The 115,343-nt window shown below is 33.8% G+C and carries 104 protein-coding genes, 1 tRNA gene and 1 pseudogene (2 of these 106 cut by a window edge); 75 read left to right on the top strand and 31 right to left on the bottom strand.

Going from position 1 to position 115,343, the window contains the following annotated elements:
* Window positions 1-1,300, bottom strand: the 5' portion of a protein-coding gene (locus FGF67_RS00740) for a voltage-gated chloride channel family protein (protein ID WP_199240631.1). 17 nt of this gene lie to the left of the window's left edge; the window shows 1,300 of its 1,317 coding nt (coding positions 1-1,300); the start codon lies at window positions 1,298-1,300; its stop codon lies off the left edge, out of view.
* Between the two features lie 164 nt (window positions 1,301-1,464).
* On the opposite strand from FGF67_RS00740, the gene FGF67_RS00735 reads away from it, so the two are divergent.
* Together FGF67_RS00735 and FGF67_RS00730 are read left to right on the top strand one after the other, a co-directional pair.
* Entirely contained in the window at window positions 1,465-2,145 is a 681-nt protein-coding gene (locus FGF67_RS00735; protein ID WP_139694542.1) for a head GIN domain-containing protein, read from the top strand.
* Between the two features lie 102 nt (window positions 2,146-2,247).
* The gene (locus FGF67_RS00730) at window positions 2,248-2,925 is read left to right on the top strand and encodes a LysE family translocator (RefSeq protein WP_139694541.1); all 678 of its coding nucleotides are present in this window, start codon (window positions 2,248-2,250) and stop codon (window positions 2,923-2,925) included.
* Window positions 2,926-2,963: 38 nt separating this feature from the next.
* Here the strand turns inward: FGF67_RS00730 and FGF67_RS00725 are convergent.
* From FGF67_RS00725 to FGF67_RS00715, 3 genes are all read right to left on the bottom strand, one after another.
* Window positions 2,964-3,035 (bottom strand) — tRNA-Cys (locus tag FGF67_RS00725).
* A gap of 48 nt (window positions 3,036-3,083) precedes the next feature.
* Window positions 3,084-3,446: a dihydroneopterin aldolase gene (gene folB / locus FGF67_RS00720; protein ID WP_139694540.1), complete on the bottom strand. Its 363-nt coding sequence runs from the start codon at window positions 3,444-3,446 to the stop codon at window positions 3,084-3,086.
* Window positions 3,446-3,655, bottom strand: a complete 210-nt coding sequence (locus FGF67_RS00715) for a zinc ribbon domain-containing protein (RefSeq protein ID WP_139694539.1) — start codon at window positions 3,653-3,655, stop codon at window positions 3,446-3,448. Before FGF67_RS00715 ends, folB begins: the two co-directional genes overlap by 1 nt.
* Window positions 3,656-3,796: 141 nt before the next feature.
* Between FGF67_RS00715 and FGF67_RS00710 the strand changes: the two genes are divergently transcribed.
* From FGF67_RS00710 to FGF67_RS00685, 6 genes are all read left to right on the top strand, one after another.
* Window positions 3,797-5,794 (top strand): glutamine--tRNA ligase/YqeY domain fusion protein, encoded by a 1,998-nt coding sequence (locus FGF67_RS00710; protein WP_139694538.1) that lies wholly within the window; start codon window positions 3,797-3,799, stop codon window positions 5,792-5,794.
* 67 nt (window positions 5,795-5,861) lie between these two features.
* Window positions 5,862-6,347, top strand: a complete 486-nt coding sequence (locus tag FGF67_RS00705; protein ID WP_139694537.1) for a DUF1761 domain-containing protein — start codon at window positions 5,862-5,864, stop codon at window positions 6,345-6,347.
* A 64-nt stretch (window positions 6,348-6,411) separates the two neighbouring features.
* The gene (locus tag FGF67_RS00700) at window positions 6,412-7,566 is read left to right on the top strand and encodes a GNAT family N-acetyltransferase (RefSeq protein WP_139694536.1); all 1,155 of its coding nucleotides are present in this window, start codon (window positions 6,412-6,414) and stop codon (window positions 7,564-7,566) included.
* 108 nt (window positions 7,567-7,674) lie between these two features.
* Complete coding sequence (locus FGF67_RS00695; protein WP_158293154.1) at window positions 7,675-9,279, top strand: sensor histidine kinase; 1,605 nt, start codon at window positions 7,675-7,677, stop codon at window positions 9,277-9,279.
* A complete protein-coding gene (locus FGF67_RS00690) occupies window positions 9,272-9,904 on the top strand; it encodes a response regulator (RefSeq protein WP_139694534.1) in 633 nt (210 codons plus the stop codon). The genes FGF67_RS00695 and FGF67_RS00690 overlap by 8 nt, the downstream gene beginning before the upstream one ends.
* Before the next feature lie 274 nt (window positions 9,905-10,178).
* Window positions 10,179-10,523 carry a hypothetical protein gene (locus FGF67_RS00685; RefSeq protein ID WP_139694533.1) on the top strand — a complete coding sequence of 115 codons (345 nt, stop codon included), beginning with the start codon at window positions 10,179-10,181 and terminating at the stop codon, window positions 10,521-10,523.
* 78 nt (window positions 10,524-10,601) lie between these two features.
* On the opposite strand, the gene FGF67_RS00680 is transcribed toward FGF67_RS00685, so the two are convergent.
* Window positions 10,602-11,525 (bottom strand): SPFH domain-containing protein, encoded by a 924-nt coding sequence (locus FGF67_RS00680; RefSeq protein WP_139694532.1) that lies wholly within the window; start codon window positions 11,523-11,525, stop codon window positions 10,602-10,604.
* A 76-nt stretch (window positions 11,526-11,601) separates the two neighbouring features.
* On the opposite strand from FGF67_RS00680, the gene FGF67_RS00675 reads away from it, so the two are divergent.
* Window positions 11,602-12,282 carry an outer membrane beta-barrel protein gene (locus tag FGF67_RS00675; protein WP_139694531.1) on the top strand — a complete coding sequence of 227 codons (681 nt, stop codon included), beginning with the start codon at window positions 11,602-11,604 and terminating at the stop codon, window positions 12,280-12,282.
* Here FGF67_RS00675 and FGF67_RS00670 read toward each other — a convergent pair.
* Both FGF67_RS00670 and gltX read right to left on the bottom strand, forming a co-directional pair.
* Window positions 12,274-13,224, bottom strand: a complete 951-nt coding sequence (locus FGF67_RS00670) for an SGNH/GDSL hydrolase family protein (RefSeq protein ID WP_139694530.1) — start codon at window positions 13,222-13,224, stop codon at window positions 12,274-12,276. The two genes, FGF67_RS00675 and FGF67_RS00670, sit on opposite strands and share 9 nt — an antisense overlap.
* Window positions 13,225-13,228: 4 nt before the next feature.
* A complete protein-coding gene (gltX, locus tag FGF67_RS00665) occupies window positions 13,229-14,746 on the bottom strand; it encodes a glutamate--tRNA ligase (protein ID WP_139694529.1) in 1,518 nt (505 codons plus the stop codon).
* Window positions 14,747-14,858: 112 nt separating this feature from the next.
* Here gltX and FGF67_RS00660 point away from each other — a divergent pair, with 112 nt between their 5' ends.
* From FGF67_RS00660 to FGF67_RS00640, 5 genes are all read left to right on the top strand, one after another.
* Window positions 14,859-18,233, top strand: coding sequence for a DUF4175 family protein (locus tag FGF67_RS00660; protein WP_139694528.1), 3,375 nt, complete (start codon window positions 14,859-14,861; stop codon window positions 18,231-18,233).
* A complete protein-coding gene (gene ybeY, locus FGF67_RS00655) occupies window positions 18,226-18,648 on the top strand; it encodes an rRNA maturation RNase YbeY (RefSeq protein ID WP_139694527.1) in 423 nt (140 codons plus the stop codon). The genes FGF67_RS00660 and ybeY overlap by 8 nt, the downstream gene beginning before the upstream one ends.
* An 87-nt stretch (window positions 18,649-18,735) precedes the next feature.
* Window positions 18,736-20,607, top strand: coding sequence for a tRNA uridine-5-carboxymethylaminomethyl(34) synthesis enzyme MnmG (gene mnmG / locus FGF67_RS00650; protein ID WP_139694526.1), 1,872 nt, complete (start codon window positions 18,736-18,738; stop codon window positions 20,605-20,607).
* Between the two features lie 113 nt (window positions 20,608-20,720).
* Window positions 20,721-21,578 (top strand): class I SAM-dependent methyltransferase, encoded by an 858-nt coding sequence (locus FGF67_RS00645; protein ID WP_139694525.1) that lies wholly within the window; start codon window positions 20,721-20,723, stop codon window positions 21,576-21,578.
* 227 nt (window positions 21,579-21,805) lie between these two features.
* Window positions 21,806-22,321: an OmpH family outer membrane protein gene (locus FGF67_RS00640; RefSeq protein WP_139694524.1), complete on the top strand. Its 516-nt coding sequence runs from the start codon at window positions 21,806-21,808 to the stop codon at window positions 22,319-22,321.
* 56 nt (window positions 22,322-22,377) lie between these two features.
* Here FGF67_RS00640 and FGF67_RS00635 read toward each other — a convergent pair whose 3' ends face one another.
* Window positions 22,378-23,532 (bottom strand): DNA polymerase III subunit, encoded by a 1,155-nt coding sequence (locus FGF67_RS00635; protein ID WP_139694523.1) that lies wholly within the window; start codon window positions 23,530-23,532, stop codon window positions 22,378-22,380.
* A 256-nt stretch (window positions 23,533-23,788) separates the two neighbouring features.
* On the opposite strand from FGF67_RS00635, the gene FGF67_RS00630 reads away from it, so the two are divergent.
* From FGF67_RS00630 to FGF67_RS00620, 3 genes are read left to right on the top strand one after another with little or no spacing between them, the layout of a single operon-like run.
* A complete protein-coding gene (locus FGF67_RS00630) occupies window positions 23,789-24,976 on the top strand; it encodes a phosphoglycerate kinase (RefSeq protein WP_139694522.1) in 1,188 nt (395 codons plus the stop codon).
* Between the two features lie 57 nt (window positions 24,977-25,033).
* Window positions 25,034-26,644, top strand: a complete 1,611-nt coding sequence (locus tag FGF67_RS00625) for a lytic transglycosylase domain-containing protein (RefSeq protein ID WP_233243976.1) — start codon at window positions 25,034-25,036, stop codon at window positions 26,642-26,644.
* A 24-nt stretch (window positions 26,645-26,668) separates the two neighbouring features.
* On the top strand, window positions 26,669-27,649 hold the full coding sequence (locus tag FGF67_RS00620; protein WP_233243975.1) for a DUF4837 family protein: 981 nt from the start codon (window positions 26,669-26,671) through the stop codon (window positions 27,647-27,649).
* Between the two features lie 70 nt (window positions 27,650-27,719).
* Here the strand turns inward: FGF67_RS00620 and tatA are convergent, their stop codons facing one another.
* The gene (gene tatA / locus FGF67_RS00615) at window positions 27,720-27,908 is read right to left on the bottom strand and encodes a twin-arginine translocase TatA/TatE family subunit (RefSeq protein WP_139694521.1); all 189 of its coding nucleotides are present in this window, start codon (window positions 27,906-27,908) and stop codon (window positions 27,720-27,722) included.
* Window positions 27,909-28,057: 149 nt separating this feature from the next.
* On the opposite strand from tatA, the gene FGF67_RS00610 reads away from it, so the two are divergent.
* The 23 genes and pseudogenes from FGF67_RS00610 to FGF67_RS00505 all read left to right on the top strand — a co-directional run bounded on the left by FGF67_RS00610 (window position 28,058) and on the right by FGF67_RS00505 (window position 52,656).
* Window positions 28,058-28,927: a M23 family metallopeptidase gene (locus FGF67_RS00610; protein WP_139694520.1), complete on the top strand. Its 870-nt coding sequence runs from the start codon at window positions 28,058-28,060 to the stop codon at window positions 28,925-28,927.
* A complete protein-coding gene (locus FGF67_RS00605; RefSeq protein WP_199240630.1) occupies window positions 28,928-30,421 on the top strand; it encodes a GH3 auxin-responsive promoter family protein in 1,494 nt (497 codons plus the stop codon).
* A 37-nt stretch (window positions 30,422-30,458) separates the two neighbouring features.
* The gene (locus FGF67_RS00600) at window positions 30,459-32,147 is read left to right on the top strand and encodes a DUF6909 family protein (RefSeq protein ID WP_139694519.1); all 1,689 of its coding nucleotides are present in this window, start codon (window positions 30,459-30,461) and stop codon (window positions 32,145-32,147) included.
* A gap of 4 nt (window positions 32,148-32,151) precedes the next feature.
* Window positions 32,152-33,219, top strand: coding sequence for a hypothetical protein (locus tag FGF67_RS00595; RefSeq protein ID WP_139694518.1), 1,068 nt, complete (start codon window positions 32,152-32,154; stop codon window positions 33,217-33,219).
* 77 nt (window positions 33,220-33,296) lie between these two features.
* Window positions 33,297-33,488, top strand: a pseudogene (locus FGF67_RS17480) (GIY-YIG nuclease family protein); the annotation flags it as partial.
* A 75-nt stretch (window positions 33,489-33,563) separates the two neighbouring features.
* The gene (rfbB, locus tag FGF67_RS00590; protein ID WP_233243979.1) at window positions 33,564-34,631 is read left to right on the top strand and encodes a dTDP-glucose 4,6-dehydratase; all 1,068 of its coding nucleotides are present in this window, start codon (window positions 33,564-33,566) and stop codon (window positions 34,629-34,631) included.
* A gap of 140 nt (window positions 34,632-34,771) precedes the next feature.
* Window positions 34,772-35,098 (top strand): GIY-YIG nuclease family protein, encoded by a 327-nt coding sequence (locus FGF67_RS00585; RefSeq protein WP_394344284.1) that lies wholly within the window; start codon window positions 34,772-34,774, stop codon window positions 35,096-35,098.
* 250 nt (window positions 35,099-35,348) lie between these two features.
* Window positions 35,349-36,212: a glucose-1-phosphate thymidylyltransferase RfbA gene (gene rfbA, locus FGF67_RS00580; protein WP_139694516.1), complete on the top strand. Its 864-nt coding sequence runs from the start codon at window positions 35,349-35,351 to the stop codon at window positions 36,210-36,212.
* 571 nt (window positions 36,213-36,783) lie between these two features.
* Window positions 36,784-37,332 carry a dTDP-4-dehydrorhamnose 3,5-epimerase gene (rfbC, locus tag FGF67_RS00575; protein WP_139694515.1) on the top strand — a complete coding sequence of 183 codons (549 nt, stop codon included), beginning with the start codon at window positions 36,784-36,786 and terminating at the stop codon, window positions 37,330-37,332.
* A 148-nt stretch (window positions 37,333-37,480) separates the two neighbouring features.
* Complete coding sequence (gene rfbD / locus FGF67_RS00570) at window positions 37,481-38,356, top strand: dTDP-4-dehydrorhamnose reductase (RefSeq protein ID WP_233243974.1); 876 nt, start codon at window positions 37,481-37,483, stop codon at window positions 38,354-38,356.
* Window positions 38,357-38,567: 211 nt separating this feature from the next.
* Window positions 38,568-39,320 carry a cytidylyltransferase domain-containing protein gene (locus tag FGF67_RS00565; protein WP_158293153.1) on the top strand — a complete coding sequence of 251 codons (753 nt, stop codon included), beginning with the start codon at window positions 38,568-38,570 and terminating at the stop codon, window positions 39,318-39,320.
* Entirely contained in the window at window positions 39,317-40,351 is a 1,035-nt protein-coding gene (locus tag FGF67_RS00560; RefSeq protein ID WP_139694513.1) for an N-acetylneuraminate synthase family protein, read from the top strand. Before FGF67_RS00565 ends, FGF67_RS00560 begins: the two co-directional genes overlap by 4 nt.
* A 6-nt stretch (window positions 40,352-40,357) precedes the next feature.
* On the top strand, window positions 40,358-40,879 hold the full coding sequence (locus tag FGF67_RS00555) for a KdsC family phosphatase (RefSeq protein WP_139694512.1): 522 nt from the start codon (window positions 40,358-40,360) through the stop codon (window positions 40,877-40,879).
* A 3-nt stretch (window positions 40,880-40,882) separates the two neighbouring features.
* Window positions 40,883-42,118 (top strand): lipopolysaccharide biosynthesis protein, encoded by a 1,236-nt coding sequence (locus FGF67_RS00550; protein WP_139694511.1) that lies wholly within the window; start codon window positions 40,883-40,885, stop codon window positions 42,116-42,118.
* The gene (locus FGF67_RS00545) at window positions 42,115-43,122 is read left to right on the top strand and encodes a hypothetical protein (protein WP_139694510.1); all 1,008 of its coding nucleotides are present in this window, start codon (window positions 42,115-42,117) and stop codon (window positions 43,120-43,122) included. The genes FGF67_RS00550 and FGF67_RS00545 overlap by 4 nt, the downstream gene beginning before the upstream one ends.
* A 20-nt stretch (window positions 43,123-43,142) precedes the next feature.
* Window positions 43,143-44,378 carry a DUF6418 domain-containing protein gene (locus tag FGF67_RS00540; RefSeq protein ID WP_139694509.1) on the top strand — a complete coding sequence of 412 codons (1,236 nt, stop codon included), beginning with the start codon at window positions 43,143-43,145 and terminating at the stop codon, window positions 44,376-44,378.
* Window positions 44,375-45,538 (top strand): O-antigen ligase family protein, encoded by a 1,164-nt coding sequence (locus FGF67_RS00535; RefSeq protein ID WP_139694508.1) that lies wholly within the window; start codon window positions 44,375-44,377, stop codon window positions 45,536-45,538. The genes FGF67_RS00540 and FGF67_RS00535 overlap by 4 nt, the downstream gene beginning before the upstream one ends.
* A complete protein-coding gene (locus tag FGF67_RS00530; protein ID WP_139694507.1) occupies window positions 45,525-46,541 on the top strand; it encodes a hypothetical protein in 1,017 nt (338 codons plus the stop codon). The genes FGF67_RS00535 and FGF67_RS00530 overlap by 14 nt, the downstream gene beginning before the upstream one ends.
* Window positions 46,542-46,591: 50 nt before the next feature.
* Window positions 46,592-47,722, top strand: a complete 1,131-nt coding sequence (locus tag FGF67_RS00525) for a glycosyltransferase (protein WP_233243973.1) — start codon at window positions 46,592-46,594, stop codon at window positions 47,720-47,722.
* A gap of 36 nt (window positions 47,723-47,758) precedes the next feature.
* Window positions 47,759-49,153: a UDP-glucose 6-dehydrogenase gene (locus FGF67_RS00520; protein WP_139694505.1), complete on the top strand. Its 1,395-nt coding sequence runs from the start codon at window positions 47,759-47,761 to the stop codon at window positions 49,151-49,153.
* Between the two features lie 373 nt (window positions 49,154-49,526).
* Window positions 49,527-50,513 carry a UDP-glucuronic acid decarboxylase family protein gene (locus FGF67_RS00515; RefSeq protein WP_139694504.1) on the top strand — a complete coding sequence of 329 codons (987 nt, stop codon included), beginning with the start codon at window positions 49,527-49,529 and terminating at the stop codon, window positions 50,511-50,513.
* On the top strand, window positions 50,514-51,866 hold the full coding sequence (locus FGF67_RS00510) for an undecaprenyl-phosphate glucose phosphotransferase (protein ID WP_139694503.1): 1,353 nt from the start codon (window positions 50,514-50,516) through the stop codon (window positions 51,864-51,866). It abuts the gene before it with no gap.
* Complete coding sequence (locus FGF67_RS00505) at window positions 51,847-52,656, top strand: glycosyltransferase family 2 protein (protein ID WP_233243972.1); 810 nt, start codon at window positions 51,847-51,849, stop codon at window positions 52,654-52,656. Before FGF67_RS00510 ends, FGF67_RS00505 begins: the two co-directional genes overlap by 20 nt.
* Here FGF67_RS00505 and FGF67_RS17210 read toward each other — a convergent pair.
* On the bottom strand, window positions 52,640-53,947 hold the full coding sequence (locus FGF67_RS17210; RefSeq protein ID WP_158293152.1) for a phenylacetate--CoA ligase family protein: 1,308 nt from the start codon (window positions 53,945-53,947) through the stop codon (window positions 52,640-52,642). The genes FGF67_RS00505 and FGF67_RS17210 overlap by 17 nt on opposite strands.
* 142 nt (window positions 53,948-54,089) lie before the next feature.
* Between FGF67_RS17210 and purD the strand changes: the two genes are divergently transcribed.
* Window positions 54,090-55,361 (top strand): phosphoribosylamine--glycine ligase, encoded by a 1,272-nt coding sequence (gene purD / locus FGF67_RS00495; protein WP_139694502.1) that lies wholly within the window; start codon window positions 54,090-54,092, stop codon window positions 55,359-55,361.
* Here the strand turns inward: purD and FGF67_RS00490 are convergent.
* Window positions 55,356-55,583 carry a DUF6341 family protein gene (locus FGF67_RS00490; RefSeq protein ID WP_139694501.1) on the bottom strand — a complete coding sequence of 76 codons (228 nt, stop codon included), beginning with the start codon at window positions 55,581-55,583 and terminating at the stop codon, window positions 55,356-55,358. The two genes, purD and FGF67_RS00490, sit on opposite strands and share 6 nt — an antisense overlap.
* A gap of 72 nt (window positions 55,584-55,655) precedes the next feature.
* Between FGF67_RS00490 and FGF67_RS00485 the strand changes: the two genes are divergently transcribed.
* Window positions 55,656-56,579 (top strand): DUF6427 family protein, encoded by a 924-nt coding sequence (locus FGF67_RS00485; protein ID WP_262709365.1) that lies wholly within the window; start codon window positions 55,656-55,658, stop codon window positions 56,577-56,579.
* On the opposite strand, the gene upp is transcribed toward FGF67_RS00485, so the two are convergent.
* Entirely contained in the window at window positions 56,568-57,227 is a 660-nt protein-coding gene (gene upp, locus FGF67_RS00480) for a uracil phosphoribosyltransferase (protein ID WP_139694499.1), read from the bottom strand. The genes FGF67_RS00485 and upp overlap by 12 nt on opposite strands.
* A 72-nt stretch (window positions 57,228-57,299) precedes the next feature.
* Between upp and FGF67_RS00475 the strand changes: the two genes are divergently transcribed.
* Both FGF67_RS00475 and FGF67_RS00470 read left to right on the top strand, forming a co-directional pair.
* Window positions 57,300-57,905, top strand: coding sequence for a DUF4254 domain-containing protein (locus FGF67_RS00475; protein ID WP_139694498.1), 606 nt, complete (start codon window positions 57,300-57,302; stop codon window positions 57,903-57,905).
* 73 nt (window positions 57,906-57,978) lie between these two features.
* A complete protein-coding gene (locus FGF67_RS00470; RefSeq protein ID WP_317128444.1) occupies window positions 57,979-58,968 on the top strand; it encodes a glycosyltransferase family 9 protein in 990 nt (329 codons plus the stop codon).
* On the opposite strand, the gene FGF67_RS00465 is transcribed toward FGF67_RS00470, so the two are convergent.
* The 6 genes from FGF67_RS00465 to FGF67_RS00440 form a co-directional block, all read right to left on the bottom strand.
* The gene (locus FGF67_RS00465; RefSeq protein WP_139694497.1) at window positions 58,965-62,321 is read right to left on the bottom strand and encodes a VCBS repeat-containing protein; all 3,357 of its coding nucleotides are present in this window, start codon (window positions 62,319-62,321) and stop codon (window positions 58,965-58,967) included. The two genes, FGF67_RS00470 and FGF67_RS00465, sit on opposite strands and share 4 nt — an antisense overlap.
* 156 nt (window positions 62,322-62,477) lie before the next feature.
* Window positions 62,478-64,007: a RagB/SusD family nutrient uptake outer membrane protein gene (locus tag FGF67_RS00460; protein ID WP_139694496.1), complete on the bottom strand. Its 1,530-nt coding sequence runs from the start codon at window positions 64,005-64,007 to the stop codon at window positions 62,478-62,480.
* Between the two features lie 35 nt (window positions 64,008-64,042).
* Complete coding sequence (locus FGF67_RS00455; protein WP_139694495.1) at window positions 64,043-67,054, bottom strand: SusC/RagA family TonB-linked outer membrane protein; 3,012 nt, start codon at window positions 67,052-67,054, stop codon at window positions 64,043-64,045.
* A 445-nt stretch (window positions 67,055-67,499) separates the two neighbouring features.
* Window positions 67,500-69,830 (bottom strand): sulfatase-like hydrolase/transferase, encoded by a 2,331-nt coding sequence (locus tag FGF67_RS00450; protein ID WP_139694494.1) that lies wholly within the window; start codon window positions 69,828-69,830, stop codon window positions 67,500-67,502.
* A gap of 147 nt (window positions 69,831-69,977) precedes the next feature.
* Window positions 69,978-70,277, bottom strand: coding sequence for a carboxypeptidase-like regulatory domain-containing protein (locus FGF67_RS00445; RefSeq protein WP_233243971.1), 300 nt, complete (start codon window positions 70,275-70,277; stop codon window positions 69,978-69,980).
* A 308-nt stretch (window positions 70,278-70,585) separates the two neighbouring features.
* On the bottom strand, window positions 70,586-71,641 hold the full coding sequence (locus FGF67_RS00440) for a ferredoxin--NADP reductase (RefSeq protein WP_139694492.1): 1,056 nt from the start codon (window positions 71,639-71,641) through the stop codon (window positions 70,586-70,588).
* Between the two features lie 112 nt (window positions 71,642-71,753).
* On the opposite strand from FGF67_RS00440, the gene FGF67_RS00435 reads away from it, so the two are divergent.
* The 21 genes from FGF67_RS00435 to FGF67_RS00335 all read left to right on the top strand — a co-directional run bounded on the left by FGF67_RS00435 (window position 71,754) and on the right by FGF67_RS00335 (window position 90,506).
* On the top strand, window positions 71,754-72,086 hold the full coding sequence (locus FGF67_RS00435) for a PadR family transcriptional regulator (protein WP_139694491.1): 333 nt from the start codon (window positions 71,754-71,756) through the stop codon (window positions 72,084-72,086).
* Window positions 72,087-72,207: 121 nt separating this feature from the next.
* Window positions 72,208-72,615, top strand: coding sequence for a DUF2059 domain-containing protein (locus tag FGF67_RS00430; RefSeq protein WP_139694490.1), 408 nt, complete (start codon window positions 72,208-72,210; stop codon window positions 72,613-72,615).
* Between the two features lie 35 nt (window positions 72,616-72,650).
* Window positions 72,651-74,123: a DUF5687 family protein gene (locus FGF67_RS00425; RefSeq protein ID WP_139694489.1), complete on the top strand. Its 1,473-nt coding sequence runs from the start codon at window positions 72,651-72,653 to the stop codon at window positions 74,121-74,123.
* Between the two features lie 4 nt (window positions 74,124-74,127).
* Entirely contained in the window at window positions 74,128-74,823 is a 696-nt protein-coding gene (locus FGF67_RS00420) for an ABC transporter ATP-binding protein (protein ID WP_139694488.1), read from the top strand.
* 116 nt (window positions 74,824-74,939) lie between these two features.
* A complete protein-coding gene (porW, locus tag FGF67_RS00415) occupies window positions 74,940-77,501 on the top strand; it encodes a type IX secretion system periplasmic lipoprotein PorW/SprE (protein WP_233243970.1) in 2,562 nt (853 codons plus the stop codon).
* Window positions 77,502-77,520: 19 nt separating this feature from the next.
* A complete protein-coding gene (locus FGF67_RS00410) occupies window positions 77,521-77,934 on the top strand; it encodes a bactofilin family protein (protein WP_139694486.1) in 414 nt (137 codons plus the stop codon).
* Entirely contained in the window at window positions 77,897-78,124 is a 228-nt protein-coding gene (locus FGF67_RS00405) for an AtpZ/AtpI family protein (RefSeq protein ID WP_139694485.1), read from the top strand. Before FGF67_RS00410 ends, FGF67_RS00405 begins: the two co-directional genes overlap by 38 nt.
* A complete protein-coding gene (locus tag FGF67_RS00400; protein WP_139694484.1) occupies window positions 78,124-78,519 on the top strand; it encodes a DUF6168 family protein in 396 nt (131 codons plus the stop codon). The genes FGF67_RS00405 and FGF67_RS00400 overlap by 1 nt, the downstream gene beginning before the upstream one ends.
* Window positions 78,520-78,621: 102 nt before the next feature.
* A complete protein-coding gene (gene atpB, locus FGF67_RS00395) occupies window positions 78,622-79,698 on the top strand; it encodes a F0F1 ATP synthase subunit A (protein ID WP_139694483.1) in 1,077 nt (358 codons plus the stop codon).
* 34 nt (window positions 79,699-79,732) lie between these two features.
* Window positions 79,733-79,924 (top strand): ATP synthase F0 subunit C, encoded by a 192-nt coding sequence (gene atpE / locus FGF67_RS00390; RefSeq protein ID WP_168796694.1) that lies wholly within the window; start codon window positions 79,733-79,735, stop codon window positions 79,922-79,924.
* An 82-nt stretch (window positions 79,925-80,006) separates the two neighbouring features.
* A complete protein-coding gene (locus FGF67_RS00385) occupies window positions 80,007-80,507 on the top strand; it encodes a F0F1 ATP synthase subunit B (protein ID WP_139694482.1) in 501 nt (166 codons plus the stop codon).
* A gap of 5 nt (window positions 80,508-80,512) precedes the next feature.
* On the top strand, window positions 80,513-81,049 hold the full coding sequence (gene atpH / locus FGF67_RS00380) for an ATP synthase F1 subunit delta (protein WP_139694481.1): 537 nt from the start codon (window positions 80,513-80,515) through the stop codon (window positions 81,047-81,049).
* Between the two features lie 29 nt (window positions 81,050-81,078).
* Window positions 81,079-82,659 (top strand): F0F1 ATP synthase subunit alpha, encoded by a 1,581-nt coding sequence (gene atpA / locus FGF67_RS00375; protein ID WP_139694480.1) that lies wholly within the window; start codon window positions 81,079-81,081, stop codon window positions 82,657-82,659.
* Between the two features lie 43 nt (window positions 82,660-82,702).
* On the top strand, window positions 82,703-83,563 hold the full coding sequence (atpG, locus tag FGF67_RS00370) for an ATP synthase F1 subunit gamma (protein WP_139694479.1): 861 nt from the start codon (window positions 82,703-82,705) through the stop codon (window positions 83,561-83,563).
* Window positions 83,564-83,749: 186 nt separating this feature from the next.
* Window positions 83,750-84,112 (top strand): hypothetical protein, encoded by a 363-nt coding sequence (locus tag FGF67_RS00365; RefSeq protein ID WP_139694478.1) that lies wholly within the window; start codon window positions 83,750-83,752, stop codon window positions 84,110-84,112.
* An 89-nt stretch (window positions 84,113-84,201) separates the two neighbouring features.
* Window positions 84,202-85,626, top strand: coding sequence for an oligosaccharide flippase family protein (locus FGF67_RS00360; RefSeq protein ID WP_139694477.1), 1,425 nt, complete (start codon window positions 84,202-84,204; stop codon window positions 85,624-85,626).
* A gap of 1 nt (window position 85,627) precedes the next feature.
* Window positions 85,628-86,062, top strand: coding sequence for a dUTP diphosphatase (gene dut, locus FGF67_RS00355; RefSeq protein ID WP_139694476.1), 435 nt, complete (start codon window positions 85,628-85,630; stop codon window positions 86,060-86,062).
* 30 nt (window positions 86,063-86,092) lie between these two features.
* A complete protein-coding gene (locus FGF67_RS00350) occupies window positions 86,093-87,112 on the top strand; it encodes a sugar phosphate nucleotidyltransferase (RefSeq protein ID WP_139694475.1) in 1,020 nt (339 codons plus the stop codon).
* 35 nt (window positions 87,113-87,147) lie between these two features.
* A complete protein-coding gene (locus tag FGF67_RS00345; protein WP_139694474.1) occupies window positions 87,148-88,512 on the top strand; it encodes a tetratricopeptide repeat protein in 1,365 nt (454 codons plus the stop codon).
* Window positions 88,512-89,276 carry a DUF4292 domain-containing protein gene (locus tag FGF67_RS00340; RefSeq protein WP_139694473.1) on the top strand — a complete coding sequence of 255 codons (765 nt, stop codon included), beginning with the start codon at window positions 88,512-88,514 and terminating at the stop codon, window positions 89,274-89,276. The genes FGF67_RS00345 and FGF67_RS00340 overlap by 1 nt, the downstream gene beginning before the upstream one ends.
* Complete coding sequence (locus FGF67_RS00335; RefSeq protein ID WP_139694472.1) at window positions 89,277-90,506, top strand: murein hydrolase activator EnvC family protein; 1,230 nt, start codon at window positions 89,277-89,279, stop codon at window positions 90,504-90,506.
* Window positions 90,507-90,519: 13 nt separating this feature from the next.
* Here FGF67_RS00335 and FGF67_RS00330 read toward each other — a convergent pair whose 3' ends face one another.
* Together FGF67_RS00330 and FGF67_RS00325 are read right to left on the bottom strand one after the other, a co-directional pair.
* On the bottom strand, window positions 90,520-91,032 hold the full coding sequence (locus FGF67_RS00330; protein ID WP_139694471.1) for an acyl-CoA thioesterase: 513 nt from the start codon (window positions 91,030-91,032) through the stop codon (window positions 90,520-90,522).
* Window positions 91,033-91,103: 71 nt separating this feature from the next.
* The gene (locus FGF67_RS00325; RefSeq protein WP_139694470.1) at window positions 91,104-92,423 is read right to left on the bottom strand and encodes an HU domain-containing protein; all 1,320 of its coding nucleotides are present in this window, start codon (window positions 92,421-92,423) and stop codon (window positions 91,104-91,106) included.
* 104 nt (window positions 92,424-92,527) lie between these two features.
* Here FGF67_RS00325 and dprA point away from each other — a divergent pair, with 104 nt between their 5' ends.
* Window positions 92,528-93,631 (top strand): DNA-processing protein DprA, encoded by a 1,104-nt coding sequence (gene dprA, locus FGF67_RS00320; protein ID WP_139694469.1) that lies wholly within the window; start codon window positions 92,528-92,530, stop codon window positions 93,629-93,631.
* Between the two features lie 98 nt (window positions 93,632-93,729).
* On the opposite strand, the gene trpS is transcribed toward dprA, so the two are convergent.
* A complete protein-coding gene (gene trpS / locus FGF67_RS00315; protein ID WP_139694468.1) occupies window positions 93,730-94,698 on the bottom strand; it encodes a tryptophan--tRNA ligase in 969 nt (322 codons plus the stop codon).
* Window positions 94,699-95,534: 836 nt separating this feature from the next.
* Here trpS and FGF67_RS17205 point away from each other — a divergent pair.
* Both FGF67_RS17205 and FGF67_RS00310 read left to right on the top strand, forming a co-directional pair.
* The gene (locus tag FGF67_RS17205; RefSeq protein WP_158293151.1) at window positions 95,535-95,693 is read left to right on the top strand and encodes a hypothetical protein; all 159 of its coding nucleotides are present in this window, start codon (window positions 95,535-95,537) and stop codon (window positions 95,691-95,693) included.
* A 449-nt stretch (window positions 95,694-96,142) separates the two neighbouring features.
* A complete protein-coding gene (locus FGF67_RS00310) occupies window positions 96,143-96,526 on the top strand; it encodes a hypothetical protein (protein WP_139694467.1) in 384 nt (127 codons plus the stop codon).
* Between the two features lie 89 nt (window positions 96,527-96,615).
* Here FGF67_RS00310 and FGF67_RS00305 read toward each other — a convergent pair whose 3' ends face one another.
* On the bottom strand, window positions 96,616-97,554 hold the full coding sequence (locus FGF67_RS00305) for a nicotinic acid mononucleotide adenyltransferase (RefSeq protein WP_139694466.1): 939 nt from the start codon (window positions 97,552-97,554) through the stop codon (window positions 96,616-96,618).
* Between the two features lie 132 nt (window positions 97,555-97,686).
* On the opposite strand from FGF67_RS00305, the gene FGF67_RS00300 reads away from it, so the two are divergent.
* Window positions 97,687-98,688, top strand: a complete 1,002-nt coding sequence (locus tag FGF67_RS00300) for an NAD(P)H-dependent glycerol-3-phosphate dehydrogenase (RefSeq protein ID WP_139694465.1) — start codon at window positions 97,687-97,689, stop codon at window positions 98,686-98,688.
* A 36-nt stretch (window positions 98,689-98,724) separates the two neighbouring features.
* Here the strand turns inward: FGF67_RS00300 and FGF67_RS00295 are convergent, their stop codons facing one another.
* From FGF67_RS00295 to FGF67_RS00280, 4 genes are all read right to left on the bottom strand, one after another.
* Window positions 98,725-99,120 carry a hypothetical protein gene (locus FGF67_RS00295; RefSeq protein ID WP_139694464.1) on the bottom strand — a complete coding sequence of 132 codons (396 nt, stop codon included), beginning with the start codon at window positions 99,118-99,120 and terminating at the stop codon, window positions 98,725-98,727.
* Window positions 99,121-99,202: 82 nt separating this feature from the next.
* Window positions 99,203-100,018 (bottom strand): DUF6090 family protein, encoded by an 816-nt coding sequence (locus FGF67_RS00290; protein WP_139694463.1) that lies wholly within the window; start codon window positions 100,016-100,018, stop codon window positions 99,203-99,205.
* Window positions 100,019-100,100: 82 nt separating this feature from the next.
* Window positions 100,101-101,120 carry a phenylalanine--tRNA ligase subunit alpha gene (gene pheS / locus FGF67_RS00285; protein WP_139694462.1) on the bottom strand — a complete coding sequence of 340 codons (1,020 nt, stop codon included), beginning with the start codon at window positions 101,118-101,120 and terminating at the stop codon, window positions 100,101-100,103.
* Window positions 101,121-101,261: 141 nt separating this feature from the next.
* Window positions 101,262-101,618, bottom strand: a complete 357-nt coding sequence (locus FGF67_RS00280) for a hypothetical protein (RefSeq protein WP_139694461.1) — start codon at window positions 101,616-101,618, stop codon at window positions 101,262-101,264.
* Between the two features lie 73 nt (window positions 101,619-101,691).
* Here FGF67_RS00280 and FGF67_RS00275 point away from each other — a divergent pair, with 73 nt between their 5' ends.
* Window positions 101,692-102,225, top strand: coding sequence for a CvpA family protein (locus tag FGF67_RS00275; protein ID WP_139694460.1), 534 nt, complete (start codon window positions 101,692-101,694; stop codon window positions 102,223-102,225).
* A gap of 13 nt (window positions 102,226-102,238) precedes the next feature.
* Here FGF67_RS00275 and FGF67_RS00270 read toward each other — a convergent pair whose 3' ends face one another.
* The gene (locus tag FGF67_RS00270; protein WP_139694459.1) at window positions 102,239-104,101 is read right to left on the bottom strand and encodes a SulP family inorganic anion transporter; all 1,863 of its coding nucleotides are present in this window, start codon (window positions 104,099-104,101) and stop codon (window positions 102,239-102,241) included.
* 129 nt (window positions 104,102-104,230) lie between these two features.
* The gene (locus tag FGF67_RS00265; protein WP_139694458.1) at window positions 104,231-104,581 is read right to left on the bottom strand and encodes an arsenate reductase family protein; all 351 of its coding nucleotides are present in this window, start codon (window positions 104,579-104,581) and stop codon (window positions 104,231-104,233) included.
* A gap of 57 nt (window positions 104,582-104,638) precedes the next feature.
* On the opposite strand from FGF67_RS00265, the gene FGF67_RS00260 reads away from it, so the two are divergent.
* Window positions 104,639-105,103, top strand: a complete 465-nt coding sequence (locus FGF67_RS00260) for a DinB family protein (protein WP_139694457.1) — start codon at window positions 104,639-104,641, stop codon at window positions 105,101-105,103.
* On the opposite strand, the gene FGF67_RS00255 is transcribed toward FGF67_RS00260, so the two are convergent.
* Both FGF67_RS00255 and FGF67_RS00250 read right to left on the bottom strand, forming a co-directional pair.
* Entirely contained in the window at window positions 105,083-105,793 is a 711-nt protein-coding gene (locus FGF67_RS00255; RefSeq protein ID WP_139694456.1) for a DUF3298 and DUF4163 domain-containing protein, read from the bottom strand. The two genes, FGF67_RS00260 and FGF67_RS00255, sit on opposite strands and share 21 nt — an antisense overlap.
* A 42-nt stretch (window positions 105,794-105,835) precedes the next feature.
* Complete coding sequence (locus FGF67_RS00250) at window positions 105,836-106,663, bottom strand: THC0290_0291 family protein (protein WP_139694722.1); 828 nt, start codon at window positions 106,661-106,663, stop codon at window positions 105,836-105,838.
* 197 nt (window positions 106,664-106,860) lie between these two features.
* Between FGF67_RS00250 and gdhA the strand changes: the two genes are divergently transcribed.
* The 4 genes from gdhA to FGF67_RS00230 all read left to right on the top strand — a co-directional run bounded on the left by gdhA (window position 106,861) and on the right by FGF67_RS00230 (window position 113,812).
* Window positions 106,861-108,204, top strand: a complete 1,344-nt coding sequence (gene gdhA, locus FGF67_RS00245) for an NADP-specific glutamate dehydrogenase (RefSeq protein ID WP_139694455.1) — start codon at window positions 106,861-106,863, stop codon at window positions 108,202-108,204.
* Between the two features lie 121 nt (window positions 108,205-108,325).
* On the top strand, window positions 108,326-110,674 hold the full coding sequence (gene porZ, locus FGF67_RS00240) for a type IX secretion system anionic LPS delivery protein PorZ (protein ID WP_139694454.1): 2,349 nt from the start codon (window positions 108,326-108,328) through the stop codon (window positions 110,672-110,674).
* A gap of 4 nt (window positions 110,675-110,678) precedes the next feature.
* Window positions 110,679-111,398 (top strand): DNA repair protein RecO, encoded by a 720-nt coding sequence (gene recO, locus FGF67_RS00235; protein ID WP_139694453.1) that lies wholly within the window; start codon window positions 110,679-110,681, stop codon window positions 111,396-111,398.
* Window positions 111,399-111,400: 2 nt separating this feature from the next.
* Entirely contained in the window at window positions 111,401-113,812 is a 2,412-nt protein-coding gene (locus tag FGF67_RS00230; RefSeq protein ID WP_139694452.1) for a TonB-dependent receptor, read from the top strand.
* A 57-nt stretch (window positions 113,813-113,869) separates the two neighbouring features.
* Here the strand turns inward: FGF67_RS00230 and FGF67_RS00225 are convergent, their stop codons facing one another.
* Window positions 113,870-115,343, bottom strand: the 3' portion of a protein-coding gene (locus FGF67_RS00225) for a T9SS type A sorting domain-containing protein (protein WP_139694451.1). Its footprint extends 938 nt past the window's final position; 1,474 of the gene's 2,412 nt are visible here — the last part of the coding sequence; its start codon lies off the right edge, out of view; the stop codon is at window positions 113,870-113,872.

Raw genomic sequence — 115,343 nt, 5'->3', positions numbered from 1 at the left:
TTTGATGTCTTTTTTTCTCAACTTCGGAAAGATTTAAGCCTTTTTCTCTTAGAAATGCATTATGTTTTGGGCTTCCAATAATTTGAGAAGCATATACACCTGAATGCCCTGAAAACAAGTAAGCAGTAGAACAAGCTAAAGCTATAAACACCCCCGATTCTATGCCAAAAAGTTCAATACCCATAACGGTACATGCAATTGGTGTGTTTGTAGCACCAGCAAAAACAGCTACAAATCCCATACCAGCTAGTAAACTCATAGGCAAAGGTATAAACCAAATTAAAACATTTCCTAAAGTAGCACCAATAAAAAACAATGGTGTTACTTCACCACCTTTAAATCCAGCACCAAGTGTAAAAGAGGTAAATAAAACTTTTAATAAGAAATCATAAGAGTTTAAGTTGGTATTAAAAGCATCTACAATCGTTGGAATACCAAGCCCTATATACTTTGTAGTGCCCATAAAATAAATGGTTATAGCTAATATAGCACCACCAATAACAGGGCGTAGTGGCGGATATTTTATATGCTTCTTAAATAAATCGCTCCAAAAATGTGTTGATTTTGAAAAAAGCATAGCTACCAAACCAAAAATAATACCCGCTAATAAACACCATAACAGATTTATTGGTGTCATGTCTGCAACAGCGCTAATAGTGTAGTGTGTGTGTGATACACCCCAAATATCACAAAAATAATCTGAGAAAACAGCGGCTATAAAACTCGGAATTATAGCATCTAATCGTATTCTTCCTAATACTAAAACTTCCAGGGCAAAAATACCACCAGCTAATGGGGTTCCAAATACAGAGGCAAAACCCGCACTAATACCCGCAATTAAAACAATTTGTCTATCGCGTTTTGTAAGTTTTAAAATTTTGGTGAACCTATCTGCAATAGCACCACCTATTTGTACAGCTGTACCTTCACGGCCTGCCGAACCACCAAATAAATGCGTGAGTATGGTACCAAATAGAACGAGAGGTGCCATTCTAAAAGGGATAATTTTTTTAGGCGAATGAAATTCTTCCAATAATAAATTATTACCTTTTACCACACTGTTTCCAAATAGATGATAAGATAAACCAATAATAAAACCACCTACAGGAAGCAGTGCAATAATCCATAAATGATTTTCTCTCCAATTAGTAGCCCAGTCTAAACTCAATAAAAAGAAGGCTGAAACACTACCCACTAATACCCCTAATATCAAACAAATAACTAACCATTTTAAGAGATAAAAAAGGGATGGAATTTGCTCAACGGAGAAAATAAGTTTTTTTATTTGTGTACGGTTCATATATTGCGATAAATATACTAATTCTGGAAGTATAGCCTGCTACCTTTTTTAATAAAGCGAGTGTTTATAATTGGTAATATAAATTATTAAAATTTTTATAATTTATAATCAAAATATACTTACGGAATAATTATTGATAATTTTTATTTTAAATTATGCCCCGTATGATACGTTATATATTCATTATTACACTAGTATGTCTATCTATAAAAAGTACCGCACAAGACGCTATTCAAAAAGCTGTTGGTGAATTTTCAGAATTAAAGGTTTATGATTTGATTCAATTGCAATTGGTACCCGCCGACGATAATAGAATTGTCATACAAGGCGAAAATAAAAACAGTGTTATTGTTACTAATAAAAATGGTAAGTTGAAGGTTAAAATGAATATTGAAAAGGCTTTTAACGGATCAGAAACAAAAGTGGTTTTATATTATTCCAAACTTGATATCATTGATGTAAATGAAGGCGCTCAAGTAACATCTGATTATACTATAAAACAATTTGATCTTATTTTAAAAGCACAAGAAGGTGGTATTATAGACGTGCCTTTTGAAACCACATATACTGAAATTAAAGCAGTAACAGGAGGAATAGTTTATGCTAAAGGCTTGGCTAAAAACCAAAGAATAACGTTGTTAACTGGTGGTAGTTATATGGGAGAACACTTGGTTACAGAAAATACCGAAGTATCAATAAGTGCTGCTGGTGAAGCTCATGTAAATGGTTCAAAATTAGTAGATGTGAAGATTAGGGCAGGAGGCGATGTATTTATTTATGGTAACCCCGAAACCATAACAGAAAATACAGCCCTCGGCGGACGTGTAAAACGTATAAATGAGTAGTTAGGTTTAAAGCCTTCAAATAGATTATTTTTTATTTACTATCTCAGCTTTTGCTAATAAAATTAAAATATTTCTTTACTTTGTGTAAAGCCTCTCTTTTTCATGTTTGATGATATTTTAACAGCAATTCCTTTCGGGATTATTTTAGCATTTACTATTGGTCCTGTGTTTTTTGTGCTACTAGAAACTAGTGCAACAAAAGGCTTTAGAAGCGCTTTAATTTTTGATTTAGGCGTTATTTTGGCCGATATCATATTTATTTTAATAGCATTCTACAGTACCAACAGCTTAAGAGGTAAAATAGGAAACGACCCAAGTTTTTTAATTTTTGGAGGTGTTTTACTTATTGTTTATGGTATTATTTCCTTTGTTAGAACATCAAAATCATTTAGGGCAATTGTGAAAGAATATCATAAGGTTGAAATTCAAAAAGATTATGGTAAGTTATTTATAAAAGGGTTTTTACTTAACTTTATTAATATAGGTGTTTTGCTGGGATGGTTAGGTTTTATTGTATTAGGAGATTCTTTAACCACTTCGAAAAACGGCGGTGTGATTTTTATAGTGTCTATGCTGTTATCTTATTTTGTGTCCGATTTATTTAAAATACTAATAGCTAAGCGGCTCAAAGCTAAATTAACGCCCCGATTAATATTTAAAACAAAGAAAATTATTGCGTTAGTTATACTAGGCTTTGGTATTTTGTTATTGATACAAGGATTGTTTCCTGACGCTTATGAAAAGAATAAAGAAAAAATAGAACAAAAAATATACTCATAAAAAAAGCTTTCAGTAAATTCTGAAAGCTTTTTTTTTTGAGGCGTCGAGCGGAATCGAACCGCTGTAGCAGGTTTTGCAGACCTGTGCCTAAGCCACTCGGCCACGACGCCATTGTTGCTGCAAATGTAAAAAAAAAAGTCATTTTACCTTACATAAATTTACTTTTTACGTTTTTGAGTCATTTTTATCGTTACATTCTCAACATCACCACCAATTGGCGGGTTTATTTTGCTTACAGAAACCGTTGCGCGCTTTATAAGTTTATTGTCTTCAAATATTTTATTTAAAATACGTTTAGCCACAGTTTCTAGAAGGTAAGAAGGTTTGCTCATTTCTTCTTTAATAACCCTATTTAAAAAGACATAATCAACCGTATCATCAAGTTTATCTGTGTTAGCTGAGGTTTGCAAATCAGCTTTAACTTCTAAATCAACGCGGTAATCACTACCAATTTTAGTTTCTTCCTTTAAGCACCCATGATAGGCAAATACCCGGATGTTTTCTAATTTTATTATTCCCATTAATTTGTAAAAAAATCAAATATATTACTTAGTGCACTTGTTTTTGCTTTATAAAATTCTGTATACGTACAACGTTCACATGTTACAGCTGTAAATTTTTGGTTTTGCACATCAAAAATTTTAGATAATGTACCGCCTGTAGCTCGCATTTGCCCAATTTTATATGTGTTATGATGGCATTTTGGACAGGTATAATTTAAATTTTCCATAGTATTATATCTTTAATATTTCTGTTATTCAAGATATAGGTATTAAGAAATAAAGTATTGTTACGCTTATCAGATTTAATTGAGCAAAAATAGCTTGAATTTCCGTAATTTTGAGGCTTGTTTAGTTAAAAACCTCAGAAGATGTCTGAAGAAAGAAAATCACTCAATTTTATTGAGCAAATTATAGAAGAAGATTTGGCAAATGGTATGGCAAAAAACGATTTACGTTTTCGTTTTCCGCCTGAGCCAAATGGCTATTTACATATTGGTCATACTAAAGCCATTGGTATTAGTTTTGGGTTAGGAGAGTATTATAATGCACCAGTAAACTTACGTTTTGATGATACAAACCCGGCAAAAGAGGAACAGGAATATGTAGATGCTATTAAAGAAGATGTGGCTTGGTTGGGCTATAAGTGGGACAAAGAATTATTTTCTTCAGATTATTTTCAGCAACTATATGATTGGGCGGTAAAGCTGATTAAAGAAGGAAAAGCTTATGTTGATTCTCAATCAAGCGAAGCTATGGCTGAACAAAAAGGAACACCTACACAACCTGGAGTTGATGGACCGTTTAGAAATCGTTCTATTGAGGAAAATTTAGATCTTTTTGAGCGCATGAAAAACGGTGAGTTTGATGAAGGCGAACATATTTTGCGTGCAAAAATAAATATGCAGCACCCTAATATGCTGATGCGCGATCCCATTATGTATCGTATTTTAAAGAAGCACCACCACAGAACGGAAAATGATTGGTGTATTTATCCTATGTATGACTGGACACATGGTGAGAGTGATTATATAGAACAAATATCGCATTCATTATGTTCTTTAGAGTTTAAACCGCATAGAGAACTCTATGACTGGTTTTTAGATCAGGTGGTAGATCCCGATAAACTAAGACCAAAACAACGTGAGTTTGCACGTTTAAATTTGAGTTACACCATTATGAGTAAGCGTAAATTACTCAAGTTGGTTGAAGACGGTGTTGTAAATGGATGGGATGATCCAAGAATGCCTACTATTTCAGGACTGCGTCGAAGAGGTTATACGCCTGCAGCCATTAGAAAATTTGTTGAAACTGTTGGAGTTGCTAAACGTGATAATGTTATTGATGTTTCGCTTTTAGAATTTTGCATTCGCGAAGATTTAAATAAAACGGCACGCCGTGTTATGGCAGTTTTAAACCCTGTAAAAGTAGTTATTACAAATTATCCGGAAGATAAAGAAGAGTGGTTAGACACTGAAAATAATCAAGAAGACGAAAGTGCTGGTTTTAGAAAAGTCCCCTTTACACGTGAGCTATATATTGAAAAATCTGATTTTAAAGAAGAAGCCAGTAATAAATTCTTTAGATTAAAACTTGGTGGCGAGGTTAGACTTAAAAGTGCATATATCATAAAAGCTGAAAGCGTTGTAAAAAATGCTCAAGGTGAGGTGACTGAAATACATTGTACGTATTCTGAAGATACTTCTAAAAAAGTTAAAGGAACCTTACATTGGGTATCTATAGCACATGCTATTAAAGCTGTAGTTAGAGAATATGATAGATTGTTTATGGATGAAGCTCCAGATAGTCATCAGGATAAAGATTTTATGGAATTTATCAATCCTAATTCTTTGAAAACAATTGAAGCGTTTGTTGAACCAAGTTTAAAAAAAGCTAAAATAGGGGAGCGTTTTCAATTTCAGCGTTTAGGTTATTTTAATGTAGATAATGATTCTACGGCTAATAATTTGGTGTTTAATAAAACGGTTGGTTTAAGAGATTCATGGGCAAAGCAAAAACCAAAACCAACTCAAAATACTAATCCGCAACAACAAAGACCTCAAAAAAAGGCTATTGATGTTATTCAGCAATTGGGTAAAAAATACACCAACTTACCTGAAGCGAAACAGTTAAAAGTAAAATCAGAAATACTAGAATTAGCTAACAATGTTACTTATGAGGAATTAGCTCCTTTGTTTAATACGGCCGTTAAAAAGGTAGGAACGCGTATTGCGGTAGCTTTAGTGTTGGGTGTTTTATTAAAGCATGGTCATGAAAAAAATGAAGAGGTTCAAGCTTTTATTACCACGGCTTTGGAAGATAAAAATGCTTTATTAGTAGCTGAGGCACAGGCTATTTCTAAGGGTTGATTTTATAAAATAATATTTATGTATTGGTTTTTTAACTATATTTAGATACAAACTAAACGTTATTATTATGGAATTATTCAATCCCGTTGCCATGTTATTGGCAGCAGTTTCGGCCATGGTTGTCGGGTTTATTTGGTACAATCCCAAAGTATTTGGAACAGCTTGGATGACGGCTGCAGAAATGACAGAAGAAAAAATGAAAGGCGCAAACATGGCTAAAATTTTCGGATTAGCATTTGTTTTTGCCTTTTTGCTATCTACCGCTTTACCAGGCATTGTTATTCATCAAATGGGTGTGTTTAGTCTAGTAGGCGGAGACCCTGCATCGGCTTTACCTTCTTATGAAATTTTTATTACCGATTATGGTGATGCTTTTAGAACCTTTAAACATGGTGCTTTTCATGGGGTGCTTACAGGTGTTTTTATTGCGCTTCCTATTTTAGGTACCAATGCGTTATTTGAACGTAAAAGTGCAAAATACATTTTTATTAATGCTGGATATTGGATTGTAACCCTTGCAGTAATGGGAGCCATTATTTGTGGAATGAAGTAATTTTTGTAAACTTTTAACATAATTAAAGACTGAGAATTGTAATTTTCAGTCTTTTTTAGTTCTATTGAAAACCTTTCAAATTTATCGTTCAACCAGAGATCTCCCAAAAACATGGGATACCCTTGTAAAGCACGATGTGTTTTTACAATCTTATTATTTAGAGGCGCTTGTACAAGGTGGTCCAAGTAATATAAAAATATATTTTGTAGGCATTTTTTCTGATGATGAATTGGTTGGAGTTGCTATTATTCAAATTGTTAATTTGTATTTAAAAGATATGTTCAGAAAAGCTGAAGTATCCTGTGCTAAAGAGTTTTTTAGAAGTATCATTTCAAAAATATTAAAAGGTAATGTGTTAGTGGTTGGTAACTTAACCCACACTGGGCAGCACAGTATGTTTTTCAATAAAAAAAAGATAACATTAACGGAATATGCCGAAACTATTTATAAAGCTGTAACCGCGCTTAAAAATGATTTTTATAGGGAACACAGAAAACCAATTCATGCTATATTGCTAAAGGATTTTTTTGTAAACGAGATGAAATTGAAAAAGACACCTGTTTTTGATAGTTTTAATTTTCACGAGGTTAGCGTACAACCCAATATGATTTTAGAAACTAGAAAGCAATGGTCTAATATGCAAGATTATGTTTCAGATTTATCTAAAAAATACCGCGATCGTTATAAACGTGCTAGAAAGAAGTTAGGGGATATTTACTGTAAAGAATTAGATTTACATGCCGTGCAATTAAACGCTGTAGTGTTGCATACATTATACCTTAACGTTTCTAGCAATGCCAAGTTTAATAGTTTTATTTTACCCCAAGATCATTTTTTTGTTTTGAAACAAAAATTAAATGATAATTTTAAGGTATTTGGCTATTACTTGAACCATAAGTTGGTTGGCTTTTTTACACTTATTTTAAATAGTAGACAACTTGAAACCTATTTTTTAGGGTATGATACAAAACATCAATACGGCAATCAGTTATATTTAAACATGTTGTATGATATGCTAGATTTTGGTATCACACAAAGATTTACTTCTGTGATTTATGCCAGAACAGCTATGGCTATTAAAAGTTCGGTAGGCGCCAAACCAAGGCCTATGGTTATGTATATGAAGCATACTAATGGTACGTTAAATAGAATTTTAAAACCTGTTTTTAAGTTGATGAACCCAAAACAAGATTGGGAAGAACGACATCCATTTAAATAAATGAGAAACTAAAACTTAACTTTATAATATAAGTTCTAAGGAATAGAAATGAGTTTAAGAACGTTGATTTTAATTATTATGAATAGCTTGATATTATTAGTTATAATAATGTTGTCTATTACCTTTTACAATCAATTTTCAAATACGATAGATGATAGAATTCTCCGTCAGTTAAACTCTATAAAAACATTAAAAAAAGTTCAAATTGAAAGCCTATTGCAAAATGAATGGGATGCCTTTGTTAGTAATCATACATCAAGTGATTCATTAGACAGCTTAAATATCCATGTACCAAATGAGGTTATAAAAAGTTCAGGAATTTATGACTTCACAAACTATCATCAAGATGGAAATACCTCTATAGTTTTAGTGATAAAAGAAGGGTATGAAATAAAGACTAAGTGTATAAATCAGGATAAAATCACTGCAATATTACTGGAGCGTACAGGAATGGGGAATAGCGGTGAATCTTATTTGGTTGGTCAAGATTTCAAAATGAGATCGCCCTCACGGTTTTTACCTAAAAAAACGCCATCAAATATAGTAGTTAATACCAAAGGTGTGATAGATGCGTTTTCAAGTAAAAAAGAAAGTGGTAAAGGTGTGTTTAAAGATTATAGGGGGGTTGAGGTATATAGCGCTTATGGGTTTATAAATGTATCTAATCTCAATTTGGTTATTCTTTCAGAGATGGATTTAAGTGAGGCCACAGCACCTTTGCAAAAATTAAAAATCAGGCTTTTAGGTTTAATTTTCATCATCATGTTAGTAGCCATTGTTTTATCATTATTTCTAACAAAGATTATTACAACTCCAGTAATTAATATGCAGCGAAGCCTTAAAATTATGGCTGCTGGTGATTATAATGAAATAAATGAATTTAAAAAGGTTTCCAATGAAATAAGGGAAATGTTTGATGCTTTAGCACAATTAAAAAAATCACTTCAAGGTGCCGTAAATTTTTCTAATGAAATAGGTGATATGAATTTAAACGCGCAATATGAACCCAAAAGTGAGCATGATTTATTAGGTATGAGTTTAATCAAAATGCGTGATAAATTAATTGAATTTAGAAGTAACGAAACCAAAAACAGCATGGAAACCAAACGCCTATTAGTAGATGGTTTAGAGAAAGAAAGGCAACGATTAGCTCGTGAGCTTCATGATGGTATTGGGCCCATATTAACCTCGTTAAAGTTTTATATTGAAAATAAGATAGAAAGTAAAACCCAAAGGTTAGAAATGAAGAAAATAGTAGATGCTACTATTTCAGAAATTCGTTTAATGTCAAACGCTTTAATGCCTTCAAATCTTGATGATTTTGGAGTAGGAGCAGCTATGACAAATTTTGTTGATAACATTAAAAAATACTCCGATGTTGATATTGTTTTTGAAGATTTAACCAAAACAGAGCACAGTAAAATTACCAAAAATCAAGCTATTAATATCTTCAGAATTGGGCAAGAATTAATAAACAACGCTTTAAAGCACGCCAATGCCACACACATCAGGTTATCGTTATCTGAGTTTGATCATTTTATTTCATTTTTTTATTTTGATGATGGGAAAGGTTTTAATATTCATGAGGTAAAGCTGGGTTCTGGTATTATAAACATTAAAGAACGTGTTGATATTTGTAACGGTAGTGTTCAAATTAATTCCAAACAAGGAAGCACTACTTTTGAAATTGAATTACCTATAGACGATGAATGAAATTAGACTTATTATTGCCGATGACCATGAACTTTTTAGAAATGGTTTAAAAGAGCTCTTAAAAAAATATGATGATGTACATGTTGTAACATGTGTTGCTGATGGTGTAGCGTTTTTTGAAGCTCTAGATAATGAAAAAAATATTGATATTGTATTGCTTGATATTGGGATGCCTCATATGGATGGTTTTGAAGTTTTAAATAAAATAAAGGCTTTAAACGCCTCTATAAAGCCTATAATCATCTCAATGCATGATGATGGTAATTACATTGCTAAATGTGCTAAAAGTGGCGCATATGGCTATTTATTAAAGAATACAGATCAAGAAGAACTTATAAAAGTAATTAGAATTGTAAGTCAAGGAAAGAAATATTTTAGCCCTAGTATTTCAGAGAAGATGATAAACTTCATGTCGGTTCAGAGTGTGAGTAAGGATATTTTGTCTAATAAAGAAACTGAGGTTTTAGGGTTAATATCTGAAGGATTAACCACTAAAGAAATTGCTGCTAAATTATTTGTAAGTTCAAGAACTATTGAAACACACAGAGCTAATATCTTAAAAAAGCTTGAAGTGAAAAACACGGCTGAACTAATTAAAAAGGCCACTCAAATGAATCTTATATAGTGGGAGTATTGATATAACTTTTATGTTATGTTTCCAATTTTTGAAAATCTAAATGATTTTGTGTGGGGCCAGCCGAGTCGAGACCTAAATTGAAAAGAACTAATTTCAAGACTTCGAGACCAATTGTGAATTGACATCATGAATATTACGTTCTCATGTCGAGTTTATTTAGCATAATATCCGTATTTATACGGATACTATTTACGTGGTTTCTCATAGTCCATAACCCTTAGTTTTGAATGTAAATTTGTAATGAATTTAAAACGGAGAAATTATGAAGAAGTTAGTAGTATTATTTGCACTAGTATTTGTTACAGTAACCGCATTTGCACAAGACAGAAATGGTTTAACAGGGCCAGCGTACAAAAATTACAAACCAAGTAAGCATAAAACAGAAGCTAAACCTGTTTATAATGCAAACCATAAAATAGGTTTAACAGGGCCAGCATATAAAAATTACAAACCAGGTAAAAGCAGTAATGAGGTAGAATATCAAGTTGTTTCTACAAATAATAGTAAAGCAGGTTTAACGGGACCAGCATATAAAAATCATAAACCTTGGAAAAACAATAAGGTTTCAAATGATAACACAGTTATTGCAACAGAGAATGAGCTATAAATTACAGTTTGTTGGAATAAAAAGAAAAAAGCATTTAACTAATTAAATGCTTTTTTTATGTGCTGTTTTTAAAACAAGTTATTTTTCATTTTTCTTTTTGGCTTCTTTCATAGCTTCACCTATTTGATTACTTGCTGTAAAACTTGCCACCATTTCGTTTAGCATATTGCTTCCAGCCTGCGGTGCATTTGGCAGTAATATCAGGTTGCTATTGGTTTCTTCACCCAGAGATTGTAAGGTATCGTAATGTTGGGTAACCACAATTAATGCTGATGCTTCTTGGCTATTAATACCAACCCGATTTAAAACTTCTACAGATTCTTCTAAACCTCTTGCTATTTCTCTACGTTGATCAGCTATACCTTGACCTTGTAAGCGTTTGCTTTCGGCCTCTGCTTTAGCTTTTTCAACAATTAAGATACGCTGTGCATCACCTTCATACTGAGCAGCTATTTTTTCACGTTCAGAGGCATTAATACGGTTCATAGCAGCTTTTACCTGTGCATCAGGATCAATATCGGTTACTAAGGTTTTAATAATATCATACCCATATTCTATCATAGCATCATTCAATTCAGATTTTACAGCTATGGCAATGTCGTCTTTTTTAACAAAAACATCGTCTAGTTTCATTTTTGGAACTTCGGCACGTACTACATCAAACACGTAACTTGTAATTTGGTCATGCGGATAATCTAATTTATAAAAAGCATCATAAACTTTTTCACGAATTACTTTATACTGTACAGAAACTTTAAGGCGTACAAATACATCATCCAAGGTTTTAGTTTCAACAATAACATCCAACTGTTGAATTTTTAAACTGAGTTTACCTGCAATGCGATCAACTAATGGAATTTTAATTTGAAGTCCAGATTGACGAATACTTTGAAACCGACCAAAACGTTCTATAATGGCAGCTGTTTGTTGTTTGACAATAAAAAAGGACGAGATTAAAATAAAGAGTCCAATAACAATAAATGGGATAGAAAAATAGCTCATAATATGATTTAAAAAAGGTTAAAAAATGTGAATTACTAATTTAAGTTATATTTGTCATCAAACCTTACAAGATTCAATGAAAAAACAATTTTACATATTAGTAGTAATAACGACATGTTTTGTTACACTTGGTTTTGCGCAAAGAGCAAGTTACCAAATTAAAAATGGCTTTGCATTAACAGGTGGCCTCACGCAATTTGATATTATTACAGATAATTTTAAAACCAAATCTGCCAATGGATTTTTAGGAGGCCTGGCTGCCGAGGTTGATATTCCGAACAAGTGGTACAACATTAGTTTTGGTATGCAACTTTCTGAAAATCATTTAGAAGTTTCGGCCAGACCAGCCTTAATCAGTAATGAAGAATCTAATATAGAATACAAATTATTTGCAGCGCAGGTGGCGATGTTGATGCATATAAAAATAGTTCCATACCATTTTACTATTGATGTGGGTCCTATGTTGCAGTACAATGGAAAATTGGAATTGAAGGATGAAAACCAAAGTGGTTACTATATTAATAATTATACCAATCTTATGGCAGAGGATATTTCTAATATTTCACAGTTTCATTTCAATGGGGCAGTAGGGGCTTCTGCTGGAATAAAGAATTTCAAACTGAAAGCGCAATATATTTACGGTTTTACTAACATGCTAAAAAAGTTAGACAAAAAAGGACTAGATACATTAGGAGGAAAAGCGAATTTTGAAGGTCACCAAAGTATGTTGGTGTTAGGTGCTATGGTATCATTTTAAAAGCTCCTGTATTTTTAAATCCAACTGATTTACTAAAGCATTTGTGGTGCTTATATCATTTGATTTTACAGTTCGTCCTCGGGTATAGCCAATGTAATTTAACCAACCTTCTGATTGAATTTGTCGGCGTTTTGAAATAGTTTTAAATAAAGTATCATTTTGAAGTAGCTTGAGTTCTGTTTGAGCCGTATTTAGTTTTATTTCAGGGTATAAATCTAACAGTATTTTTTTAGCCATATAAAAATGACCTATTTGGTTAGGATGCACACCATCTGGGATAAAAGTACCATCAGGGTTCTGTTTTTTTAGGGCTATTAATTTTTTGTTTAAATAAGCATGTAGGTTAATGGTTTTCATATTATTAATTGACATTAACCAATTAGTATAGTGCTGTAAAACGGCATTATACTTATAGTAAGGATGCTTATATGATTGTGATTCAGAATCATTAAAAGAAATGCGGGTTCTTATAGGTTTTGGGTCAAAAACCGTTGGTGTTAAAAGTATAAGTTCTGCACCCGATTGTTCTACCTCATGCTTTAGTTTTTTAATACCATTTTTATAGTGATTAAATCGGGTTGAATCTAGCTTTGAATAAATGCCATCATTCATACCATAGCACGCCATAACCAAGTCGGGTTGACTTAATTTTAATGCGTCATCTAAACGATTGTGAACCCATGGTCTAGGAAACGGATGATTGGGTTCAGAATCTCCTGAAACGGTTTCACTTGATAAGCCAACGCTAATAATATTTAGTTTTTTATCTGGGAAGTTTTTTCTCAAGTAATAGTCTAAAAAGTCAACATATAACCCATGTTGCGTAATACTATTTCCTAAAATTAATACGGTTTTATTATGTAATGGATAGTCTGCTTCATGTTTCTGTTCACATGAAAAAAACAGAATAACACAAACAATATATACATAAAATAATTTCATTAAACTATATGCTAATAGTGTTAATAGCGTTTTTAATACGTTTGATGCTTTCTTGTTTTCCAATCATAAATATGATATCAAAAACATCAGGCCCTTGTAGTGCTCCTACTAAAGCTAACCTAAGAGGCATCATAACTTTTCCGAAGCCGATATTATTTGAAGTTATCCAACCTTTAATAGTATTTTGAAGTGTCTCAACCGTAAAATCTTCAATAGGATCCATTTGTGTAATAACCTCATTTAAAATATCCGAAGTACCTTCTTTAAAGGCCTTTTTAACCGCTTTATCGTCATAGGTTTCTGGTGCGATAAAAAAGAAATGACTCAAATCCCAAAAATCAGAAACAAAAGTAGCTCGCTCTTTTATCAGCTCAATGACGATAGCTATGAAGTTAATATCAATTTCGGCAAGTTCAGAGCGCTCTTGTTGAAAGGCTATAGCCAGCGCCTCATTACTTTGCTGTTGCATGTAATGGTGGTTAAACCATTTTATTTTATCAGGATCAAAACGTGCTCCAGATTTATTAACACGGTTCAAATCGAAAGCTTGAATAAGCTCTTCCATGCTAAAAATTTCTTGTTCGGTGCCCGGATTCCATCCTAAAAACGCTAAAAAATTAACCATAGCTTCAGGGAAATAACCATCCTCTTTATAGCCTCTTGAAGTTTCTTGTGTTTTAGGGTCTGTCCATTCTAAAGGAAAAACAGGAAACCCTAGTTTATCACCATCACGTTTGCTTAATTTTCCTTTACCAGTGGGTTTCAAAATAAGAGGTAAATGGGCAAACTCTGGTGTCTCCCAATCAAGTGCTTGATAGAGTTGATAATGTAAGGCAAGCGAAGGCAACCATTCTTCACCACGAATAACATGGGTAATTTGCATTAAATGATCATCAACAATATTTGCTAAATGATAAGTAGGCATACCATCGCTTTTAAACAACACCTTGTCATCAAGAACACTGGAATCTATTTTAATGTCACCACGAATAATATCTGTAAGATGCAGGGTTTGGTCTTGGGGTGATTTAAACCGAATAACATAGTCTTGACCCGCTTCTAATTTGGCTTGTACGTCTTCTGCACTTAATGACAACGAATTATTAAGTTTTAATCTGTTATGCCAATTATAAATAAATGTTTTTCCTTTGGCTTCATGGTCCTTTCTATGGTAATCTAGTTCTTCAGCTGTATCAAAGGCATAGTACGCGTTTCCAGATGTAATCAATTGATCTGCATATTGTTTGTAAATATGTTTACGTTCACTTTGTCTGTAGGGTCCAAAGTTTCCTTCTTTACCAACACCCTCGTCAAAAGGCATACCACACCAATTCAACGCATTAATAATGTATTGTTCTGCACCTTCAACATACCTGTTTTGATCGGTATCTTCTATTCTTAAAATAAAATCACCCCCGTGCTTTTTAGCAAATAAATAATTGAAAAGAGCGGTTCTTACTCCGCCAATATGTAAAGGTCCAGTTGGGCTTGGTGCAAAGCGCACACGAACGTTTTTAGCCATGTTTTGTAAATTTGTGGCAAAGATACAATTAACAGCTAATTATGAACCTTGTAAGAAATAAAATTGTAGTTTAGTTAGTTTTATATACTATAGAAAGTGCATTACTTTAATTATGAGTCATTTTGAAATCATTCAGCAAAAATTAGAAGCATTTATTAGGAGATATTATACTAATGAATTGTTAAGAGGGGGCATTTTGTTTTTTGCGATGGGCTTATTATATCTTTTGGTCACTTTGTTTATTGAGTATGTTTTCTGGATGGGTACTTTGGCTAGAACGTTGCTGTTTTGGATTTTTATTGTAGTGGAACTCGCTTTATTAACAAAGTTTATTTTTATTCCATTAGCCAAGCTTTTACGGTTAAAACAAGGGATAGATTATATTGAAGCATCCAAACTTATTGGGAAACATTTTCCCGAGGTTAATGATAAGCTTTTAAACGTTCTGCAATTAAGTGCTGAACAGGAACATTCTGAATTGTTACTGGCAAGCATTGAACAAAAATCTTCTGCATTAACACCTATTCCTTTTAAGCTGGCTGTTAATTTTAAATCCAACTTGTCTTATTTAAAGTATGCGGCTATTCCTGTGGTAATCATTTTGGCTTCCTTAGTGTTTGGAAATTTGAGTTGGTTTAAAGATAGTTATGAGCGGGTTACGCATTACAAAACGGCTTATGAACCACCAGCACCATTCCAATTTTTTATTGATAATAATGATTTAAAAGCCATTGAAAATCAAGATTTCAGACTTTTAGTAAGAACCATTGGTGAGGTGTCACCAGAAAATGCTAAAATTAGTTATAATGATGAAACCTACTATTTGCAACAGTTAGGTGTTGGAGTTTTTGAGTATGTGTTCGCTAAACCAAAAGCAAACATCCGTTTTCAACTTGTAGGTAATACAATTGTCTCTAAGCCTTATATTTTAGAGGTGGTAGCAACCCCTTCTATTATTGATTTTGAAATGCAGATTGACTACCCAAGTTACACCTTAAAACCCGATGAGGTTGTTACCAGCACAGGGAATGCTACGGTACCAGAAGGTAGTCAGATAAAATGGATTTTAAAAACCAAAGCTACGGAAGAGGTTGTCATGCTTACACAGGATACTATCTCTTTTAAAAAAGAAAAGGAAGATCTGTTTACAACGTCAAAAAAGGTGTTAAAAGATTTTGCATATAGCTTAAGTACGAGTAATGAAAATTTAAAGGATTTTGAAAAATTAGATTTTACTATCAATAGTATTAAGGATGAACATCCTGAAATTTCTTTAAGGATGACAATTGATAGTACCAACCATCAAAGCTTATATTTTTATGGTCAGGTAAGTGATGATTATGGTTTAAGCAAATTGCAACTAGTGTATTATCCTCAAGGAACTGAAGCTGAAAAGGAAAAGGATATCATACCACTAACCAAAGCAAATATTCAAGATTTTATTAGTGTATTCCCTAATAATTTAAACATTGAACCAGGTATTCCTTATGAATTATATTTTCAAGTGTTTGATAATGATCAGGTTAATGGTCATAAAAGTGTAAAGAGTAACATTTATACATACAGAAAACTCACCAAGGAAGAAGAGGAGCGTAAGAATTTAAAGGAGCAGGAGAAGTCCATTGAGCAATTAAGTAAATCTTTAAACAAGTTTGATGAGCAGGAAGAAAAGCGAATAGAAGTAACCCAAACTCAGAAAGAAAAATCCAACTTAAATTTTAACGATAAAGGTAAACTCAAGTCATTTTTAAAGCGACAAAAAGAGCAGGATGAAATGATGAAGGAGTTCAATAAAAATTTTCAAAAGCGTCTTGAGGAGTTTGAAAAAGAACATATAAAAAATGATCAATTTACAGAGGATTTGAAAAAGCGCCTTGAAGAGAATGAAAAAAAATTAGAACAAGATGAAAAGTTGCTAAAGGAAATTGAAAAGATTCAGGAAAAAATAGGAAAGGAGGAATTAATCAATAAATTGGATGAGCTTGGTAAACAAAATAAAAATAAAAAGCGAAGCCTTGAGCAATTGTTAGAGTTGACTAAGCGGTTTTATGTAGAGCAGAAGCTAGAGAAATTAAAACGTGATTTAGATAATTTATCTGAAGCTCAAGAGAGCTTATCTTCAAAAGACCAAAAGGAAAACACAAAGGAAACCCAGGATAATTTAAATAAAAATTATAATCACATTTTAGAAGAATTAAATCAATTAGAAAAAAGTAGTAAACAGCTTAAAAAACCGATAGACATTCCAAGAGATCAGCTAGACGAAAATGAAGTTAAAAAGGATCAAGAGTCAGCTTCAGATTTTTTAGAAGAATTAGAGGAGCAAGATACGCAAGAGCTGAAAAATGAACGTTTCAAAAAGGCTCAGAAGCAACAAAGAAATGCCGCCATAAAAATGAAGGAATTAAGCAAAAAGATGCAGAAAAGTATGCAAGCGTCTGGTGGCGAGCAAATACAAGAAGATATGGAAATGTTGCGACAGGTTTTAGATAATGTGGTGTTATTCTCTTTTAATCAGGAAGCTTTGATGAATAAGTTTAAACAAGTAGATCCTGAACATAATGAACTTGGAAAATATTTAAAGAAACAAAACAGTTTGAGAGAGCATTTTGAATATATTGATGATAGTTTATTTGCCTTGTCTTTGCGCCAACCTAAATTATCAGAGGAGGTTAATAAGGAAATTACAGAGGTATATTATAATATTGATAAAGTGTTACAAGTTATGGCAGATGGCCAAATGTATCAAGGTATATCAAGTCAGCAATTCACAGTAACTGCAGCTAACAATCTAGCCGATATATTAAGTGACATTCTTGATAATATGCAAGAAAGTTTAAGTATGTCGGAAGGACAAGGTGGACAAGGAGATATGCAATTGCCTGATATCATTATGAGCCAGGAAGAGTTAAATAAAATGATGGAAGAAGGTATGAAGCAAGGTCAAAGTAAAGGTGATCAAACACCTGATAAAGGAAAACAAGGTAATAATACAGAAAATAACGAAGAGGGTGAGAGTAAAGGAGAGAAAAAAAATGGATCAAATAAAGTAGATGAAGAAGGTTATGAAGAAGGACAAGAGGCGTTGATTTATGAAATATACAAACAACAGCAAGAGTTAAAGGAAGCTTTAAGAAAAAGAATGGTTAAAGAGGGTTTTAAAGGCAATAGTGAGGCGTTGATTAGACGAATGGAACATATTGAAATGGATCTTCTTAATAATGGAATTACCAATGAAACCCTAAATAAAATGTTAGATTTAAAACACCAATTATTGAAGTTAGAACGTGCGGTGTTGGAGCAAGGGGAGGATGATTCTAGAGAGTCAAACACAAATAAGAAGGTGTTTCAAAGTCAAGACAATGATGATATTGAAAGAGCGAAACAATATTTTGAGTCCACTGAAATATTAAATAGACAAAGTTTACCTTTGCATTCAAATTACAAAGAAAAAGTTAAAGCGTATTTTAAGAACGGTAATGATTGAATTTAATTACGAAACGGATTTTAAACTTAATGATGAAGCGCGTGTTGGATTTTGGATTACGGATGTTATTTCTAAGGAAGGATTCAAGCTTGAAGAGGTGAATTATGTGTTTTGTGATGACGCATATTTACACCGGTTGAACGTTGAGTTTTTAAACCACGATACACTTACAGATATCATTAGTTTTGATTATTGTGTAGGCCACATGATTCAAGGTGATATTTTTATTTCTGTAGAACGTGTTAAAGATAATGCTAAGGATTATGAAACTGATTTTAACGAAGAGCTACGCCGTGTTGTAGTTCATGGTATTTTACATTACTGTGGATATAAAGACAAATCAAAGGAAGACGCCCAGTTAATGCGTGAAAAGGAGAACCTCTATTTAGAGTTATATAATTCTTATGTTAATTAAGTGTATATTTGCACGCTAAAATAATGAGTGTTCCACGTGGAACAGTTTGCTGGTTTTAGGAAAATAATAATCTGAATAATTTCTATTATGTTTAATGATGTTTATGATGTTGTAGTTGTAGGGGGTGGTCATGCAGGGTCTGAGGCTGCGGCTGCTGCCGCAAACATGGGTAGTAAAACACTGTTAATTACCATGAATTTGCAGAACATAGCGCAAATGTCCTGTAATCCTGCCATGGGAGGAATAGCTAAGGGTCAAATTGTTAGAGAAATTGATGCTCTGGGTGGTTACAGCGGTATTGTGTCTGATACTTCAGCTATTCAATTTAAAATGCTTAATAAATCTAAAGGACCTGCTATGTGGAGTCCTAGAGTACAAAGTGATAGAATGCGTTTTGCTGAAGACTGGAGAATGATGCTTGAACAAACTCAGAACCTCGATTTTTACCAAGAAATGGTCTCTGGATTGTTAATAGAACAAGGTGCAGTAGCAGGAGTGAAGACCTCATTAGGGGTGGAGATTAAAGCTAAATCGGTGGTCTTAACTAATGGTACTTTTTTAAATGGATTAATTCATATCGGTGATAAAAACTTTGGTGGCGGAAGAGCTGGTGAAAAATCGGCAACAGGCATTACAGAGCAGTTGGTTGATTTAGGTTTTGATGCCGGTAGAATGAAAACAGGAACACCGCCTCGGGTAGATGGAAGATCATTAGATTATAGTAAAATGATTGAACAGCCTGGTGACGAACAGCCTGAGAAATTCTCTTATTTAGATGTAACCAAACCACTAGAAAAACAACGGTCATGTTATATGACATATACCAGTCTTGAGGTGCATGATTTATTGCGCGAGGGCTTTGATAGGTCGCCTATGTTTAATGGTAGAATTAAAAGTTTAGGGCCTCGTTATTGTCCGTCTATTGAGGATAAAATTAATCGTTTTGCTGATAAAGACAGACATCAGTTATTTATTGAACCAGAGGGTTGGCACACGTGTGAGGTTTATGTGAATGGGTTTTCTACCTCGCTTCCAGAAGATGTACAATTTAAAGCATTGCGATCTGTAGAAGGTTTTGAACAAGTAAAGTTTTTTAGACCAGGTTATGCTATTGAATATGATTATTTTCCACCTACACAATTGAAACATACGTTAGAAACGAAAATAGTGAGTGGCTTGTTTTTTGCCGGCCAAATTAACGGTACTACAGGTTATGAAGAAGCTGCTTCACAAGGATTGATGGCCGGAGTAAATGCAAGTTTGAAAGTGCAAGAAAGAGATCCTTTTATTCTTAGAAGAGACGAAGCATATATAGGAGTGTTGATAGATGATTTAATCACAAAAGGCACTGAGGAGCCTTATAGAATGTTTACATCACGGGCTGAATATAGAACCTTGTTGCGTCAGGATAATGCTGACTTAAGGTTAACACCAAAAGGGTATGATCTTGGTTTGGCTTCAGAAAAACGCTTAAAACGTATGGAAGCAAAGCACGAAGCCGCATCAAAATTTGTTAAGTTTTTTGAAGAAACAAGCGTGAAACCGGAAGAAATAAATCCTGTTTTAGAAGATAAAGGATCGGCTCAAGTTAAACAATCTGGTAAGTTGTTTAAGATCTTCGCAAGGCCTAATATTGATATGAGTGATATCAGAAAAATAGATTCTGTAGAAGCTTACATTCAAGAGCATAATCTAGATAATGAAATTATAGAACAAGCAGAAATTCAGGTTAAATATTCGGGATATATTGCTAAAGAAAAAAATAATGCGGATAAATTGAGTAGGTTGGAGTATGTGAAAATACCAGATAATTTTGATTATTCTCAAATAAAATCTATGAGTTTTGAGGCTCGTGAGAAGCTAAAAAAAATACAGCCTACAACGGTGTCTCAAGCATCCAGAATTAGTGGTGTGTCTCCAAACGATATTTCTGTGCTACTAGTTTACATGGGTAGATAATGAGAAGATATTAAAATGTTCCACGTGAAACATTTTAATGTTCTCGTGTTTTTCATCATAAAAAAGGTACAATTAGCATTCATATTTTTAATGTTTTTATTTTTTATTTATCCATGACTGGTTTAAAATCAAAACAAATTTTTTTAAAAGTAAAAGATCATTCTGTTTCTGGAGAGCTTTTTAGTTTGATTGAGCATCCAGAATTTGGATTTTTAGAAACAAGCCCTCAACCGAGTTCTGATAAATTATCAGCATATTATAAAAGTGAAGATTATATTTCTCATACAGATGCTAAAAGAAATTTGTTTGAAAAAGTTTATCATGTGGTTAGAAGTATTTCTTTAAAACGTAAACTTAGCTTAATTCGCTCATTTGCTTCTGATGAAAAATATTTGTTGGATGTGGGTTGCGGAACGGGTGATTTTTTACAGGTAGCACAAAATAATGGATGGCAGGTGGCAGGTATTGAGCCAAATCAACAGGCTAGGGGTATTGCTAATTCAAAAACAAACCATGCGGTTTTTGATATTGATCAGCTTTCAAAATTTGAAGAAAATAGTTTTGATGTCATTTCTCTTTGGCATGTTCTTGAGCATTTACCAGATTTGAATCATCAGATAAAACGCTTTAAAGAACTTTTAAAACCAGATGGTCGATTGATAATTGCTGTTCCTAATTATAAAAGTTATGATGCTCAATTTTATAATGCGTTTTGGGCAGCATATGATGTGCCTCGTCATCTTTGGCATTTTAATAAAACCTCAATGTTTAAATTAATGGGGTCTTTTGGTTTAAAGGTTACAAAAGTTAAACCCATGTGGTTTGACGCATTTTATGTTTGTATGTTATCTGAAAAATATAAATCTGGTAAATTAAGTTTTATTAAAGGTTTTTTTATTGGGTTAGTGTCAAACTTGAAAGCCATAGTGTCAAAAGAAGTTTCTTCAGTCATTTATATCATTAAAAATTAAAAAATCGCATTTGAGTCGTTGTTTTGCGTTTTTATAGCCTGTAAAAGGGAAACACTAAGCGTTTTTTTAAAACTAGCTTAAAAGGCTTTATTTGGTTTTATTTTTAATAATTTTGATTTATTGATATTTTTTATTTAATAGATTTTTTTTATACGTTAAATTCCAAACAAATTCAAACAAACTTTACGTGTGCTTTGCTAAATTTGTCGCGATCAAATAACAATTAAATGAAACATATATTTTACGTAGTAGTAGTATCTCTAGTTTTCGTGTCTTGTCAGCAGAACAAAATTGGGTTTATTGATAACGGGACTGTTATAAATGGATTTCAAAAAAAGAAAGATGTAGAGGCTAAATTTCAAAGTAAAGAAGAAGCCTTTAGAAAAAAAGCTGATAGCATTAGTAAGGCTTTTGAGTTAGAGGTAAAAGAAACGCAAACAACAGCAAGGAAATCTTCTCAAGTTAAGGCTCAAGAATTAATGAGTGGGTTGCAACAAAAACAACAAATGTTACAACAGCAAATGCAGTTTGAACAGCAACAGTTAACACAAGCCTTTCAGGCGGAAATAGATTCGGTTATTGTTGATGTGAAAGCATTTGTTAAAGAATACGGAAAGAAAAACGGCTATAATTTCGTGTTTGGAACCAGTGAGAATGCGGCATCCGTATTATATGGCGAAGAGCAAGCCGATTTGACTGAAATTATATTGAATGCATTAAACGAGGACTATAATAAAGAATAATCTTACGTATTTAAAAAATATAAGCCTTTATAAGAACGCTCTTGTAAAGGCTTTTTTTATTCTGCTTTTTTATGTAATAAGCGGGTCAATTTTATTGATAAATCGGTCAAGATTATTTTTGAATTACCGTTTCGCTCTATGTGGTAAATGGCCTCTTGTAATTCGTTACTTATATCCATAATGTTATTACCATGAACAAAAGGCGCAAAGTTTTCTAGCTTAAATTTTTCCGTCTTTGGTTCAAAAAAGACCAAATCTGTTGCTCTATAGTTCAGTAAAAGTGCTTGGCGAAAAAAATCCAAACAAAAATTCAAGAATTGTTTCTGGGTTTCACGTCCTGTTTTAGCAATATCTTCACTCCATGAAATTAAATCATGTATGGCGGCTTTATTTCCTTTTGCTTTAAAAGCACTTCGTATCCAGAAAATAAACCAGGTTTCAAATTGTGTGTCTTCAGAATCATGATACACTAAATCACAGGCCTTATTATAATTACCATTGGCTTGATGCGCTATTTTAGTGGCAACATTTAGCTCTAAACTATAGTGCTTTATCAAAGCGTCTTTGATTACATCCTCAGATAACGGAGGAAAATGCAGTATTTGGCAGCGTGATTTTATGGTGTTTATTATTTGTTCCTCATCTTCTGCTATTAAAATAAAAATAGTGTTATTTGGAGGCTCTTCAATGAGCTTTAACAGCTTATTGGCACAAGCAGAATTCATTTTTTCGGCCATCCATATAAGCATGACTTTATAACCGCCTTCATATGATTTTAAAGTTAAAGACTTCACAATTTCTTGTGCTTCGTCAACACTAATTAAGCCTTGTTTATTATCAACACCTAGTAGTTTATACCAATCAAACAAATTACCATAAGGTTGCTCATGCAACAGCTGACGCCACTCTTCAAGATAAAAACTGGAGACTGGATGGCTTTTTACTTTATCACTTGTAGTTACAGGAAAAGCAAAATGCAAATCAGGGTGAGAAAAGTTTTTAAACTTTAAATTACAAGCTGTATTACCCCTGTTATTCTCCCCATTTATGTTTGAACACAATATATACTGGGCGTATGCTAACGCCATAGGTAACGTGCCGGAGCCTTCTCTACCAACAAATAATTGGGCGTGTGGTATTCTACCATTATCAGCACTTTGCGTTAAATGATTTTTTATATGTTCCTGTCCTAAAACATCTGTAAATAGCATGAGGCAAAAGTAAATGAATTTTTTAATTTAAAAATGAGCCTATATAATTAAAACAATTTTGAAAACGAGTTGTTCTTGGTGTTCTAATTAAATACGTAATAGATAGAAACATATTTAGTGTGGTGTTATAATCATTTAATTAAATTTTTAAAAATCTTTTCGCACTTCAAACGTTTTCGTGAAAAATGTCATTTTTTAGCACTCTTTAATTAGTTACCTTTGTGAGAAACAATAAATAAGACAAAATTTATATAGAATGAAAACCCTTAATGATTTTAATTTCGAGAATAAAAAAGCATTAATTCGAGTTGACTTTAATGTACCCTTAAATGAAAAATTTGAAGTTACAGATACCACGAGAATTGTATCAGCAAAACCAACTATTATTAAAATATTAGAAGATGGCGGAAGCTGTATTTTAATGTCGCATTTAGGACGACCAAAAGGGTTTCAAGACGAATTTTCATTAAAACACATTGTATCTACAGTATCTGATATTTTAGGTGTTGATGTGAAGTTTGTTCCAGATTGTATTGGCGCTGATGCTGAGGAAGCAGCAGCAAACTTAAAACCAGGAGAAGTATTGCTTTTAGAAAATTTAAGGTATTACAAAGAGGAGACGGCTGGTGATGTTGCATTTGCTGAAAAATTATCAAAACTTGGTGATATTTATGTAAATGATGCCTTTGGAACAGCACATAGAGCGCATGCTTCAACAACTATTGTAGCTCAATTTTTTGAAGATAAAAAATGCTTCGGAACATTATTAGCTCAAGAAATAGAAAGCATTAAGAAAGTCATGGAAACAGGTGAAAAACCGGTACTTGCCATTTTAGGTGGGGCTAAAGTATCTTCTAAAATAACCATTATTGAAAATATTTTAGATAAAGTAGATCACCTGATTATTGGTGGCGGAATGGCTTTTACCTTTGTAAAGGCGCAAGGCGGAAACATAGGAAATTCTATTTGTGAAGATGATAAAATGGATTTGGCTTTAGATATCTTAGAGCAAGCTAAAGCGAAGAATGTACAAGTACATATTCCAGTTGATACCGTTGCTGCAGATGATTTTAGTAACGATGCCAATACCCAAATTGTAGACATTAATGCGATTCCTGATGGATGGGAAGGTGTTGATGCTGGACCAAAGTCAAGAGCACAATTTCATGACGTAGTAATGGCATGTAAAACAATTTTATGGAACGGGCCGTTAGGTGTTTTTGAAATGGAAAAGTTTGCTACTGGAACTATTGAGTTAGGAAATTCAATTGCTGAGGCCACTGAAAAAGGGGCATTCTCACTTGTTGGTGGGGGCGATTCTGTTGCTGCTGTAAAACAGTTTGGATTTCAAGATAAAGTAAGTTATGTAAGTACTGGAGGAGGTGCTATGCTTGAAAGCCTTGAAGGAAAAACACTTCCTGGTATTGCAGCTATTTTAGAATAATACAGCTTAAGCTTTCAAATTCGCTTAAAAAATACGATTTTAGCCATAATTTCATTCATGAGAATAGATGTTATGGCTTTTCGTTTTTTTATATACATTTTGCTTTTAAATATTACTACCTGCTTGGCGCAGGTAAAAGACTCTATTGCAGATCATCAGAAGGAAACTGTTGATACCGTGCTTGTAAAAAACCTCATGATTAAAGATTCTATTGTTGATGGATCTGCGCACACCGTTAAGGTTATTGAAGCCGAAATAGATAGCTTATCGGTTAAAAACCTTCAAGACCTTGAAATAGCTGCTAAGTATGACGATAAATGGTATAAGGAATTGTACAGCAATGCCCTATTTGATTCTGTTTATAAATCAGTTACCGAATTAGATTACCAACCTGTTGCGTATCCTGAACTACCAACAGACACTTTAAAAGCACGGTTAAAAGCTTTAGATGCTAAAACACCATTCAATGTAGCGTATAATCCTTCACTAGAAAGTGTTATAAAATCGTATTTAAAAAACAGAAGAGAGCTTTTACAAAGACTTATTACCCTAAGTGCGTTCTATTTTCCAATGTTTGAAACGGAATTAGACAAACATGATATTCCTTTAGAAATAAAGTATTTAGCTATTGTAGAATCAGCATTAAAGCCAAGAGCCAAATCTAGAGTTGGTGCCACGGGCTTATGGCAATTTATGTTTAGTACAGGTAGAATGTATGGTTTAGATGTAAGTAGCTATGTTGATGAACGTTGTGACCCTATTATGTCTACCGAAGCTGCAGCCAAATACCTTTCAAAATTGTATGAGATTTTTGGCGATTGGGATTTAGCTTTAGCAGCCTATAATTCTGGACCTGGAAATGTAACCAAAGCCATTAGACGTTCTGGAGGGTATCAAAACTATTGGAATATTCGCCATAATTTACCTCGTGAAACAGCAGGTTATTTACCCGCGTTTTTGGCTAATATGTATATTTTTGAATATGCTGAAGAGCATGGCTTTGTGAAGTCAAAGCCGGAATTTGCCTATTTTGAAACAGATACGGTAAAGGTTAAGCAAATGATTACGCTTGATCAAGTGTCAGAAGTTACGGGAACCCCAATAGAACAATTGCAGTTTTTAAACCCATCTTATAAATTAGATATCATTCCTTTTATAAAAGAAGAAGATTATGTTTTAAGGTTGCCTGTACAGGTAATGGGTGATTTTGTAAACAATGAAGAAAAAATTTATGCTTTTGCAAAGGCAGAATTTGACAAGCGAGAAAAACCATTGCCACAGTTTTTTAAGGCTAATGATAGGATACGTTATAAAGTAAAATCTGGAGATTATTTAGGGAAAATTTCTAGACAATATGGTGTTAGGGTTAGTGATATAAAGCAATGGAATGGTTTAAGAAGTAATAATTTAAAGATAGGGCAGCGATTAACCATCTACCCAAGAAAGCCATACGTAGCACCTCAAACCGTACAGGCCACCAGTTCAAAACCAGTGAAAAGTAAACCTATTACAGGTGAAATAGTTACCTACACAGTGAAAAGTGGCGACACATTATGGGGTATTTCTCAGAAATTTCCTGGAGTTTCTGTTCAAAATATTAAAGAATGGAATGGTATTAGTGGTAATGATTTAAAACCTGGAATGAAGCTAAAAATAGCTAAAGGGTAATTCGATAAAAAATTAAAAACAGTTATGATGAGAAATGTTCTTTGTCTAGTAATATTGTTTTCACTATTCGTGTCTTGTGGAGACAAAAAAAAATCTACTGAAAAATTTCTTCCAGACGCATCAGGTGCTATTAATAATGTGTCTGTTGTTGCCACTAATGAGCTTTGGGAGGGTATTGTTGGAGAGGAAATAAGAGCTATTTTAGGCAAACCTATTTATGGCTTACCACAAGATGAGCCTACATTTACGGTAAGTCAAATTCCGCCAAAGGTGTTTTCTGGCTTTGTTACAAAAAACAGAACCGTTTTAAAAATAGAGATTAGTAAAGACGCTGATATTAAGTTTTTAGATGATGTTTACGCTAAGCCTCAAAAAGTAATTGTTGTTTCTGGTCAAACAAGGCAAGATATTATAGCGGTTTTAAAGGAGCACGACGTTAAAATTGTTGAAGTATTTCGTAATATGGAGTTGGCAGAAAGACAGCGGCAAATGGCAAAATCGCCACATAATTTTAATGCCATTAAAGAGAAGTTAGGTTTAACCATTCAATTCGCATCCGTTTACAGAATAGCCAAGGAAGCAGAAAATTTCTTTTGGATAAGAAAAGATATTACAACAGGTACAAATAATTTATTGATTTATGAGTTACCACTTGAAGCTATTAAGGAGCATGATAGTGTGGTAAGTGAAATTATTAAGATAAGAGATTCTATAGGAAAGGCATATATTGAAGGACCCGTTGAAGGCTCTTATTTATCAACACAAAATGCGTATGCGCCCTTTATATCAGAAATGAGTATAGACAACAAACTAACCTATGAAACTAAAGGGATTTGGCGTGTAGAAAATGCATTTATGGGAGGTCCTTTTATAAATTATGCTATTAAAGATGACATTAACAAAAGATGGGTTATGGTTGAAGGTTTTTCTTTTGCGCCTTCAGTTGAAAAAAGGAATTATATGCTTGAACTAGAGTCTATCATCAAATCGGTTAAAATAGAGTAAACTCAAATGATATATAAACAAAAAGACCAGCAATTTGCTGGTCTTTTTGTTTTATACTTAAAAAAAGGAATTACTCCTTTTTGCTAGTTTCTTTTTCTTTGTCGTCTTCTTTGCTGGCATCTTTAAATTCTTTAATACCGCTTCCTAGTCCTCGCATTAATTCAGGTATTTTTTTACCTCCAAATAATAACAAAACAACAACAACAATCAATACTATTTGCATGGGGCCAATTGCTAATGGTAACATATATAAGCTCATAATAATGTTTTAAAAACACAAAGTTAATAATTAAACTTTAATATTACCGTTTTAAAGAGAACTTTAGGGATTCAGAATTAAATTTAACAAAACACTTTAACTGATGAAGTTTCCAAGATTCACAAATTTCTATTTATTTTTGTTTTCAAATGGCAGATAAAAAGAGAAACAAAAAAAGAATAAAGCGCAAGTTGCTTGATAAATATCGTTTAGTTATTCTAAATGAAAACACTTTTGAAGAACGACTTTCGTTTAAATTAACACGGCTAAATGTATTTGTTTTTGCTTCAATAGGCGCTATTTTCTTTATTTTACTAACGTATCTTATTATTGCTTTTACACCGTTAAGAGAGTATATTCCAGGATATTCTTCAACAGCCCTGAAAAAGAAAGCCACAGAACTCACATATAAAACAGATTCATTACAACAAGTTATTAGTATGAATGACCGTTACTATACTTCTATTAAAAAAGTGTTGACGGGTGATGTAAGTGCTGTAGATTTTAATAAAGATTCTATTGTTGAGGCCGTAAAACTTGAGGCCAGTGAAGTTGATTTTACACCTATTCCCGAAGATTCTCTGCTACGGGAAAAAGTAGATAAAGAGGATAAGTATAATTTATTTGAATCGGCCACCTCAGCAGCAAGTTTTGTATTATTTCCACCTGTAAATGGCGAAATTAGTGAGCGTTACAATGCCAAAGAAAAGCATTTTGCTGTAGATATTGTGGTTCCTGAAAATACACCAGTAAAGGCTACGGCTGATGGGATTGTTATTTTTGCTGAATGGACGGCAGGTACGGGATATGTTATCATTCTTGAACACAGTTATGGCCTTATATCGGTGTATAAACACAACACCGCATTAACAAAAGCACAAGGCGATTTAGTGAAGGCGGGAGAGGTTATTGCCACCGCAGGAAACTCAGGAGAATTGTCTACCGGGCCTCACTTACATTTTGAATTATGGAATGATGGATATCCCATTAATCCAACAAATTTTATTGATTTTGAATAAATGATATCACTGAAGTCTATTTTAGCAAAGCCTTTTGCAAAACGTGTTTATAAAAAAACGATGAAATGGGCTGAAAATCCTATTGCAACACAAGAAAGAGTGTTTCAAGAGCTCATTTCTGAAGCTACAAGTACGCTGTTTGGGAAAGACCATGATTTTATAAGCATCAATAGTCATGAAGATTTTGTGAAACGTGTTCCTGTAAGAGATTATGAAGGGTTAAAGCCGTACATTGAAACAGTGGTTGCAGGTGAGGAGAATATACTCTGGAAAGGTAAACCTATTTATTTTGCAAAAACGTCTGGTACTACTTCAGGTTCAAAATATATACCAATAACAAAGGAAAGCATGCCTAGTCATGTTGAAGCCGCAAGAAATGCTATTCTTATGTATATTCATGAAACAGGCCATAGTGAGTTTGTAAATGGTAAGATGATATTTTTACAAGGTAGCCCTATTTTGAAGGAGCAAAATGGTATTCAATTGGGCAGACTTTCGGGTATTGTTGCCCATTATGTGCCAAAGTATCTTCAAAAAAACAGGTTACCATCTTGGGAAACAAATTGTATTGAAGATTGGGAAACCAAGGTAGATGCTATTGTTGAGGAAACTTTACCAGAAAACATGACCGTAATCTCTGGAATTCCATCTTGGGTTCAAATGTATTTTGAAAGAATTCAGCATAAAACAGGGAAGAAAGTTGGTGATGTTTTTAAAAACTTCAATTTGTTCATTTTTGGTGGCGTTAATTATGAACCCTATCGGGCGAAATTTGAAAATTTAATTGGACGACCAGTAGCTAGTATTGAATTATATCCAGCCAGTGAAGGCTTCTTTGCCTATCAAGATAAGCAGAATGAAAAGGGCATGTTATTGCTTTTAAATTCAGGTATTTTTTACGAGTTTATTAAGGCCGATGCGTTTTTTGATGAAAACCCAGAGCGCATCACCATAAAAGATGTTGAGGTAGGTGTAAACTATGTTATGATTATTTCAACAAACGCCGGATTGTGGGCTTATAATCTTGGTGATACGGTTGAGTTTATTTCGGTTAAACCGTACCGCGTTATTGTTTCGGGTCGTATAAAACATTTTATCTCTGCTTTTGGTGAACATGTTATAGGAAAGGAAGTGGAACAGGCTATGCAAGAAGCCATTGAAAATACCAATATTTCGGTTACCGAATTTACGGTGGCGCCTCAAATAACACCAAACAAAGGCTTACCATATCATGAGTGGTTTATAGAATTTGAGAACGCTCCTGAAGATCTTTCTGAGTTAGCCGATAAAATTGATAAATCACTTCAAAAACAAAACACCTATTATTTTGATTTGATTCAAGGTAAAGTGTTACAGCCCCTAAAGATTACAAAAGTGAAAAAGAATGGGTTTCAAGACTATATGAAATCTGTTGGAAAATTGGGAGGACAAAATAAAATCCCACGTTTGTCAAATGACCGGAAAATAGTTGAGGGTTTCCCGCATTCAGATTAAATCATTAGTGTTATCTTTGCCAGAATTTACAAACCAAATGAGTCATAAAAAACATCACGCCAGAACCAGAGCACAGGAGAGTTCCAATGCTATTGAGCGTATGTATATTACCATGCGTCATTTGTTTAACAGAGGGTTTTATAAACCTATGGGTATTTCGGGTGAAACGTTACGAGAGTCTTTATTGTTGTTACGCCCTGAAATATATGGTTCTATTGGTGAAGAAAAGGCAGAGCTTGAAGGGTTACTGTATGTGATAGATCGATTACCGCAAGGCATTGAAGAATGTACCTTTATTAATTTAACAAGTGATGAGGGGTATGCCAATTCTCATTTTAAAACAATAATTCCAGAAAAACGTCGTAGAAATTGTTATCGTATTGACGATGAACAAATGAATATTGAAATTACACGTGGGCGATCAGAAATTTATGATATTTTAACCCACTTAACCTTTTTATTCATTGAATCACACAAAATAAGCAGTCGGGTTTTAATTGATGAACAAGGAACAACCACACGTGATTGGATAAAACTTGAAAAGGCTGTTTTATCAAAAAAGAAACTGTCTCAAGAAGAACGCGAAGTCGCCATTACGCATACAGCAAATATATTAGGCAGAACGTTCAATGAACTGATTTTAGTTTATGATAAGTTTGCAACCAAAACACAACCAGAGCGTCTTTTGCATATCGTGTACTGGTTGGGCAAATTGGCTATAGAAGAATCTATAAACAATAACAAACGCACCATTACTTTTAGTCCCGTTTTAAGAGAACGCATAGGCCATCATATTCATGGTGAGGTTTGGGCAGATACTATTAAGGAGACTTTAAACAAACACGGTATAATAGACAGACCCATTCATGTTATTAGTGCCAATATGCATAGTGTAATGAATACTATTTTTGCTTCAGGTGCTATTAAAACAAAAACGGGTCATAAAACCATATTTGATGTATATGAGACTTTGAGTAAAAGTGAAAATGAGGCCTTACGAAACAAAGTTTCAAAAGAAGCGTTAAGTAATGGCATGGTTTACATTAAAGATACATCTGGTGCTAATATAGATGTTCAAATTTTTGATTCCTCAAAATTTGATATGACTAAATTAGATCTTAAGGTTTCAAAAATAGAATTAGAAGAAAAGAAACCAGTAATTCTTGTTATGGATTATGCGTTTGGAGAGCAGGCCTATGAAACCATGGATGAATTATTGAAACCCTATAAAATTAAGAACAAAAAAGTACTCCTCAATGTAGAATCGGTTTCTATCATGGGGAAAGCAGGCATTTTAGAAGGCGGAAAAGGCGATATTATGATTCCATCGGCGCATATTTTTGAAGGAACCGCAGATAATTATCCCTTTGAAAATGAGTTAAAAAAAGAAGATTTAGAAGGAAAAGGAGTGGCTGTTTATGAAGGCTCGATGATTACCGTATTAGGAACCTCTTTACAAAATAAAGATATTTTAAAATTCTTCTATAATTCTACTTGGCAGGTTATTGGGCTTGAAATGGAAGGTGCTCATTATCAAAAAGCCATACAAGCAGCCTCAAAAGTTAGAGGAAGTATTCAAAAAGATGTCAAAGTAAGGTATGCCTATTATGCCAGTGATAATCCGTTAGAAACAGGAGCTACTTTAGCTTCAGGAGGCTTAGGTACTTCGGGGGTTAAACCTACGTATTTAATAACTAGAACTATATTAGAACAAATATTGAATTAACATTATGAGTAAAGAATCACAATCAGCACAACCATCAGAGGAGGTAGATTTAGGGCAGTTGTTTAAGTTAATAGGCAATGCTTTCGATAGATTTTTTAAGTTTATAGGGCGTATTTTTTATAACATATTTTTGGCCTTTGTTTGGTTGGTGTTTTTTATAAAAAGACAAGCTATAAAATTGGTCATTGCGGCCGTTATTGGTGTAGGTTTAGGATTTGTTTTACAGAAAACATCTTCCCCTGTTTACAAGTCTTATATTACAGTAAAGCAGAATTATGAAACAGGCGAAGATTTGTACAATGCCATCAGCTATTTAAATGATTTGTTGTCACAAGAAGATTCGGTGGTTTTAGGAAGGGTTTTAGATGTTGAAGTGAGTAAGGCAGCAAAAATTTTAAAGTTTGATATAAAGCCCGTTGTTAATGAGAATCAGCGTATCAAAGAATATGATGCTTATATAAAAACGTTGGATTCCACGGTGGCAGCAACAATATTATATGAGGATTATTTACAGAATTATACGGATTATGATCATAATATTCAGCAAATTACTCTAAAATCAAGTGTGCGTAGCAACTTTCAATTGGTCTTCTCAAAAATTATCGACTATGTGAATACAAATCCTTATTTCGTAAAAGAACAGAAAAAAGATATTGAAGAATTAACAAATAACAAGTTAGCTATAGAGCAGGCTTTAGAGGTTTCAGATTCTCTTAAATCAACCTATAAACGGGTGTTAGAAAATACCTTATTAGATAAAAATAAGTCTGAAATTGGAATCACGTTTGAAGGAAGTTCAGACAAAGACAAAACCAAAGAGTTCGACTTATACAAAAGTGATATTGAATTAAGACGCGAACTTGTTGCGATTGACCGAAAAATAGCAGATAAGAGTGAGATTTTAGAGGTGCTATCCAGAAAGCAAGATAGCGGTTTTGTTGATAATAAAAGGGAAATTTTCGGTGTTTCCATGGGAGCAAAGATATTCTATGGTGTGTTGTTGTTTTGTTTGACCTTTATCGTGTTATTAGGCTTAGATTTTATTAAATTTTTAGAACGATTTAAAAGATAATTATAACGATACTCATCACAGGGGGGCAAGGTTTCAACCCATGAAATGATGGCAAATATGATGGAAGGATATATTATGTGTATATTTTATATTCTGAAAAGGATGGAAATAAATATACTGGGTATAGCCAAGATTTGCCATCAAGATTTAAGGCTCATCAATTGGGGCGCGTAGTTTCAACCAGAAATAGAAGGCTGTTAAAGTTGATATATTTTGAGGGATGTTTGAGTCAGCAAGATGCGATTAGAAGAGAAAAATATTTAAAAACACATTATGGCAAAATGTTTTTAGGTAACCGTCTTAAATCTTATTTCACAGGTCAAGAAAAAGTAACTTTAATGACAATGAATAGTTTAAATTATAAAAAAAGTATATTAATTACTGGTGGTGCTGGGTTCATTGGATCACATGTTGTACGATTATTTGTGGAGAAATATCCGAATTACAGTATTTTTAATTTGGATGCCCTTACCTATGCGGGGAATCTAGAGAATTTAAAAGATATTGAAGGTTCTCCTAACTATAATTTTATCAAGGGAGATATTAATGATGCTAGCTTTATTAGTGCTCTTTTTCAAAAACATCGATTTGATGGGGTCATTCATTTGGCAGCTGAATCGCATGTAGACCGATCTATTAAAGATCCGTTAGCTTTTGTAAGAACCAATATTCTTGGGACGGTTAATTTGTTGAATGCGGCTAAAGAAATTTGGAAAGACGATTTCAAGAATAAGCTGTTTTACCATGTGAGTACCGATGAGGTTTATGGTACTTTAGGAGAAACAGGATTGTTTACTGAAACGACGGCTTATGATCCGAACTCACCATATTCTGCTTCAAAAGCCAGTTCCGATCATTTTGTTAGAGCTTATGGTGAAACGTATGAGCTTCCATATGTGATTACCAACTGTTCTAATAATTATGGACAAAATCAATTCCCAGAAAAGCTGATCCCATTATTTATCAATAATATCATTAATAATAAGGCATTACCAGTTTATGGTGATGGGAATTATACACGTGATTGGCTGTATGTGAAAGATCATGCCAAAGCTATAGATTTAGTGTTTCACAAAGGAAAAACTAAAGAAACGTATAATATTGGTGGTTTTAATGAATGGAAGAATATTGATTTAGTAAAGGAATTGTGTGCTCAAATGGATGAACGTTTAGGAAGGTCGCCAGGAACTTCGGAAAAGCTTATTACTTATGTAAAAGATCGTCCAGGGCATGATTTACGTTATGCTATTGACGCTTCAAAAATTAATAAAGAATTGGGGTGGAAACCTTCGGTTACTTTTGAAGAAGGATTGAACATAACCATTGATTGGTATTTAGATAATGAGGCTTGGTTAGATCATGTTACGAGTGGGGCATATCGGGAATATTATGGGAAGCAGTATAAGAGGTGATAAGGTTAAGTAGTTATATAGTGAAGAGGTTATATGATTAAATGAAAGCATTAAAGTCACATAAAGATTTGAAAGTTTGGCAGGAATTTTAGATAGTAAATAATGAAGCTTATAAAAATAACGATAATGTCATCCTGAGCTTGTCGAAGGATTTTTTAGGCATGAAAACTTATTATGTATATATACTAGAGTGTTCGGATGCCTCCTATTATGTTGGAGTAACTTCTTGTTTGACTAAAAGATTGTTTGAGCATAATAAAGGGATTAATATTTTAGCATATACATATAAGAGAAGGCCTGTTGCATTAAAATGGTATTCAGAATTTACAGATGTAAATTTAGCTATTGAAAAGGAAAAGCAATTAAAAGGCTGGAGTAGGAGAAAGAAGAAAGCATTGATAGATAAAGATTGGGAGAAGTTGATTAGGTTCTCAAAAAATCATTCAGAGGTTGGTAGTGGAGAATAAATAATGCTTCGACAGGCTAAGCTCATCAAGACTGAGTAGGTTTAAATCGAAGTGTGCCTGTAAGAAGACCCTTCGATATCTCGTCAAGCTCGATACAAGCTAGGCTCAGGGTGACAGGGGAGGTTTTGATTGCGGTGGGTTGGTAATGAGATACTTCGTCTATCGGCAAGTTCGAAATAGGCTAAGCTCAGCATGACAAAGGGAGTTATAAAAATAGATTTAGTGTAACAGGTGTTAAAATAAAACAACAATGAAAGGCATCATATTAGCAGGCGGATCAGGGACACGGTTATATCCACTTACAAAAGTGGTTAGTAAGCAACTTATGCCGGTGTATGATAAGCCCATGATTTATCATCCATTAACCACCTTAATGTCGGCAGGCATTCATGAGATATTAATTATTTCAACTTCAAAAGATTTACCGCGATTTAAAGCTCTTTTGGGTGATGGTAAAGATTATGGATGTATATTTCAATATGCTGTTCAGGAAGAGCCGAATGGTTTAGCAGAAGCCTTTATAATAGGAGAGGCGTTTATAGGGAGCGACGATGTTGCTTTAATTTTAGGAGATAATATTTTTTATGGTTCCGGGTTAAACGAAACCTTACAAGCGCATTTAGAACCTCGGGGAGGCGTTATTTTTGCTTATCATGTTTTAGACCCTAAGCGTTACGGCGTTGTCGAATTTGATGCCGATAATAAGGCTGTTTCGATTGAAGAAAAGCCAGAACATCCCAAGTCGAATTATGCGGTACCCGGGATTTATTTTTATGATAACTCTGTAGTCGAAATAGCCAAAAATATAACACCCAGTCAGAGAGGTGAACTTGAAATTACCGATGTTAATAAAGTTTATTTAGAACAAGGAACGCTACATGTGAGTGTTTTAGATCGTGGAACAGCCTGGTTAGATACAGGAACGTTTCAATCGTTAATGCAAGCCTCTCAGTTTGTTCAGGTAATTGAAGAGCGCCAAGGTCAGAAAATTGGGTGTATAGAAGAAGTGGCTTATAAAATGGGATTTATTGATAGACAACAGCTGCTGAATTTAGCTAAGCCATTGTTAAAAAGTGGGTATGGCGCGTATTTAACGAGGTTAGTTGGGGAGTAACATGTGAAGTGTGATGAGGTGAAGAAGTTACAATGTTATAAAGTGATGAGGTTATAAGGTGAGACGTGAGGAGTGATTCTTCGATACTTCGACTGGGCTCAGTACAGGCTGAGCTCAGGATGACAGTGAGATGGGAAAGGGGTTATAATGTTGTAAAGTTAAAAAGTTAAAAAGTTATAAGGTTATAAGTGAGACGTGAGGTGTGAGGGGTGATCCTTCGACGGGCTCAGGATGATAGTAAAATGGTGAAGGAGAGAAGTTATAAAGTTAACTTAGCGGAATGAAGAGGTGATAGCATTATTAGGGTTTAACGAGATGCTTCGATAAGCTCAGCATGACAGTTAGGGTTTAGATTGGCATGTAGGAGGAAGGAGATGTTTCGATACTTCGATACTTCGACTGCGCTCAGTACAGGCTAAGCTCAGGATGTGCTAAGTTCAGGATGACAGTGAGATGGGAAAGGGGTTATAATGTTGTAAAGTTAAAATGTGATGAGGTTATAAGTGAGAAGTGAGGGGTGAATTGTGAGGTGAAAATAGCTTATGAAAAAGCAAATAAAGAAGCAAGTTTAATGAAAATAGAAGAGTCTAATTTAAAGGGGTGTTTTGTTATTACTCCTGATGTTTTTGAAGATGAACGTGGGTATTTTTTTGAGAGTTTCAATGCAAAGACGTTTCAAGAATTAACGGGGCAAGCCATTACTTTTGTTCAAGATAATCAATCTAAATCGTCGAAAGGCGTTTTAAGGGGGCTGCATTATCAAAGAGGTGCGCATGCTCAGACAAAATTGGTTCGTGTGATAAAAGGCAAGGTTTTAGATGTCTGTGTGGATTTAAGGGAAGGTTCCGAAACCTATGGAAAACATTTTTCTATTATTTTGGATGCTATAAAACATCAGCAATTATTTATTCCTAAGGGATTTGCACACGGATTTGTAGTTTTAGAGGACGATACTTTGTTTTCATATAAATGTGATGCCTTTTATAACAAAGCTTCAGAAGCGGGAATCTTATTTAACGATAAGACTTTAAATATTGACTGGATGCTTTCGGAAGATGAACTCATTATTTCTGAGAAGGATTTGAAGTTGCCGAGTTTAGAAAGTTATGGGGTTAAATAGTTGTTGTGTTATATGGTGAAAAGTGAAGTGAGAGAGGTGAGAGGTGAGAGGTTAAATAGTTATAAAGTTAAAAATTTGGATGTCATACTGAGCTTGTCGAAGTGTGATTTGGTGCTGTTGACAGATGAGTAGTGAATAAAAATTAAAAGTGAAAAGGAGTAAACCAATAAACGTATTAGTCACTGGAGCCGATGGGCAATTAGGGCGTTGTATAAAAGATTTGGAAAATCAGTATTCCAACCTAAATTTAATGTTTGTTAATCGTCAGGATTTAGATATCACAGATGAACAGGCTGTGGCTTCTTATTTTAAACAGAACCCTTTTGATTATTGTATAAACTGTGCCGCTTACACGGCTGTTGATAATGCTGAAACCGAAAAGGAACTAGCTTTTAAAATTAATACTGAAGGTCCAAAATATTTGGCTTTGGCCTGCAAGGAACATGCCGTTGTATTGATCCATATTTCAACCGATTTTGTGTTTGATGGTCAACAGAAAACACCTTATAAAGAAAGTGATATTCCTAATCCGTTAAATGTGTATGGGGTTACAAAGTTAAAAGGTGAAGACGTTATACAGCAACTACTCGATAACTATTTTATTATTAGAACCTCCTGGTTGTATTCGGAATATGGGCATAATTTTGTGAAAACCATGTTGCGATTGGCTGAAACTAGAGATGAAATAGATGTGGTTTCAGATCAAATAGGGACTCCTACTTATGCCAAAGATTTAGCGCATGTACTATTAAATATTATTAGTAGGCAACAAAAGCATTATGGTATTTATCATTATAGTAATGATGGGGCTATGTCTTGGTATGACTTCGCTCGGGCTATTTTAAGGGGCAAACATATCAAGGTAACTTCTATACCGTCTGAAATGTATAAAACGGGGGCTTTACGGCCGAGTTATAGTGTTTTAGATACTGCTAAAATTCAAGATAAACTAAAGGTTGATATATCAGATTGGGAAATTTCTTTAAGAAAGGCTTTGACATTGTATATGAGTCGTGAGAAGTGAGAGGTGCTTCTTAATGTCTATCCTAAACAATTAAATACTATCCTACTGCCATATTTTTAAATAAATGTGATTATTACATGAAAAATCGTTGTAAGGCGGCGTTTCTTTATATAATTATAAAATTACTAGTTAATTAGTATGAATTTAATTTCTGATAAGCGTGAATATGTTACTTTTGCGCCGTATTTATATATTGAAAAATTTTGTTCAGATGATGAGCTTTAGTCAAAGAGTGGGAATAATAGTTCAAGCCAGAACTTCTTCTACAAGATTTCCAGAAAAAATTATTAGGAAGTTTGACGGGGATAAAACTTTTTTAGATATACTTTTGAGTAGATTTCAAGCTTTGTCAATTGAGGTCCCAATTGTTTTAGCAACATCTACAAATCAAAAGGATGAAAAATTAGAAGCATATGCTAGCAAATACGATTACCCGGTTTTTTTTGGTTCTGAGCATAATGTATTAGACAGGTTTATCGAATGTTCAAAAAAATTTGAATTGGATGCAATTATAAGAGTTTGTTCAGATAACCCTTTTTTAGATATAAACTTAATTCAGGAGCTTTTAGATAATTATAAAGGAGAGGACTACTTATCATTTATGGTTGGTGGGCAACCAAGTATATTAACACATAGTGGTTTTTTTTCGGAATTAGTTTCAGTAAAAGCTCTAAAAAAAGTAAAAGAATTAGGTAATTCACAATGTGTTGAACATGTTACGAATTGTATTTATAAATCTCCAGAACAATTTAATATTAGATTTATAGAAAAGAAAGTGCCAGAAATAATTAGATGTACATTGGATACAGAGAACGATTTTGAGAATCTTAAAGATATTTATTTTAATTGGTACAAGACAGCTCATAATATTAATTTTAAGTATGAGGATTTGGTTGAGTTTTTAGAGTCTCAGGATGAATTATTAGAAAAAATGAAAATAGAAATAAAAAACAATATAAAATGACATATATAATTGGAGAAATAGGGCAAAACCATAATGGATCTGTAGATGTAGCCAAACTTTTAATAGATGTAGTAAGTAGGCCTATATATGATAAGTTATTTAATCAAGAATTAAAAATAATGGATGCTGTAAAACTTACAAAAAGAGACTTGTCTCAGGAGTTGTCAGCATCTCAAATGAGCAGACCCTATGATACACCAAATTCTTTTGGAAAAACTTATGGAGAGCATAGGGAGTTTTTAGAATTGAATGATGAGCAACATTTTGAGTTGTATAAATATGCAAAAAATAAAGGATTAGATTTTATAGAAACCCTTTGTGCTGTTGGCTGTATGTCTTTGTTAAAGCTATTCACTCCTGATAAATTAAAGGTTGCTTCGAGAGACTTAACAAATCTTCCTTTATTAGCTGCTTTAGCAGAAACAAAGATTCCAATTATAATTTCTACAGGTATGGCTGGTGAAAATGAATTGAATTTAGCATTAGATACTATTAATAGATATCATTCAAATATCTCTATTTTACATTGTGTTTCTGAGTATCCTACAAAATATGAGAATGTTAACTTAAAAACAATTTCTTATTTACAAAAACATTATTCACAGTATACAATTGGTTATTCTGATCATACTATTGGTATAGCAACACCACTAGCAGCAGTGGCAATGGGAGCAGAAATAATAGAAAAACATATTACTTTGGATCGGCAAATGAAAGGAACAGATCAAGCAGGTTCTTTAGCTATCGATGGTATTTATAGAATGATGCGAGATATTAGAAATTTAGAACTTTCGATTGGGAAGGAGGAGATTTTTATAGAAGATTCGGTAAGAGCTGCTAGAGAGAAATTAGAGCGGTCCATAGCTACAAATAGGATGTTAATAAAAGGGCATATAATAACTGAAGAAGATATTCATATGTTGAGTCCTGGTGATGGTTTTAAATGGTCACAGAAAGATGCTGTTATAGGTAAGGAATTAAATAATGATTTGCCTCAAGATGAAATTATATATTCTAACTTTTTAAAATAGACTTCCATGTTACCAAAACTTATACTAACTGATATAGATGGTGTTTGGACCGATGGAGGAATGTATTACGATGAACAAGGAAATGAGTTTAAAAAATTTAATACCTACGATAGTGCTGGTGTTCTTTTTTCAAGACAATTAAATATACCGTGTGGAATAATCACAGGGGAAAATTCTAAGGCTGTTAAACGAAGAGGAGAAAAGCTGAAAATGGATTATGTTTATTTAGGAATTAAGGATAAAGTAAGTATTGCTGAAGATTTAATTAAAGATTTAAATATAAACTGGGAAGATGTCGCTTTTATTGGAGATGATATAAATGATTATGATTTATTGCAAAAAGTAGGATTGAGTGCTTGCCCTTCCAGTGCTCCTGTATATATAAAGAAAGTTGTTAAGTGGAATCTTACTCGTAAAGGAGGTGAAGGTGTTTTTAGAGAATTTGTTGAAAAGATTTTGATAGAAAATAGAATTGAAATTATTGAATTATTTCATAAATCCGGTTTGATAAAAAAAATAAAACAGTAAAAATTGATATTCAAGAAGTATTTTTCGTTTTATAAATTATTGAATGTAGTTCTCAGAATTTCTGGTACAGGGAGCAAGTTTTTAGTTTTTGCAATTTTGTCAAAGGTTTTTTCGGATTTTGATTTTGGAAATTATAGCCTTATAATCTCATTGATAACTCTAACCATTTTTATTTTAGGACTTGATTTTTATAACTTTAGTGTTAGAGATATTTTAAAAACTGTATCGGTAGATGAAATAAGAAACAAAATAAGCTCTTCTATTTTGTTTTATTTTGCTGTCTATTTGATTTTTGTTGTTAGCGGTTTAGTCATATTTGAAAATTTAAGTTACACCAGCCCTTATGTTGAATTAATAATTTTATTATGCATTACAGAGCACTTTTCTCAAGAGATATATAGACTATTAGTTGGTTTTGGTAAGGTGTTGATGGCTAATATTTTATTGTTTATTAGAACGGCTGGATGGTCTTCATTAGTTGTATGCATGGCCTTATGGGGTTATTCCTTTTCCGTAGAATACATATTGAATATTTGGTTAATAGCTAATTTTGTTACAATAATTTATGTTTTTGCTTATTTGTTGAATAAAAACTATAAGACTTTGCATATGATAAGTCTTGATTACAATTGGATATTTGAGGGAATAAAAGTTTCTTTTGTGTTTTTTATTGCTACTTTCTTTCTGAAATTGATTGAATATTCAAACAGGTTTATTGTGAATTACTACTTAGGAGAAGAACTAACAGGAATTTTTACATTTTTTTCAAGTATAGCGATTTTGATAACTTTATATATTAATACAATTGTCATTTCTTTTGAGTTGCCTGAACTCATTAAATCAGTAAATAAACCTATAATCAACGATCTTTTCTTTAAATTTAAAAAATCTTTAAGATTACAAATAATTGTCTCAGTTGTTATCATTCTCGCAATAATAAAACCTATTTTGATGTGGCAAAACAAAGCGGGTTTTCAATATTATTTACCAATTTTGTTTTTTTTACTTTTTGGTTCAGCTTTAATGAATTATTCTTTGATATATCATTTTAAATTATATATCAGGCACAAAGATAAATCAATTGCTAAGATTTTAATAAATGCTGGAGTCGTTAGTTTATTAGTCTGTTTTCTATTAACAAAATACTTTGGATTGTATGGGGCTTCCATAGCATTTGCAATATCTGGCCTATATCTGCATTTCTTAAGGTGTTCAAAGACTAAAAAGATTTCATTATGACAAACTTGTTCATAGCTCTATCTAATAATCAGGTTTCAAATAGTTCTATTTTAGCTAAAGAAATGAAGCACGATAAAAATATCTTAATTACTAGTCGTAAACTAAATTTCAACGAAGCTATTTTTTCAAAAGTTATTTGTGTTGAACAATCTTTTAACAATCAGTCCACAGGTGTAATTAAATCTGTAAGAGCTATAATAGCTAAAATTAAATCGTACAAAAAGATAGTTGATAGAATAAGCTACTTGAAAAATGAGAAGGATATCACTATATATTTTAGTTATATTGAAGACATATTGACGAATTATTTGTTATTCTCGTTCAATAAAAATGTAAAAGGAGTTGTAGTCGAGGATGGTACTTTAAACTACTATTCTCACACCATAAATTCCATTTCTAAACTTAAAATATATTCCAAGTGGTTACTGTCTAAATGGTATGGCATACCTTTTATTTTATACAAAGGCCATTCAAGTGGTATTGAATATGATTTTGTAAAAGAACAATATGTAAGATCTCCTGAGATAAGTTTGTTTCCTGAAAAATCTAAACAATTAAAGTTCAGTAAGAGGTATTTGGATCTAAGTCAAACTATTTTAGTTGTTGGGCAGGAAGCTTATATTAACATGTATGGCAAGGAAATGTACCTTAAACGATTGAAAGAGTTAATCGAAATAATTACAGAATCTGATTCTTACAGTACGTCTAAGAAAATCTACTACAAACCACACAGGCACGGGGGGCGTGTTGAAAATTCTTTTATATCGAATTTATTTGGAGATAAAGAGGTGGTTTTTCTAGATTCCGATGCACCTTTGGAAGATTTGTATTTCAATCAACTGAAATCAAAACATATATTTGGATTTGATTCGAGCGTTTTTCTAAATATTTACCTCGAAACAGATGAGGCTGTCCGCAATGAAATAAATTTCAATGTACTTTTGGTATATAATAAAAAAATGAAGCCAATATTTAATCGCTTTAATTTCAATATTTTTGAGTGATATTAGTATTTAACATAGTAATGTCTGTAATAGCATTGGCTATTTTGTTTTATTTCATGAAAAGGGAGTTGGGGCTTTTTCTGCTTTCTTTGATGATTTTAATTCAGTATATATGGATGTTTTTATCAATTACTGTTATAGAAACGGGAATTTATATTAATGAACAAGGAAGATACGGTTATTTCGCATACGGGGGGGGAGTTTTGTTACTCTTTTATATTACAACTTTAATAGCATTACTTTATTGGAAGAAATTTTTCAGAATAATTTTAAAAAGGTTAAAAGCGGTTAAGTTTTCCTTAAAACCTTTAGCAGATTTTGATTTAAGTGTTATTATTATTTTACTGATTTTGTCTCTGGCCTATTTTAATCTTTTAAATTCACCAATACCTATACTTTCTGACACAGTAACGAAGTTTAATTTTTGGGAATATGCTAAGTATCCTAGCTTAAAGCCTCTTATTGGTAATGTTATGGCTTTTGTCGGTTTTGGTAGCGCCTTGATATATAGAAAAAATAAAAAAATAGGCTTATTCTTTTTGTTACTCTACTTATCGTACTTAATTTTATTAGGACAAAAATTTACTGGCTTTTTGATTTCTATATTTGGGATATTAATTGCCTTATATTATACTTCAGAGGTTAAAATTAAGTTCAAATTAAAATGGGTATTTAACAGGTATGTTCTTATTGTTTTCGTAGTACTCTTTAGTTTGGTTCTATATAAATATACACTAGATAATCCATTTGAATATATGGGTTTAAGTCCTATGGAATCTGTTTTTTATAGAGCTTTTGGGTTGCAGGGTCATGTATTCTGGGGAGTGACCGAGCAATATGTTTTTTTAGGTAAAAATAACACCTGGGATATTTCTGAACTTTGGAAAGGAATGCACTTGATAATGTTAGAGTTTTGGCCTTGGAGGAATGAAGATTTTATATCCGTAACTAGTAGAGGTGTCAGTTGGACCAATGCTTATCCTTCAATTCTGTTAAGAATATTTCCGTTACCTTTAGCGTTAATTGTCAATATGTTTTTATTATCCTTTGTGGCTATCATACAGGAATTGTTAAGAAAATTTATAGAGAGTAAATCAATTATATCCAGTATAGTGTTTTTCCAATTATTAGTGTGGACTAGCTATGCATACACTATGGCTTATTTCAATAAACTAGTTATACCTGTAGTTTTATTATTTATTTATTTAGCGTATAGTTATTTTAGTGCTAAATCCCATTTAAAGAATACCGAATGAAAATTACGTCATTATTAAGAAAAAAAAATATACTAAATGTATTACTTTTATTCTTGCCATTATCTGTGTTTATTGATAACCTATGTTTGATATTAATATTAGTTATTGCTTTTATAGAAGGAATAAAAGGGCGTCAAATAAAATATAAACCATTGTTATATAGCTTACCTTTCATGTTATATATAATGTTAAGAAGCTTATCTGAAGGTTATTTTTTTGATGACTTAAAGTTTTTCAAACTAATACTTCCTTTAATTTTAATCCCATTTTCTTTCCAGATTTTTTCAAAAACAAATTTTATAAATGCATGTCAATTTCTTTGTCTTGGGATTGTAATAATGCAGTTAATTTCTACTTACGGAATTATAGATTATTATCTACTTACCGAAGGAAAAAAAGTAGCACTAAGAAATTATGGAAAAATAAATGAAATATTAAGATTCGAAAGGCCATATTTGGGTTTTTTCTCTGCTGTCAACATAATATTGGGATATTACTTTTTTAAAATGCACAAAAAAGGGTATTATATAATTAGTGTTTTTCTTTCAGTATGTATAATATTTTTGATTTCCGCTCGGATGGGATTGTTGATCGTAATTGTGTCATTTGGAGTCGTTTTTTATAATGAACTAAAGGGAATTAAAACAAAAATGATGACACTTATATCTTTTTTATTTGCCATTTCCTTGTTGTTTTATTTTAGCGATTTACCAATAAAGCATAGGTTTCAAATGATTAAATATGATCCAAGATTAATTATTTGGTCTGGAGGACTAGAGCAACTTCAATCAACAAAAGATTATTTTATGGGAACAGGAAGCCAAAAGCTGATAGAAGTGGATTTATTGAATTTTTATAAAACTGAAGCTGAATTTGAATACTTGCCCGATAAAAATAGATTTATAGATAAAAATTACAACCTTCATAACCAATATTTAAATGAGTTGGTAAGGGGCGGAATAATTGGAGTCATTTTATTCATTTATCCGTTCACCTTGTTTTTGTTGCGTTCTATAAAAGAAAAGAATTTACTTCAGGTTTTATTGTTAGTTTCAATTCTTTTATTCTTATTAGTTGAAAATTTACTTGAAAGACAGGTTGGAGTTTATTCCATAGCTTTATTTTTAACCTTTGCAATTTATCGTAATGATGAAAATTAAATTTAGTTTGGTCATAGTTTTTTTGTTGAGCTTTTCATGTAATGAGAAAAAATCAGAAAGAAAAAATATTGATATAAAAGAAATAGATAGTTTGTACACGATTGATAGCACGTATGCTATTAATGATATAAGGCGTTATGGTGTTTTTCCTGGTAGGAGTATTGGTATACATCCTAAGTTAAAAAAAGATAAATTAGAAATACTTCTTGATGTTGCAGAGAGTGGGGTGAATTTGGTTTTTCCTGAAGGAAATTATTCAAGAGCTCTTAATATAATAAATAGGAGACAAATTGAACTTAATTTAAACAACGTAACTTTTAATGGTGCAATTGTAATAAAAAACTGTGAAAATGTTAAATTGTTGGGCAATGTGACTTCTTTTACCCAACTATATATAAGGGAATCGGTTGATATAACTTTAGATAAATTGGTATTAAAGTCGGATGTTAATAAAAACACTAATGGCAATAGAAATTTTGGATGTTCAATACATGCGGGGACAAAACGTTTGTCTGTAAATAAGATTGTAGTCGAAGATTTAGCTTCGTCTCCTGATTTGAAGTATGTAAAAGCGGCGGTTATAATACACGGACACAATAATGAACCGCAAAATATTAAATTAGATTCGGTTATAATTAAATCATCAGATAGGCATGGGCTGTATTTGACGGGAAATGAAATTGATTTGGGGTATGTTAGTATAAGTAATTTTGGATTGGGGACATCAGAAGGTATGGATCCCATGGAAGGAGGCATTGAAGGAGAACAATATGATTTTTCAGGGCTATGGGTTAAAAATGCATTTGATTCTGAAATAAGCAAAGTTGTGATTGATATAAACGGTAGTAAAGGAAAATACTATGTTAATTATGACGTTGGAGAGGACTTCAGGCCATGTATAATTGATACATTGGTTATAAAAGGAACCAATTCGACATTGACTAAAAGAAAGTTGAAAAGAACCGGGGTTATAAATCAAAATGAGATCTATGAAAATGAGTGATATTTATAAAATTCCTAATTCCTAAATAAATTTTTTTAAAAAATATAATTTTGAAAAAAATTAAAGTAGCTCACGTTTTAGATTCAGTTGGGGGTGTGGAGATTTATCTTCGATTAGTTTCGGAAAACATTAATCCAGAATGTATAGAAAATATAATTGTTCATAAAAGTAACCCCAACAAAAAACAATATTTAGATAAGCACGGTAATTCTATTAAGGAATTTAATATTGATATTCAAAGAGAAATTAACTTGATTAAAGATATAAAAGCTGTTTATCAAACTGTAAAAATTTTAAAAAAGGAAAAACCTGACATAATCCATGCTCATAGTGCTAAAGGAGGTATTATCGCAAGAGTAGCGTCGTTGTTTTATAAAGTAAATGTGTTACATACACCTCATGCGTATTCCTATTTAAGTACGAACAGTAAAATAAAAAGAAAACTCTTTTTGCTTTTAGAGTCTTTGTTCTCTAGAGTAAATTCCTATTTATTGGCAACTTCAAATTCTGAAATAGAACGAGGTATAAACGAAGTAGGTTACCATCCCGACAAAACCATATTATTTAACAATTCTATTTTACCAATGAATTCAAATGATGGCGAATTTAATGATTTCAAATTACCAGATGAATTTATTTGTTCCGTTGGGAGACCTTCATTTCAGAAAAATATTGAAATGATGATAGAAGTTATTAAAAGAATGAAACTAAAGAAACCTAATATCCATTTAGTTTTAATGGGAGTGGGTGAATATAGTCCAAATAAAAATGCAGTTAATCAATTGATTGAGGAGTATGAGTTACAATCTAATGTAACCTTAGTAGACTGGATCGAACGCGAGAAAATATTACAAATCATTAAACAGGCTAAATTGTATATATCCACATCTAGATATGAAGGATTACCTTATTCTATTATTGAAAGTTTATCATTATCAAAGGCATGTGTTGTAACTCAATGTGATGGTAATAAAGATCTTGTAAAGGAGGGCCATAACGGATTTTTAATAAAGGATTTTGATGAAATGGAAATGTCTGATAGGATATGTCAATTATTAGATGATGACGTATTAAGGCAAAAATTCGAGCAAAACTCATTTAATTTATTTAATAAAGAATTTAATTTAGAGAATAACATTAAGGATCTGGAGAACATTTATGATATGCTAAAGTCTAATTAATTCTATGTTTTTTTAAGATATAATATTACAAATAAAATGAAAATAAAAAATATCTGTTGCATCGGCGCAGGCTACGTAGGCGGCCCAACTATGGCCGTTATTGCACAAAAATGCCCACATATAAAGGTCACGGTTGTTGATGTAAATGCTGCAAGAATAGCCGCCTGGAATGATGACGATTTAGATAAATTACCGGTCTTTGAACCCGGATTGGATAAAGTAGTTGAAGAGGCTCGTGGAAGAAACTTATTTTTCTCTACTTATGTAGATCAGGCCATTGATGAAGCCGATATGATATTTATTTCGGTGAATACGCCTACCAAAACCTATGGTAAAGGCAAAGGCATGGCAGCCGATTTAAAATACATTGAGCTCTGTGCACGACAAATAGCTTCTGTTTCTAAAACCAATAAGATTGTTGTTGAGAAATCTACTTTGCCAGTGCGTACGGCTTCGGCCATCAAGAATATTTTAGATCATACTGGAAACGGGGTGGAGTTTCAAATCTTATCGAACCCGGAGTTTTTAGCCGAAGGAACAGCCATTGAAGATTTATTAGCTCCAGATCGTGTGTTGATTGGAGGGGATATGTCAGATAAAGGTAAGCAAGCCATTCAAGCTTTAGTCGATATTTATGCAAATTGGGTACCCCAAGAGCGTATTTTAACGACCAATGTGTGGTCCTCAGAGTTGTCTAAATTAACAGCGAATGCCTTTTTGGCACAGCGGGTGTCTTCCATCAATTCGCTATCTGTGCTTTGTGAAAAAACGGGTGCCGATGTTAACGAAGTGGCTAAGGCTATTGGTATGGATTCCAGAATTGGTTCTAAGTTTTTGAAATCTTCTGTGGGTTTTGGGGGATCCTGTTTTCAAAAGGACATCTTAAATCTTGTTTATATTGCGAAAACTTATGGGCTGAATGAAGTGGCTGATTACTGGGAACAAGTCATTATCATGAATGATTATCAAAAGAATCGGTTTTCAAATAATATTGTCAGTACTCTTTATAACACCGTTTCTGGGAAAAAGATCACTTTTTTGGGTTGGGCTTTTAAGAAAGATACTAATGACACGCGTGAGTCTGCTGCGATACAGGTAGCTGATAATTTATTGAATGAACAAGCGCATATAGCCGTTTATGATCCTAAAGTGGTTGAAGAACGCATGTATGCTGATTTAGATTATTTAAATACCCGATCGGAAGAAGAAAATAGAAACTTATTAAAGGTAAAGGCTGATCCTTATGAGGCTTGTAAAGATTCGCATGCGGTTGCTGTGTTAACGGAGTGGGATGCCTTTAAAGCGTATGATTGGCAACGTATATATGATAACATGTTGAAGCCAGCCTTTGTTTTTGATGGTCGTGGTATTTTAGATACACAAAAACTTGAGGATATTGGTTTTGTTTGTTATTCTATTGGGAAGGGGTGATGAGGTGCTGACCCCTTCGACAAGCTCAGGGTGACAGTAGTGATTATCATGTTCGTTTTTTCTTGATAAAAAACGAACCAAAAAATCAAGTCAAAAAATAGGAAATTGCTGGCTACAGTGTTGCAAGTTCATTAGTCTATTTGTCACACTGAGCTTGTCGAAGTGTGGTTCTTTAGTAGGTAGCTAAATAAGGAGTTCGACGCTTCGATAGTGCTCTGAATAGGCTAAGATTGGCCTGATAATTAGGTGTCTTTTAGTAGGAGAGTATGTTTTCTCAAAGCTATTAGCTTGATAATATTCTTAACAAAGAAAGGTTAATATTAAGTAGAAACCATTAAATTTGTTCAAATATGAGATACTAAAATAGGATAACTTGAAACGTATTTTAATAACTGGTGCAGCAGGATTTTTAGGGTCGCATTTATGTGATCGCTTTATTGGTGAAGGGTTCTATGTTATTGGTATGGATAACTTTATTACCGGTGATAAAAAGAACTTAGAACATTTACAAGAACATCCTAATTTTGAGTTTATAGAACACGATGTTACCGAGTTTATAACCATTGAAGGTGATTTAGACTATATTCTTCATTTTGCATCACCTGCTAGTCCTATCGATTATCTTAAAATACCTATTCAAACCTTAAAAGTGGGCTCTCTAGGAACCCATAATTTGCTTGGTTTAGCTAAGGCTAAAAAGGCACGTATTCTTATCGCGTCTACGTCGGAGGTCTATGGTGACCCTCTGGTACATCCACAGCGTGAAGATTATTACGGAAACGTCAATACCATTGGGCCTAGAGGGGTTTATGATGAAGCTAAACGTTTTCAAGAATCCATTACCATGGCTTACCATCGATTTCACGGTTTGGAAACTCGGATTGTTAGGATTTTTAATACCTATGGACCACGTATGCGATTAAATGATGGACGCGTCATCCCGGCATTTATGGGACAGGCTCTGAGAGGTGAAGATTTAACGGTTTTTGGCGATGGCTCTCAAACCCGATCGTTTTGTTATGTTGATGATCAGGTGGAGGGTATTTACAGGTTGTTATTTAGTGACTACATAGAGCCCGTAAATATTGGAAATCCACATGAAATTACGATTAAGGATTTTGCCGAAGAGATTATTAAGCTAACAGGAACTTCTCAAAAGATAATTTATAAAGACTTACCCGTAAATGATCCTTTACAGCGGCAACCAGATATTAGTTTGGCTAAAAAACTATTAAATTGGCAACCCAAAATTGAACGGGAAGAAGGTATGAGACTTACTTATGACTATTTTAAAAGTTTATCTCAAGACGAATTGTATAAAAGCGAACATAAAAACTTTAAAAACCATATAAAAAAATAAGTGGCATATAAAAAAAGAAGATATTCGGGGGCTATTAAACCTTTATTTGGATTTATAGATTTGGTTATTATAAATCTAACCGTATTGGGCTTTAATATCAATCTAGTTAACCCATTTCTTTTTAGTATCTACATTTCAGCGGTATGGCTAATTATTGCTTTAAAAAATCATTTTTATGAAGTACAACGCCACACAAGACTTGTACAAGTCATTCCTTTACTGCTAAAGCAAATGTTCCTTTTTTCTGTAGCACTATATGCGTTTATAGGATTTTTTAAACAACCAGAAATAAGTAGGCTGGCGCTGGCAAATTATATCGTTTGCCTAGCCATGTATATTACTTTGTTTAAGCTCTTAACATTTTTTTTACTTAAAAAATACAGGGCTCTTTTACAGGGAAATACACGAAATGTTATCATTATTGGAGACAATGAAAAAACCCGACAATTAAGGCATACGTTCAATACAAGATTAGATTTTGGATATAAGTTTAAAGCGCAGTTTAGCTTGAAGGATGGTTTTTTTAATTTGGATACCTGCTTCAAGTATATTATCGATAATGACATTGATGAAATATATTTTTCGGTAGCTGCATTATCTAATAAACAGATTAATAAGCTTATCGAGTTTGCCGATAATAATTTACGGGAATTAAAGTTTATTCCTGACAATAAAGACATTTACTCAAAAAAGTTGAAGTATGAGTATTATGATTATATTCCCATCCTGTCAATGCGATCTATTCCGCTTCAAGATCCGGTAAATAAATTTATAAAACGGCTATTTGATATTGTATTTGCCCTTTTTATCATTGTGTTTGTGCTGTCTTGGTTAACACCTATTTTGGCAATCATCATTAAGTTAGAGTCTAAAGGCCCCGTGTTTTTTAAACAATCTAGGAATGGTTTTAATTATGAGGAGTTTGATTGTTATAAGTTCAGATCAATGACTCCCAATAAGAATGCCCACTTATATCAAGCTACAAAAGGCGATTTGCGTATTACCAAAGTAGGCGCCTTTATTAGAAAAACCAGTATTGACGAATTACCACAATTTTTTAATGTGCTATTTGGTGATATGTCTGTTGTGGGACCAAGACCGCATATGGTGAGCCATACAAACATGTATGCCAGAAGGGTCGATAAATTTATGGTACGTCACTTTGTGAAGCCTGGAATTACAGGCTTAGCTCAAACCAGTGGTTTTAGAGGGGAAATTGAAAAAGACCATGATATTATAAGCCGGGTGAAATACGATATTTTTTATATTGAAAACTGGTCTATTTGGTTAGATTTGAAGATTGTGATTCAAACCTTTTTAAATGCTATAAGAGGTGAAGAAAAAGCCTATTAAAAGCCTTGAATTAGCGCCTTTAGTTTCCATAATCACGCCAGTGTATAATGCTGAGGGCTTTATTTCAGAAACGATACTTAGTGTATTAAATCAAAGCTATACAAATTGGGAACTTATTCTTATTAATGATGGCTCAACGGATGGTTCTTCAGAGGTCATTCAAACCTTTCTTAATAAAACCTATAATATTATTTTTTTTCAGAATAGTACAAATCTAGGAGCTGCCGTTTCCAGAAATAAAGGTATAGAAGCAGCTCAAGGTCATTTTATCGCTTTTTTAGATGCCGATGATGTTTGGAAACCCTATAAGTTAGAGGTTCAAATTAAGTTTATGCTATCCCACAACTGTGATGTTAGCTTTAGTAGTTATGATCTTATAAATGAAAACGGAGTTTTTTTAGGAAAAAGGGTAAAAGCTCTTAAAAATTTGGGTTATACCAAGCTTTTAAAAAGTAACTATATAGGAAACTTAACAGGTATGTATAATGCCAGTGTTTTAGGGAAAATAACCTCACCTCCTTTACGGAAGCGACAAGATTGGTTGTTATGGCTTAGCGCCTTGAAACAATCTGGAAAACCTGCTATGGGTATTGAGGAATCGCTAGCGTTTTATAGGGTGAGAAAAGATTCCATATCCTCAAACAAGATAAACCTGTTAAAGTATAATTATTGGGTGTACAAAAAAGGATTGGGCTTTTCATATATCCAATCTATATGGCTTTTATTACTGTTTTTAAAGGAACATATTTTTGTTAAGTCAAAATTGGTGGTTACTACAAAAGAGACTTAAACTGCCTAAGTTTCCCTCTGTGAGACCTGTTTAACTGTGTTTTTCTTTCAAAATGGATTGTCAGGTTTGGTTCCATATATTGCGCCACCGCTTGTTTTATTTTTTCACGATATACATCAGACAAATCTTTAGAACTTACATAGTAAATGTTAAAGGTATCTATCAAAATTTGTTCAATAGTAAATTCTTTTACATTTGCGTCGTCGTCTATAATGGCCTTTGTGATGTAATAAAAGGTGAGTCCTGCGGCTGTTTTTCCGCTAGGTAATTTTATAAGATCGTCGGTTCTTCCTATAAGGTTTTCAAGTATAGGCTTTTCAGGAGTACTTTTGGTGGATAGGCTTCCTACATCACCTAAATCATAACGAATAAATGGGTGTGCTTTATTGTAAATTGATGTTATTACAACACGCCCTGTTTGCCCGTTGGGTAAAGCATGGTCATTTTCGTCAAGAATTTCAATAAATAAATCTTCATGGTTCACTATCCATTCGTTAGAGTCATTTTGAAACGCAATGAGCCCTAATTCCGCTGCCCCATATTCATTTATAACAGGAACGCCCAGTTGCGTCTCTAAAAGGGTTCTGTCGTCCATAAAAAGCATCTCAGACGTTACAATACATGCTTTTAAGGAAGGACAAACTGATTTTAAAATAATATTTTCCTGTTTTAAGTATTTAGCCAGTTGAACAATCGCACTCGTATAACCATTTATGTAGTGGAAGGTTGTAGATTTAAACGTATCTATATTTTTTTTCATTTGTGAATCGCTCAAATCAAATACAGAAAATCTATAGCGATGGCTTAAAACATCTTTTAAACGTTCTTTGTAATACCCTTTTTTATGCAGAGGGATACCGTAAAATCGCGCTTGTTTAGAATGTTGAAAGTCAATATCAAACCAATGGTATCTATCTATAAAATTGGCCCAGGTTAAAGCATGACAAAATTTGTCTTTAGCAAAACTAAAAGGATGTCCTGAAGATCCTGAGGTTTTATGCTGGTGTACATTATGTAAACTAAAACCTTTTGACAGCCTATTTTTCAACGGTTGTTGTAAATCCTGTTTTGTCATAATCGGAATACTCTCCCAGTCCTTCAGATTTGCATTTTTGGCAAACTGAGCATAAAAAGGATTGTTTTGCAGGTGAAATTGAACAATTTCATTTTTCTTTTGGTTTAAATACAACTCATAGTCTTTTCCCTTTTTGGATTGAATATCCTTGAGTTTTTGAATAGCTCTTCTAATAGGGAATCCATTGATTTGTAAAGAAATATAGAATAAATTCAAACTATAAAAATGATGTATTTGTGAATATGAGCAAATCTAAAGATAATTACTTATTATATGCACATACCTTAAAAAAACACGTATAAATCTATAGCTAATTGTAAAAACACACTATTTTTGCAAGCATAAAAATAGGTCAATTATGAATATCTTAGTACTTGGTTCTGGTGGAAGAGAACATACGTTTGCATGGAAAATAGCTCAAAGTTCAAAGTGCGATGCACTCTTCGTTGCACCCGGTAATTCTGGAACTGCTGAAATTGCAACCAATGTCAATATTGGGGTCAATGATTTTAAGGCAATCAAAGAACTGGTATTAGATAAAAATATTGAACTTGTAGTAGTTGGGCCAGAAGATCCGTTAGTAAACGGCGTGCACGATTTCTTTTTAAATGATGATGATATAAAACATGTAGCTGTTATTGGTCCACAACAAAAGGCTGCAGAACTTGAGGGTAGTAAAGAATTTGCCAAAGAATTTTTGTACCGTCATAACATTCCAACGGCAGCTTATGATAGTTTTACAAAAGACACTGTTGAAAAAGGCTACACTTTTTTAGAAACGCTAAACCCGCCTTATGTGTTAAAAGCAGATGGCTTAGCCGCAGGTAAGGGTGTGGTTATTTTAAATGATTTGGTCGAAGCAAAAGCGGAATTAAAAAGCATGCTTGTTGATGCCAAATTTGGAGAAGCCAGTAACAAAGTGGTGATTGAAGAGTTTTTAGACGGTATCGAGTTAAGTTGTTTTGTATTAACCGATGGCGAACACTATAAAATATTACCTACGGCCAAAGACTATAAGCGTATTGGTGAAGGCGATACAGGTTTAAATACAGGGGGCATGGGAGCAGTGTCTCCAGTGCCTTTTGCTACCGATGAATTTTTACAAAAAATAGAAGACCGTATTGTAAAACCAACCATTGCTGGGTTTAAGACAGATAATTTACCTTATGTTGGTTTTGTTTTTATTGGGTTGATAAAAGTGGGTGATGATCCTAAGGTGATAGAATACAATGTACGTATGGGTGATCCTGAAACAGAAGTGGTTTTTCCGAGATTAAAAAATGATTTAGTTGAGGTATTATTAGCCATGGCGAATGGAACATTAGATACCATCGATATTGAAATAGATGAGCGTGCGGCAACAACTATTGTTTTGGTATCTGGAGGATATCCTGAAGCGTATGAAAAAGGAAAAGAAATAACAGGTATAGAAACTATAGAGGATTCCATTCCGTTTCATGCGGGAGCTGTCTTGAAAGATGGGAAAATAGTAACTTCTGGCGGACGTGTTATGGCTATAACGTCTTATGGTGACACCTATCAAGAAGCCATAAAAAAATCTTACCAAAATATAGAAAAACTACATTTTGATAAGATGAATTATCGTAAAGATATTGGATTCGATTTATAAAAACGAGTGCGAAGAAATACTTTTATCTTCTTCGTTATTATCATTAAAACCTTTTAATTGAATCATCCAATATACCATGGCAACAAAACCAATGATGATGAAAATCCAAGATAAAAAGTTTGCTAAGCCCCAGTTTTCAAGCTCCAATGCTCTTAAGGCATCATAAGGTGCAAATAGAACATTTACAAATAAATCCTGTATAGCGTAAAAGAAATCTTTCATTTGTGTTTATTTATAGTTTCCTAACCGTGTTATAGTTAGTATATTTATAGGGCAAAAATACAAAAACACTTAATGTTAACAAGTTTTTTTAATAAATCTAAACCAATAAATTTTATTGTTGTTTTTTTTATCACCCTTCTAGCTTTTATAATGTCTAGAATAGAGTTATGGAACCATGGTGATACATTTAACTTGTCATTAAAATTTTTCGCACTCATTGTTGTTGGCTATGCAACGGTTTTACTTTTAAATTTTATTGCAAGTAAAAATGGTTTAACAAATAACAGTAATTATGAAATATTGCTTTTTGGTCTGTTTTTATTGTTTATTTCAAGTACTACATTAAGCGGTCAAGTGCTGGTTTCTAATTTTTTTATTCTACTGGCTATCAGGAGAATAGTAAGCTTAAGAACAGAACAACATATGAAGAAGAAACTTTTTGATGCCGCGTTTTGGATTGGCGTTGCTTCTTTGTTTTATTTTTGGGCTATTTTGTTTTTCATTTTGGTAGTGCTTTCCTTGGTGTTATTTGCCGATCATAAATTGAGGCATTGGATTATCCCGTTCTTGGGCTTAGCAACTTTGTTTGTTATAGCCTGTGCTTGTTCGGTAGTGATGTACAATGACTTTTTTACCATTTTTAATTACCCGCCAGAAGTTAGTTATGACTTTAGTAATTATAATTCTTTAAAGTATATTATTGCGCTTACTGTTCTATTTTCTTTTGGGGTGTGGTCTTCTATATTTTATTTACAAAACATAAAAAAGCAGAAGAAAAACTTTAGAGCCTCTTTTAAGGTCATTGTATTAGCTATGGTTATTGCCTTTGCTATTATTGTTGTTGCACCTAATAAAAATGGAAGTGAATTTTTATTTCTATTTGCGCCCTTGTCTATTATCGTAGCGAATTATATTGAAATCATTCATGAAAAATGGTTTAAAGAAGCCTTTTTAGGCGTATTGGTTGTGCTACCATTTATTCTTTTATTGCTGTAGTTTTTTACCAAAAGCTAGGTCACCGGCATCACCTATGCCTGGTACAATATAGCCTTTGTCATTCAAATCTTTATCAATGGTAGCAATCCATAAATGCGTATTTGAATCAAAATGTTTTGAAACATAGTTCACACCTTCTTCGGCACCAATTACACTAATCAAATGTATATCTTTGGGTGTTCCGAATGGTTTCAGAGCTTCAAAAGTAGCAACCATAGATTGCCCCGTAGCGAGCATAGGATCTGCTAAAATCAAGGTTTTGTTCTCTAAATCAGGGCATGCCAGATATTCCACAATAATTTCAAAGCTTTCTGGATTATGTTTGTGATGACGATAAGCTGAAATAAAGGCATTTTCGGCGGTATCAAAAAAATGCAATAGCCCATTATGTAAAGGCACACCAGCTCTTAAAATAGAGCATAACACAATTTGATTGGTGGGTAATTGCATTGCACTCATACCAAGAGGTGTGGTGACATTATTTTGCTCAAACGTGAGTGTCTTACTCATTTCATAGGCTAAAATTTCTCCAATGCGTTCAATATTTCGTCTAAAACGCATACGGTCTTGCTGTATTTTATGATCTCTAATTTCTGAAATAAAGGTGTTTAGTATGGAGTTTTCAATTGATAAATCATGAATTTTCATAGGGTCAAAATGGTTTTTCCATAGTAAAGTTAAGGAAATATAGAGTATCTTTGCATTTTAAAATTTTTAAGTATGTTTACATCAAAAGCGAATAAAATATTTCAGGAGGTTATTGAAAAATATCACATCATTAATACCGTAGATCAACCTTTTGAAAATCCTTTTCCAGAGAGTGATTTAATAGAGCATTTATTATACAGAAAGTGCTGGATTGATACGGTTCAATGGCATTATGAAGATATAATTCGCGATCCAGAGATTGATCCTGTAGCGGCTTTAAAATTAAAACGTCAAATTGATGCTTCAAATCAAGACAGAACAGATATGGTGGAGTACATTGATAGCTATTTTTTGGAAGTATATAAAGAGGTGACACCAAAAGCTAATGCTACAATCAACACAGAAAGCCCTGCTTGGGGAATTGATAGGCTTTCTATTTTGGCATTGAAGATTTACCATATGAATGAAGAGGCCACAAGAGCTGATGCTTCTGAAGCGCATAAAGCAGCTTGTAAAAAGAAATTAGATGTATTGTTAGAGCAACGTGTAGATTTATCAACGGCTATTGATACGCTTTTAAGTGATATTGAGAAGGGCGATAAATACATGAAGGTTTACAAGCAAATGAAAATGTACAATGATGACGAGTTAAACCCTGTACTTCGTTCTCAAAAGTAGTATTGTCCAATCGGGAGTTCCTTTTCAAGATCTCATCTTATAGATTGACATGCCAAAACAAACACATATTTTAGTGATACGTCTCTCAGCTATGGGGGACGTTGCTATGACTATACCTGTTTTAAGAGCATTAATTCATCAGTATCCCGAGGTTAAAATCACGGTTTTAACGCGAGAATTTTTTACTCCTTTTTTTAGAGATTTAAGTGGTGTAGAGGTTTTTTCTGCAGAGGTTAATGGAAAGCACAAAGGGCTTTTAGGATTGTATAAATTGGCGAAAACCTTAAATATCAAGAATTTTGATTGTGTTGCAGATTTGCATGATGTGTTACGGAGTAAAATATTAAGAAGATTAGTGCATGCAGACAAATATGCGGTCATTGATAAAGGACGTAAGGACAAAAAAGCACTGATTTCAGGGAAGCAGTTTCAGCCACTAAAAAGTACGCATGAGCGCTATGCAGATGTGTTTAGAGCGCTTGGTTTTCCTTTAAATCTTGGGAATCCTGTTTTTCCTAAAAAGGCATCTTTAAGTGATGTTACTAAGCCTTTTATATCTAAAACGAAAAAGAATATTGGTGTAGCGCCATTTGCTACCTATGAAGGTAAAATGTACCCTCTGGAATTAATGAAGAAGGTCATTGAAGAACTTGCTTCAAATTATCATGTAATTTTATTTGGAGGCGGAAGCAAAGAGAAAGCTATTTTAGAGGATTTTGAACGTCAATTTAAACATGTGGTAAATGTGGTTGGTAAACTTGATTTGCGTGATGAATTAGATCTTATTTCTAATTTAGATGTTATGTTGAGTATGGATTCAGGTAATGCCCATATGGCCGCTATGTATGGCGTTAAAGTGGTTACCATTTGGGGAGTAACACATCCATATGCTGGGTTTACACCGTTTAATCAACCAGAAAACCATGCGTTGTTGCCTGATAGAGTACAGTTCCCTATGATTCCAACCTCGGTCTATGGAAACAAATACCCAGAAGCGTATAAAAAAGCCTCTGGGAGTATATTACCTCATGACATTGTAAGTAAAGTAAAGGCAATCATTTAGTTGTTTACCGTAAAGATATCATGTGTTGCATTGTTATTAGCAACAAAAACGTGTGGTTTCCCTTTTCCTTCCACAACAATAACACCTCTAATATCTTTGTCTATAAAGAAACCGGAATTTAAATGATGCATTGCGGTAAACCCGCCATTACCATCGCCTAACAAAATATTTCCTATGCCAGAGTCTGCTCGGGTGGTTTCAACCTCCGATTGATAATTATTCCCTGCTAAAAGAAGATCTTTGTGGCCGTCATTATTAAAATCATAAAATAGAATACTATTTATAGGTGATTGTTGTACGTCATTATCAAATGGTTTAAAGTCAAAATTATTATCTCCTTGGTTTATAAAAATTCCAGATTTAAATTCGGTAACCTCATAGTGTAACGCATTTTTAATACCTGGGCCTACAATGCCTTCAATATCTCTATTTGCAAAGTCTTGATAGGTTTTAATTTTTGATTGTAAATGTGGCATTTGTTGAGCCGTACAACCTTTACCTCTTACTGGAACTTGTTTGTCTTTGTAATATTTTGCTAAGAAAATATCTTCTGTACCATTATAATCAAAATCTGAAGTATAAACATGAAATGGTTTTTCTGCTGAGGCGTGGAATTTATAATTTAAGCCCAGATTTCCTGCTACAATATCTTTGTCACCATCATTGTCAACATCCACTATAAGCAATTTGTTCCACCATCCTTTAGCTTGGTTTAACGACTCATAATATTTAGATTTTTCAAGTTTTCCAGACTCGTTCAGCAACACTTCAATTCCCATCCATTCACCGGTAACAACCAAATCTAAATCATTGTCGTTGTCAATATCAAACCAGGTAGCATCGGTTACCATACCTAGGTTTAATAAAGCAGGTGCTAAAGTACTAGTATCCTCAGTAAAACTACCCTGATTATTTATAAGGAGATAACTTTTTGGTGCATGTGGGTATTTGGCAGGAATAACACGTCCTCCCACAAATAAATCAATATCTCCATCATTGTCGTAATCGGCAGGTACAACAACCGAACCTGCAGCATAAAAATCAGGCAGTTGTGATTTTGTAAAGTTCCCTTTTCCGTTGTTGAGATATAAACGATCTTTTAACATTCTTGGATTTCTGGTAAATTCATAGCTTCCGCTTACTACATATAAATCAAGATCACCATCATTATCTGCATCAAAGAAACAAGCCCCAACATCCTCGTATTGTTTATCTTTTGCTAAAGCGGCATTGCTACTTGTTATAAATTTTCCTGAGGATTGCCCTAAAAGAATTTGCCCAGGTTGAGTATGGCCTCCGCCAATAAAAATATCCTCGTTACCATCGCCATTTACATCTGCTTTAGCTAGAGCTGGACCTGTTTGAGATAATTTATGAGGCAGTAATACCTGAAGGTCATAATCATTAAAATAAGGGTCAATATGTTTTGTATTAAGAGTTATTTTGCTGAATAGTTTTTTCGATGAATTTTCAGAATGTTCCTCTTCAGGTTTAGTGGCATCAGTATATTTAACATGTAAAACGGAGTTCATTTTTACAGTGTTGAAATCTTGTTTTTTCCCATCTTGCCACAATACCTCTACATTTTTGATTGTCTGTGATGCCCCGATACCAAAGTGCAATTTATTGGAAACGGAAGATAAAAATCCCCTTGTGTTAATCAATTGACGCACCAATTTAGTATTATTGTCAAGAGTAATGGTGACCAAGGAACCAACACCAAATGTGTTGGTTTCAGGGCCTTCAAAGGTTATTTGAAGAAAATTACCTTTTTGCTGTTCTATGGCATTATTTTTTAAAACTGAGGCACTGTCATTTATATTATTTACTACAATATCAAGATCCCCGTCATTATCTAAATCGGCATATACAGCACCATTAGAAAAGGAAGGTGCTTCATCAACCCACTCCGTAGAAGTATCTTCAAATGTAAGATTGCCATTATTCTTGAAGAAATAATTATTTAGCTTTTGTTGCGGTAGCATTTGTGCATACTTTAAAAAGTCTTCTTTAGTTGGTTTTCTGTTATTTTGCCTTAATTGCTCAGCAATAGCTTTATTTGAATCTCTATCAATAACGTCTCTAAACACGCCATTTGTAACAAAAATATCGTTTAGCCCATCAAGGTCAAAATCTGCAGATAGCAAGGCCCAACTCCAGTCTGTATCGCCAATATCAGCCATTTTTGATACTTCTCTAAACGTCCCATTTCCATTATTTATTTGCAGCATATTGTGCATGTATTGGTAGTGATACCCGTTGTTGGTCATTTTTTCAAATTGACTTACAGAAGTCATGCCCATGGTGGTTTTAGATCTTATATAATCTTTGGGGTTCATATCAAGGGTCATTAAATCTAGATAGCCATCATTATTTACATCAGCTACATCACCACCCATACTATTGAACGACATATGTTTTACCACTTGATCTCTACTTTCAGTAAACGTCCCATCTTGATTATTTATATATGCAAAATCGGGCATATTAAAATCGTTGTTTACGTATATATCTAACCAGCCATCGTTATTAAAATCCATAACTTCGGGGTTTAATCCAAAGGCCATTTCTGGCATGATGCCAGCTTTAAGAGATACATCTGTGAAATGCCCTGTTCCATCGTTGTTGTATAGTTTGTCACTCCCTTTAAGTGCCATGGTTTTAGGATCGGTTTGAAGGGCCTTTAAATCAAAAACATCAGTTTGGTTTCTATTTACAATATCGGCAGCATTTGAAATATAAACATCTAAATCATTGTCGTTGTCATAGTCAAAGAAAATAGCTTGAATGGTTCTATTGCTATCTGCTAAACCACGTTCTTTTCCCTGTTCAGTAAAGGTAAGGTCACCGTTATTGATGTATAAAAGGTTTGCAAACCTATCGTCTTCATCAATCCAGCCACCTCTAGAGACATAAATATCTAAAAACCCATCAGTATTCACATCTACAAAGGTAACCCCTGTATCAAAGCCTTTTAGGTTTAAAATACCAGCTTGTTTTGTAATATCCTCAAATTGAAAGTTACCTTTATTTAAATAAAGTCTATTGTTCTCTGAATTTGAGGTAAAAAATAAGTCTATCAAACCATCATTGTTGATATCGCCTGCCGCAACACCGCTTCCAATATACATGTAGTTGTATTGAAAATAATTGGCGTCAACAGTTTCTTCAAGGGTGTTTATAAAATCAATGCCTGTTTCTGATTGATTCAGGGTAGTGAATAATTTTGTTGAATGTTCACTTATTTCTGTAGATTCTACTTTTTTCTCATTTTCACAAGAAAATATAGAAATAGATAGAACCAAACATGTAGCTATTATGTTGAGGTTGTTTTTGAATTTGCTAACTTTCATAGTATCAAATAAATGTTGTTGTTAAGTAGTGTATACTTAGGGTTTTGTGGTTGTTGGAGTGCCTAACAAATATAATAAATTGACTATGTAGAATTTAAAAAAAACGGTAAGAAATTATTATTTCTTACCGTTTTAAAAACTAACTATTTGAGAAACTTATTTTTTAAGATTAGGATTTAAGTCAACTTCATTTTGCGGTATTGGAGCAAAATAGTTGCTGGTTTCTAATGATCCTAAAATTGGATTTTGAACGTCTAATAATTCACCATCTGAGTTAAAAGAACTTTGCGGATCTCTATCAGATAAAGCTTCTTTTACACGCTCCATACGTACTAAGTCATTCCATCTAATCCATTCACCGGCAAATTCCCATTTACGTTCTGTGAAGGCTAGTTCAGCAATGTCACCGCTAGTCACATCAACCGAAGGATCTGGAGTATTATATGGAAGACCAGCAGCTCTTCTTCTTATTTTGTTTAAGGCTTCCCAAGCTTCAGTGGTTACATTTCCTGAACGCCCAGAAGCTTCAGCATAGATTAGTAATACTTCGGCATATCTCATGTAGAAATCATTTCTGTCTGTATTAAAATCATCTAATGAGATATCTCCTGGAGGGCCTACAATTTTAGTGAATACAGGGGTAGCTTGATCGGTAAAGTTTTCCCAATCTCCCCAAACACCATCAGATCTGTAGGTGGCATCTTTACGTGCTCCTTCAGGAAAATCTTCATAAAATTTAATTTCGGCAAAAGTTTCTTGCCAACCACCAACATCTGAAGGGTTTCCTAGCTTACCAAATTTACGGTTATTCAATCCATTTGCTCTGTTATAGGCAATGGTCCAAATACTTTCATCGTTAAATCTGTTTTCTAATGTCCATAAGTCATTTAAGTCTTCCACTAAACCAAAACCATGAGCTCCCGCATTATCCATGACTTTTTTAGCACTAGAGGCAGCTTCTGCATATTTTGATGTATTTTTTTCTGGAAATCCAGCCCAGTCTAGGTATAAGCGCGCTAACATAGCACGTGCAGATCCAGAATTTGGTCTAGGAGCACCTTTTTGTACATCAGGGTATTTAGCAGGTAATAATTCTTCTGCTCGAAGTAAGTCAGATTCTATTTGCTGGTATACTTCTTCTTGAGTTGAAAGACCAATGTTAAAATCGGGTATTGAGGTTAAAGGAAGGGGTATAGTTCCATGTATTCTGGTTAGATGAAAAAACATAACACCTCTAAGGAAGTGCACTTCACCAATTAATCTATCTTGTGCATCTTGATCAGGTAAATTTAAACCAGCAGCACTTTCAAGGGCATTATTGGCAGCTCTTACCATGGCATAAATATCACGCCAGTTGGACGCGATTCTTCCATTAGTAGGTGCTACAACGCGTTGATCAAACTCTCGAAAATCAGCTTTGTTACTTACTCTATGGGTTGTGATGTCATCACCAGACCAACCATTTACAAAAAAAGTTGACCATTGTGATGCATTTCTTAGTCTAGAATAAATTCCAGTTACACCGAGTTCTAATTCCTCCTGAAGGGTATATTGACCAGGTGCTAACCTTGAAATGGTAGGGTCTTCTTCCAAATCAGCACAATTCTGAACGGAGATTACCAATAAAAGAACCAATATAGATAGTGCTTTTACTTTAATATATCTGAAAAATTCAATGTTTTTCATATTATTTATAATTTTTATTTTTTTAAACAATTCTTTTAAAATCCAAATTTAACACCTAAAGAAAATGTACGAGGATTTGGATAAGCTCCTACATTGATACCGGCAGCTACATCAACATTACCTGCATTATTTGCTGGTCTTGAGGTGTGTTCTGGATCATAACCTGTGTAATCGGTGATTAAGAAAAGGTTTTGACCAGATGCATAAAGTTTCAAATAGTCAATTGTACTAAAAAGATCATTAAATGTATAACCTATAGATAAATTGCTTAATCGAATAAAATCTCCCTTTTCAACAAATCTTGTAGAGCCAATTTCATTACGTCCACCAGCTGGAATGTCAGTTTCATTTGTTGCGGTCCATTGGTTCACTTGATCTGCAGCTAAGAAACTTCTCTGGTTTCCTGTATTACCAACTATAATCCCTTGAACGGCATTTAACACGTCAAATCCATGAACGCCTTGGAAAAACACATTAAAATCCCAGTTTTTATATGTAAGTGTGTTGTTGAATCCCCAAAAAGTATTTGGTGTACCATTACCAATAACACCAAAAACCAAATTGTTGTCATCATCTAACAGATATTTAGCATCTCCAGGGATGGCAATAGGTTCACCAGTTTCATTAACAGGAATATTGTCGGTAGATTTCCAAGTGCCTAAGAAAGTAGCTCCCCAAAATTGACCAATAGGCTCGCCTACCTGAATTCTATTCCATCTTCTTTGCTGACCATCAACACTTTCAAAAGAGCCTTGAATTTCATCAACATCACCTAAATCGATTACTTTGTTTTTTACATATGAGAAAGTGAATACTGAGTTCCAGTTAAAATTATCATTTTGAATAATGGTTCCGTTTAAAGAAATATCAAAACCTTTATTCTCTATTTCTCCTAAATTTTGTTTAATAAACCCTCCTCCATTTGTGTCAGGTACCGGAACATCTAGTAATAAATCTTCAGTGTTTTTAACATAATAGTCTAATGATAAGTTTGCTCTACCATTGAAAAGACCTAGATCAACACCCACATTGGTTTGTGTAGTAGTTTCCCAAGTTAAATCTGGATTGCCATATCCATCTGGGGCAGATCCAGGCTGTACATTGGCACCGTCAAAAGCATAGGTGCTATTTATTGTAACTGTTGGGAAAGTAGTGTAAGGAGCAATGTTTTCATTACCCACTTGTCCCCAGCCTGCTCTAAGACTCAAACCTGTAAAAGTGTCTCCTTCACCTAACATATTAGAAAAGTTATATCTTGCCGATACTGAAGGAAAAACACCATTTCTTTTTCCGGATCTAAATTTAGATGATGAATCAGAACGAACTGTACCAGTTAAAAAGAATACATCATTGTATATGTATTCGGCTCTACCCATTATGGACTCTAAGGCTGATTTAGAGTAATTGTTATTAAAATTTCTTGCAGCAGCAAGTTCTCCTAAATAAAACCCTAAAGGAAGTGATAAGTCATTACCATTATAAGCATTCCATCTGCTTTCAAAACCAGAAAACTCATAAACACCTGTTACTTTTACATCATGTTTATCAGCAAATAATTGATGCCAAGTTAAAATGTTACTCACCTGGTGCGTTGTGTTTTTGGCATTGCCAAAACTAACATCGTTTAATGGGTGGTCTAACACATATGATTCTGTGGCATTATTGATGGTTGAAGCACCGGCCAGTAAAGTGTAGTTAAAGGCGTCGTTGATATCCCAATTCAAGTTAAAATTAACGTTTAGTCTATCGTTGATGCTATTTCTGTCAGTGGTGTTAATGTCCTCGATTGGATTTTGATTAAGTGATGCTAATGATCGAGTTGAAAATCTGTTATATTGTCCGTTTTCATCAAATATAGGTGTTGTAGGATCCCATGTCAATGCTTTCACAACTAAACTACCTTGAAAACGATTTAAGGCTGTAATGTCATTTTTGGTATTGGCTCTAGTTGCGAATACATTTAAACCGATTTTAAAATTATCGGCTATATTTGAGTTTACATTCGCACGAACCGAATATCTTTCAAAACCTGTACTTTTTACAATTCCTTCTTCATTTACGTAATTTCCTGAAAGGAAATAGTTGATTTTCCCTTCTGATCCGCTTGCAGATAATTGAACGTTATTAGAAAGACCTGTTTGAAAAAGTTCTCTTTGATAGTCTGTTCCGCCGCTTGCCGCTAAATCACTGATTTCAGAATCTGAAAATATTGGTGAACCACCAACACGAACACGTCTGCTGTTCTCAATTCTTGCAAAATTTGCTGCATTTAGCGTAGGAAGGTATTCTGGAACAGAAGATATTGTGGTAAAATAATCTACATCTATTTTAGATTTCCCTTTACCTTTCTTCGTGGTTACCATAATTACCCCGTTAGCACCTCTCGATCCATAGATAGCTGTTGCGGATGCATCTTTTAATACATCCATAGAAGCAATGTCATTTGGGTTTATGGTGCTTAAATCTCCGCCAATAATACCATCAATAACTACTAATGGACTGTTATCTTGATTAATAGAGTTTACTCCACGAACCCTAACTTTAATGGCTGCACCAGGAGCACCACCTTGTCTTGATACCGTTACACCAGCAGCTCTACCTGATAAAGCGTCTTCAACACGGGTTAATGGTTGCTTTTCAAATGATTTAGCAGAAACCTGAGAAACAGCTCCTGTGAGGTCACTTTTTTTAGCAGTACCATATCCAATAACAACCACTTCGTCAAGTTCTGCCGCATCTTCAATAAGGGTTACGTTGATTTTAGTTTGGTTGCCAACCGTAATAGATTGGGTAACGTAGCCAATGAAAGAGATTTCTAGAACATCAGAAGCTGATGCTGAAATACTGAAATTTCCATCAAAATCGGTGACAGATCCAGTAGTTGTTCCCTTTACGATAACGTTTGCGCCAGGGATGCCAACACCAGCTTCGTCAACAACAGTTCCATTAATGGTTTGTTGTGCATTTGCATGATGAAAACTCATAAACATGAGAAGCGCTCCAAGCAAGAAGCTACGTCTCAAAAACAGAGTAATTTGTTTTTTCATAATTGTTTAGTTTTAGTTTAATTGTTAATAAATTAGTGAGTTTAAGGGTCTAAATATAGTAATGTGATTTTAATTTTTATAGGTAAAAATAAATTTTATGACAAAAAAACAGATATAAATTTTGTGTAAAAATATTTTTTTGTAGTTTTTATTTATGTAAAAAACTGATAATGAAAGTTTTAAAATAATTTTTTTAATTTTTATTGTAGGGTTTAATATTCAAAAAAAAAACTAGTTTCAAATATAAAATTGGTGTAGTTCATTTTCTATTTGTAAAACACCTCTTATTGCTTTGGATAAAAAAAAATAAAAAACAGGTTTAGTAGTTGTTATATATTACCTTCAACTGGTATTATTTTACCAATTTAGTATATTTTACAATATAAAAATGTTAATACCGAAATAAAAATGTTCGCTTATTGCAAGTTAATCATTCAGGATGCTATTATTTAGCATAAGGCTTAAGGTTCACTCGTAGCAATAAATCATCTGAAACAATAAATAGAAATCTACCATCTTCACTAAATTCACAATTACCGGTTGCTTTATTTGTTTTGATAGTGCCTAAATGTTTGCCTTTAGGTGTGACAATAAGAACGCCATCTGGGCCAGCAAAAAAGAGATTCCCGTTTTTGTCTAGTTTAATACCATCTGGGCATTGCTTGCTCAGGCTTTTTTCACGAAGTTCGGTAACATCAAATAGAATCCTTTTACTAACTAATTTACCGGGAGCAAGAATATCAAAGGCAAATATTTTTGGAAAACTCGTATTGGAGTCGCCAACATATAGGGTCTTGTTATCATGAGAAATGGCCACTCCATTTGGGAATTTTATATCTCTATCTAAAAGAATGACAGTGCTATCTTTCTTTGAGTAAAAAAATACGCCACTAAATCCTAGATCGCTTTTAGCGTCTTTAAGTCCGTATGTAGGATCGGTGAAGTAAATGTTTCCTTGTGAGTCAAAGGTTAAATCATTGGGTGAATTGAATTTTTTTCCATTATAATTTGTAATGAAAGGTTCATATTTAGGTGTTAACGAATCTTTCAAGCTGATTAATTTACTTATAACACGGTCTCCTTGCTGGCATAGTATTAGATTCCCTTCAGCATCAACACCCAATCCATTGGCGCCTTTACCTCCTCTAGGCCATGGGTTAATATCAGGACCTGTATAACCCGAGGGATTTAAGTAAAGGTTTAATCCTTTTAAATCATTCCATTGGTACACCTTATTTTCTGGAACATCTGTAAATAACAATGTTTGTTCTTTTGGAAGCCAAACAGGACCTTCGGCCCAATTAAATCCTTTAGCCACCAAATCAATGCGAGCATGTATTGAAACTATTGAATCAAAAGCAGGATCTAAACGTTCAATACTTCCATAGGTAGGGTATTTTTTGAGGGAATCTATAATAGTTTCAAAACGTTGTTTAACTTTTTTTGTATGCTGATTTAAAGTAAAAGTATTTAAAGGTTTTAATTCTTGTTTGTCTTTTTCAACATTATAAAACCGACCATCACCATAAAGCTTGTATGTTTTATTCAGTACAAATTCGGCTGGATTAATATGGTCTTTACCTGCACCAGGCTTAGGATTGTAATTCATATAAACCCAATCGCGCCTATTTGAGGACTCTCCTTTTAAGGTAGGGTAGAAACTTTGACCGTCTGTAATAAAGTCTTCAGGTATTTTTTTACCAGCCACATCAAGCATTGTCGGTAAAAAATCTATAGCATCAATTAATATCTCAGCTGTTTGTTCTTTTTGAATATGTCCTGGCCAGTTGGCTATAAAGGGCACTTTTATACCTGTTTCTATAGTTAGTCCTTTTCCACCTTGAATATATTGTTGGTTTGCTTTTGAAAAAATGGTTTGGTGCGTTCCATTATCAGAATACACCATAACCAAAGTGTTATCTCTAAGCCCTTGTTTTTCTAAGTTTGTGATTATTTTTCCAATAATCTTATCTGCATAAGCCACCATGTCTTTAAAGTTAGTGGTGTCTTTCTGTAATCGTTTCTCTGGAGTACTCCATGCTTTACTTTGGGGTGTAGGTGTAAATGGGTCATGCGTTAAGGCCATGGGGTAATACACAAAAAAAGGTTTTCCTTTTTGTTTATTAATAAAGTCATTTATAAAATCTGAAAAAATATCTGGACCATATTTGTTTGTTGTGTCTGATAAAAATGTACCATTTTGTAATATGGTTGGATTGGCATAGCGAGACCCTTTATTTTCGGTATGCCCCGTATGCCATAAACAGTATGCGTCAAAGCCAGCATGCTCCACTTGCATACCGGTTCCTCTTCTAAATTCTGAACCAGGATAGCTTACAGGGTCGTAACTTTGCAGCTGCCATTTACCTGCTATACAGGTGGCGTAACCAGCGTCTTGCATTAAATGCCCAAAGGTTTTTTGATCTGGATTCAAAATTCCAAAGGCTGTCCAATTACGGTAGTTGTATTTACCCGTCATTAATTTTACACGGGTATTGGTACATAGAGGCTGTGCATAGGCTTGAATAAACAACATGCCTGTTTTTGCCAATTGATCTATGTTTGGTGTTTTATATGATGTGCCGCCATAGGCACCAACACATTCATAACCCAAATCATCTAACATGATGAGTATAATATTGGGTCTTTTATTGGAGTTTGTTTGTAATTGGTAAGCCCATGATGTATAGCCCATGCACATGGAAACAATGCAATATGCTATTAGTTTTAACACTGTACGGTTGATGTGCAGATTATTTATCAAGAATAATTTCATTTTTCTTATCAGATGATTTGTTCTTTTTTAAGTATTCACTAGGCAGCAGACCAAATTGGTTTTTAAAACATTTAGAAAAATAGGATCCTGTATTGAATCCAGTTGTCGACTTCCCCTAAATAGAACTGTTAGTTTTTCCAAAATTATTCATTTTTTCGTTTTAAAAGTAGTTTGATTTTTGGGGAAGCTTACAAAATAACTTACCACTAGCACCGCATTACTAGAGGTTTTTAGTGAGAAGTTACCATCAAAGTCGGTTTGGGCGCCATGTGTCGTGTTTTTTTCTACAATATTTGCACCAGCCAAGGGTACGCCAGATTCGTCTACCACCGTACCGTTGATGGTCAATTCTTGGGCACTCACCATGGTGGTACCAGTGAGTAGTGCCATAAACAACATCAATAGCTGATGTTTGAATTTTAGTTTGAGTAATTTGCTTGATTTCATAAGCATCAAATGTTTAGTTTTAGTTAATAAATCTATTAACACAAACTTAACATTGATATAAATTCATAGATGCAACATATTGTCAAATCCATGTAACAAATTGATAAATCCTTTATGAATCAGGCGTACCCTTGGCTGGTGGAAGTATTTAAGCGAAGTAAAATCTTATAAAAAGGTATTTTTGTAAGTGCAAAAAAATAACACGCGTTTTAACCCAAAATAATTGTAGAATTTAGGGAGATGGCTTGTTCCAAGAATGGTTATGTTTTATAAGGGCTTCTAGGATATCTTAATATAAAAAGAAGATATTACACATCATCAAAGTCAATAGTGATGCTAGCTGTGGTTGGGTGCGCTTGACAGGTTAAAATTAAGCCTTCGGCAACCTCACTATTTGTTAAAATATTATTTTGTCGCATGGTTGCTTCGCCTTCTTTAATGCGTGCTAAACAGCTGCTGCAAATACCGCCTTGACAGGAATAGGGTGCATCAATGTCCTCATCTAAAGCGGCTTCTAATAAGGTTTGTGTTTGCGACATTTCAAACGTAGTGGTTTCATCATCCACAGTTACGGTAACTTGGGTTTTTCCCGATGGTACAGCCACGTCTTCAACTTCATCAACTTTGGCGGCTTTAAAAAGTTCAAAATGAATACGGCTTTCATCAATGTTATGATCTGCTAAAACATCTTTAACCGTATGTATCATACCTTCAGGACCACATAAATAATAGGCATCAACCTCAACGTGCTTATGTTCATTCTTCATAACATAATTAACGGTACTTTTTTCAATTCTACCAAAAATAGCGTCGTCTTCATCTTCTTGGCTAAATACAAATTGAATAGAAAAGCGATCTTTGTAGTTGTGTTGAAGTTCTAAAAGTTCCTGTAAAAACATGGTATCGTGAGTCGTTTTATTACCATAAACCAAAATAACCTTGCTGTGAAATTCCTCCTCTAAAGCACATTTAATAATACTTAGTATGGGTGTAATGCCGCTTCCTGCTGCAAATAAAGCTATATTCTTAGTTTTTTTATCGTTTGGTTCAAAGATAAAACGTCCTTTTGGTGGTGCAACTTCTATGGTGTCACCAGGTTTAAGAGAGCTATTAGCATAGGCTGAAAAGGTGCCATCTTTTACCGCTTTTACTGCAACTTTTATGTCACCACTTTTTGGGGATACGCACAGAGAATAGTCCCTTCTAATTTCTTTGCCATCAAGTTCTGTTTTTAGCGTAATGTATTGTCCAGCTTGAAACGCGAAAGCATCTTTCAGATTGTCAGGAATATTAAATGAGATACTAACGGCTTTGTCTGTTTCTCTATGGATATTTTTAACTGAAAGTGTGTGAAATGATGACATATAAAATGATTTTAAGCAAAAATAGTGAAGCCGTTAAAAATAGAATAGTTTAATATGAAAAAATAATACATAAAAATATTATGCATAATATTTTTATGTATATTTGATTAAGATGAATAATGCCCATTTGTATAGAGGAAGTCTTGCTACTATTATTTTAAAGCTTCTTAATGAGCACGACACCATGTATGGCTATGAAATTGTACAAAGAGTAGATGAATTAACCCATGGAGAGCTCAGGTTAACCGAAGGAGCGTTGTATCCATCACTTCATAAAATGACGGCGCAAGGCCTTTTAGAGGTAAAAGTCATTAAAATAGGAAATAGAATAAGAAAGTATTATCAACTTACAGAATCTGGCACCAAAGAAACTGTAAAGAAGTTAGCCGAACTTGAGCAATATATTAAAACCATGCGTGCTTTGGTTAATCCTAGGTTTCGCTAATTCTAGGTTGTATTTTTAAAGAAAAAAACACAGAAAGCATAGGGTGCTGTAACAAAGTCATTTAGTTTTGTACAAACATTATGGTGTCACAATAAAAATCTTAATTAATAAATAGTTTCACATGAAAAAAAACCTACTAATCTGTTTGTTTACCATAGCGCTTTCGTCAACTTTTTATGCTCAGGATAATTCTGGGTTTAAAAAAGAAACAGTTGAATTTATAAAAATTACTGGTGCTGCAAAAGCTTTTGAAAAGGCCATTGCTCAAATTGGAGCTATGGTTCCTGAGACCAACAAAGAAGCTTATACCAACGAAGCCAATGGTACACTAGAGCCACTATATAATCAGATGGCCGATTTGTATATGGCTGAGTTTACCGCTGCCGAGATAACACAACTTATAAACTTTTATAAGACCGATTTAGGAAAAAAACTGGCTAGTAAACAAGTAGAACTTACTCAAAAAGCTATGGCTTTTGGACAATCTTGGGGCATGAAGGTGCAGGCTATTGCGCAAAAGTATCAATAGTATTAATATAGAGGGTTTCAAATCACCTTATGGTTATGATTAAGCATTTTATAAGTTTAGAGTGGAAAGCATTTTTTAGATCGCCTTCACTTAAAACTAATTTATTTTTTAAAATACTTTTAGGCTTTGGAGCACTGTGGATGATTGTAACTTTTTTATTGCTCGGGTTTGGGGTCTTTTTTATTATTAGAGATAAGTTTCATAAAGATCCTATAGTTGTTTTTAATGATTTTTTGGTGTTTTATGTGGTTTTCGATTTGGTGTTTAGATACTTTCTTCAAAAGATGCCTATTGTTAATATAAGGCCATTACTGTATTTACCAATTAAGAAAGCTAAGGTTATACATTTTGCCTTAAATAAAACAATGCTGTCTTTTTTTAATATAGTACACGCGTTTTTATTTATACCCTTTTCAGTTGTTTTGCTCATAGAGGGCTATCCAATTTTTAGTGTCTTAGGATGGTTTATGGCCATTATGGCACTTGTTTTTTGTAATAATTTCATTAATGTATTTGTTAATAGTAAAGATGTTGTGTTTTATGCTGTGTTGGGAGTGATTATTGTTTTTGGTCTCTTGCTTTATTATGAATTATTTGATGTTACCTTGTTTACGGCACCCGTTTTTCAATCGTTTTATGATGTTCCGTATTTAGCCCTAACTCCATTCATAGTATTGGTTTTATTATACAAAATCGCTTTCAAATATTTTAGAAACCATTTTTATTTAGATGGTGGGTTGTCAAAGAAAATAGAGGTCGTAAAGAGTGAAGATTTTGCTTGGCTTAATAGGTTTGGTAGTGTTTCAACGTTTTTAAAGAACGATATCAGATTACTTAAAAGAAACAAGCGATCGAAAACCACGTTGTTGATGAGTGCCCTCTTTTTGTTTTATGGTTTAATGTTTTTTACAAACTCCATAGAAGCTTATAAAGGACCTTTTTGGAGAATTTTTGCTGGCATTTTTGTGTCAGGTGGATTTTTATTTAGCTTTGGTCAGTTTGTGCCCAGTTGGGATAGTGCTTATTATCCGTTAATGATGAGTCAAAACATCAGGTATAAAGCATACATTTCTTCTAAATGGTATTTGATGGTTATAGCAACTATTATTTCAACAATTTTATCTGTGTTTTATCTATATTTCGGATGGCAAGCATACGCAGCTATACTTGTTGGTGCTATTTACAATATTGGTGTGAATTCGCATATTGTGCTCTGGGGAGGGGCTTATATTAAAACGCCTATAGACTTGACATCAAACAGAAAGGCTTTTGGAGACAAAAAAGCATTTAACGCTAAAACATTGCTATTAACACTGCCAAAACTTGTTTTGCCTATGGTGCTTTATGCTATCGGACATTTTACACTGGGTGAGACGTTTGGGTTTGCCTTGGTTGCTATATGTGGCGTTGCTGGGTTTTTATTTAAAAACAAGGTGTTTAATGTCATTGAAAAAGTATATAAGTCTGAAAAGTATAAAACACTGGCAGCTTACAAACAAAATAATTAAGACTATGATTATCTCAACAAATCTTTCAAAAACATATAACAGCAAGCAGGTTTTAAATATCGAATCCTTAGAAATTCCTAAAGGGCAAAGTTTTGGTCTAGTTGGTAATAATGGCGCTGGTAAAACCACTTTTTTTAGCTTGTTGCTAGATTTAATTCAGCCTTCCAAAGGTCATATTAAAAACAATGGTGTTCAAGTAGATAAAAGTGAAGACTGGAAACCCTTCACGTCTGCTTTTATTGATGAAAGTTTTTTAATAGGTTATTTAACCCCTGAAGAATACTTTTATTTTATTGGAGAGTTGCGAGGGCAAAATAAAGCTGATGTTGATGCCTTAATTTCGCAGTTTAAAGATTTTTTTCATGATGAAATTTTAAATCAGAAAAAATATTTACGTGATTTAAGCAAAGGAAACCAAAAGAAAGTGGGAATTGTAGCAGCCCTTATTGGAAATCCAGAGGTCATTATTCTGGATGAACCTTTTGCCAATTTAGATCCAACAACACAAATTCGCTTAAAAAGCATTATAAAAAATCTTGCCGAAAAACAAGGAGTTACTGTGTTAGTATCAAGTCATGATTTGCTTCATGTTACAGATGTTTGCGAAAGAATTGTTGTGCTTGATAAAGGTGAAATTGCAAAAGATTTAGTAACAAGTGAAGCCACTTTAAAAGAACTTGAAGCACATTTTACTGGTTAATCTGAGTTCAAAACAAGTTTCATTTTATAGCTTAATTCAAAAAGATGCTTATTTTTACCAAGCAATTATAATAATAGCTTGACTTTACAGTTATTATGTAACTAAATATGCCGGCATTGAAATCATCGTTTAAATCTATCATTATTGCATCATTATGTGTGGCTTTGGCAATAAGCTGCTCCAGAAAAAAGGATAAGTTTATTAACCGAAATTTTCATGCGGTTACCGCTGAATACAATACTCTGTTTAATGGCTATAATGCATTAGAAGAAGGCAGAGAAGCCCTTAATAATACTTATTTTGATAATTACTGGGATATTTTGCCCGTTGAACGTCTTGAGGTGTTTGATGATGTTATTTTGCCAGGTCAATCAAAGAATGAAAACTTTTCAAGGGCAGAAGAAAAGGCTATAAAAGCTATTCAGAAGCATGGAATGAACATTGAAGGGAAAGAAAGAAACCCTCAAATAGATGAGGCTTATATTCTTTTAGGAAAGTCTAGGTATTTTGATCAGCGATTTATCCCCGCGTTAGAGTCTTTCAACTACATTTTGTATAAATATCCAGCTAGTGATAAAATAAATCAAGCTAAGGTATGGCGCGAAAAGTGTAACATAAGGCTTGATAATAATGAGCTTGCTATAAAAAACTTAAAACGCCTCTTAAAACAAGAATCTTTAGAGAGACAAGACCTTGCAGATGCTACCTCAATTTTGGCGCAGGCTTATATTAACACAAAAGCTTTAGATAGTGCTATAACACAGCTTGACATTGCGGCAACAGCTACTAAAAGTAATGATGAACGCGGACGCTTTAGGTTTATTCAAGGGCAGCTGTACAATGCTTTAGGCGTAAAAGATAGTGCCAATATGGCTTTTGATAAGGTTATTGTGCTCAATCGAAAAACACCGAGAATATACATGATTGTAGCTCAGCTTGAAAAAATTAATAATTTCAATGTCGATTCAGGAAATAAGTTTGAAGTGGCTACTTTATTAAGAGAGCTGGAAGAGAATAGGGAAAACAGACCGTTTCTTGACAAAATTTATCATCAAACCGCCGAGTTCTATTTAAAAAATGAGTCAGATGCTTTAGCGATTAACTTTTATAACAAATCGCTACGCACAAATTCAAGAGATAAGTATCTTAAGGCTAGAAATTATGAAAGGTTGGGCGATATGTATTTTGAGGCTTCGGTGTATGCTGACGCTGGTGCATACTATGATAGTACCATGACTAATTTGGTGTTAAATTCTAAACCCTATAGAGTCATTAAAAAGAAGCGAGATAATTTAAAAGATGTTATTTACTACGAGGCTATCGCTAAAACTAATGACAGTATTTTAAACTTAGTTAACCTGAGTGAAGCAGATCGATTAGCGTATTTTAATGAACATGTTGAAGCCTTAAAGGTTAAGGCGCAAATAGAAAAAGAACAAGCTGAAGTTGATGAAAATAACAGTGGTTTGGCAACTGTAAATAATCAAATAGGAGCTTTATCAAATGCAGGGCGAGGGGTTCCTAATCAAGCTACTCTGTTTTATTTTTATAACCCTACAACGGTTGCTTACGGTAAAAATGAATTTGTTAAAGTTTGGGGAGATAGAACCAATGATGACGATTGGCGCTGGTCAAATAAAATAAGTACAGGAGTTGCTGGAAATATTTCAAACTCTAATGATTTGGACGCAATTTCTGAAGAAGAAAAATTTAATCCGCAGTTTTACCTATCAAAAATACCATCAAATCAGAAAACTATTGATAGTATAAGCAACGAAAGAAATTACGCGTATTATCAATTAGGATTAATTTATAAAGAAAAGTTTCAGGAGTATGATATGGCAAAAAACAGGTTTCAAGACTTGTTAAAAAGTAATCCAGAAGAACGATTGAAATTGCCTTCAAAATATAATCTTTACAAAATCTATGAGCTATTAGGTGACCATGATGAAGCGCAAATAGCAAAAGCAGATATTATTGCCAGCTATCCAGACTCCAGATATGCAGCCATTTTACAACACCCTGAATTAGGCGCAAGTGAGGATGAAAATAGCGCTGAAAACCTCTATGAGAAACTCTATGAGTTGCATGAAAATCAGCAATATGCTCAGGTTATTACAAATAGTGATACCTACATTACTCAGTTTGATGGGGAGCCTATTGTGCCAAAATTTGAATTATTAAAGGCCATGGCTACTGGCCGATTGTTTGGTTATGAGGCTTATAAAAAGGCAATAAATCGGGTTGCGGTAACCTATGCTAATACGTCTGAGGGTAAGCAAGCACAACATATAGAAGATCAGGTATTACCACAAATTGCAAAAAAGGAATTTGTAGTATCTTCTGATAGTATTTTGGGGCATTACAAAGTGGTGTTTAAGTTTAAAGATAAAACACCAAAAGAAGTTAATGGATTTAAATCTACTCTTGATACTGTACTTAAAAATGTAAAGTATTATAAGCTTAAATCATCAAAAGATATTTATAGCCCAAACACAACGTTTATTGTGGTTCATGGTCTGCATTCAAAGCGTGTGGCAGACACATTTGATCAAATCATAAGCGAAAAAGACAAGGAAAAAATTAAAATTCCATATTTTGCAATATCATCTGAAAATTATCAGATTATTCAAATACATAAAAATTTGGAAGCCTACTCAAATCTATACAATAATTAACCTAACACTTAGTTTTATTATGTTTTCTGAAAATAAAAAAGACAAGCAAATGACAGAAGGATCATCAAGTCAAAATATTATAGCACAAGGCACCTCTATTGTAGGTGACGTTGAAAGTCAAGGCGATTTTAGAATTGACGGAACTGTTGAAGGTAACGTTAAAACCTCTGGAAAAGTAGTAGTAGGTAAATCTGGATTAATTAATGGTACATTACATGGTACAGATGCCTATTTCGAGGGTAAGTTTTCGGGTAAGCTAACCTTATCAGGAACATTAACATTAAAATCGTCAGCACAGGTTGAAGGTGAAGTGGTTGTTGGCAAACTAGCCGTTGAGCCTGGCGCTACCTTTAATGTAGAGTGTGCTATGAAAGGTGCCGCAAAAGAGATTAATAATGGCCAACAAAAACGAAAATCAGAAAAATCAGCTTAAGCAAATAGCGGCACTATCAGGTATTGCCATACAAATGGGAGTTACCATTTATCTTTTTGTGCTTTTAGGTAAATGGATAGATTCTAAATTTGATAGTGAATCAAAAGTGTTTTTGATTGTCTTTACGCTTCTTGGTGTTGGCATAGCGCTTTATGCTGTTTTAAAACAAATTAATAAGCTAAATCCGTAATGTTAAAAAGACTCGCCGTTAATTGTGGTATTCTCTTTGCGGTGGCGGTGGCGGCATGTGGTATACATGTTGTAGTAAATAGTTTTGTGGAGCAACCGGTTGTGGTTAAAGAAATTATCTATTCCTATACGGTCAACGCGCTTTTGGCTTGTATCGTTGTTTTGTTACTTTTTGTTTTAAAGCGTAAATTAAAAGATCAGCTTGGTTTTGTTTTTATGTTGGCAAGTATGCTTAAGTTTGTGTTCTTTTTTATTTTGTTTTACCCAAGATATCACGCTGATGGCGATTTAAGTAGAGTGGAATTCCTCATTTTCTTCATTCCTTACGTCATTTGCCTCATTACAGAAAGCATTATTTTGTCTAAGTTTCTCAATACTTTAGATAATTATAAATAGTTATAATTGAACGAAATAAATAATATTAAAATTTGTTTTTTGCTTTTGAGATAAAAACATACCTTTGCAGCGATTTTTAAGCCACTATTTATAATAAGTGATATGCAGAATATTATTTCTAGAAAAACGATTTGTTTACTTTTCTTAATGGTTACAACGTTTTCTTTTGCAAAAGAAGAAAAGCACGAAGGTGAAGGTGACATTAAAACTGAAATAAAAGAATACATCAGTCATCACTTGCTTGACTCACATGATTTTAGTTTGTTTTCTTATACTACTGATTCTGGAGAACATAAGTATATTGGTTTTCCTCTTCCTGTGATTTTATGGGATAATGGTTTAAAAGTATTTTCATCTTCACAATTTCACCATGGCGAATCTGTTGCTGAGGTTGATGGAGATTACTACACGCTTTATCACAATAAAGTTTACAAAACAGATGCCGAGGGAACCATCACCCTTGATGATCACCACCATCCAACCAATGTTAAGCCTATAGATTTTTCAGTAACTAAAAATGTATTTACCATTTTCTTGGTTGGGTTGTTAATGTTTTTTGTGTTTAGCAGAATGGCTAAAAAATACAAAACAAATAGTTTGCCTAAAGGTATTGGAAGAGGTTTAGAGCCAATCATTCTTTATATTAGAGATGATATTGCGGTGCCTAACATAGGAGAAAAGAAATACAAAAAGTATATGCCGTACTTGTTAACCGTTTTCTTTTTTATCTGGATAATTAACCTATTAGGTTTAACACCACTTGGGGTTAACGTTACAAATAACATAGCTGTAACACTTGCATTAGCATTAATAACGTATTTCTTAACTACGTTTACAGCAAATAAAAATTACTGGGGTCATATTTTTTGGATGCCAGGAGTGCCATGGCCAATGAAAATTATTTTAGCACCAATTGAGTTGCTAGGAACTATTATCAAGCCATTTTCATTAATGATTCGTTTGTATGCTAATATAACAGCAGGACACATTGTATTGATGAGTATCATTGGATTAATGTTCATATTTAAAAACTGGATAGGAAGTCCATTGTCTTTTGGTTTAGCATTTGCTTTATCATTGTTAGAGCTTTTAGTTGCAGCTTTACAAGCCTATATCTTTACAATGCTTTCAGCCTTGTATTTTGGTATGGCGGTTGAAGAACATCATGATGATCACTAATTTTTGAATGTTTAATTTTTAATATATATACATTATGACAATTCCAAACATCGTTGGAGCAGGTTTAATCGTTATTGGTGCTGGTTTAGGTATCGGTAGAATTGGTGGACAAGCAATGGATGCTATTGCACGTCAACCAGAAGCCTCTGGAAAAATCCAAACTGCTATGCTTATTGCAGCAGCACTTATTGAAGGTATTGGATTTGCTGCTTTATTTGCAGCTTAAAAAACCTAAAAACAGCTTTAACGGTTGGTTAAGGCTGTTTTTTTAAAATTAGTATTGTATTAAAATCTATAGATATAAATAAATGGAAAAGTTAATAAATGAGTTTTCAATAGGATTATTCTTCTGGCAATTAGTATTGTTCATTGGTTTAGTTTTACTTCTAAGAAAATTTGCTTGGAAACCAATACTTGATGCTGTTGAAAAGCGAGAAGGTGGTATTAAAGATGCGTTAGATGCTGCTGAAAAAGCAAAGTTAGATATGACTAACCTTCAGGCAGATAATGAAAAGTTATTAAAAGAAGCTAGAGCTGAGCGTGAAGCTATGTTGAAGGAAGCACGTGATATTAAAAATAAAATGATTGAAGATGCTAAGGGAGAAGCTCAAGAACAAGCTAATAAAATGATTGAGCAAGCTCAAGCTGCTATTGAAAGCGAAAAAAAGTCTGCTATGGCCGAACTTAAAAATCACGTGGCTGGATTATCTTTAGAGATTGCCGAAAAAGTAGTGCGTACAGAATTATCTAACAAAGACAAACAATTAGAATTGGTTGAGTCAATGTTAGCTGAAAAAACTTCAAAATAAGAATCATGGCAGGAGCAAGAGCAGCAATCCGTTACGCAAAAGCAGTGTTAAGTTTAGCTACAGATCAAAAATCGGCTGAAGCGGTTAATGATGATATGAAGTTAATTGCTGAAACTGTTGCAAATAATCAGGAATTAACAAGCATGCTTCATAGTCCTGTAGTCCCTTCTTATGAAAAAAAAGCGGTTTTATTGGAGGTGTTTAAATCAGCTCATAAAACCACCTTAAGCTTAATTGATATACTAGACACAAATAATCGGGTGAATATTTTGGACCAAGTAGCGGTTAAATATCAAGAATTATTTGATGAAGCCAAAGGTGTTCAATTAGCTACGGTTACAACGGCAGTAGCGCTAACAGCGGCATTAAAGAAGGAAGTTCTAGCCAAGGCAAAAGAACTTACAGGGAAAAATGTTGAACTAGAAAATACTATTGATGAAAGCATTTTAGGTGGTTTCATTTTACGTGTAGGTGATGTGCAGTACAACGCAAGTGTTGCTAATCAACTAAACAAATTAAAAAGAGAATTTACATTAAACTAAGATATTTATATATCTAAATAAATAATAAGATGGCAGAAGTAAAACCAGCTGAAATATCAGCAATCTTAAAAAAACAACTTTCAGGTTTTGAGGCTAGTGCTTCATTGGATGAAGTAGGAACTGTATTAACTGTAGGTGACGGTATTGTACGTGCTTATGGATTAGCTAATGCTCAATATGGTGAGTTAGTTGAATTCGAAGGCGGGTTAGAAGGTATTGTACTTAACCTTGAGGAAGATAATGTTGGTATTGTATTACTTGGTGGGTCTACAGGAGTAAAAGAAGGCTCTACAGTAAAACGTACTGATAAAATTGCTTCAATCAATGTTGGTGAAGGTATTGTTGGTCGTGTGGTTGATACATTAGGTAACCCAATTGATGGTAAAGGTGCTATCTCGGGTAAAACTTACCAAATGCCACTAGAACGTAAGGCACCAGGTGTTGTTTTCCGTGAGCCTGTAACAGAACCATTACAAACAGGTATCAAATCAATTGATGCTATGATTCCTGTAGGTCGTGGACAACGTGAGTTGGTAATTGGTGACCGTCAAACTGGAAAAACTACGGTTTGTATTGATACCATCTTAAATCAAAAGGAATTTTATGATGCAGGTGAGCCTGTATATTGTATATATGTTGCTGTAGGACAAAAAGCGTCTACAGTGGCAAACATTGCTAAAGTGTTAGAAGAAAGAGGCGCACTTGCTTATACTACTATTGTAGCGGCTAATGCTTCCGATCCTGCTCCAATGCAAGTTTACGCTCCAATGGCTGGTGCTGCAATTGGTGAGTATTTTAGAGATACTGGACGTCCAGCATTAATCATTTATGATGATTTATCAAAACAAGCGGTAGCGTATCGTGAGGTATCTTTATTATTACGTCGTCCACCAGGACGTGAGGCCTACCCAGGTGACGTTTTCTACTTACACTCGCGTTTATTAGAGCGTTCTGCAAAAGTAATCAATGATGATGCTATTGCTAAAGATATGAACGATTTACCTGAGTCGTTAAAACCATTAGTAAAAGGTGGAGGGTCATTAACTGCATTGCCAATTATTGAAACGCAAGCAGGTGACGTATCAGCCTATATTCCAACAAACGTAATTTCTATTACCGATGGGCAGATCTTCTTAGATGGTGATTTGTTCAACTCTGGTGTTCGTCCGGCAATTAACGTAGGTATTTCAGTATCACGTGTTGGTGGTAATGCTCAGATTAAATCAATGAAAAAGGTTGCAGGTACCTTAAAATTAGACCAAGCACAGTTCCGTGAGTTAGAAGCATTCGCGAAATTTGGTTCAGATTTAGATGCTGTTACTTTAAACGTAATTGAAAAAGGGAAACGTAATGTTGAGATCTTAAAACAAGCTCAAAACGATCCGTTTACTGTTGAAGATCAGGTAGCTATTATCTATGCAGGATCTAAAAACTTATTAAAAGATGTACCTGTAGAGAAAGTAAAAGAATTTGAAAGAGATTTCATTGAATTCTTAAATGCTAAACACAGAGACGTTTTAGATACTCTAAAAGCAGGAAAATTAACTGATGAAGTTACAGACACATTAACGGCTGTAGCAAAAGATTTATCAGGAAAGTATAGAGCATAATTATGATTCCCACTAAAGTGGGAGTTATTTCATATTTTAAAATATGGCAAATTTAAAAGAAATACGTAACAGAATATCTTCAGTATCTTCAACAATGCAGATTACCAGTGCCATGAAAATGGTATCGGCTGCAAAGTTAAAGAAAGCGCAAGATGCCATTACAGCAATGCGTCCTTATGCAGATAAGTTAACTGAGCTTTTACAAAGCTTAAGTGCTACTTTAGATGCTGACTCTGGAAGTGCCTATTCTGAACAACGTGAATTAAAAAAAGTACTTATTGTTCCAATCACCTCTAATAGAGGATTGGCGGGTGCCTTCAATTCAAATATCATTAAAGAAGTTAATAGACTCGCTACTGAAACGTATGCTAATCAAGAGGTTTCTTATTTAGCTATTGGTAAGAAAGCAAATGATGCTTTTAAAAAGACCAATAAAGTTATTGCTAATAAAAGTGAGGTGTTTGATGATTTAACCTTTGATAATGTTGCTGATGTAGCACAATTATTGATGGATAAGTTTGTTGCAGGTGAGTTTGATAAGATTGAAGTTGTATATAACAAGTTCAAAAATGCGGCGACTCAAATTGTAATGACAGAACAATTTTTGCCAATTGTTCCTGTTGAAGGCGATGCCAATGTTAATGCTGATTACATCTTTGAACCCTCAAAATTAGAAATTGTAGAAGAACTTATTCCTAAGTCTTTAAAAATGCAATTGTTTAAGGCAATTAGAGATTCTTTTGCTTCAGAGCACGGGGCACGTATGACAGCTATGCATAAAGCCACTGATAATGCAACAGAGTTAAGAGATCAGCTTAAATTAACTTATAATAAAGCGCGTCAAGCAGCTATTACCAATGAAATTTTAGAGATTGTTGGTGGCGCAGAGGCTTTAAACAACTAAAATATATTGAACTGAACCGTTCAGTGTCTATAAATATTAAACCTCACGCTTTCGTGGGGTTTTTTTATGGCATTACTTTTGGTTTAATATATTTATAATTCAACATCTGTTAAAATGAAAGTATTACTATATAGCACCATATTTTTATTGTCTTTAAGCTTTGTACATTGTGCGAGCTCAAAGCCAATGAAAAAGGATGTTCCACTTAAATTGGGTTCAGTATATTATAAAGATACACCTAGCCTTAGTGTATTTATTCCTGTAATTCATAATCCTGATAGTATAAAGTTAGATAGTCTCTACTTTAAAGGGCAAAAGGCTACTTTAAAATTTGAACATAGTATGTATGTTGCTAATTTTGAGTATTCTAATAAAGAAAACAGGGATGTTGTAATGAGTCATGAGTCTTACGCTGAATATGGCAATCAAGCACCTTTAAGGTTAGTAAGGTCTCCTATAAAACTAAAACAAGGTGAAGCTTTGGTAAGTTACCATGTAAACAAAGAACCACGATATTTCATTATTGAAGACATTAGTTATAAACCATAATTTGAGTTTTTAAGGTTTTTTCTATAATAAAATATCTTTGTTTCACTTAGGCTAAAAACGTACATTTAGCAAACGAAATCTACTTTCTATTGGGCGCAATTAAAAAGTTCTTTAAAGACACTATAATTTATGGTCTGGCAACAGTTTTGCCAAGACTGATGAATTTCGTTCTGGTGCCGTTGCATACTCAAACTTTAGGGACGGTTAGTTATTCTGATAATACGACTTTTTATGTGTATGCCGCTTTTTTTAATGTGTTACTTACCTATGGCATGGAAACTGCTTTTTTTAGGTTTTTTACCAAGAGTGAAGAAAAACAAAAAGTGTTTTCAACAGCATTAATAAGTTTAACAGTTACAACGCTACTGTTTTTAATTGTGGTATATGCTTTTAGTGTGCAGTTGGCCGATTTCGTCCATTTGAAACAAAGCTATTTTAATCTCTTATTAGGTGTTTTAGTGCTAGATACTATAGTGGTTATTCCCTTTGCGTATTTAAGAGCTACAGGGCGTCCTATTAAGTTTACCGCTATCAAGCTTAGTAATATCATTATTTATGTGTTGCTGAATTTTTTCTTTTTATGGGCTGTTCCTAAATTTCAAATTGAACTATCGTTCTATAACAGTAAAGATTTGGTGCAATATATTTTCATTGCTAATTTAGTGGCTAGTGGTGTTACTTTTTTATTGTTGACACCGTATTTTTTCAAAAATAAATTAGAATTCAGTATACCCATTTTTAAACAGTTATTACATTATGGTTGGCCTATTATGGTGGCCGGTTTGGCCTATGTAATTAATGAGAATTTTGATAAATGGTTATTGCCCAATGTACTTGGAAAAGACATCAATGGCGCTTATAGCGGTTGTTATAAAATAGCTGTTTTTATGACTATTTTTATTCAGGCATTTAGGTTGGGAGCCGAACCATTCTTTTTCAATCACGCTAAAGAAAAAAATGCCAAAGAAACGTATGCCAAGATTATGAAATATTTTGTGATATTCGGTAGCCTTATGTTGGTCTTTATTATTGCTTATGTTGATATTTTCAAAATGCTCATCGTTCGTAACGAAAGCTATTGGATAGCCATTAATATTGTGCCTATTGTATTATTAGCCAATTTATGCTTAGGCATTTATTTTAATCTGGCCATTTGGTATAAGCTAACAGATAAAACTCGCTATGGGATGTATTTATCAGTTGTTGGGGGAGTTATTACCATAGTGTTTAATGTGTTTATGATAGAGCGCATGGGCTTTATTGCAGCCGCATGGGCAACCTTACTGGCTTATGGTGCTATGATGGTATTGTCGTATTATTTCGGACAAAAACATTATGCCGTACCGTATAACCTAAAGCGCATTTTGCTGTATTTAGGTGTGTCTATTGTTTTATCGGTAGCAGCCCTTAATACAAATACCAACTATTATATAAATACCGCCTTAGTTTTAGTATTTTTGGCAATGGTTTTATACCTAGAAAAAGAAGAATTGAAACAATTGATAAAACGATAGTATGCAAATTAAAATAATAAACAAATCCAGTCATGATATACCTAACTATGAAACCGTTGCGTCGGCTGGCATGGATTTAAGAGCCAATCTTTCAGAGCCTAGAGTATTAAAACCCTTAGAACGTAGCGTTGTAGGTACTGGATTATTTATAGAACTCCCCGTCGGTTATGAAGCACAAGTGCGTCCAAGAAGTGGGTTAGCAGCAAAAAAAGGGATTACAGTTTTGAATGCTCCAGGAACTGTTGATGCAGATTATAGAGGCGAAATAGGCGTGATTTTAGTTAACCTATCTCATGAAGAATTTGTCATTGGAAATGGAGAACGTATTGCACAATTAGTGATAGCTAAGCATGAGCGCGCAGAATGGGTTGAAGTAGAAACGTTGTCTGAAACCGACCGAGGTGCGGGAGGTTTTGGTAGTACCGGAGTTAAATAAAAGCTGTTAATTTAATACTGAATTAGAAAAATGAAAATAATAGTCCCAATGGCTGGGCGTGGCTCCAGATTGCGTCCGCACAGTTTAACCGTACCTAAACCCTTAATTCCTGTTGCAGGCCAACCCATAGTACATAGGTTAGTGAAAGATATTGCTAAAGTATTAAAGCAGCCTATTGATGAAATTGCTTTTGTTTTAGGAGACCCCGCATGGTTTGGAGATGATGTTGTAGATAGTCTCAAAGGTTTAGCAGTAAGTTTAGGCGCAAAGGCCTCTATATACCGCCAAGATAAACCACTAGGAACAGGTCATGCTATTATGTGTGCTAAACCATCACTTTCGGGTCCAGCTGTTATAGCCTATGCTGATACACTTATTAGAGCCCAATTTGAGCTAGATCCTAATGCAGATAGTGTGATTTGGACAAAGCAGGTAGACAACCCAGAGGCCTATGGTGTGGTCAAACTAAATGCCAAGCAAGAGATTATTGAACTAGTGGAGAAACCAAAAGAGTTTGTTTCAGATCATGCTGTTATTGGAATTTACTATTTTAAAGATGTTGGCATTTTAAAAGAAAAACTACAAGAAATTCTTGATGAAAACGTTATGAATGGCGGCGAATACCAAATTAATGATGGTATAAAGCGGATGATGGCCGATGGAAAAATCTTTAAAACAGGAACGGTAGATGAATGGATGGACTGTGGCAATAAGGCAATAACTGTTGAAACCAATCAACGTATGTTAGGCTTTTTGCAGGCCGATGGAGACGAGCAACTTATAGCTAATTCGGTACAAATTCAAAATGCCAATATAGTAGAACCCTGTTTTATTGGAGAACATGTGGTGTTAAAAGATTGTACTATTGGACCCTTTGTTTCTATTGGTAACAATACAGTGATTGAAAATGCTACCATAAAAAACAGTTTAATTCAAACCAATACTGAAATAAAAAATGCTAATCTTAACCAAGCCATGATTGGAAATCATGTAAAATACAATGGCGAGTATACAAGCATCAGTATTGGAGATTATTCGGTTTTAGAATAGTTCATGCCATTTTTAAACCGATTGCAATGCATCTTATGAAAAGAAATAACCTAATTATTTTATGGCTTCTTTTTGGAATGATTTTCATTCCGCAGACGATGCGTGCTCAGGTAGATTTTAATAAAACACCTGATGATGATTTAGGTGATAACGAAGATGCCTTTCAGGAATTGTTTTACGAAGGTTTGAAGCAAAAAAGTATTGAGAACTATGATCGGGCGGTTGAAGCGTTTTTAAAGTGCATAGAAATTGATAAATCAGTCCCCGTTTTATATTTTGAACTTGGTAAATCCTACAATAAGCTTAAAAATTTTGGTTCTGCTGAAGATGCTTTTAAAAAAGCGGTGGATAAAGATCCAAATAACGAATGGTTTTTAGATGAGTTATATGGGTTTTATGCTGAGCAAAACCAACACGATGAGGCTTTAAAAACAGTAGAGCAATTGGTAAAATACCATCCTGATTATAAAGAAGATTTGGTGACCTTACTTATAAAAACAGAAAAATATGATGAGGCTTTAAAGCTTCTAGATGAGCTTGATGCAGAATTGGGTGTTTCTGTAACCAGAGACATGATGCGTAACAACGTTTATGACCTTACAGGACGTAAAGAGGAACAAATTGAGAATCTGCAATCACGTATTAAACGTAACCCAAATAAGGAGTCAAACTATCTAGCTTTAATCTTTCGTTATAGTGAAAATAACCAAAAAGAAAAGGCTTTTGAAACAGCTAAACAACTCTTAAACACCCATCCTAATTCGCAGCTGGTACATTTGGCTTTGTATAAATTTTATTTAGATGATAATGAACCTGAAAAGGCCATTGAATCGATGAAAATAGTGGTACAGAGCACAGCCATAAAACCAGAAGCCAAACTTAAAGTATTAAATGATTTTGTGAGTTTTGTACAACAATATCCCCAATATCAATCAGAGTTGGTTGAAGCCACCTCAATGGTAAGTGAGGCAGAAAATGGAAAGTCATTGATGGAATTAGGGCACTATCATTTATCAAACAACAACAAGGAAAAGGCCTTAGAATCTTTTGAAAAAGTATTGGTGTCTGAGCCCAATAACATACTAGCTTTAAAAAACATATTGCTGCTTTATATTGATTTTGAAACATATGATTTAGCAAAGTCAAAAAGTTCAGAAGTGCTAGAAAAATTTCCTTCACAACCTTTATTTTATTTAATAAATGGAGTGGCCTGTAATGCATTAGGGGTACCAAACGAGGCTATTGAGGCGCTTGATGCGGGGATAGATTATATTATTGATGACCCAAAAATGGAAGCCGATTTCTACCTTCAGTTAAGTAAGGCATATACTTTGTTAAACAATACTGTAAAAGCAAAAACGTTTAGTGATAAAGCTAAACAAATTCAAAGTTCAAATTAATGCGTAGATACCTCTATATTTTTTTAAGTAGTATACTTTTAGTGGTGAGTTGTAAGTCAGTAAAAACTGCTAAAGATGGAGCACCAGATTATACCCTGTCTACAAGGCAATTATTTAAGGCTAATGAAAAACAAGAAGCACAGTTTAAAACGCTACAGGCTAGATTGAAAATTACGTTTTCTCAAAATGGCAATTCTCAAACACATACGGTAACGTTCAGAGCACAAAAAGATAAAGTGCTTTGGATGAATGCTTCCTTCTCAGTAATTAGAGCTATGATTACGCCAGAGAAAGTTAGTTTCTATAATAAAATAGATAACACTTATTTTGATGGTGATTATAAATATTTGAGTGATTTACTCGGTACAACGCTTGATTTTAATAAGGTTCAAAATTTGTTGATGGGCGAAACGCTTTACCCTTTAAGTTCGAGCGAATATGTGTCTGCTGTTGATAATCAAGTTTATGTGGTACAACCAAAAGTACAGCGCGAACTATTTGAAATTTTCTTTTTACTAAATCCGTCTAATTTTAAAGTTAAATCACAACAAATTACCCAGCCACAGGAGTTAAGACATCTTCAAATTGATTATGAGTCTTTTCAAAAGGTTAATAATCAAGTGCTGCCTGAAACTGTAAAGGTAATCGCTGTTGAGGCTAATGAAGAAACAATTATAAATTTGGAATTTAAAAATGTGTCTTTGAATGAAGCATTACGCTTTCCGTTTAAAATTCCGTCAGGTTTTGAAAAAATTGAACTTTAAATGATAAAGAGAACACTGTCATATAAAGTATTATTTGTTTTCGTGTTGCTGATGGCTTGTTTCTCAGGATATGCGCAAACCAATAAACAGCAGCAACTAGAATCTCGTAGGCAAGAATTACGCCGGGAAATTGAGAAAATAAATGCGTTAAGAGCCGAAAATAAATCAAAAGAAAAATCAGAGCTTTCCCTCATTGAAGATTTCAATTATAAAATCAGTGTGTTGTCAAACCTAATCAAGGTGACGAATCAACAAGCAAATCTTCTAACGCGAGAAATTAATACCAATCAAGATAAGATTTCAGATTTAAGAGAAGAATTGGTTCAGCTTAAAGAAGATTATGCGGCCATGATTGTAAAATCATATAAAAGTAAGAATCAACAAAGCCGTATTATGTTTTTATTATCTTCTGAAGACTTTAAACAGGCTTATAAGCGCTTGCAATATATTAAGCAGTATTCAGAGCATCAAAAGAAACAAGGCGAGGTTATAAAGGCTAAAACAGAGGAATTACAAGCTACAAATACCAAGTTGTTAAAACAACAACAGGAAAAGAAAACACTTATAGCTGAAAATAGAGCTGTTCAAAAAACCTTAGAGGCAGAGCGCAGGCAACACCAAAGCTTAATGTTTGATATTAAAAAGAACTTGTCAAGGTATGCCTCACAATTGCGTCAAAAACAACGTGAGGCGGATAGAATTGATAAGGAGATTGAAAAAATAATTAGGGCCGCCATAGCAAAATCGAATAAGAAAGCGGGTAAGAGTACCAGTTCAAAAAGTTTTGCTCTAACTGCCGAAGAGAAAGTGTTGGCTTCAAATTTTGTAGCTAATAAAGGGAAACTACCGTGGCCAGTAGAACGCGGCGTGGTACGATTGGGTTATGGTACACAACGTCATCCCATAGATAAATCCTTGACCATTAAAAGTAATGGCGTGCGTATAGCCACTACCAAAGGGGCTAAGGCCAGAGCTGTATTTGCGGGTGAGGTAAGTGAAATATTAAAAATGAAGAACGTAAATCCTATTGTGATGATTCGTCATGGGAATTATTTAACCATCTATAAAAATTTATCTTCTGTATATGTGAAAAAAGGAGATAAGGTAAATACAAAACAAGAGATAGGAGAAGTGTTTACTAATCCTAGTAATGGCGATACTATTTTAAGTTTCACTATATCAAAAGGGTTTAATACAGAAAATCCCGCAAGTTGGATTTATAAAATGTAAGACTGCACTAGATTCATTCTTCAAAAAGGGCTTTAAGTTCACTGGCTTGCGCTGGTTTTATTTTTCCTGCTAAAAGTAAACTCAGTTGTTTACGTCTTAACGCCGCTATAAAACGTTGCTGTTCTAATTCGGTTTCAGGAATTAACTCAGGAACACCAACGGGGTTTCCCGTTTCATCAACAGCTACAAAGGTATATATGGCTTCATTGGCCTTGGTGCGTTTACCCGATTCACGATCTTCCGTCCAAACATCAATAAACACCTCCATAGACGTTTTAAATGCCCTAGACACTTTAGCTTCAACGGTTACAACACTACCCAGAGGCACAGCACGACTAAAGGCCACATGATTTACAGAAGCGGTTACAACAATGCGTCTTGAATGACGTCTGGCAGCAATACTGGCAGCACGATCCATTCTAGCTAAAAGCTCACCTCCAAAAAGATTATTTAAAGGGTTGGTTTCACTAGGTAAAACCAAATCGGTCATTATAGTTCTAGATTGTTCAGGAGTCTTTGCTGTCATAACACATTTTTTATTCTGTGTTGCAAAGGTACAGTGCTTTTAAAGATTAATAAACTAAAAATAAAGGGTTTTTAGTTGCTCACCTTCACGATAACTGTTTTTCTTTCAAAATTTGAATTAGAATAAGCTTTTTGAGCCTCTTGTACTGTGTTTAAATGATCATATTTTTGTTGGTAAATAAAATACATACCACTTTCATTATGATAGAAAAATTTAGTGTTTTTGATACCTTTTGCAGCCATTTTTGTTAAAAAGGCATCTCTTTTTTCTACGGTATTAAAATTACCTAGCACCAAATAGAAAGCACTCTCTGCATTTTCAACATTTCTAACAATTTGTATTAGATTTGACTCGTTATTAGAAGTAAAGTCAGTCACAGTTTCATTAATAGTGTCATATTCTATTTGTGCTTCTTTATTTTCAGAAATACGAGGTGTTGTAACAGATTTGATGTTCTCTTTTTTTATTGAAATTTCAGTATCGATTTTTATCCAAGCGTCTTTATTATGTGACACTCTAATGTCTCTAACTGCTTTTAAGGCTTCCTTTCCAGTTTCAAAGCTTCCATAAACAACTTCATAAAGACCAGATTTATTTAAACCTAAAACTCTTGCTTTGAATCCTAGTGCTTTAAGCTGTTTTACTTTTTTTATGGAGTTTTCTTCAATTCTAAAGGCACCTGCAACAACATGATAATGTCCTGTTTGTTTAGACACATTTAGAGTGACTGCTGGCAGCGGGTTTAAACTAAACGTAGCTTGTTGAATTTTAGTTTCTAGTTTTTGCGTTGCCTCTTCTAAAGCCATTTGATTGTGAGCTTCAACTTGATTGGCGTAGTATTTTGAAGCTCCAAATCCACCTAAGGTTAAGGTAATCATAGCAACAGCAGCATATCTTAAATATGGTCTAGATTTGCGTTTCTCTGGTGTAATTGAAATAGGAATTACATTCTCAATGGCTTCAACTTCTTTTTTATAAACCTCTCGTGTTACCACTGGTGATAAACCAAAAGAGTCTGTTAAATAGTTGAGTTGATAGGTAGGTTCAAATAAAATTTTACCTTCATTATTCAATCGTATTTCTCCAATGGCTTTAAAGGTTAAAACTTCGCCTTCGGTTAAATATGATTTTATAAGTTTAACACGTTTAGCAATTTTTTGGTTTGCCGCTTCAAAAGGAATCTTTTCTATATCGGCAATATAATGCGCCAATAAACCGTCGTTTTTTTGAATTTGCTCATTAAAGGATAATACTTTTTTAGGTGCATGAAATGTATGGGTTATGTCATCAATTGATGCCGATACACGTTGTGATAAAAAAGAGCCAAAGTCAGGAATGGTAACGCACTCGTATCTATACAGTAAGTCGCTAATGTAGGTTTCTAGTTGCATAATCCAAAGTTAAAAAATAATGCATTGCAGTAAAATTTAGATGAAGGTATTTATTAACAGTGTAAAAAATATTTTATTTTAGTTTTAAAATCAGATACTTACCTATGACCGAAAATGATTTGCTCCATACATTAACCTTGCAACATGTACCCAATATAGGAGATATTACAGCCAAAAAACTGATTGCGCATTGCGGATCTGCTGAAGCTGTTTTGAAAGAAAAAAAGAGTCACTTGTTAAAAATTGATGGCATTGGAGTGTATACTATAAATGAACTCCATGAAGCAAGTCATAAAGTTGAAGCCGAAAAGGAGATGCTGTTTATTAAGCAAAATGACATTGATGTCCTGTATTTTGAAGATGCCAAATATCCTGAGAAATTAAAACATTGTATAGATGCCCCTATACTATTGTTTCAAACAGGTAACATTAACTTAGAAAATCAACATATTATTAGCGTTGTAGGAACACGAAAAATAACCACGCAAGGCATAGCTTTTTGTGAAATTTTAATGGAGCAATTAGCGCCATTTAATCCCGTAATTGTATCTGGATTTGCTTATGGTACAGATATTACAGCACACAAATTTGCTATTAAGAATAAACTTCAAACCATAGCTTGTTTGGCACATGGATTTAACCAAATGTATCCAAAAATACACAAAAAGTATGTTGCTGATATGGAAAAAAATGGAGGTTTTTTCTCCGATTTTTGGAGTTCTTCTAATTTTGATAGGAATAATTTTTTAAAGCGTAATAGAGTGATTGCGGGTCTAAGTGAAGCCACCATAGTAATTGAATCGGCCGAAAAAGGAGGAAGTTTAGTAACGGCAGACATTGCACATTCTTATAATAGAGATGTATTTGCAGTGCCTGGCAGAGTAACCGATAGCCAAAGTGTGGGGTGCAATAATTTGATAAAACAGCAAAAAGCGCATATGCTTTCCAATCCTCTAGATATTCCCTACATGCTCAATTGGAAACTAGAAGAAGAGCAGCAGCCTGCGGTACAAAAACAATTGTTTGTTGAATTAGATACCTATGAAAAAGAAATTTATAATTATCTGAAGGAGCATCAAAAGCAACAAATAGATACCATTGCACTTCATTGTAAGCTACCTATATTTAAACTAGCTGGTATGCTTTTAAATATGGAATTAAAAGGAGTGGTAAGACCGTTGCCAGGCAAATTATTTGAGGCTGTTTAGTTTTCTTTACTGGAACACCCATGGCAGTCCAACCGAAATGTGGTATCAAAACAGAATCAGACACAAAGGTAATAATCTCTAAATATATTTTACTCAAATTAGTAACCTACTTTATGTCTTACACGGTTTAAAACCTTATCAGCAACAAGTCTGGCCTTTTCGGCACCAACAGCCAAAGCCTTATCAATTTCATTGAGGTTATTCATGTAGTAGTGATACTTCTCACGAGGTTCTGCAAACTTTTCAACTATTAATTCATAAAGAGCTTGTTTAGCATGACCGTAGCCGTAACCACCATTTTCATAATTCGCTTTCATGGTCGCAATTTGCGCTTCATTGGCTAACAAACTATATATAGCAAAACAGTTGCAAGTACGCCAATCTTTAGGGTCTTCAAGAGCTGTGCTATCGGTTTGAATACCCATAATTTGTTTTCTTAGTTTTTTATCAGGAAGGAATAAATTAATGGTGTTATTTCTACTTTTACTCATTTTTTCACCATCGGTGCCTGGAATTAACTTTGTGTTTTCTTGAATTTGTCCTTTAGGTAACACAAAAGTTTCGCCCACTTTAGAGTGGAATCTTGAGGCGACATCACGGGTCATTTCAATATGCTGTAATTGATCTTTTCCAACAGGAATGATTTCGGCATCATAAAGCAAAATATCAGCAGCCATAAGCATGGGATACGTGAACAAACCCGAATTAACATCCTCTAGTCTGTCGGCCTTATCTTTAAAACTATGTGCTAGAGTTAGGCGTTGATAAGGAAAGAAACAACTTAAATACCAAGATAGTTCAGTCACTTGTGGAATATCGCTTTGTCTGTAAAATACTGTTTTTTCAATGTCTAAACCAAAAGCTAACCAGGTTGCTGCTGTTGAATAGGTATTTTCTCTTAAAGTTGCCGCATCTTTAATTTGGGTTAAGGTGTGTAAATTGGCAATGAACAAAAACGAATCGTTTTCGGGTTTTTTAGCCATGTCAATTGCTGGTATAATAGCCCCTAAAATGTTTCCTAAATGTGGTGTTCCTGTACTTTGTATGCCTGTAAGTATGCGTGCCATAATTTTTGAATAAAGCGCAAATTTACAGATATATTAAGCAATAAAAAAAGTGGCACTACTCCCTTTTTTTATTTTTTTGGCAGACCATCTATAAACAATAAGGTCCAAGCGCCAATAACACCTGTAAGCAAATCACCGATACATCTTCCCTCAAGAGAAAAGTCCAATTGACAAAATTGCCTCCTTGAGGGGTTATTTCCTAACTAGACTTGTTACCTTTACTCGGACACAAAATTTAAGACCGTTTGTTATAAAACAAAGATCTTAGAAACATGAAAAACAATTTTGAAGCCGCGAATTAAAGGAACAGGCTGTACGGTTAAGCTAATAGCGAGAAAACATAAAAGAGTTAGCTGACGTGATGGGCATAGAAGTTCAAAGAATCTGAATGACGCAGAGCATCCAAAACAAGCACATCTCCTAAGTCTTAAAAATATAATATCCGATGACACCTTGGAGCTTAAAAGATTACGCAAAGCTCTTATGGAAAAAGAGCTAGAGCTTGAGATATTAAAAAAGCCGTTTACAAAATACCCGAAAACAGTATTTTCTCCTCTTAATATCAGTAAGGGTTTGTAGTCAGTTATAGGCATTTATATCCTATCGAGAAGATATGTAAGAGCATTAAAAGTGAGTAGGAGTAGTTTTTGCATATGGTTTGTGGGTGGTCCATCCAAAAGATCCTTACAACATCGTTTGTTTACAGATTTATTAAAACATGAATTTGATAAGAGTCATGGGCGTTACAGGTCAACAAGAATAGCAGAACAATTTGAATGTTATATTGTTGTATATCAATGTAAAAGTTTTCTAAAATCATGAAAGAAAATAACTAGGTGAGTAAGTATAAAAGAAAATTTAGGGTCACCACAGATCCCAATCACAAATATACAATTTGTGGAAATTGGTTGGAAGGCGACTTTAATCCTAGCAGATTAAATGAAGTTTGGGTATCTAATATTGCCTATATCAAAACTCAGGAGGGTTGGTTGTAGCTCATTACCTTTATTGATTTATATGACAGACGAGTGATTGGCTGTTCATTAAGTACCAGTCTGCATACAAGCCAGACTATTATCCCAGCGTGGAAAATGATCATGTAAAAAAGAGAGATAACACAAGATTTACTTCTGCATTCAGACTGAGGGATACAATATGTGGCAAGTCCATTTTAGTCTGCTGATAGAGGTCTGGGAGGTACGATATTGAAGAAATAGCATAAAAAATATAAAGGAACTAAAAATCGTTCCCGGGATTTCAATGCTATTTAGCGACAAAATAATGCCTTTTCACTTATTTCTTAACATAGACACTCAGATTAACTTATGTAAAGTTAATCTCCGCTTAACATACTTTTAAAGTTTCATGTCTAAATTTATAGGTTACAAGATTCAGTATTACGTTTTGAGTACTGAAAAACATTGAACTAAAAGTTTGCTAGACTATGGATATTCAAAGTGTTGAAAACTTCCTAGATAAATTTGATTATTCTTATGAAAGGGTTGGGGATATTCTTTTTATAAAAATGGATTTTTATCATGATGTTATTATTGACTTTTCTAATCCGAAAAAAATTCTGATTAAAGATCAATTAAAACCCTGTAACTTTTTAACAGGATGTTTTAGAATGAGTTTAAAACAAGCCATATTGTTTAATATTATTTTTACGGTAGTAGCGAGCTTATTAGTTGGTTTTGTTGATGTGTATGTTGGCTTAATCTTGTTTTTTGGTTTGATGTTATGGGGGTTGCTTTGGTCTATTTTGTACATTTCAAAGTATGAAAATCTAAGGTATATTCTCATTAATAGGTTAAACCGAGCGGTTTGAAAAATGGGTTGTTTTTAAATAAAAAAGAAACCGCCTGAAAAAGAAATATTCAAACGGTTTCCCACTAAATAACCAACCAAAAATTATTATTAAACCCTAGTATTTTCTCGTGGGTTGTCTACTTTATCTTTTCTAAACTTACGTTTCTTTTCTGCTGTTTTACCATCAGCGGTTTTAAGATATTGAATATAACCCCTACCTAAAAACCTATAAACTGTTTTTGATGATGGGTGGAACAGCTCTATTGTTTCATCATCTATAACGGTGAGTTCAAAGTATTCATTGCCCATGAAATCATAATCTAATGTTAAAGTTTTTAAATAGAAATCATTGTCTACATCGCCAACACCATAAACCCCTGTATAGTCCCAGAAAATATAGTTTGGGTTTAGCCCTAACTCATCTTTAGAGCTTCTAAACGTAGTATCGTTTCCACCTGCTAAAAACTGTAAGTAGTTTTCGTGGTCAAACTCATTAATAGCACCATATTCACTGGTAAACGTTTTTTCCCAGGCTTCATATTCTTGTAAGAAGTAATGTATGTTGTCATAGAATACGAAGTCGTAATCAAAATTCTTACGTTGATAGCCTTTTAAAAAGTATGATGTGTCTAGCCTAGGATTATATAGCTCTATGGTATTTGCATTTATTTGATAAACATCAAAGGTTTCAAAGCCGTCTAAATCGTGTGATACGTCCAAAATCATGTTATAAGCATTATAAGCGCCAACGTCAATTCCAAACCCATCACCAGTATAACCTAATCCAACAATATTGTTATTAGCATAAAGCACACCTTGTATAAATGATATGGTAAAGGCTTTTTGTAAAAATGGGACTTCGCCATAACCTTTGGTAGCATTAATATCCACATACCATAATTCATAACTGTTTAATAATTCATTAATCGTTATGGGTCTTTCAACGGGTGGTTCAACAATGATGGTGTCAACCAGGGTTTCTGTGTAGCAAGAAGTAAATAAAGTGGCAGAAAGGGCAAAAATAAAAAGTAATTTTATAGTCTTCATAAGGCATTCGATTTTGGGTTTCTGTTAATCCGGTTTCAAAACGCGTGCCAAAAAAGAAAACCCTTATTTAGCTGGAAGGCTTTTTTACTCAAAATTTTATGTATTTTTGAATCGTAAATGGATTTGTTTTTTATGGAAAAGCCTTTAAAATATGCGGTTTTTGGAGCAGGAAGTTGGGCTACAGCTATTGTAAAAATGCTTTGTGAAAATTTAGATGAAGTTGGTTGGTATATGCGCAGTATTTATACCAAAGAGCATTTACTAAAAGAGCAACATAACCCTAATTATTTAAGCTCGGTAGAGTTTCATTTAGAGCAATTGAAGTTAAGTAATGATATTAATGAAATTGCCGCGTATGCAGATGTTTTAGTTTTTGTAATTCCATCAGCATTTATTCATGGTGAGTTGGAAAAGCTTCATATAGACATATCAGATAAAATTATTGTATCGGCTGTAAAAGGTATTATGCCAGAAAGCGGTTTGCTTGTGGGAGAACATTTTCATGAGTATTATAAGGTACCTTATGATAATATAGCGGTAATTGCTGGACCGTGTCATGCAGAAGAGGTGGCGCTTGAACGTTTGTCTTATCTCACCATTTCATGTTCAGATGAAAAAAAAGCAAAGACCATTGCCAATCAATTTAAAAGCGATTATATAAAAACAAAGGTAAGTGATGATGTTATTGGGGTGGAATATGCTGTTATGTTAAAAAACATCTATGCTATTGCCGCAGGAATTGCTCACGGTCTTGGGTATGGCGATAATTTTCAAAGTGTACTGATGAGCAATTCTATTCGTGAAATGAAGCGCTTTATAAAGAAGGTGCATAAAATGAAACGGAATATTAATAATTCAGCGTATTTAGGTGATTTACTAGTAACAGGGTATTCGGTGTTTTCAAGAAACCGCATGTTTGGTAATATGATTGGGAAAGGTTATACCGTAAAATCTGCACAAATGGAAATGAATATGGTAGCCGAAGGGTATTATGCTACAAAAAGTGCATATTTACTCAATCAAAAAAATACTAGAAAAACCAGTATGCCTATTATTAATGCGGTTTATGAGGTGTTGTATGAAAACAAAAACCCTAAAAAAGTATTTAAAAAACTGACGGATAGGTTAGATTAGTTCTTAAGTGGTTTTTGTCTGTTAGAAGCGTTTTTATTACTTCACTAAAACCCCTCTGCTTTGCATTAAAGGTATGGGTTGTAAAGCCTTTAAATTGATAGTATTTTTTCTAAACAAGAAGGTTTTGTCAAACATAGTATTGCCTTCAAAAAAGGAGACTTTAAAGGTGTTGTTTAAGGCAAAAAGATCTTCTTGTATTAATTCGATTTTAGCATAACTTTTTTTAGGTAACACATCAATCTTTTTTCTAAAAACAGAGGTAGTTTTGCTTTCAGAATAGCCGCTGGTAACAATTAAAACCATGTCTAAATCAATAGCTTTATCATTGATGATATACGCATTCCAATCCTGTGTTTTATATATATCGTTGTACTCATTAACAACCGCTATATACACACCTTCAACCTTTGGAATTTCAATATCTTTTTTCATGTTTCTTATTTACTGAGAGCACAAAAGTATGAAAGAAATTAACATGCTCGTGTGCTAATAATGTACGGATTATAAAATGATATTAATTAAAAGGTAAAGCAGGCTCATTAGAATGAAATTGAGGTATATGCTTTTTGTCTTTAATTTCTTGTTCAAGAATAGGTAAAATGGTCTCAAAAGCCTGTTCAAGATATTGAATAGAAAACAAAGAAAATTTCATAAAAATAAGTTGAGAGTTTAATATGCTTTCAAACTCAGGGTTATTTAATAAATCTTCAGGATTCCTTGTAAATCGGGAAGACTCCGATGTCCAATCAATTTCCAATTGATTTAGCGCATTAGTCATATTTTTGGTTTGATAGTATTTTCCTAAGAAGGGTAAGTAATAATTATGCATGTCAGATCTATAGGAATCGTCTTCCATAGCAACAAAACCTATTGCTGTTGGAAGATATACCAATAAATGTTTCAAACTATCATTCTGTATTAAATTTAATTTATCAGATTCCAATACATTGGTTAAAACTCCGGTATGCGATACAAATTTCCATCCTGAGATAAAAGCTGTTCCTAATAAACTATCTAAATTATGAGTTTTGTAGTTGGAATTATTGGTACATTCATTCATAAGTACCTTCATAGAGAGAAGTGCGCCTTCTTTGTTCTTTTTTATATATTTTAAAAAAGCAAGATTACTTTTCAGCTCGGTTCTTAAATTTATAAGGACCTTTTGTTCTTCTTTACGTTCTTGAAGCTTGCCATTCCAGGAGTTAATTTGTAACGCTATAAGAATACCCACTACCACTAAAACAATTTCACCAATGGCGTAGACCAAGTACTTTTTTAAAAGCCTCTTTTTTAGTAATCTTTTGCGAATACGTCTTAAGAATTTTATCATAACATTGTAGCAAAATGCAAATTTTAGAGCCCAATAAAAATAATGGGCTTGTGCTACAACAATTTAAGAAAAAATAATAGACTTATAAAGCTGCCTTAAACTGTTCTAAAAAGCGTACATCATTTTCGCTTAACAACCTAATATCTCCAATTTGATGTAAAAGCATAGCAATACGGTCAATACCAACACCAAAAGCAAAGCCAGAGTAGTCTTTTGTGTCAATATTACAATTCTCAAGAACATTAGGATCTACCATGCCGCAGCCTCCAATTTCTAACCAACCAGTGCCTTTAGTGATTTTATAATCGGTTTCTGTTTCTAAGCCCCAATACACATCAATTTCAGCACTTGGTTCTGTAAACGGAAAGTATGATGGGCGTAAGCGTATTTTACTTTTGCCAAACATTTCGGTAGTAAAGTGTTGCAGGGTTTGTTTTAAATCTGCAAAACTTACATCTTTATCAATGTACAAGCCTTCTATCTGATGGAAAAAACAGTGCGAACGGGCTGAAATAGCCTCATTTCTGTAAACTCTACCTGGTGAAATGGTTCTAATAGGAGGTTTGTTGTTTTCCATATAGCGTACTTGAACAGAACTGGTATGCGTACGCAGTAAAATATCAGGATTGGTTTGAATAAAAAAGGTATCCTGCATATCACGTGCTGGGTGGTATTCTGGTAAATTTAAAGCAGTAAAGTTATGCCAGTCATCTTCAATTTCTGGCCCTTCACTCACATTAAAACCAATACGTGAAAATATATCTATAATTTGATTTTTTACAATAGAGATAGGATGACGTGCGCCAATGGTAACAGGAGCTCCTGGACGTGATAAATCACCGTAAATGCCTGTAACTTCTTCCTTGCTTTCTAACTCTTCTTTTAAGGCGTTTACTTTATCTTCAGCTGTTTTTTTTAGCTTATTTATGGTTTGACCAAATTCTTTCTTTTGGTCATTTGCTATGTTTTTAAATTCAGCAAAATAGTCATTTAATAAGCCTTTTTTACCTAAGTACTTAATACGAAAGGCTTCAACTTCTTCTTTTGATTGGGCTTTAAATGCTTCAGCTTCAGCTATAAGTTCTTTTATCTTGTCTATCATAACGTCATTTCAAAAATGAATGCAAATTTACTATTTTTTATGTGAATTGCGTTAGGGATTGCAGAGGAAATCCTTTTTGTGAGGTACGAGCAAAACGATTGTAACGAAAAGCCCGACCCTTGGGGTAACGCCCTCATTAGTTTATTGAATATACTCGGTTTCTAAAAAGTAATTAACAATGGCTTCTTTCATTAAAATACTCTGTTCTCCAGCTTTTAAATGCGGTAAGGTTTCAAGAGGTGTATAGTGCGGCCAGCCATCATCATCAACAAAATCGAGTTCATAATACCCATAAGGCGCCAATAGCTTACAAATGGCAATATGCATAAGGTCAAGTTTTTGGTCTTTTTTAAATGTTCGGTGTAATTGCCCTAGTTCTTGAACGCCAATAAGGTAAATGATGGCATCAAGATCTAAGGTATCCCCATCTGAAAATTGTGCAGATAGTTTGGCTACTACAAGTTCCCAACGTGCTTTAAGTTGTTCGTCTCTTGACATACTTTTTTTAAAGCTACAAAGTTAATAAACCATATTGTGACTATTATTTTATATTTGCTGAAATTGTTTTTTTATGGGTGTTATTGACATTGTTTTAGGCGCTTTAATTTTATTGGGGCTGGTAAGAGGTTTTATGAAAGGTCTTTTTGTTGAGGTTGCGGGGGTAGTGGCTCTTATTGCGGGCGTATACGGTGCTATTCATTTTAGTAATTTTGCAGCTGAATTTTTACATACAGAAACCGAGTGGAGTGAAAAAACAATTAATATGACCGCTTTTGCTATTACATTTGTTATCATCGTTTTGGCTATTGCCTTGGCAGGAAAGGCATTAACAAAACTGGCTAGTTTTGCGGCATTAGGAATACTGAATAAGTTACTAGGTGGTGTTTTTGGCGGGTTAAAAATAGCACTGATTTTAAGTGTTGTGTTGAATATTTTTGATAAGATGAATAACACCTTTACCTTTCTTGATGAGGAATCAAAGGCGAATTCAGCGCTTTATGCCCCAGTAAGAGATTTGGTGCCCGCTATATTTCCAAACCTTTTAACCATTACTGTTGAGAAGAAGCATGATGACGCCGATGAGACTTTAAATAACGAGGCTTAATCGGTTAGTTATTTTAATATACATCTTTTACATTGGCTTTAATCCATTTAAGGCAGCTTTTAAAATCTTTAAAAATATGCTCTCTTGGAATTAAATCTGGAATGATATCAATGCGTTCCATCATATATTTTGGTTGTTTTAAAAGGTTAACAAACAGCACTTCTATGTGCTTTTTACTGAGCTCCTGAAGCATGTCTTCCATGGCGTACAATCCAGATTGATCCATATATTGCATTCTACCCAACCTAATAATTACCGTGCTTGCTGTATCTGGAATTTGAGATGTAAGTTGTTGAAAATCACTTGTGGTTCCAAAAAACAAAGGGCCTTTTAGGTGTTTTATAAACACTTCCTCTTTTAAATTTACAGGAAAGTCACTTTCATCATCCCAAGCTTCTTCTTTTAATGGTTTTACACCTGAGCGTTCGGCTGTTAAATCTCCTATTTGTTTCATGAACATTAATGATGCAATAACCAAACCAATACCTACAGCGTAAACCAAGTTCCAGAAAGTAGAAAGAATTAAAACGGTAAGCATAATTAATACTTCTGAGCTGACTTTTAAAGGACCAAATTTGGTGTCTTTTGGTAAACTAGGAATGGCTTTTAAACCCTTATAATCCATAACACCAATACCTACAGTAATGAGAATACCCGCCAGAACAGCAGCAGGGATTTTCGATGCTATTGGGCCTAAGCCCAATAAAATAATGAGAAGCATAATGCCAGCAATCATACCAGAGAGCTTGGTTTTACCTCCAGACGTAATGTTTACTACAGTTCTTATGGTAGCACCTGCACCTGGAATTCCTCCAAAAATTGCGGCCACACTATTGCCAATGCCTTGTCCTACAAGTTCTTTGTTTGGCTTGTGTTTGGTCTTTGTCATATTATCGGCAACTACACTGGTGAGCAAGGAGTCTATAGCACCTAAAAGGGCTAGTGTTAAAGCTGTGAAAATGTGAGGTGTTATATTGCCTAATTTAAATGCTGTGATAATTTCAAGATTGGGAAGGGGTAAGCCGCTTGGTATTTCTTCAATAGGTCTATAATTAAGTCCAAACCCCACAGCAATACCAGACATAACCACCAAAGCCACCAACGTAGAAGGCACAGCTTTAGTGATGCGTTTAAATCCATAAATGATAAAAATAGTGCCTAACGCAAGTATGAGCTCTAGCCAATTGATTTGTTTCAATGCACGCGGTAATGCTTTTATAGCACCTAATGCTCCAGAGGCTTTTTTTGCAGCTAAGGTTTGTGACTCTTTTAAAATATCGGCCTGAGAAATGTCTTGAGCACGATTTATAGTTTCTTTAAAATTTTCAAGTACTAAAATACCTTCTCCTGCTTCTTCCTTCAAGATGTTTTCAAGAATAGCTTCCTCGGCCAATGGTTTAAATTGTTCAACAAATACCTTGTCCTCTTTAGGATAATAACCCAATGATGGTAAAATTTGTGTGAATAAAATAATAACCCCAATGGCGGTCATAAAACCAGAAACGACAGGGTAGGGAATGTATCTAATATATTTACCTAAACCTAGAATACCTAATGCTATTTGCATAATGCCAGCCAAAAGAAATACGGTTAAAATAGTAGGCAGGGCTTTTGAAATATCACCATCATTAGTGGCTATAATACCCGCAATAACCACCATGCTTACCGCGGTCATGGGTGCTGTTGGGCCTGAAATTTGCGTATTGGTGCCACCAAAAAGAGCCGCAAAAAAACTTATAAAAATGGCACCGTAGAGTCCAGCAGTGGGGCCTAACCCCGATGACACTCCAAAAGCTAATGCCAAAGGTAAAGCTACTATGCCTGCTGTTATGCCTCCAAAAGCATCTCCTTTTATGTTAGAAAATAAGTTTTTCAAGTCTTGTTCAGTTTTGTATTACAAGTTAATTTTTCTTTTTCAAAAAAAAAAGTCATTACTTATGTATTGACTTTTAGAGCATTTTTGAATTATAAATTCGTGAAAATATAGTACTAGCAAAAAAGAAAGTTAACTTAAGGCCTCTTTGACGCCCTCAATAGTTTTTTTTGAACTTCCTATAAAAATGTTGTCGTTTATAATAATAACAGGTCTGCTTAAAAACGTATAGTGTTCTAGAATATAGTGTTTATAGTCGCGTTCACTTAAATTCTGATTTTTTAGATCCATTTCTTTGTACAATTTAGCACGTTTACTAAATAACGCTTCATAAGTTCCTGCGCGTTTTTGCATTTCTTCCAGTTGATCAACCGTTATAGGCTCACTTTTTATGTCTTGAAGTATAAATTCGGAAGAAAGATTAAGGTCTTTTAAAATGCGAGTACAGGTATTGCAGGTTTTTAAATAATATACTTTTTTCATAGTCTCTTTTGTTTCTAAAAACAAATTAAAAGTATATTTATCAAAAAAATAAACTTTATGGATTTTACATTTCAGGTTTTAAATAATACAAGAGCCATTTTTAGCAAAATTATTGAAAATACATCTTTAGCAGATTTGAATAAAATACCTAAAGGCTTCAATAATAACATTATTTGGAATATTGGGCATGTTGTCGTGACGGAGCAATTATTGGTTTATAAGTTGTCAGGACTAGAACCTTCGCTATCAGATGACATGATTAATAAATATAGAAAGGATTCTAGACCAGAAGAACAGGTAGTGCAAGCTGATGTGGATAGAATTAAAGGACTACTCACCTCAACTTTAAAAAAAACAGAAGAAGATTATAAGCGAGGTGTTTTTAAAGATTACAATGCCTATACTGTGTCAACTACAGGAAATACATTAACAAATATAGATGAGGCTTTACAGTTTGTTTTAGTCCATGAAGGCATTCATTATGGGTATATTTTGGCCTTATTAAGAGCCATTAAGAACTAGGAAGGGATTTGCGTCGTGATAGGGGATTTTAAACTCAATGATACCAGTAGAATAGGGTGCTATTTCATAAGCATTATAAAGTAGAACGATACCTTCCTCTGTATACGCCATATTTTTTGGTAATTGAAAAGTATTAGGGCTAAAAAGTATATCGTCTTTTGTGATGGATTGCTCAAAGTAAAATTGAGCTAATTTTGAAAATTCATCGGTGTTGTTGATTAAATTAATGGTTGGAATTAGTAATCCAGTTTCTGGATTAAAATTCAAAAAGGTAATAGATAATAAGCCATGAGCGCCTCCAGTATTCGTGTATGTTGTAATAGATATACTGATTATGTCTTCTGTTTGGTATAGTACTTCACCATCTATTTGAGCTTCCCAGACTTGCGGACTTTCTGGAAAATCTTTTTTAAAATCAATATAATCTTGATTAAAATTTTGAATACTTACTTCCAGATTATCCGTATTATGTTTTTCGGCATTTAAACAAAAAATAATCGTTTTTTCAATTTCAGCGTTTACATTATTCGCTGCTTCTGAATCTCCCGAAGCCAATATGATATCAAGCTCAACAATAGTATTGTCTTTTGAGGCTAAAGTAAATTCTGAAAATGACAGCGTGGATTCTTCTTTACAGGCAACAAGAACTGCAAGAGATAGAAATATAATTGGTAAAACAGGTGTTTTCATGAATTGACTGCTAGCTAAATAAGAAAAGGGATGCAAACTATTTTAATCTAAATAGTAAATATACCCAAAATTTAGCCAAACCAACCAATCATTATTACGGTCATAACCGCCCCAATTATGATTTAATCCATCAATCCAATCACTATAATAATACTGCCATCTTAAATCAAGCATCAAATCAGATAGTTTGGTTAATTTATATCTAACACCAACACTGGCTACCGTAGACCAAGTTCCTCCTCCTTTTGTTTTTATGGGGTAAGGAGGTTTATCTGGAAAATCTTCAAACCAAAAGGAATAAATATTTGATGATTCAAACACATTACCATAAAAATCAGGATTAGGATTGTTAAAAGTGGTGCTTGCTTTAGGGTTATAGGATGTATAATGCACACCCAAACTTACAAAAGGAGCAAATCTATAGGAAAACGCTTGAAAATCACGAATGCTTAGGGGAAAAAATTCGAGTTGCATACCAATGTCAAAATTTTCAGCTACTCCTTTATGACCTCTTAGTTGATCGGCTTGAATACTTACTTTATTGGGTTGTACCCAATGTCCAAGATGCTCTAATTTGGTATAATTATATGAAATTTCGCTTCTAAGTTTAAAGTGATCATTAAAGTACGTGTCTGTTGTATAGCAATTACAATCAGCACGATAGGAAAAGTTTATATAGTGAACAAGTCCAATACCAAATCCAGAATTTCCAAAATTGGTTGGTTCGTTATTTCTTATTCCAAAATCAGACCTAAACTGTACAGGCCCTGCAATAACACCTATTTCCTGAGAAAAACCCAACTGCGCGTTTATCGATTGGGATAGGGAACAAAGATAAAACACTAAAGCTAAATGACTGAATTTGGGCATATAAGCATAAAATTTTTGAGGCATGTTTATAAACAAATATATAAAAAGCGGTTTAATCAGCAAATATTAATAAAGGCTCTGATTTGTAATGAAAAATTATATTACGAATATCTAATAAAAACGTTTAAAATTTTATAGAAAATGTATATTTGTTGAAAAAAAATAATTATTCAATAATTTAACTATAAAACATACCCATGAAAAGTACCGTTGAAGAATTTTTAGATCTAGTTAAGCAACGAAACGGGCACGAGCCTGAATTCTTACAAGCTGTTGAAGAAGTTGCCGAAACTGTTATACCGTACATAGTAAAAAATGATATTTATTACGGAAAGAATATTTTGCTTAGAATGGTGGAGCCTGAGCGTGTTGTTATGTTCAGAGTGTGTTGGGTTGATGATCAAGGTGAAATTCAGGTAAATAGAGGATATCGGGTTCAAATGAATTCGGCAATTGGTCCCTATAAGGGGGGGTTGCGTTTTCATCCAACAGTAAATTTGAGTATCCTAAAATTTTTAGCTTTTGAACAGGTTTTTAAAAATAGTTTAACAACGCTTCCTATGGGAGGCGGAAAAGGAGGAAGTGATTTTGATCCAAAAGGGAAGAGTGATAACGAAATTATGCGTTTCTGTCATGCTTTTATGGGGGAATTATTTAGACATATAGGTCATAATACCGATGTTCCAGCGGGAGATATTGGTGTTGGAGCCCGAGAGATAGGGTTTCTTTTTGGAATGTATAAAAAAATCAGTAATAATTTTACAGGTGTATTGACGGGAAAAGGATTGTCGTGGGGAGGCTCGTTAATAAGACCTGAAGCTACTGGGTATGGCACGGTTTATTTTGCTGAAAAAATGCTAGAAACAAGAGGTGATGGTATTAAGGGCAAGAACGTCGTGATATCAGGATCGGGAAATGTGGCACAGTATGCTGCAGAAAAAGTAATTCAGCTTGGAGGAAAAGTGTTAACGCTTTCTGATTCTTCTGGTTTTATTTATGATAAAGATGGTATTGATGCTGAAAAGCTAGCTTTCGTAATGACATTGAAAAATGAAAAACGCGGAAGAATAAGCGAATATTTGAATAAGTATCCAAATGCAGAATTCATAAAAGGACAAACACCATGGAAAATACCTTGTGAGATTGCACTGCCATGTGCAACCCAAAATGAATTGCATGAAGATGATGCTAAAACACTTTTAAATAATGGTTGTATTTGTGTGAGTGAGGGTGCTAATATGCCATCAACCAATCAGGCTATTCAAGCATTTCATAAGGCAAAAATATTATTTGCACCAGGTAAAGCTTCAAATGCTGGAGGCGTGGCAACTTCAGGATTAGAGATGACTCAAAACTCATTACGATTTAAATGGTCACGAGAAGAAGTTGATAATAAGTTAAAAGATATCATGTCCGATATTCATAAATCGTGTTTAGAATACGGTAAAGATGATGATGGTTATATCGATTATGTGCGGGGCGCTAACATTGCTGGTTTTGTGAAGGTTGCTGATGCTATGCTGGCGCAAGGTATCATTTAGTTCATTTAAATTTAAAAAGATAAAATGGCTTCCTGAAAGGGAAGCTTTTTTTGTTTAAACATACTTGTTCTAAAGAAATACTCGTTAGATATGAATATATTTGAATATTCAAATTAAAACTATGTTTAAAAGACTTATTGTATCTATACTTTTTCTTTTTTCAATAGGCGTGCTTTCTCAGGACTACTCTACGCAATGGCAAGGTCATTTTTCATTTAGCAAAATAGTAGGCTTAAGTCAAGCAAATAATAAAATATATGCAGCAGCAGAGAACGCAGTTTTTAGCATTGATACCAAAACAAATGAATTAAGAGAATTTACAACGGTTAACGGATTGTCAGGAGAATCTATTTCTGCTATATATTATAGTCCTGACTTTGAATTGTTGGTTGTAGGTTATGAAAATGGAATTATTGAAATTGTTTTTGAGAATGACATAAAAGTTTTAACTGTTCGTGATATTTTTGATAAGCCTACAATTCCTTCAAATAATAAGCGAATCAATCATTTTACGGGGTACCAAAACCTAGTATATATTGCAACTGATTTTGGGATTTCAGTATTTGATTTGGAGCGACTAGAGTTTGGTGATACTTATTTTATAGGTGCTAATGGCAGTCAAATACCAGTAACACAAACAACAATAATCAATGAGTTTATTTATGCTTCAAGCTTAAACAATAATGGTATAAAAAAGGCAGATTTATCAGATCCAAATCTTATTGATTTCAATAATTGGCAAACCATTAATTCTGGAAGTTGGTTAGGAGTTCAGGGGGTAGAAAACAATTTGTACGCTATAAACAGCAATAAAAAAATATACCAGATATTAAATGATAATGTTATTGAGTTATTTACTTATAGTGATTCGCCACAGGATTTAAGGCAATCTGATAATAATCTTATAGTTTCAACAACTAATCATATTTTTGTTTATGATGCTGATTTCAATTTGATTTCCCAGATAGAACAAGCACAAGAGTTTGAGACGTCTTATACCTCTGCCGTTGTAAATGAAAATTTTGTTTTTATTGGTACTAAAAACTTTGGAATACTGAAAACAATTATAAATAGTCCATTTACTTTTGAAGAAATTCATCCAGATGGCCCCATACTGAATAATCCATTTTCCATTGAACCTACAAATGAAGGTGTTTGGGTAACATTTGGTGAGTATGATAGTGAATATAATCCTTATCCATTAAACAGTAGAGGAATAAGTCAGTTGAAAAATGATGAATGGATTAATACACCCTATGAAGATCTTTTTGAAGCAAAATGTTTAAACAGTATTGCCATAAACCCAGCTAACACAAATCAGGTTTATATAAGTTCATTTATAAATGGAATAGTAGAGATTGAAGAAAATATTCCAAAGATTCTGTATAATGAAACGAATAGTGGATTAGAATCCCTCGTACTCCCCTCTAATCCTAACTATGTTGATATCAGGGTAGGTACAAGTACATTTGATAAAAATGGGTTGTTGTGGTCTCTAACTAGCAGGATTGACAGGCCTTTAAAGTCTTATAATCCAGCAAACGGTCAATGGCGCTCGTTTGATTTCACGTCATTGATTAATAGCGGGTTGGATGATAATCTTGGTTTTTCAAAAATTGTTATTGGTTCAGATGGAACTATTTGGTGTGCAAGTAGTAATTTTGGATTGATAGGATTTCATGAAAATAACGGAAGTCAGTTACTAAAAAATATAGCACGAGAAGAGCACAATATGCCGTCAAATCAGGTTACAGGCATGGCCTTAGATAAGAGAAACCAATTGTGGATTGGAACATTAAGGGGCTTGCGTGTACTTTATAATCCTTCTGATTTTTTTGACAGCACAGATATTAGAGTAGACGAAATTATAATTGAAGAAGATGGTATAGCCAAAGAGTTGCTTTACCAACAAAATATCACAGATATTGAGGTTGATGGTTCAAACAATAAATGGATAGGAACCTCAGATTCTGGATTGTTTTATTTTTCACCCGATGGTCAACGTACCATATTTCACTTCACACGAACAAACTCACCTTTACCTTCAAACAGTATAAGAGATATTTCTATTGATGGCGATAATGGTATTGTATATATAGCTACACAAAAAGGATTGGTATCATTCAAATCGGGCAGTTCACAGCCTATCAAAGACTTACAACAAGCTTTTGCTTACCCCAATCCTGTAAGACCTCATTTTGATATAGTTGAAAAAAAGGTAAAGATTAAAGATGTTTCAGAGCATGTAAATATTAAAATTACCGATATTGAAGGTAATTTGGTGGCCGAAGCACAATCAAGAATTAATCAAAGATACGGAGGGTATAACCTAGAAATTGATGGAGGAACCGCCTATTGGAATGGTAAAAACCTTGCCAATAATATGGTGTCATCAGGCGTATATTTGATAATGATTTCAGATCTTGATACGTTTGAAACTAAAGTCATCAAACTAATGGTTGTGAGATAAAACTATGCTACTTACCACTAACGCTATTGTTCTTTCAAAGCTAAAATTTAAAGAATCCGACTTAATCGTAAAATGTTACACCCAGCAAAAAGGTGTGGTAAGTTTTTTGCTTCATGGTGTTTTAAAGAGTAAGAAAGGAGGTGCAAAAGTAGCCTATTTTCAACCCTTGTCACAGCTTCAAGTCATTACAGATTTCAAACCTAAAAAGTCATTACAATACATAAAAGACATTAAGGTGAGTCACATGTATACTACATTACATTCACATATACTTAAGGGAGCTGTTGTTATGTTTTTAGCAGAGGTTTTAAGTAGTACATTGCAAGAAGAAGAAGCGAATGAACCGCTTTATAGCTATATAGAACATACGCTATTATGGCTTGATACACAATCTGAATACGCTAACTTTCATTTGTTGTTTTTATTGAAATTATCTAAGTATTTAGGGTTTTATCCAGATGTTTCTCATATTGATTATGCTTTTTTTGATTTGAATGAAGGTAAATTTGAGTCTAAGTATACAAGTAAATATTGTATCACTGGAGACAATTTAGAGCTCCTAAAACAGTTGTTAGGCACAACATTTGATGCTTTACCAGAAATTAAGATTAATGCTAAACAAAGGCAGTCTTTTTTAAATATGATTTTGCTTTATTTTGAACTACATTTGGGGAGTTTTAAAACCCCTAAGTCATTGCAGGTATTTAATCAAGTTTTTAGTTAAAAATGAGGTCGTTTTCTATTCTTTTCTTTCTATTGCTTGCGTTTACAAGGTTTTATGCTCAAAATATAAAGGTTTTAAATAAACAGACTAATGAACCGATTTTCGGTGTTGCCATATATAATGTAGACAAATCAAAAAGTACGGTTACAAATTTTCGAGGGGAAGCTTCATTGCAGGATTTTTCAAGTACAGAAATCATCTATTTTAAACATTTATCACATGTTTTAAAAAGGCTCTCAAAAAATGCTATTGGTCATTCTAACAGAGTTTATTTAGAATCTAATACGCAAGACCTACAAGAAGTGGTAATTTCAGCATCAAAGTTTGAACAAAGTAAAAAAGATATCCCTCAAAAAATCATCAGTATAGATGCTAAAGAAATTACATTTACTAATCCTCAAACAAGTGCCGATGTTTTAGAAAAAACGGGACAGGTTTATGTTCAAAAAAGTCAATTAGGAGGCGGAAGCCCAATGATAAGAGGGTTTTCTACAAACCGACTGCTAATTACTGTTGACGGTGTACGCATGAATAATGCCATTTTTAGAGGAGGTAACCTTCAAAATGTTATTTCTATTGATCCATTTTCACTTCAGAATACAGAGGTAACGCTCGGCGCAGGTTCTGTTATTTATGGAAGTGATGCTGTAGGTGGTGTGATGAGTTTTTATACCAAAAAGCCTGAACTTTCGTATACAGAGGGGTTAAACCTAAAAGGAAATGCTGTTGTAAGGTATGCATCGGCAAGTCAGGAAAAAACAGGGCATTTCGATTTCAATTTAGGGTACAGAAAATGGGGTTTTATTACTAGTGTGAGTTATACAGATTTTGATGATTTAAAAATGGGGCGCCAAGGGCCTAATGATTATTTAAGGCCTGAGTTTATTGAAGTTTCCAGAAGCGGTGACAAAATAGTACCCAATACAAACTCAAGATTGCAGCGATTTTCGGGGTACAAACAGTATAATGTGATGCAGAAAGTACGGTATACTGCAGAGAAAGATTTTAGTTTTGATGTCGGACTATTTTATACCACAACTTCTGACATACCGCGGTATGATAGATTAATACGCTATAAAGGTGATCAATTACGATCTGCAGAATGGCACTACGGTCCGCAGTCATGGTTTATGAGTAACTTTCAAATGACCAAGTTAAGCAGCCGTTCTAGTTTTTATAATAAAATTAAAGCTACGGTGGCCTATCAAAATTTTCAAGAAAGCAGGAAAGACAGAGATTACCAATCAGATATAAGACGCATTAGGGAAGAAGCGGTAGATGCGTATTCCTTTAATCTTGATTTTGAAAAAATTATAACACCCAAAACACATTTTTTCTATGGTGCCGAGTATGTGTATAACAAAATAATGTCGCATGGCGAAACTCAGAATATAATGACGGGTGAGCGCGAAAAAGCCGTTTCAAGATATCCCAATGGGGCAAGCTGGCAATCGGGAGCGGTGTATGCTAGCTTAAAATATAAACCCAATACAAAGTTTGTATTTCAATCGGGTTTACGTTTTAATCATGTGATTTCTAGAGCCGATTTTACAGAAAATAATACATTTTTACATCTACCTTTTAATCAATCTATAAACGAGTCAAGTGCCCTTACAGGAACGGCTGGAATTAGTTGGTCACCTAATGATAGGATTCAATGGAAATTGAATGCTTCATCGGCCTTTAGAGCACCTAATATAGATGATATTGGTAAAGTGTTTGATTCTGAACCAGGATCTGTAGTGGTGCCTAATGAATATTTAAAACCAGAATTTGCTTATGGAGGTGAATTAGGTGTGCTGTTAGATTTTGATGGAAAAGTGTTGTTAGATATGAATACGTATTATACCTATTTAGATAATGCTTTAGTACGAAGGGATTATACGTTAAATGGTCAATCCAACATTATATATGATGGCGAATTAAGTAACATTCAAGCTATTCAAAACGCTTCAAAGGCGTGGATTTATGGTTTTGAAGTCGGCTTAAACATTAGGTTTACAAACCAACTGAAGTTAACATCGCAATACAATATTACAGGTGGTACGGAGGCCTACGGAAATATAGAAGTACCCGTGAGGCATGTGGCACCTCAGTTTGGGAATACGCATCTTATTTGGAGTAATAATAAGATGAAGTTTGATGTGTTTGCCAATTATAATGGAGAATTATCAGCCAATCAATTAGCCCCTTCAGAAATTGAGAAAGATTACATTTATGCCTTAGATGCTAACGGAAACCCTTACAGTCCGTCATGGGTTACACTTAATATTAGGGCGCAGTATCAAATACATGAATCGTTAGCTATAATGGCTAGTTTAGAGAATATAACCAATCAACGTTATAAAACCTATTCCTCGGGGATTGGGGCTGCGGGCAGAAATGTTATTCTAGCCTTAAAGTATAGCCTATAAAAAACCTCAAAATCCAAAAGCAGATTTTGAGGCATGGTGGTCTTAAATAGTTTAAAGTTATTTTTTTACTGCTTTTTTGGTTATTACAGTACCATTTGATAGATGCACTTTGGCAAAAAACACACCCTTTAAACGAGGTAAACTATAAATTTCAGAGTGGTTACTTCCGTTTAAGCGGTATAAAGAGCGTCCTAAAAGATCAAATAATTCAATCGATTTAATGGTTAAGTTAGGAGCTGTTGTGAACTGCATATCGTTGTCATTTAAAGGCACAATATCTAAGCTGTTAACAGCGGTGTTATTTTCGGTTGTTGATAAGGTACTATTTTGAAATAACACTTCAAAACGGTCATTAAACTCACCAACTTCTGAGGTAAAATTATACTCAGAGGCCGATAAATCATGTGTTTTGTTTAATAGCTTGTCTTTTAAATAAACAGGATTTAAGGTTAAAAAATCACCTGTTAGTTGCGGGATAGATAAGGTATAAATGGTAGGAACATCAATGGTGGTTTTAAAACCTAGGGTAATGATTTCTTCGGGGTTGATGCTAGTTGGATTCTTTCCTTGTATAACAAATTTTTCATCTGAATTATCTATTCTTGAATACAATACACTTGCACTTCCTGTTGGTATTCTTTTTGTGTCATATGATGATTTGTCTAGGTTGTCGGATGCCCCTTTTATATAAGAAATTAAGATTTGATTGAATACTCCATTATCAGAAGTTAAATTTATCCATAGTTTATTGGAGTCTTTAATTGATTTTGTTTTTGAATTAGAAATTTTAAAAAACTGACTATTGCTTGTTATATCAGCCATTCTCATATTGTTAGTAAAAGAAGCTATGCCAGTAAAAATTGGGTATGAACCTCCGTTTGTTTGACCATCATTTGACATTGCGATGAAAAATCCTTGTCCAGAAGGGATATACTTGTTTGGAGTCTCACCTCCACTTATTGCGGCTACGCCCCCAGATCTGTTTATATAGGCATAGTCGTCTTGGCTGAAGTTATATGCGTAATTTCCCGGATTTAAATCACTTGCCATGCTGTTGTGGGTCCACAAGTAAATTACTCCTTCAAGAGTACCAGTTGGGTTTGTAGAAATATCATATTCATTTTGGTCAAAGAAAGCATCGGTACTTATGGCGCAGGGGTAAGGATTGCTTATTAGGTTCCAATTACTATCATTAAGTTCATCATCATTTCTATAAACAGTAACATTGACTTCTCCAGTATTAAAAACACCAGAAAATGTTGCCTGATCAGTATAGTTAATTGGTCCTGGTACAGGAGGAGGGGCAACTGTTGTTACCGCATACCCAATTCCTGGAGTCATCACACCAGCTGCAGTTTGCCAATCGTTACCATCATCATCAATATCATCAGGAATACCATTGTTTGTTCCTACCGTATGTTGGTCTAAATAGTTAGCGGCATTGAAAAAATATCTTCTGTTGTCATCGGGTAAAGGAAATGTAGAAACTATATTTGCACTTTTTACTGGTGATCCCCAATAAACATAGTGT

It is taken from the genome of Allotamlana fucoidanivorans, from assembly GCF_006265225.1.
Lineage (GTDB): Bacteria > Bacteroidota > Bacteroidia > Flavobacteriales > Flavobacteriaceae > Allotamlana > Allotamlana fucoidanivorans.
The sequence above is the reverse complement of the archived record's forward strand: the minus strand, read 5'-3'. Positions and strand labels throughout refer to the sequence as shown.

Coding starts and splice junctions, on each gene's coding strand:
- FGF67_RS00735 (WP_139694542.1), top strand. CDS start 1,465: ATGATACGTTATATATTCATTATTACACTAGTATGTCTATCTATAAAA.
- FGF67_RS00730 (WP_139694541.1), top strand. CDS start 2,248: ATGTTTGATGATATTTTAACAGCAATTCCTTTCGGGATTATTTTAGCA.
- folB (WP_139694540.1), bottom strand. CDS start 3,446: ATGGGAATAATAAAATTAGAAAACATCCGGGTATTTGCCTATCATGGG.
- FGF67_RS00715 (WP_139694539.1), bottom strand. CDS start 3,655: ATGGAAAATTTAAATTATACCTGTCCAAAATGCCATCATAACACATAT.
- FGF67_RS00710 (WP_139694538.1), top strand. CDS start 3,797: ATGTCTGAAGAAAGAAAATCACTCAATTTTATTGAGCAAATTATAGAA.
- FGF67_RS00705 (WP_139694537.1), top strand. CDS start 5,862: ATGGAATTATTCAATCCCGTTGCCATGTTATTGGCAGCAGTTTCGGCC.
- FGF67_RS00695 (WP_158293154.1), top strand. CDS start 7,675: ATGTTGTCTATTACCTTTTACAATCAATTTTCAAATACGATAGATGAT.
- FGF67_RS00690 (WP_139694534.1), top strand. CDS start 9,272: ATGAATGAAATTAGACTTATTATTGCCGATGACCATGAACTTTTTAGA.
- FGF67_RS00685 (WP_139694533.1), top strand. CDS start 10,179: ATGAAGAAGTTAGTAGTATTATTTGCACTAGTATTTGTTACAGTAACC.
- FGF67_RS00680 (WP_139694532.1), bottom strand. CDS start 11,525: ATGAGCTATTTTTCTATCCCATTTATTGTTATTGGACTCTTTATTTTA.
- FGF67_RS00675 (WP_139694531.1), top strand. CDS start 11,602: ATGAAAAAACAATTTTACATATTAGTAGTAATAACGACATGTTTTGTT.
- FGF67_RS00670 (WP_139694530.1), bottom strand. CDS start 13,224: ATGAAATTATTTTATGTATATATTGTTTGTGTTATTCTGTTTTTTTCA.
- gltX (WP_139694529.1), bottom strand. CDS start 14,746: ATGGCTAAAAACGTTCGTGTGCGCTTTGCACCAAGCCCAACTGGACCT.
- FGF67_RS00660 (WP_139694528.1), top strand. CDS start 14,859: ATGAGTCATTTTGAAATCATTCAGCAAAAATTAGAAGCATTTATTAGG.
- ybeY (WP_139694527.1), top strand. CDS start 18,226: ATGATTGAATTTAATTACGAAACGGATTTTAAACTTAATGATGAAGCG.
- mnmG (WP_139694526.1), top strand. CDS start 18,736: ATGTTTAATGATGTTTATGATGTTGTAGTTGTAGGGGGTGGTCATGCA.
- FGF67_RS00645 (WP_139694525.1), top strand. CDS start 20,721: ATGACTGGTTTAAAATCAAAACAAATTTTTTTAAAAGTAAAAGATCAT.
- FGF67_RS00640 (WP_139694524.1), top strand. CDS start 21,806: ATGAAACATATATTTTACGTAGTAGTAGTATCTCTAGTTTTCGTGTCT.
- FGF67_RS00635 (WP_139694523.1), bottom strand. CDS start 23,532: ATGCTATTTACAGATGTTTTAGGACAGGAACATATAAAAAATCATTTA.
- FGF67_RS00630 (WP_139694522.1), top strand. CDS start 23,789: ATGAAAACCCTTAATGATTTTAATTTCGAGAATAAAAAAGCATTAATT.
- FGF67_RS00625 (WP_233243976.1), top strand. CDS start 25,034: ATGAGAATAGATGTTATGGCTTTTCGTTTTTTTATATACATTTTGCTT.
- FGF67_RS00620 (WP_233243975.1), top strand. CDS start 26,669: ATGATGAGAAATGTTCTTTGTCTAGTAATATTGTTTTCACTATTCGTG.
- tatA (WP_139694521.1), bottom strand. CDS start 27,908: ATGAGCTTATATATGTTACCATTAGCAATTGGCCCCATGCAAATAGTA.
- FGF67_RS00610 (WP_139694520.1), top strand. CDS start 28,058: ATGGCAGATAAAAAGAGAAACAAAAAAAGAATAAAGCGCAAGTTGCTT.
- FGF67_RS00605 (WP_199240630.1), top strand. CDS start 28,928: ATGATATCACTGAAGTCTATTTTAGCAAAGCCTTTTGCAAAACGTGTT.
- FGF67_RS00600 (WP_139694519.1), top strand. CDS start 30,459: ATGAGTCATAAAAAACATCACGCCAGAACCAGAGCACAGGAGAGTTCC.
- FGF67_RS00595 (WP_139694518.1), top strand. CDS start 32,152: ATGAGTAAAGAATCACAATCAGCACAACCATCAGAGGAGGTAGATTTA.
- rfbB (WP_233243979.1), top strand. CDS start 33,564: ATGAATAGTTTAAATTATAAAAAAAGTATATTAATTACTGGTGGTGCT.
- rfbA (WP_139694516.1), top strand. CDS start 35,349: ATGAAAGGCATCATATTAGCAGGCGGATCAGGGACACGGTTATATCCA.
- rfbC (WP_139694515.1), top strand. CDS start 36,784: ATGAAAATAGAAGAGTCTAATTTAAAGGGGTGTTTTGTTATTACTCCT.
- FGF67_RS00565 (WP_158293153.1), top strand. CDS start 38,568: ATGATGAGCTTTAGTCAAAGAGTGGGAATAATAGTTCAAGCCAGAACT.
- FGF67_RS00560 (WP_139694513.1), top strand. CDS start 39,317: ATGACATATATAATTGGAGAAATAGGGCAAAACCATAATGGATCTGTA.
- FGF67_RS00555 (WP_139694512.1), top strand. CDS start 40,358: ATGTTACCAAAACTTATACTAACTGATATAGATGGTGTTTGGACCGAT.
- FGF67_RS00545 (WP_139694510.1), top strand. CDS start 42,115: ATGACAAACTTGTTCATAGCTCTATCTAATAATCAGGTTTCAAATAGT.
- FGF67_RS00540 (WP_139694509.1), top strand. CDS start 43,143: ATGTCTGTAATAGCATTGGCTATTTTGTTTTATTTCATGAAAAGGGAG.
- FGF67_RS00535 (WP_139694508.1), top strand. CDS start 44,375: ATGAAAATTACGTCATTATTAAGAAAAAAAAATATACTAAATGTATTA.
- FGF67_RS00530 (WP_139694507.1), top strand. CDS start 45,525: ATGATGAAAATTAAATTTAGTTTGGTCATAGTTTTTTTGTTGAGCTTT.
- FGF67_RS00520 (WP_139694505.1), top strand. CDS start 47,759: ATGAAAATAAAAAATATCTGTTGCATCGGCGCAGGCTACGTAGGCGGC.
- purD (WP_139694502.1), top strand. CDS start 54,090: ATGAATATCTTAGTACTTGGTTCTGGTGGAAGAGAACATACGTTTGCA.
- FGF67_RS00490 (WP_139694501.1), bottom strand. CDS start 55,583: ATGAAAGATTTCTTTTACGCTATACAGGATTTATTTGTAAATGTTCTA.
- FGF67_RS00485 (WP_262709365.1), top strand. CDS start 55,656: ATGTTAACAAGTTTTTTTAATAAATCTAAACCAATAAATTTTATTGTT.
- upp (WP_139694499.1), bottom strand. CDS start 57,227: ATGAAAATTCATGATTTATCAATTGAAAACTCCATACTAAACACCTTT.
- FGF67_RS00475 (WP_139694498.1), top strand. CDS start 57,300: ATGTTTACATCAAAAGCGAATAAAATATTTCAGGAGGTTATTGAAAAA.
- FGF67_RS00465 (WP_139694497.1), bottom strand. CDS start 62,321: ATGAAAGTTAGCAAATTCAAAAACAACCTCAACATAATAGCTACATGT.
- FGF67_RS00460 (WP_139694496.1), bottom strand. CDS start 64,007: ATGAAAAACATTGAATTTTTCAGATATATTAAAGTAAAAGCACTATCT.
- FGF67_RS00455 (WP_139694495.1), bottom strand. CDS start 67,054: ATGAAAAAACAAATTACTCTGTTTTTGAGACGTAGCTTCTTGCTTGGA.
- FGF67_RS00450 (WP_139694494.1), bottom strand. CDS start 69,830: ATGAAATTATTCTTGATAAATAATCTGCACATCAACCGTACAGTGTTA.
- FGF67_RS00445 (WP_233243971.1), bottom strand. CDS start 70,277: ATGAAATCAAGCAAATTACTCAAACTAAAATTCAAACATCAGCTATTG.
- FGF67_RS00440 (WP_139694492.1), bottom strand. CDS start 71,641: ATGTCATCATTTCACACACTTTCAGTTAAAAATATCCATAGAGAAACA.
- FGF67_RS00435 (WP_139694491.1), top strand. CDS start 71,754: ATGAATAATGCCCATTTGTATAGAGGAAGTCTTGCTACTATTATTTTA.
- FGF67_RS00430 (WP_139694490.1), top strand. CDS start 72,208: ATGAAAAAAAACCTACTAATCTGTTTGTTTACCATAGCGCTTTCGTCA.
- FGF67_RS00425 (WP_139694489.1), top strand. CDS start 72,651: ATGATTAAGCATTTTATAAGTTTAGAGTGGAAAGCATTTTTTAGATCG.
- FGF67_RS00420 (WP_139694488.1), top strand. CDS start 74,128: ATGATTATCTCAACAAATCTTTCAAAAACATATAACAGCAAGCAGGTT.
- FGF67_RS00410 (WP_139694486.1), top strand. CDS start 77,521: ATGTTTTCTGAAAATAAAAAAGACAAGCAAATGACAGAAGGATCATCA.
- FGF67_RS00405 (WP_139694485.1), top strand. CDS start 77,897: ATGGCCAACAAAAACGAAAATCAGAAAAATCAGCTTAAGCAAATAGCG.
- FGF67_RS00400 (WP_139694484.1), top strand. CDS start 78,124: ATGTTAAAAAGACTCGCCGTTAATTGTGGTATTCTCTTTGCGGTGGCG.
- atpB (WP_139694483.1), top strand. CDS start 78,622: ATGCAGAATATTATTTCTAGAAAAACGATTTGTTTACTTTTCTTAATG.
- atpE (WP_168796694.1), top strand. CDS start 79,733: ATGACAATTCCAAACATCGTTGGAGCAGGTTTAATCGTTATTGGTGCT.
- FGF67_RS00385 (WP_139694482.1), top strand. CDS start 80,007: ATGGAAAAGTTAATAAATGAGTTTTCAATAGGATTATTCTTCTGGCAA.
- atpH (WP_139694481.1), top strand. CDS start 80,513: ATGGCAGGAGCAAGAGCAGCAATCCGTTACGCAAAAGCAGTGTTAAGT.
- atpA (WP_139694480.1), top strand. CDS start 81,079: ATGGCAGAAGTAAAACCAGCTGAAATATCAGCAATCTTAAAAAAACAA.
- atpG (WP_139694479.1), top strand. CDS start 82,703: ATGGCAAATTTAAAAGAAATACGTAACAGAATATCTTCAGTATCTTCA.
- FGF67_RS00365 (WP_139694478.1), top strand. CDS start 83,750: ATGAAAAAGGATGTTCCACTTAAATTGGGTTCAGTATATTATAAAGAT.
- dut (WP_139694476.1), top strand. CDS start 85,628: ATGCAAATTAAAATAATAAACAAATCCAGTCATGATATACCTAACTAT.
- FGF67_RS00350 (WP_139694475.1), top strand. CDS start 86,093: ATGAAAATAATAGTCCCAATGGCTGGGCGTGGCTCCAGATTGCGTCCG.
- FGF67_RS00345 (WP_139694474.1), top strand. CDS start 87,148: ATGAAAAGAAATAACCTAATTATTTTATGGCTTCTTTTTGGAATGATT.
- FGF67_RS00340 (WP_139694473.1), top strand. CDS start 88,512: ATGCGTAGATACCTCTATATTTTTTTAAGTAGTATACTTTTAGTGGTG.
- FGF67_RS00335 (WP_139694472.1), top strand. CDS start 89,277: ATGATAAAGAGAACACTGTCATATAAAGTATTATTTGTTTTCGTGTTG.
- FGF67_RS00330 (WP_139694471.1), bottom strand. CDS start 91,032: ATGACAGCAAAGACTCCTGAACAATCTAGAACTATAATGACCGATTTG.
- FGF67_RS00325 (WP_139694470.1), bottom strand. CDS start 92,423: ATGCAACTAGAAACCTACATTAGCGACTTACTGTATAGATACGAGTGC.
- dprA (WP_139694469.1), top strand. CDS start 92,528: ATGACCGAAAATGATTTGCTCCATACATTAACCTTGCAACATGTACCC.
- trpS (WP_139694468.1), bottom strand. CDS start 94,698: ATGGCACGCATACTTACAGGCATACAAAGTACAGGAACACCACATTTA.
- FGF67_RS00310 (WP_139694467.1), top strand. CDS start 96,143: ATGGATATTCAAAGTGTTGAAAACTTCCTAGATAAATTTGATTATTCT.
- FGF67_RS00305 (WP_139694466.1), bottom strand. CDS start 97,554: ATGAAGACTATAAAATTACTTTTTATTTTTGCCCTTTCTGCCACTTTA.
- FGF67_RS00300 (WP_139694465.1), top strand. CDS start 97,687: ATGGAAAAGCCTTTAAAATATGCGGTTTTTGGAGCAGGAAGTTGGGCT.
- FGF67_RS00295 (WP_139694464.1), bottom strand. CDS start 99,120: ATGAAAAAAGATATTGAAATTCCAAAGGTTGAAGGTGTGTATATAGCG.
- FGF67_RS00290 (WP_139694463.1), bottom strand. CDS start 100,018: ATGATAAAATTCTTAAGACGTATTCGCAAAAGATTACTAAAAAAGAGG.
- pheS (WP_139694462.1), bottom strand. CDS start 101,120: ATGATAGACAAGATAAAAGAACTTATAGCTGAAGCTGAAGCATTTAAA.
- FGF67_RS00280 (WP_139694461.1), bottom strand. CDS start 101,618: ATGTCAAGAGACGAACAACTTAAAGCACGTTGGGAACTTGTAGTAGCC.
- FGF67_RS00275 (WP_139694460.1), top strand. CDS start 101,692: ATGGGTGTTATTGACATTGTTTTAGGCGCTTTAATTTTATTGGGGCTG.
- FGF67_RS00265 (WP_139694458.1), bottom strand. CDS start 104,581: ATGAAAAAAGTATATTATTTAAAAACCTGCAATACCTGTACTCGCATT.
- FGF67_RS00260 (WP_139694457.1), top strand. CDS start 104,639: ATGGATTTTACATTTCAGGTTTTAAATAATACAAGAGCCATTTTTAGC.
- FGF67_RS00255 (WP_139694456.1), bottom strand. CDS start 105,793: ATGAAAACACCTGTTTTACCAATTATATTTCTATCTCTTGCAGTTCTT.
- FGF67_RS00250 (WP_139694722.1), bottom strand. CDS start 106,663: ATGCCCAAATTCAGTCATTTAGCTTTAGTGTTTTATCTTTGTTCCCTA.
- gdhA (WP_139694455.1), top strand. CDS start 106,861: ATGAAAAGTACCGTTGAAGAATTTTTAGATCTAGTTAAGCAACGAAAC.
- porZ (WP_139694454.1), top strand. CDS start 108,326: ATGTTTAAAAGACTTATTGTATCTATACTTTTTCTTTTTTCAATAGGC.
- recO (WP_139694453.1), top strand. CDS start 110,679: ATGCTACTTACCACTAACGCTATTGTTCTTTCAAAGCTAAAATTTAAA.
- FGF67_RS00230 (WP_139694452.1), top strand. CDS start 111,401: ATGAGGTCGTTTTCTATTCTTTTCTTTCTATTGCTTGCGTTTACAAGG.